Origin of the sequence: Nonomuraea sp. NPDC049684, assembly GCF_044465345.1 — a bacterium.
GTDB lineage: Bacteria > Actinomycetota > Actinomycetes > Streptosporangiales > Streptosporangiaceae > Nonomuraea.
In genome coordinates this window covers 501,940-614,121 of the sequence record NZ_JBITLO010000001.1, presented here as the reverse complement: position 1 = coordinate 614,121, position 112,182 = coordinate 501,940, and the positions used below count along the sequence as shown (strand labels likewise).

Below are 112,182 nucleotides of genomic sequence, written 5' to 3'. Positions count from 1 at the left end.
GAGGACGAGGCCCGCACCGCCCGGCACGGGGACGCCGTCGACCCGCGTGCCGTCGTGGCCGGCCTCGATGGTGATCCGGCGGCCGCGGAACAGGACCGGCAGCGAGAGCGTGCCGAGCCGTCCGGGCAGCAGAGGGTCGAGGAGCAGGCCCTCGGGCCTCGGCTCCAGGCCCAGGTAGCAGCGTTGCAGCATGTCCACGGTCCCGGCCATCGCGCCCAGGTGCACGCCCTCGGCGGTGGTGCCGCCCTGGACGTCGTGCACGTCCCCGACCAGCGCCTCGGCGAAGAACTGCCAGGAGCGCGCCCGGTCGCAGCGCGACAACACCCAGGCGTGCACGACCGCGCTCAGCGTGGAGCCGTGGCTGGTGCGGTCGAGGTAGTAGGCGGTCGTGCGCGGGATCAGGCCGGGGTCGGCCGGGTAGCCGAGCCGGTCGAGGATCGCCAGCAGCTCGTCCGCGCCCAGCAGGTAGAACAGCATCAGCGTGTCGGCCTGCTTGGACGCCTTGTAGCGGTTCACGTCGTCGCCGTCGGCCTCCAGGGCGCGGTCGAGGCGGCGGACGCCCGCGTACCGCTCCCAGTCGAGCTCGGCGAGCCCGGCGTAGCCGGTGAACTGGCTGATGACGCCGTCGTGGAAGTCGACCCGCATGCGGCGGGTGATGTCCTCCCACCGCGCCGCCTCCCGCTCGCCGGCCGCGCCGAGCCGGAGGGCGTGCCGCAGCAGCCATACGGTCATGACGTTGGTGTAGGCGTTGTTGGCCAGGCCCGGTTCGGCGGCGCCGGGGTAGGCGGTGTGGTACTCGTCCGGGCCCATGACGCCGCGGATCTCGTACCGGCCGGAGACGGGGTCGAGCACGGCCAGCGAGGCGAAGAACCGCGCGATGCCGATCAGCAGGTCGGCGCACCACGACGGCATGGAGCCGGTGGCCAGGCGGTACTGCCACACGTTGTAGGCGATGGCGAGGCCGACGTGGCGCTGCAGGTGGGAGACGTCCGGCAGCCAGCGCCCCGAGTCGGGGTTGAGGTGGTAGGTCTGGGTCTCCTCGCGGCCGTCGCTGCCGCTCTGCCAGGGGAACATCGCGCCGTCGTACCCGGCCGACCGGGCCGCGGCGCGGGCCTCGGGCAGGCGGCGCCACCGGTAGCGCAGCAGGCCGCGGGAGATCTCGGGGAAACGCAGGTTGAGCCAGGGCAGGACGAACAGCTCGTCCCAGAACACGTGCCCCCGGTACGCCTCGCCGTGCAGGCCGCGCGCGGGCACCCCGGCGTCGAGGTCGGCGGTGTGCGGCGACAGGGTCTGGAGCAGGTGGAAGATGTGCAGGTGGACGATCTGCGACAGCTCGGGCCCGTCCACGTTCAGCTCGGCCCGCTCCCACAGCCGCTCCCAGGCCGCGGCGTGCGCCTCCAGCAGCTCGGCGAAGCCCGGGGCCGTGGCCGCGCGGCGCAGGGCGGCCGACAGCGGGTCGTGCACGGCGGGATCGCGCGAGGTCAGCAGGGCGACGACCTTCGTGAACGTCACCGGCGTGCCCGCGGCGAGCGTCAGCACGTGCTCACTGGCGACGTGGTCGGGCTCCATGGCGGGCGAGCCGGGGGAGGGGGCGTCGGCGCGGGCGGCCAGCGCGACGGTGACGCGGGAGGAGCGGGTGGTCGCGGTCAGCCAGGTCAGCCCGTCGCGGTGGCCCGTGGCGTGCTCCGTCAGGTGGTCGCCGCGCAGGTCGCGGTAGCGTTCGACGCCGCTGTTGGTGACGCGTCCGTCCAGTCCGGCGCGGACGCGCAGCGGGCCCGACCAGTTCTCCGCGGTGAAGGTCGTCTCCAGGGCGGCCAGGGCGGGGTCGGCCATGGAGACCAGGCGGCGCTGCCGCACCCGGGTGATCCGGCCCAGCGCGTCGCGCCAGCGCAGCTCCCGCCGCAGCACGCCGTGGCGCAGGTCGAGCTCCTGGGTGTAGCCGAGCAGGTCGGCCAGCTCCGGGCCGAACCAGTCCTGGCCCGGCGTGGCGAAGTCGAGCGGCAGCCAGTCGGGCAGGTTGACCAGGTCCTCGTTGACGACCGTCCGGCCGCCCACCTGCGAGGCCAGGCGGTCGTAGCAGCCCGCGTGGTAGGTGCCGGGCGTGCGGATCCGCCCCTCGGGCGTGGCGCCGCGGGTGGCGAAGCGGCCGTTGCCGAGCGTGCACAGCGCCTCGCGCAGCCCGGCCGAGGCCGGGGCGAAGCCCTCGTACGTGAGCGTCCACGGGTTCATCGCGAGCCCGCGCACCAGGTCAAGGCGGCCATGACGATGACGCTACCCACCTGCCTTCCCCCAAGACAGGGACGTTGGTCCCTCCTTCCGGGGGCGTACGGCACCGAATCGGGCCCGATGGCGTTCCGGACGTGCCGAGGGCGTCGAGAATGAGTGGCATGACGCGAGCTGTGTATGTCGCCGCCGGCGAAGCGGGAAGCAACAAGGGGACCGTCGCCCTGGGGCTGGTCGAGCTGCTGTCGCGGCAGGTGGGCAGCGTGGGCGTGTTCCGCCCCGTGGTACGGGCCGGGCGCGAGGACGGCCTGGTCAACACCATCCGCAGCCGGTTCCAGCTCGCCCTGCCCTACGAGGCGTGCGCCGGGGTCACCTACGACGAGGTGCACGCCGACGTCGAGCGGGCGGCCGGCGACATCGTGGCCCGCTTCCGCGCGCTGGCCCGGCGCTGCGACGCGGTCGTGGTGGTCGGCACCGACTACACCGACGTGGGCGCGCCGACGGAGTTCGGGTTCAACGCCCGGCTGGCCGCCGACCTGGGCACCCCCGTGATCAACGTGGTGAGCGGCAGGGGCCGGACGGCCGCCCGCACCGCCGCGGCGGTCGAGGTGTCCTCCAGGGAGCTGGCCCACCATCACGCCCAGGAACTCGCGGTCGTGGTCACCCGCTCGACCGGCGGGCCGCTCACGGTCAGCCACGCGACGCCCGTGTTCGTGCTGCCGGAGACCCCTTCGCTGCGCGCGCCCACGGTCGCCGACCTGCTCGACGCGTGCGACGGCTGGTTCTTCCTCGGCGAGCGCGACGGGCTCGGCCGGGAGGCGAGCGCGCTGATGGTGGGCGCGATGTCGCTGCCCGGCATCCTGGAGCGGCTCACCGAGGGCGCGGCGGTGATCATCCCGTCCGACCGGGCCGCCGCGCTGCTGCCCGGCCTGATCGCCGCGCACACCTCGCCGGGCTTCCCGGCCCTGTCGGCGGTGGTGCTCACCGGCGGCACGGAGCTGCCCGGCCCGGTGGAACGGCTGCTGCGCGGCATGGAGATCCCGCTGCCGGTGATCGCCACCGGTCACGACACCTTCGACACCGCGACCCGGCTGTCGGCCGTGGAGGGGCGGTTCACGCCCGAGGCGGGCGGCAAGATCGACGCGGCGCTGCGCCTGTTCGCCGAGCACGTGGACGGCCCGCTGCTGCTGGAACGGCTGGACATCGCCAAGACCGACGTCGTCACGCCGTTGATGTTCGAGTACGAGCTGCTGGACCGGGCCCGCGCCCGGCGCAGGCACATCGTGCTGCCCGAGGGCGAGGAGCCGCGCATCCTGCGCGCGGCCGACATCCTGCTGCGCCGGGACGTGGCCGACCTCACCCTGCTCGGCGACGCCGAACGCATCAGGGTCCAGGCCGCCCAGCTCGGCCTCGACCTGGCCGCGGCCAGGGTGCTCAGCCCGTTCGACCCGGAGCTGCGCGAGCGGTTCGCCCGCGCCTACGCCGAGGCGCGGGCGCACCGGGGGATGACCGTCGAGCTGGCCCGCGACACCGTCACCGACGTCTCCTACTTCGGCACGCTCATGGTCCACGCCGGCCTGGCCGACGGCATGGTCTCCGGCGCGACGCACACCACCGCGCACACGATCAGGCCGGCGTTCGAGATCCTGCGGCTCGGGCTGGTCTCCAGCGTGTTCTTCATGTGCCTGGCCGACCGGGTCCTGGTCTACGGCGACTGCGCGGTCAACCCCGACCCCACCGCCGAGCAGCTCGCCGACATCGCGATCGCCTCGGCCGGCACCGCGGCGATGTTCGGCGTCGAGCCCCGGATCGCGATGCTGTCGTACTCGACGGGCACCTCGGGCGCGGGCGCCGAGGTCGACAAGGTGCGCGCGGCCACCGAGCTGGTCCGCGAGCGGCGTCCCGACCTCCAGGTGGAGGGGCCGATCCAGTACGACGCCGCGGTGGACCCGGCCGTGGCGCGGACCAAGATGCCCGGCAGCCAGGTGGCCGGGCACGCCACCGTCTTCGTGGTGCCCGACCTGAACACCGGCAACAACCTGTACAAGGCCGTCCAGCGCAGCGCCGGGGCGGTCGCGGTGGGTCCGGTGCTGCAGGGGCTGCGCAGGCCGGTCAACGACCTGTCCAGGGGCGCCACCGTGGCCGACATCGTCACCACCGTGGCGGTCACGGCCGCCCAGGTGCGCGACGAGCCGCCGTCCCCCTGAACCGTCAGCCGGCGCCTGAGGCGCGCCACCGGCGGGCGGCCAGGGCGGCGGCCGGCACGGCCACCAGCCCCGCCCACGTCACCGGATGGCTCCAGACGGCGGCGTCGACCTGCTGCACGAGCACGAACACACCCATGACGACGACGAACCAGCCGAACGCCGTGCGCAGCGCGTCCTGCGGGATGCGGCCCGCGAGCCGGCCGCCGGCCAGGCTGCCGATCACCGCGGACGCCGTCACGATGAGGGCGAGACGCCAGTCGATCGCGACGCCCGCCAGGTGCCCGGCCAGTCCGGCGAACGACTTCATCGCGATGACCAGCAGCGAGGTGCCGACCGCGACGCCCATCGGCAGCCCGCCCAGCAGGGCGAGCGCCGGGACGACGAGGAAGCCGCCGCCGGAGCCGACCAGCCCCGTCACCGCCCCGACGACCAGGCCCTCCACCGCGATGTGCGTCAGCGGCAGGTCGCCGTGGGCGGGCCGCGCCCGCTTCCTGGGGTTGCGGGGCCTGCGCAGCATCGCCACCGCCGTGGCCAGCATCATCAGGGCGAAGGCGACGAGCAGCGCCGTGCCGGGGACGAACTCGGCGAGGCGTCCGCCGCCGTACGCGCCGGCCATGCTGAACGCGCCGAAGAGCAGGCCGGTCCGCCAGCGGATCCGCCGGGCCCGCGCGTGCGGGACCAGCGCGGCCAGGCTGGTGACGCCGACGACGAACAGCGAGGTGGCGATCGCCTCCTTGGTGTCCTGCCCGGCCAGGAAGGCCAGGATCGGCACGGTCAGGATCGAGCCGCCGCCGCCCAGCACGCCGAGGCTGACCCCGACGAGCAGCGACACGGCGACGATCAGCACGGTCACGGGGTGCTCCGCAGCTCCGCGAGCACCGTGCGGATGTCGGTGCGCGGCCCGCGGTTGTAGGGCAGCCTGGACAGCAGGACGCCCATGGCACAGGAGTTGCTGACGGCCGCGTACGTCAGGCCGGCGCCGACCGCGGTGCCGATCAGGTGCGCGCCGGGCAGGAAGATCCCGGCCAGGCCGGTGACCAGGACGACGGAACCGGCCACGAGCCGCACCTGGCGCTCGATGTCCCACCGCTCGGGCCCCCGCTCCAGGGACGCGCCGGCCGTCTCCCACGCGACGATGCCGCCCTCCAGGACGCGCAGGTTCGGCAGCCCGGCCTCGGCGAGGGCCTGCCCGGCCTGCGCGGCCCGCGCCCCGGAGCGGCAGACGAGCACGACGTCCTCGTCCAGGTGGGCCAGCAGCTCGGCCCGGTGCTCGCGCAGGGTGTTCAGCGGCACGTTGTACGAGCCGGGGATGTGCGCCGTGCGGAACTCGCCGGGCGTGCGCACGTCGAGCAGGCGGGGCGCCCGCCCTTCCTGGACGAGTCGCTGGAGCACGGTGGGGGTGAGGACGGTGGAGGTGTTCATGGATCTATCCTTCGCTGATACCCCGGGGGGTATCGTGGAGACAAGCGTGTGGGACGGGGACAGGGGAACGGTCCGGTCAGACGCCGGCCGGCTCGGCCGACAGGGCCCACGCGGCGTAGCCGCCGAGCACGTCGGAGACGTCCTGGAAGCCGCGGTGCCGCAGCAGGCTCGCCGCGACGGAGGAGCGGTGCCCGCCCGCGCAGTGCAGGACGACGGGCCGGTCGGCGGGCAGCTCGCCGCTGCGGGCGGGCAGCTCGCTCAGCGGGATGTGCAGCGCGGCGTCGATGAAGCCGTTCGCCTCGCGCTCGCCCGCGGTGCGCACGTCCACGACGACGGGCGGGGCCTCGCCGGCGAGCGCGGCGCGCAGCTGCGCGGCGGTCAGGCGGCTGGCCGGGGCGACCTCGGCGGCCAGGGCCACCAGCGCGTCGTCGGGGTTGCGCAGGTAACCCGCGACGCGGTCGAAGCCGATCCGGGCCAGGCGGGTGACGACCTCCTCCTCGCGGTTCTGCGGCGCCATGACGACCAGCTCGGCGGCCGGGTCGAGCACCGTGCCCGCCTGCTCGGCGAAGCGCCCGTCGGCGGGGACGTTCACCGAACCGCGCAGGTGCCCGGCGGCGAAGTCCTGCGGGTCGCGGGCGTCCACCACGACCGTGCCGGCGGCGCGCAGCCCGGTGAACCCGGCGAGGGTCAGCGGAACCGGGGCCGCCGAGGCGTCGTAGCGGGCGCGGTCCCTGCGGTTGAGGTCGGCGTCGTAGGCGAAGTAGCCGGGGGCGGCGGGCTGCCCCGCGGTGACGAGCGCGACGAACGTCTCGCGGTCCATCGGCGCGCACGCGTAGTTGGTGGCCCGCTGCTCGCCGATGGTCGACTGCTTCTCGGTCGAGAGGTTCTTGCCGCAGGCCGAGCCGGCGCCGTGCGCGGGGAAGACCCGCACCTCGCCGGGCAGGCCCATGAGCTTGTTCTGCACGCTGTCGTACAGCATCGCGCCCAGTTCCCCGGGGGTGACGCCGACGGAGGCGAGCAGGTCGGGGCGGCCGACGTCGCCGATGAACAGGGCGTCGCCGGTCAGCACCCCGTACGGCACCCGGTCCTCGGCGTGTTCGTAGACCAGGACGCTGATCGACTCGGGGGTGTGGCCGGGCGTCTCCATGATCTCCAGGGTGACGTCACCGAGGGAGATGCGCTCGCCGTCCGCGAGCTTGCGGATGGGGTACTCGGTCTCGGCGCGCCGGCCGTAGCCGATCCAGGCGCCGGTGCTGTCGGCCAGCTCCAGGTGGCCGGCGACGAAGTCGGCGTGGAAGTGGGTGTTGACGACGCCGACGACGGTGAGGCCGTGCGCGCGGGCGTCGGCCAGGTACTCGGAGACGTCCCGCCGGGGGTCGACGACCACCGCTCGGCCGGTCCCCTCGTCGGCGATCATGTACGACGCCTGCGAGAGGCAGTCCAGGTAGTACTGGGTGAAGAACACGGCAATCCCTTCGTGAGGAACGCGGCCAGTGGGTTGATACCCCCGGGGGTATCGCTACCCGACAGTAGGTTCTCCTCGGAGAGGATGTCAAATACCCCCCGTGGTATTGCCAACGATACCTGGGGGGGTATGGTGACCTGGACATATCCACTCGTCCCAGGCGCGAAGGGACCCCCGCCGTGCAGAACGCCTCCGCGCCCGCCCCGGCCGGGCGCCCGCCCGTACGCCTCGGGCTCCGGGCCAACGCCCTCCAGTTCTCGCTGCTGGTCGTCGTCAACGTCGCCGTCGGCGGCCTGGTGGGCCTCGAACGCACCACCGTGCCGCTCATCGGCGCCCACGTCTTCGGCCTGACCAGCGACCTCGCCGTCTTCTCCTTCATCGTCGCCTTCGGGCTCACCAAGGCGGTCACCAACCTGGCCGCCGGAGCCCTGACGGCCCGGTTCCGCCGCAAGCAGCTCCTGGTGGCCGGGTGGCTGATCGGGATCCCCGTCCCGTTCGTCCTGGCCTGGGCGCCCTCCTGGGGGTGGATCGTGGCCGCGAACGTGCTGCTCGGCCTCAACCAGGGCCTGACCTGGTCGATGACCGTCAACATGAAGATCGACCTGGTCGGGCCCGCCCGTCGGGGGCTGGCCACCGGCCTCAACGAGGCCGCCGGGTACACCGCCGTCGGCGCCACCGCCCTGCTCACCGGCTACCTGGCCACCCGGCACGGCCTGCGTCCCGTCCCCGAGCTGGTCGGCGTCGTCTTCGTCGTGGCCGGGCTGGCCCTGGCCCTGCTCGTCCGCGACACCGCCGCCCACGTGGCCCTCGAACTCGACCGGCACCCCCGGCCTGCCGGCGGGGACACCGGTCCCGTGGCCGCGTTCGCCCGCACGTCCTGGCGCGACCGCTCGCTGCGCGGCGTCAGCCAGGCCGGGCTGGTCAACAACCTCAACGACGGCCTCACCTGGGGCGTCTTCCCCCTGCTGTTCACCGACCACGGCCTGGGCCTGGCCGCCGTCGGCCTGATCAAGGGCCTATACCCGCTCCTGTGGGGCGTCGGCCAGATCCCCGCCGGGCACCTCGCCGACCGCCTCGGCCGCAAGCCCCTCATCGTCACCGGCATGCTCGTCCAGTCCGGCGGGCTCCTCCTGGCCGTCGCGCCGCTGGGCGACGCCCTGCTCGCCGGGGTCCTGTCCGCCGTCGTCCTCGGGCTCGGCACGGCCATGGTCTATCCCGCCCTCATCGCCTCGGTCTCCGACCACGCCCACCCCTCCTGGCGGGCCAACGCCCTGGGCGCCTACCGCTTCTGGCGCGACGTCGGCTACGCGGCGGGAGCCCTGGTCGCCGGGGTGCTCGCCGACGTGCTCGGCCTCGGCGCCACGGTCGTCGCGGGGGCCGTCCTCACCGCCGTCTCCGGCCTGCTCGCCGCCCGCTGGATCACCGAGAGCACGGAGGGTTGACGGCGGGCTGACGGCGGGGTCGTCGCAGGTCAAGCGCGTTCCAAGGTGCGGTCGGCATTGATCGCGCGGCCGGGGACGGCGTAAGCACCCTTTGATCCCCTCCTGGTTACAGTCCGTAGTGATCGGCTCGCTCTGGGGGGAAGATGAAGAGTGTTCGCGTAGTCGCCGGCAGGCTGGCGAAAGTGTTGTGCGCGGGGCTGCTCGCGGTCCCGTCGTCCCACCTGGTCGTGCCCGATCCGTCGCCGGACACCTCGGTGGTGACGGTGCGGACCGGCGGCGACCGCACCGGCGACACCACCGTGGGGCCGCTGGCCGGGGTCGAGCTCGGCCTGTTCGCCGCGCCCGACGCCGATCTCCCGGTCGACGCCGACTGGGGGGTGTGCGTCTCGGACGGCGACGGCGACTGCAGCTTCGTCGTCCCCGGCACCGAGCCGGGCGGCGACAACGCCGGCGCCCGCTTCTACGTCAAGCAGATCTCCGCCCCCGGCGGCTGGTACACCAACCCCGAGCTGCGCACCGGCCGCGGCAGCGGGTCGAACTCCGTCGCCACGCCGTACGTCTTCCAGACCCCCGCGCTGGAGAGCGGCACCACGTACTCCTCCACCAGCGACTTCATGATCAACAACACCCGCGCGGACGCCACCGCCTCGACCGGGATCTGGCAGCAGTCGCGGGTCAACCCCCGGCCCGACCTGACCTGCGGCCTCGACGTCGCGCTGCTGCTCGACCTGTCGGCCTCGGTGGGCAGCGCGCTGCCCGACCTGAAGGAGGCCGCCGACACCTTCACCGACGCGCTGACCGGCACGCCGTCGCGGATGGCGCTGTTCACCTTCGACCGCAACTCGCCCAGCGCGGGCACCACGAACAACCCCGAGCTCATGCCGGTGTCCACCGAGGCGGGCGCCGAGGCGTTCAAGAACCAGTACGCCGACTGGCAACTCGGCAGCGGCACCAACTGGGACCGCGGCCTGTGGGCGGTCGCCGAGGCCGCGCCGCGCTACGACCTGCTGGTGGTGCTCACCGACGGCAACCCCACCTACTACGACACCCTGCTCGGCGACGGCAGCAACACCCGCATCGCCGAGGTGGAGGCCGGGATCTTCTCCGCCAACGCGGTCAAGGCCGAGGGCACCCGCGTGCTGGCCGTCGGCGTCGGCAACGGCGTGACCGGCCTGACCGCGCTCAACCTGCGCGCCATCTCGGGCACGACCGCCTTCGACGGCTCCAACGCGGCCGCCGCCGACTACTTCCAGACCAGCGACTACGCCGCCGCCGGGCAGGCGTTGCGGGAGATCGTCCGGGCCCAGTGCGAGGGGTCGCTGTCGGTGATCAAGCAGCTCGTCCCGGCCGGCAACACCGGTGAGGACGTCACCGGCGCCACCCCGGCCGGCCCCGGCTGGGACTTCACCGCCGAGACCACCACGCCGGGCATCGGCGGGCTGCCCGCCACCGAGTCGACGACCGGCGACGGCACGGGATCGGTCAACTTCGACCTCACCTTCAGCCAGACCCCGTCGGCCGACGTCACCGTCACCGAGGCCCAGCACCCCGGTCACACCCTGGTCACCCAGGACGGGCGCAACGCCGTCTGCCGCCTGATCGACACCGGCGTCGAGGTGCCGGTGACCAACAGCGGCGGTCTCGGCTTCACGGTCGAGGTGCCGAGCGACGCGGCCGTCAGCTGCACCGTCTACAACCGTCCGCCCGCGCCCACCCCCAGCCCGACCCCGACGCCCACACCGACACCCACACCGACACCCACGCCCACTCCGACGCCCACTCCGACGCCCACTCCGACGCCGACGGTGACGCCGACGCCGACCCCGACGCCCACCCCGACGCCCACGGTCCCGCCGACCGTCACACCCACGCCGACCCCGACGCCGAAGCCCACGCCGACGCCGAAGCCCACGCCGACCCATCCGGGGCACTGCCACGGCGGGCATCCGTACTGGGACCACTGCGAGGAGCACCCGGGCTGGCACGACGTCTGCCACAAGTCGGCCTTCGGCTGCCCGCAGCCGCCGGAGTGGCCCCACCCTGACGAGGCCTGGAACGAGGAGTGGTAACCCGCAGGCAGACGCGTTCCCGGCACAAGGATTACCCGCGCCCTCGCGTCGGGACGCCGGCCGACGGGCAGCACCTGGGAGGGGCGGCTCGGGAACGGGGGGCAGGCGATGAGGGACGAAGCAGGCGGCGGGCCGGCGAGCGTGCGCCGTCGCGAGATGCTGGCGATGCCCGTCGCCCTGGCCTGCGGCTCGGCGGTGCTGACCGGCTGCGAGTCCGCGCGGCCGGCCCGCGGCGCCGCGACGGCCAGCCCCGCCCCCGGCCCTGAGCGGGCCGGGGAGGTGCCGGTCACGCCGCCGGAGGACCTCATGCGCGAGCACGGGGTCCTCAAGCGCGTCCTGCTGGTCTACCGGGAGGGCGTCCGGCGGATCGGCGCCGGGGAGCGGGTGCCGGCCGGCCCCCTGCACGCCGGCGCCGAGGTCATCCGCACGTTCATCGAGGAGTACCACGAGCGGCTCGAAGAGCGTTACGTCTTCCCGCGCCTGGTCGGGGCCGGCAAGCTCACCGACGTCGTGCCCGTGCTGATCCGGCAGCACCGGCGCGGACGCGTCCTGACCGGCCGCATCCTGGACGTCACCGCGCGGCCCGTCCCCCAGAGCGCCCGCCGCGGCCTGGCCGCCGACCTGGCCGCCTTCGTCCGCATGTACGAGCCGCACGAGGCCCGCGAGGACACCGTGGTCTTCCCCGCCATGCGGGCCGTCATCCCGCCCAAGGAGTTCGCCGAGCTGGCCGAGACGTTCGAGGACGAGGAGCACCGCCGGTTCGGCGCGGCGGGCTTCACCGGCGTGGTCGCGCGGGTGGCCGACATCGAGCGGGCGCTCGGCGTCTACGACCTGGACCAGTTCACCCCCCGAGGCTGACCCCGCTCGTGGTCGCGGCGCGTTCGCCGAGCCTGCCGTCGTCCATGGTCAGGACGGTGTCCACCTGGTCCAGGGTGGCCAGGTCGTGCGTGACCATGACGGTGGCCAGGTCGTTCGTCCTGGTGAGGCCGGCCAGCAGGGAGACGATCCGCTCGCCCCGATGGCGGTCGAGCGCGCTGGTGGGCTCGTCCACCAGCAGCACCTCGGGGGAGTTCATCAGGGCGCGGGCGATGTTGACGCGCTGGCGCTCGCCGCCGGACAGCTGGTGCGGGCGTTTGTGCTCCTTGCCGCCCAGGTCGACGGCGAGCAGCAGGTCCCGCGCCCGCGGGCCGGCCGCGCGCGGGGACTCGCCGGCCAGGTGCGCCATCACCAGGAGCTGGTCCAGCGCGGTGAGCGAGGGCAGCAGGTTGGCCTGCTGGAACACGATGCCGACGTGGTCGCGGCGGACTTTGGTGCGGGCCGCCTGGCCGGCCGCGGAGACGTCCTGCCCGGCGATGACCACGCTGCCCGCGGCGGGCGTGATCAGGGTGGCGGCGACGGCGAGCAGGCTCGACTTGCCCGAGCCGGACGGGCCGACCACCGCGGCGAACTCGCCCGCCGCGACGGCCAGGCTGACGTGGTCGAGCGCGGTCAGCGTCCGGTCGCCGTCGGGATAGGTCAGGACGACGTCGGTCAGCTTGAGTGTCATCGGGAGGCTCCCAGGGCGGTCAGCGGGTCGACAGAGGTGATCTTGCGGATGGCCAGCGCGGCCCCGGCGGCCCCGAGGACGATCAGCACGGCGACCGGCGCCACGGTGGTGGCCGCCGACAGCACGAACGGCACCGTGCCCTCGGCCAGCGCGCCGAGGCCCGCGCCGAGCAGGCCGCCGGCGCCCGCGCCGCCCAGCAGCACGATGACCGCCTGGGCGAGCGCGTCCCGCAGCAGGTAGCCCGAGCTCGCGCCCAGGGCCTTCAGGACGGCGACGTCGCCGCGCCGCTGGATCGTCCAGACGGTGAAGAAGGCCCCGATGACCAGGGCCGAGATCGCGAACAGGAACCCGCGCATGAGCTGGAGCGACCCGTTCTCGGAGGAGAACGAGCCGATCGCGGCGGGGGCCTGCGACAGCGGGACGGTCGTGGTGCCGAGCCGCGCGTCGGCCGCGGCCAGGCCGCCGGAAGGCAGCGCCGTGCCGCTGTCGGGCAGCGCCAGGACGGTCGCCACGCTGTCGGCGCCGGCCTGGCGGCCCATCTGCTCCCAGTCGCCGATGCCGAGCCAGACGACGGGCGTGTGGCTGTAGGACGCCTGGCCGCCGACGCCGGCGACGGTGAAGTCCCTGCCCGCGATCCGCACCGTGTCCCCGGCGCCCACCCCGGTGTCGGCGGCGAGCGCGGCGGAGAGCACGACCTTCCCGGCGTCCACGGGCCGCCCCTGGGCGAGGACGCCGCCCGGCTGGACGCCGAAGAGCGCCACCCCCGCGCTCTGGTCGCCGTCGCCGTGGCCGAGCCTCGACATGGAGACGCCCAGCCGCTCGGCGGCGCCGCCGGTCGCCCGCCGCCACTCCTGCCAGGTCCGGTCGGTGACGCGGCTGTCGGCGAAGGACGGTTTCCCGCCGCCGGCGAAGACGAGGTGCCCGGCGGGCAGGCCCTCCACGGCCGAGATGTTCTCCCGTGCCAGCCCGGCGGTCAGGCCGGACAACATGGTCACCAGGAGGGTGATGAGGAAGACGACGGCGCCCATGAGAGCGAACCGTCCCTTCGCGAAGCGCAGGTCTCTGAGCGCCACGAACACGGCGCGTCCCCCGTTGCGGTTGAAGGTCAGGTTGACGTCCTCCAGCGTGCGGGCCGCCGGATCGGCCGGGCATCGTGCATGCGGTCCGCCCGTAATACTTCTTTCGGACGATTTGTGGCGCAGGGCCGTCGCATACGCTTGGTGAGAGATGTCTGACTATCCGTTCCCGCCCGCCCTCCGCCTGCTCCGCTGGACCGTCCACGGCACGTTCGCGACCCTCCTGGTGATCGCGCTGGCCGGCGTCGCCGGCACCGGACGGCTCGCGCCGACGCTGGGCGGAGCGCTCCTCGGCGCCCTCTACGCGGCGGGCATCGCCATCGAGGGACGGCTGCCGCACTTCGGCGGGCCGACGCACCTGCTGCTGGGCCGGATCTGGCTGGTGCTGACCACGGCCGGGTGGGCGCTGCTGGCGCTGGCCGCGCCGCAGTTCGTCTGGCTGGCCTTCCCGCTCTTCTTCGCCTACCTGCACCTGCTGCCCCTGGCCGTGGCGCTGCCGGGCGTGGCGGCGCTGACCGCCGCGGCCGTCCTGGCCGCCGCCTGGCACGAGGGCCGGCTGACCGCCGCCCTGGTCATCGGCCCGACGATCGGCGCGGCGGTGGCCACCCTGATGGCGATGGTCTACAAGGCGCTGCACGCCGAGAGCGAGCAGCGCCGCCTGCTGATCGACGACCTGGTCCGCACGCGGGGGAAACTGCTCCAGGCGGAGGGCGACGCCGTACGGCTGGCCGAGCGGGAACGCCTGGCCAGAGAGATCCACGACACCCTGGCACAGGGCATGTCCAGCATCATCCTGCTCCTGCGGGCGGCCCGGCGGGACCTGGCCGACGACCTCCCGGCCGCCGAGCGCCGCATCGCCGAGGCGGCCGACGCGGCCAAGGAGAACCTGGAGGAGGCCAGGAACTTCGTCCGCGGCCTGGCCCCCGCGGCGCTGCGGCACTCGTCGCTGGCCGCCGCGCTGCGCAGGGCCGGCGACTCCGCCGTGGCGGGCACGCCCATCCAGGCGCGCTTCGAGGTCTCCGGCACCCCCGCGCCGCTGCCCGCCGACTACGACGCGACGCTGCTCCGCGTCGCCCAGGGCGCCCTGGGCAACGTCAGCCGCCACTCCGGCGCCGGCCACGCCGGAGTGACCCTCACCTACCTGGACGACGTGGTCATGCTGGACGTGTACGACGACGGCCGTGGCTTCGACCCCGGCCGCTCGGCCGGCTTCGGCCTGCGCGCGATGCGCGAACGGGTGAGCGCCCTGGGCGGCAGCCTCACCGTGGAGTCGGCCCCCGGCGAGGGCACGGCCGTCGTGGCGACCCTGCCGCTGCCGCCGCTGGAGGGGCCGTGATCCGGATCGTCCTGGTGGACGACCATCCCGTGGTCCGCTCCGGCCTGCGCGCCATGCTCGCCGGGCAGCCCGACTTCGACCTGGTCGGCGAGGCCGCCACCGGGCAGGAGGGCGTGCGGCTGGCCGCCACGCTCGCCCCCGACGTCGTGCTGATGGACCTGCAACTGGGGACGGGCATGCACGGCAGCGAGGCGACCCGCCGGATCGTCGCCCTGGACGGCCCCCGCGTCCTGGTGCTCACCACGTTCGACACCGACGCCGACATCGTGGCCGCCATCGAGTCCGGCGCGACCGGCTACCTGCTCAAGGACGCCCCGTCGGAGGACCTGCACGCCGCCATCCGGTCGGCCGCCGCGGGCGCCAGCGCCCTGGCGCCGAGCGTGGCCGCCCGCCTGCTGGGCCGGGTCCGGGCCCCCGACGCCACGCTCAGCCCGCGCGAGCTGGAGGTGCTCGGGCACGTCGCCGCCGGCCTGTCGAACCGGCAGATCAGCAAGGTGATGTTCCTCAGCGAGACCACCGTCAAGACCCACCTGGCGCACATCTACACCAAGCTGGACGTGGACTCCCGCACCGCGGCCGTCGCGGCGGCCTCGAAGCGGGGCCTCATCCGCTCCCCGTGAGCCGGGCGCGGACGTCGGTCAGGGGGTGACGATGGCGAAGGCCGGCTCGGGCTGCTCCAGCAGGGAGACCAGGCGCCGCAGGACGGTCAGGTCGCCGTCGTGGTCGAGCCCCTTGCTGTCTGCACCGCCGTCGCCGGAGAGCAGGGTGAGCAGGCGCTGCCGGGTGAGCCGCAGCGTCAGGTCGGCTCCGTCGCCCGACGGTGACCGCTGGTGGATGAGGGCGCCGTTGGACATCGTGGTCCGGTGGCGTTCGTCCAGGTCGGTGAGGTGCCAGTCGATGGCGAAACGCTCGTTCCAGGCGTCGGGGCCGTTCACCCGGACGGCCAGGGAGTCGAAGATCTGCTCGCTGGACAGCGCGGCGAGCAGGTCCGGCGAGGTGGTGTCGGTGGCGCCCGGTGCGGGGCCGTCCTTCAGCTCGGCCGCGCCGGTGAGGTAGAAGTTGCGCCAGGTCGCGTTCTCGGCGCCGTGGCCGAGCCGGGTGTAGACCTGGGCCAGCAGCCTGCGGGCCGAGGCGTCGTTCCCGTCGGCGTACACGGCGTGGTTGAGCAGGGTCGCGGCGAAGCGCAGGTCGCCCTCCTCGACGTAGCGGCCGGCCAGGGCCACCACGGCCGAGGTGCCCCCGAAGGACTCGACGTAGCGGCGGGCCAGCTCGACCGGCGGGTGCTCCCACAGGTGTGCGGGGTTGCCGTCGAACCAGCCCAGATAGCGCTGGTAGACGGCCTTGACGTTGTGGCTGACCGAGCCGTAGTAGCCGTGGGTGTGCCAGACCTGCTCCAGAGCGGGCGGCACCTGCATGACCTCGGCGATCTCGGGGCCGGTCAGGCCCTGGTTGAGCAGGCGGAGGGTCTGGTCGTGCAGGTAGGCGTACAGGTCGCGCTGCTGGGACAGGAAGGTGACGATGTCGTCCCGGCCCCAGGTGGGCCAGTGGTGTGAGGCGAAGACGACGTCGGCCCGGTCGGCGAACAGCTCGACGGCCTCGGTCAGGTAGCGGGCCCACACCCGGGCGTCGCGGACCAGCGCGCCGCGCAGCGTGAGGACGTTGTGCAGGTTGCGGGTGGCGTTCTCGGCCAGGCACAGGGCGCGGTGGTCGGGGAACAGGAAGTTCATCTCGGCGGGGGCCTCGGTGCCCGGCGTGAGCTGGAAGACGACGCGGACGCCGTCGATCGTCTCCTCCTGGCCGGTGCGGGTGACGTCGAGGTTCGGCGGGATCAGGGAGACGGTGCCCTGCGAGGTGCCCATGCCCAGCCCGCAGCCGAGCTGACCCTCGGGGGACCGGGGGAGGAGCTGGCCGTACATGTAGAGGGCGCGGCGGTTCATGGCGTTGCCGGCGTAAACGTTCTCGGCGACGGCATGCTCCATGAACCCGGCGGGGGCCACGATCGGCACGTTCCCGTCGGTGACCCCGCGCACGCCGCCGAAGTGGTCGACGTGGCTGTGGGTGTAGACGACCCCGGTGACCGGCCGGTCGCCGCGATGGTCGCGGTAGAGCGCCAGCGCGGCGGCGGCGCACTCGGTGGAGACCAGCGGGTCGATGACGACGACACCGGTGTCGCCCTCCACGAGGGTCATGTTCGACAGGTCCAGGCCGCGCACCTGGTAGATGCCGTCGGTCACCTCGTACAGGCCCTGCCGGGCGCACAGTTGCGCCTGCCGCCACAGGCTCGGGTGGGCGGTCGGCGGGCAGTCGCCGGTCAGGAAGTCGTAGACGTCGTTGTCCCAGACGACCTCGCCCCCGGACGTCCTGACCACGCCGGGCGTCAGCCTGGCGACGAAGCCGCGATCGGCGTGCCCGAAGTCCGCCCGGTCCTGGAAGGGAAGGTCTGCCATGTGAGCGTCCTGCCCTCGGCAGTCTGCGATGAGGGCAAGGAGAGCCTCAAGAAAGAGCATTCCCGGCGGTGCGGCCGCCGCTGCGAGGAACGTTCCTGTCATGTGTGCTTCTCCGGCCGGCGTGCTGGCATGGGTGCGGAGCGCGGCCGCGACCGCCGTGATCACCGGCGTCTACTTCGTCGTGCCGCTGCCGACCGAGAAACTCCAGGACGGCTCGCCCGAACTGCGCGCCCTGGCCTGCCTGGCCGGGGTGATCGTGCTGGCCTGGCTCCTGGGACGGCAGGTGGCGCGCGCGCTGCGCCCCGGACGGTCCCTGGCGGAGCAACTGGCGATGCTGCTGACCGTCGTCATCGTCGTGGTGGTCTTCTTCGCGGCGCTGTACTTCCTGATGGCCGCCCAGTTCCACGGCCTGCGCACGCGGGTGGACGCGCTCTACTTCTCGGTGATCACCCTGGGCACGGTCGGCTACGGCGACGTCGTGCCCCTCGGGCAGGGGGCGAAGGCCCTGGTCATCGTGCAGGTGATCTTCGATCTGATCGTCGTGACGTCGGCGCTCGCGCTCATCGTGGGCGTGTGGCGCTCGCACGAGTCGTCATGAGGGCTCCCGGCACGGGAGCGTGGACCGCCGGTCCTCGTCCGCCGCGGCGGCCCGGGGGCGCGTGGCCAGGTAGTCCTGCAGCTCGCGGTGCCGGAACTGGTAGGCGATCCCGGAGATCCGCAGCAGCCCGGCGCCGTAGCAGCGGTGCAGGAACCGGCCCAGCCGCCACGGCAGCCGCCCCCGCGTGGCCAGCAGCAGCCCCAGGTAGCGGCGCGCCAGCAGCGGCGACCAGGACGCCACCAGGGACATGCCGAACACCGCGCCCACGGCCACCGCGGCGGCGACCGTGACCCCGTCCAGGAACATCGCGAACCAGATGCCCAGGATGAACCCGAATCCGGGGCCGAAGGTGAGCGCGGCCACGAGGGTCGAGCCGACCTCGTTCCGGATGACCGCCCTGGGGTCGGCGCCGTCCCCGGAACCGGCGTGCCGGCTCTCGCCGTCGCCGCCGCTCGCCATCCCGATTCCGAACAGCAGGCCGAAGACGACCGGCACCCACAGCGGCAGGGCGGCGTCGAACTCCATGACGACCGCCGCGCCCGCCACGCAGCCGCACATGGCGGCCAGCACGCCGTCCACCACGCTCTTTCTGCGGCCGCGTCCGCCGCGGAACCGGCGCAGGCCGCCCTCGTCCGCCGGGGACCACACCTCCCGCCAGGCCCTGACGGGTTCGATCAGCAGAGCCGCCGCCACCATGGCGGGCATCGTGAGCAGGACGATCGCTGTCACCGCCGGGCCCGAGATCTTGCCGTCCACGATCTCGACCTGCGAGAACACCACGACGGCCGCGACGACGGCGGCGGCGACCGCGGGAAGGCAGGTCGCCAGGGCCACCAGCGCGCCGAAGAGCCGCGCCCGGTCTCCGGCCAGCGGCCACAACTGGTGCAGCACGAGATCCGTGCCGGACAGCACGCGCCCGTGCAACGGCGGCCGGCCCGTGTTCGCGCGCAGGTGAGCGGCCAGGACGGCCAGGTAGGCGTGCGTGCGCCCGGCGTCGGGCCCCTTGCCCGCCGGGTCCGCCGCGGCCAGGCGGGCGGGGATGAACAGGCCGAGGAGATGCTCCCGTACGGACCGCTGGTCGGCGAAGCGCGTGAGGGCCTCGGGGGAGCGCACGTAGCGCCCGGTGACCGGGTCGCGTTGCTCGTAGACGCTGACCGCCAGGGTCAGCCGCCACGGCGTGTTCAGCGCCTCGGCCAGGACGTGGCCGTCGCTGGTCAGCGCGTCCAGGACCGGCCGCCAGCGGTCGGGGTCCTCCTGGTCGGTGACCGCCTGGATGAACCGCCACGCCTGGTCGCCGCCCACCTTGCCCACGTCGACCCGGACGATCCCGCGGGGGACGGCCCGGTCGGCGACCAGGGCGTCGTACTGGTCGGTGCGGCAGGTCAGGACCATGCTGCAGCGATCCAGCCCGTGCTCGTAGTCCTCCAGCGCGCGCAGCGCCCGGGCGGCCCGCGACCCGTAGCCCGGCTCGTCGGTCTCGTCCATCTCGTCGAGCCCGTCCACGACGGGCAGGATGCGCTCCGCCGCCACGAGCGTGCGGGCGGTCACCGGCTTCAGGCCGTACGCGGCGGTCAGGTGCCGGGCGAGCATGACCCGCACCGGCACGTCGGGGTCCAGGCTCGCCGCGGTGATCCGCACCGGGACGCGGTCGCCGGGCCGCGGGCCGTCGAGCAGCCGCAGGATCAGCTCGATGGCCAGGACGGTCTTGCCCGAACCCGCCACCCCCGTGATCACCAGCCGCCCCGGGCCGCCCAGCTCGCGGAAGTAGGCGGCCACCTGCTTCAGGGTGCCGGCCGGCGGCGCGGAGACCGGACCGCCGGCGGGGTGGAAGGAGAAGCCGACGTCGATGACCGCGTCGCTGCCCTTGCCGCCCAGCAGCTGTGCCCGCTGGGCCCGCTCCTCGGCCAGCACCCGCCGGGCCAGCAGGGTCGCGGCCGCCTGCACGTCGGTGTCGGCCAGCCGCTGCGCCTGCCACCAGGACAGCGCGGCGATGCCGGTCCCGGCCAGCGCCAGCCCCGCGCCGACCGGGTCGACGTCGCCGGGGTAGAGCGTCCACAGCCGCAGCGCGGCGGCCACCAGCAGGACCATCCCGGCTGCCACGCCCGCCCGGAACCACCATGTCTTCGTCCGCCGGCTCACGGTCCCAGCATTCCAAAGCGGGCGCCCGTCGTGCGCGGGGAACGCGGCAAAGATCCTCTTCATCCCGTACCGGCTCGCGGCTCGTGCAACCCCGCGGGCGGCCCGTGCGAAACACAGCTATGTGGAACGCACACCGGACCGGCAGGCGACGGGCGCGGGCCCGGCGCTGCGCCCGGCCCGCGCGCTCGGCGTGCTGTCGGTGCTGGCCATGATGGGCTGCCAGGTGGCGTCCGGGCTGTCCGCGCGGCCCGAACGGCTCACCGGACTGATCGTCGCGCTGCTGGCGGCGTGCGCCCTGGCCTTCGCCGCGGACGCCTGGGGCACGGCCAGGGCGGCGGCCGCCTTCGCCGGCGCGGCGCTGACCGGGTACGCCGCCGAGCTGACGGGGCTGCTGACCGGGTTCCCGTTCGGCTCCTACAGCTACAGCGACGCGCTGTGGCCGCAGGTGGCCGGGGTCCCCGCGGTGGTGGTGCTGGCGTGGGGCGGCATGGGGCTGGCGGCCTACGCGGTGGCGGTCGCGGTCGTGCCGTCCGGCGGGGTGGCCCGGGTGTGCGCGGGCGCGGGCGCGCTCACGGCGTGGGACCTGTTCCTCGACCCCCAGATGGTCCGGCTCGGCCTGTGGACGTGGGCGCGGGAGGGCTTCTACCGCGGCGTGCCGCTGAGCAACTTCGCCGGCTGGCTGCTGGTGTCGGCGCTGGTCATGGTGGTGGTCGGGCGGATCGTCCGGCCCGGCGCACCGGCGCGCGGGCTGCTGGCGCTGTACACGGTCATGGCGGTGATGGAGACGGTGGGCTTCGCGGCGGTGTTCCGGCCGCCGGACCTGCTGGTCGCCGCCGCCGGAGGAATCGCGATGGGCGCGTTCGCCGCGCCGGCCTGGAGGCGGTCATGGCCGAGGTGACGGTGATCGGCGGCGGCATGGGCGGCATGGCGTGCGCGCTGCTGCTGGCCCGCCAGGGTCACGAGGTGCGGCTGTACGAGCAGTTGCCGCGGCTGGGCGGCAAGCTGGCCGAGCATCGCCGGGACGGCTTCACCTTCTCCCTCGGCCCGTCGCTGCTCACCATGCCACGGGTGCTGCGCGAGCTCGGGCTGGAGCGCGAGCTGATCGAGCCCGCCCTGCTGTGCCGGTACCGCTTCGCCGACGGCACGGTCCTGGACGCCCACCGCGACCCGGCGCGGATGGCCGCCGAGGTGGAGCGGCTGGCGCCGGGCGAGGGCCGGGCCTGGACGGCCTTCCACCACTGGGCGCAGGGCTGCCTGCGGGCGGCCGAGCGGACCGTGTTCGCCGGGCCGCCGATCCGGCGGCAGGGACGGCCGCGGCTGTCGGACCTGACCGCCGTGGCCCCCGCCCGCACCCTGGCCGGGCTGGCACGGCGCCACTTCCGCGACCCCCGCCTCCGCCAGTACGTCGGCCGCTACGCCACGTACGCCGGATCGAGCCCGTACCGGGCGCCGGCGGCGCTGGGCTGCGTGACGGCGCTGGAGCACGGGCAGGGCGTCTGGTACGCGCCCGGCGGCCTCGCCCGCCTGGCCGACGACCTGGCGCTGCTGCTGAAGGCCGCCGGGGTGGAGATCTTCCTGTCCGAGCCCGTCGCCGCCGTCGAGGCCGACGCGTCCAAGGTCACCGGGGTGCGGCTGGCGAGCGGGCAACGGGTGCGCGCCGACGTCGTGGTGGCCGGCACCGACGCCGCCGCCCTGTACGGCCGCCTGTCGCCGGACCGGCGGAGGCTGCGCCGGATCGCCCGGCTCGGCACCTCGTCCTCGGCCTTCCTGCTGCTGGCCGGGGTGGAGGGCCGCACGCCGGGGCTGCCGCACCATTCGGTGCTGTTCTCGGCCGACTACGAGCGCGAGTTCGCCGACATCTTCGACCGGGGCCGGCCGCCCCTCGACCCGACGGTCTACGTCGGCTGCTCGGCGGTGGACGACGCCTCCCAGGCCCCGGGCGCGGCGGAGAACTGGACGATGCTGGTCAACGTGCCCGCCCGGGATCCGTCCCGGTGGGGGATCGGGGTCGAGGCGTACCGGGACCTGGTGCTGGAGCGGCTGGCCGGGCGCGGCTTCGACCTGGCCGGACGGTTGCGCTTCGTCGACGTCTTCACCCCCGCCGACCTGCGGGACCGGTACGGCTCCTGGGGCGGCGCGATCTACGGCAGCGCCTACCGGGGGAGGCTGGCGTCCTTCGCCCGGCCGGGCAACCGGGGGCCGAGGCGCGGGCTGTACCTGGTGGGCGGCTCGGCCCACCCGGGCGGGGGCCTGCCGATGGTGACGCTGGGCGCCCGCATCGTGGCCGGCCTGGTGTCCCAGGACCTCGCGGGCGGGTCGCGATGAGGGCGCTCACCGTCGCGCAGGGCGTGGCGGCGGCCGTCGTGGCGGCCCGGCTCGCGCGGGGGCGGCGGCGGCTGCCCGCGCTGCGGGCCCGTCCGGTCGAGGGCGAGCCGGTCTCGGTGGTGGTCCCCGCCCGCGACGAGGAGGCCAGGATCGGGCCGTGCCTGCGCGCCGCGCTGGCCGACCCCGGCGTCCGCGAGGTGATCGTCGTGGACGACGGCTCCCGGGACGGCACGGCGAAGCTGGCGGCGTCGCTGGGCGCCACCGTCGTCACCGCCGATCCGCTGCCGCCCGGCTGGGTCGGCAAGCAGTGGGCGCTCCGGCAGGGGGTGGCCGCCGCCCGCGCCGGCGTGGTGGTCACGCTGGACGCCGACGTCCGGCCCGCGCCCGGCCTGTTCGGCGCGCTGGCCGCGGCCCTGGACCGCTACGACCTGGTCAGCGCCGGCCCGCGTTTCGTCTGCGACGGCGCGCTGGAGCAGGCTTTGCACGCCTCGATGCTGGCGACGCTGGTCTACAGGTTCGGCCCCGTCGGCCCGCCGAGCCCGCCGCCGCCGCACCGGGCGATCGCCAACGGCCAGTGCATGGCCTTCCGGCGGTCCCGGATGACCGAGGCGGACGGCTTCGCGCTCGTCCACGACCGGATGACCGACGACGTGGCGCTGGCCCGCCGCCTGGCCGCACAGGGCTGGTCGGTGGGCTTCCTGGACGCCGGCGACCTGCTGGAGGTCGACATGCACGACTCGGCGGGCGAGCTGTGGCGGGAGTGGGGCCGTTCGCTGCCGCTGGCCGACGTGACCGGTCCCGGCTGGCAGGCGGCCGACCTGGCGGTCGTCTGGCTGACGGCGGCGCTGCCCGTGCTGCGGCTGGCCGCGGGCCGCCCGACCGGCCTGGACCTGGCGCTGCTGGGGCTGCGGGTGTCCCTGACGGCCGCGTTGCGGGGCAGCTACCGGCGGCCCGGGGCGGGGCTGCTGCTGTCGCCGCTGCTGGACCCGGCCACCGCGTTCCGCCTGACGCAGGCCACCGTACGGCCGGTGCGCAACTGGCGCGGACGCACCTACGGCGAGGTCGGCAGTGGGGTCAGCAGTGGGGTCGGCGGCGGATTCAGCGGCGGGACGAGCGGCGGCGGCCGGCCAGCGCGGCCTGCCCGAAACGCAGCCCGATGAGGCACATGAGCCCCCCGGTGGCCGCCACCAGCTCGGCCGGCATGAACAGCAGTTGCAGCAGCGGCAGCCCGAACACCGCCAGGCGCGCGCCCGCCGCGAACGACCGCGTCGCCAGCGCCGCCAGCGTCAGCGCCGCCACGGCCAGCCCGAACGCCGGCGGGCAGACGACCGCGGCCCCGCCGGCGAAGGTGAGCACGCACCGGCCGCCCCGGAACCCGGCGAACAGCGGCCACGCGTGCCCCGCCATGGCCGCCGCCACCGCCAGGAACACCGGCGCCACGCTCGCCCCCGACACCACCCCGAAGGCGGCGGTGTGGCCGCCGCTGATCACCAGCGCGACCAGGGCGGCCAGCGCGCCCTTCAGCGTGTCGCCGGCGAACACCGGCACGCCCGCCCACCGCCCGAGCTGCTCCTTGACGTTCCAGTACCCCGGGTTGCGGTCACCGACGTCGCGCGGATCGACGCCGTGCGCCCGCGCCGCCAGGACCGCGACCGGCACCGACCCCAGCAGGTAGCCGATGACGACCGACACCAGCACCTCAACCATCGCGTCGTTCCACCTCGTCCGGTACGGGGGCAGGGGGGCGATGAAGCACATGGCCTTCGACCGGCCGCTGCTGCGCCGCCCCGGCGGCCCGCGCTTCTGGCGGCTGCTCGGCACCGGCCGGGGACGCTCGATGTCGCTGGGCGCCGACCTGCGGCGCTGGGCGCTGTTCGCCGTCTGGCGGCGGGAGAGCGACCTGGAGGAGTTCCTGCGCGACTCGCCGATCGCCGCCCGCTGGCGGGCGGAGTCCGCGGAGTACTGGCAGACCCGGCTGGCCCCGCTCGCCTCGCGCGGCGCGTGGGGCGGCCGGGACCCGTTCGGCGGCGTGCCGGACCGCGACGACGGCGGGCCCGGCCCGGTGGCGGTGCTCACCAGGGCGTCCATCAGGCCCGGCCGGCTGGTCGCCTTCTACCGGTCGGTCCCGCCGGTCGAGGAGCTGCTGCGGCGGCAGGACGGCTGCCTGGCCTCGGTCGGCATGGGGGAGTGGCCGCTCGCCCGGCAGGCCACCTTCTCGCTGTGGCGCGACCGGCGGGCCGTACGGGACTTCGCCTACCGGGGCCAGGCCCACCGGCGGGTCATCGAGCGGGTACGGGCCCGCGACTGGTACGCCGAAGAGCTGTTCGCGCGGTTCGTCCCCTATGCCAGCGAGGGCCGCTGGGACGGGCGCGACCCGCTGGGCTGACCCCCTCATCCCGCCGCCGGGACAGCGGCCGCCGCGATCCCGGCCGCCGGATCCCGCCCCGCCAGCGTGTGGGCCACCACGCAGGCGCGGGCGATCGTGGCCGCCCGCGACGAGCCGTGCGCGACCACGACGGTGCCGCGCAGGCCGAGCAGGACGGCGCCGCCGTGCGTCTGCGGGTCGTAGCGGCGCGCCACCTCGGCGAGCCGGTCGGGGGCGGCGATGCCGGCGTCGGCCACCATGGTCAGCGCCGTGCGCACGCAGCCCTCGACGTTCTTGAGCACGACGTTGCCGGTGAAGCCGTCGGTGACGATCACGTCCACCGTGCCGGCCAGGACGTCGTGCCCCTCGACCGGGCCGTGGAAGCGCACCGGCAGCCCGCCCAGCAGCTCTTCGGCCTGGCGGGCCAGCCGGTTGCCCTTGCCCGGCTCCGCCGCGATCGACAGCAGCCCCACCACCGGATCGGCCACGCCGAGCACGGCCCGCGCGTACCCCACGCCCAGCAGCGCGAACTGGGCCAGCATGGCGGGGCTCGGATCGGTGATCGCGCCGGCGTCCACCAGCACGCTCGCCCCGCCTGCCAGCGACGGGAGCGCCACGGCCAGCGCGGGCCGCAGCACGCCGATCGCCCGGCCGATGCCGCGCACCGCGCAGGCGACCACCGCGCCGGTGGACCCGGCCGACACCAGCGCCCCGCCCTCGCCCCGTCCGACCAGGTCGCAGCCGATCGCCAGGCTGGAGGCGGCCATCGCGGCCGCGCCCGCCCCGCGCTCGGTCATGGGCACGGCGTCCTCGGCGTGCGCCACCGCGATCTCGCCCGCGGCGGCGTGCCGCCGCAGCTCCTCCTCCAGCCGCGGCGCCGGGCCCACCAGGACGACGGGCACGCCGTGCTCGCGGCAGGCCAGCACCGCCCCCGCGACCACCTCGGCGGGCCCGTGGTCGCCGCCCATCGCGTCCAGGACCACGGGGGCCGCGCCGGTCACGGCAGCTCCACGCGGACGCGCCGCTCGGCCCGGCCCGACTCGGCGGAGGCCAGCAGGTGCCGGGCGAAGACGGCGGCCTTGCGGCGGCGCGGCACCCGCACCCGCCCGGCCAGGACGTCGAAGCCGCGGCGCTCGATCTCGGCGAGGATGCCGCCGTACAGCTCGAAGGCGGCGCGCACGCACGGCCGCGAGGAGGCGACGAGCAGGCCGATGCCCTCGCCGGCGGCCCGGTAGTGCTCGTGGGCCCGCCCGGCCTCGAAGGCCAGCAGGTCGCGCACCGCCCGCCGGGTCCGCCGCTCGCCCAGCATGCCGGGCACGACGCCGAACTTGTCCAGGTCCTCCATCGGCAGGTAGACCCGGCCGCGGGCGAAGTCCTCGGCGACGTCGCGCAGGAAGTTGGTGAGCTGGAAGGCCAGGCCGAGCTGGCGGGCCGGCTCGCGGGCCCGCTCCTCCTGGCCGGGCGCCGGCTCCAGCACCGGCAGCATCATCGTGCCGATCGCGGCGGCCGATCCCGACATGTACCCCAGCAGGTCGTCGTAGGTCGCGTACCGCCGCACCGACAGGTCGGCGCGCATCGAGGCCAGGAAGGCGCGGACGTCGCCGTGCTCGATGCCGAAGGAGTGCACGGTGTGCAGGAACGCGGGCAGCATCGGATCGCCGGTCGCCGCCCCGGCCAGCCCCGCCTCGACCTTGGCGGTCAGGTCGTCGAGCGCGCGGGCGCGGTCGCCGGTCATGGTGAAGGAGTCGACGATCTCGTCGGCGTAGCGGGCGAAGCCGTACAGGGCGTGCACGTGCCGGCGTTTCCACTGGGGCAGCAGGCGGGTGGCCAGGTAGTAGGAGCGGCCGTAGCGGGCGTGGAGTTGTCGGCAGCGTTCGTAGCTGGCGGTGAGCGTCAACGGGCCTCCTTCAGGATGCGTTCGGCGGCGAGCCGGCCGGAGATCAGCACCGGAGGGATCCCGACGCCGGGCGCGGTGTACATGCCGGCGAAGTGCAGTCCTGGCACCCGCCGGGCGACGGCCGAGGGCCGCAGCCACGCCGTCTGGGTGAAGCGGTGGTCCAGTGCGAACGGGGTGCCCGCGCTGTGCCCGCGCGCCGCCCAGGCGGGCGGGTCGAGCACCAGCCGGGGCGCGCCGGACAGGTCGCCGTGGCCGAGCGCGGCCAGGCGGCCGAGCAGCCGCGTCTCCAGCTCGGGCCGCAACCGCTCCCAGTCGGCGGTCCGCAGGTTGGGCGCGGGTTCCAGGACACTGAGCGTGGCCTGCCCGGGCGGCGCGGCCTCGCCGTCCGGCTCGGGATGGGTGATCAGCAGGCTGGGATCGGGCTGCGGACGGCCGGCGGCCAGCGCCGTGAAGGTCTCCCGCCAGGCGCGGCCGAAATGCAGGGTGTGGTGGGCCTGGCCGTCCAGGGGACGGTCCAGGCCGACGTGCAGCACCAGGCAGGAGGGGGAGTGGTGGGGGCGGCGCAACCGCCAGTCGGCCGCCGGGCCGGGCAGCAGCCGCCGGGCGGCCAGGCGGTCGCAGGCCACGACCACCTGCCGCGCCGCGAGCCGCTCGCCGCCCGCCAGCAGCACGCCGGTGACGCCGTCGGAGTCCGTCTCGACCTTGTCGGCGCGGGCGCCGTAGCGGATGTCGGCGCCCAGCTTCGCCAGCAGGGCCGCCATGGCCGAGGGGATGGCGTGCATGCCGCCGCGCCGCGGGAAGTACACGCCGCCGACGGTGTCCATGTGGGCGATGACGGCGTAGATGCCGAGCGCGCGCTGCGGGGCGAGCCCCACGTACAGGGACTGGAAGGTGTGGGCCTTGATCAGCCGGGGGTCGCGCAGGTACCGGGCGGCCAGGCGGTCCAGCCGCCGGAAGCCGCCCAGCCGGGCCAGCCGGAGCAGCGCGGCCGGCCGGGCCAGGGAACGCAGCCGGGTCATGTCCGCGTCGATGAACGCCGGCCACTCCACCCGGAACAGCTCGTCGAGCAGGGCGCGGTAGCGCTCGTAGCGCGCCGCCTCGGCGGGCCCGCACACCGTCCGCACCTGCTCGGCCATCGCCTCGCGCCCGGGCAGGACGTCCAGCCGCGACCCGTCGTCGAAGACCATCCGGTACGACGGGTCCAGGCGGCGCAACGGCAGCCAGTGCCGCAGCTCCTGCCCGGCCGCGCCGAAGACCTCGGCGAGCACGCCCGGCATGGTCAGCACCGAGGGGCCGGTGTCGAAGCGGAACGGCCCGAGCCGGGCGGTGCCGCAGCAGCCCCCGGGCTCGTCGAGCGCCTCGACCACGGTGACCTGACGGCCGGCGGCCGCCAGGTGGACGGCCGCGGCCAGCCCGCCCAGCCCGGCCCCGACGACGACCACCGGGCTCATCGGGCGGCCGTCCCACGCACGTGCCCGGCCTGCGGGGTCACCGTGTCCATGCACGCAGCTCCTTCTGTCGCTATCAACAGCTTTCGTGCCAGGAGCGCGCCCGGTTGCACGTCACCGGACAACGGGATCAAGCCGGACGCGCCCAGCCATGCGCCCAAGGACCCCGCAAGCGCGAAAAGATAGTCGGACACGTCGAGCGGCAGCGGGAACACCATGGACGAGGACACACCGGTCAGCGAGGAGGAGGCGGGATTCGGCATCGGAGCCGTCTCCCGCCGCCTCGGCATCCCCGCGCCGACGCTGCGCACCTGGAACCTGCGCTACGGCCTGGGCCCCAGCCGCCGCAGCCCCGGCGGCCACCGCCGCTACGGCAGTGCCGACGTGCGGCGGCTGGCCGAGATGAAACGCCTGATCGCCACCGGCCTGGTGCCGGCCGAGGCGGCCAGGCTCGCCCTCGCGCTGCCCGACACCCCCGACACCCCCGCCGCGCCGCCGTCCGGCGCGCGGCCGGCGGCCGTCCCCTCCGGCGGCCGGCGCACGCCGCGGCCCTCCGGCGGGCGGCCCGCGCCGCGGCAGGTCGTCGCCGCGCTGGCCCGCGCCGCGGTCATGCTCGACGGCCGCGCGGTCGCCGCCCTGGTCGAGGAGACGCTGGCCGCGCAGGGCGTGGTGTGGACGTGGGAGCACCTCTTCCTGCCCGCGCTCGACGCCGTCTGCCGGGGCCAGGACGCGACCGGCTCCGGCATCGACGCCGAGCACCTGCTGTCCGGCCACCTCCAGGCGGCGCTGCACCGGCTCGCCGGCGACGTGCCGCCGCGGCCGGACCGGCCGGTGCTCCTGGCCTGTGCCGAGGAGGAGCAGCACAGCCTTCCGGTGCACGCCCTGGCCGCCGCGCTCGCCGAGCGCGGCGTGCAGACCCGCGTGCTCGGCGCCCGCACCCCCTACGCGGCGCTGGCGCACGCGATGCGGCGGCTGGCTCCCGCGGCGGTGTTCGTCTGGTCGCAGCGGGCGGAGACCGGCGACACCGCGCCGCTCGCCGCCCTGCCGCAGGTGCGCCCGGCCTGCCGGATCGTCGTCGGCGGGCGCGGCTGGCAGGGCGCGGTCCCCGCGGGCGTCGTCAGGGTCTCGACGCTGCCCGACGCCGTCGCATGCGTCATGTCGACCTTGATTTGAGCCGCCCTTTCCCCCGATGAGCTTGTGATCGCCTGCCACGCCTCGGTATGAATAAGTTTTGAATAGGTTTTTGCGGTGAGGGGCAGGCGCATGGACACCAGTGACGAGGAAGCGCTCGGCGAGTGCTACCGCACGCACGCTCCCGCCGTGCGCTCCTACCTGCGCAGGTTCGTGCCCGCCCAGGAGGTGGAGGACCTGCTGCAGGTCGTCTTCGCCGACGTGTGGCGCTCGCGCGGGCGGTACGACCCCGGGCGCAGCCAGGCCGCGTGGGTCTTCGCCATCGCCCACCGCCGCGCCGTCGACCATCTGCGGGCGCGGCGGCTGCTGACCGTGCCGCTGCAGGAGGCCGGAGACCTGCCGGGACGCGCCCGCCCGGCGCCCGACGCGCTCGGCGACCGCGACCAGATCGACCGCGCGCTCGCCGAACTGTCGGACGCCCAGAGGCAGGCCATCGAGCTGGCCTACTTCGCCGACCTGACCCAGCGGGAGATCGCCGAGCACCTGCGCGTGCCCATCGGCACCGTCAAGGCCCGCATCTCGCGCGGCCTGCACCGGCTCTCGGACCTCCTGGCCGGAACCCCCTGAGCCGACGATGTATACGCCGTAAACGCCGATAGTTTACTCTGTATACATGCGAGCACTGAAGAAGCGGCGGCTGTGGATCGCGGGCCTGGCGGTGGTCGTCGTCCTGGCCGGGGCGGCGGGGGCCGGGGCCTGGTTCGGCAGCGAGCAGTCGGTCGGCGTCGTCCGCCACGGCGCGGGCAACACCGAGGTCCTGGCCGTGCGGGGCGACCTGGTGACGCTCACCCGCACGCCGGAGACCGGCAAGCCGGGCACGTACTGGCTGGAGTGGACCGGCTCGTACGCCATGCTCGGGGACGTCGTCTCCGGCGCCGCCGACCGGGTGACGCGCAAGGTGCTGCGCGGTCACGTCCCCTCGGCGGGCACGCCCGGCTGGTTCGGCAACGTGCCGCCCGGCGATCCCGAGGTGGCCTGGGGGATCGGCTACAGCGAGATCATGGTGCCCACCGAGCTGGGCCCCGCGCCGGCCTGGTACGTGCCCGGCCAGGGCGACACCTGGGTGGTCGCCGTCCACGGCCAGAACGGGCGGCGCAAGGCGGAGCTGAAGGTCCTGCCCGTCGTGCACGGGCTGCGGCTGCCCTTCCTGGACATCAGCTACCGCAACGACCAGGGCGCGCCCGCCTCGCCCGACGGGCTGCTGCACCTGGGCGACTCGGAGTGGCGCGATCTGGAGGCCGCCCTGCGCCACGCGCGGACCATGGGAGCGCGGCGGTTCGTCCTGTACGGCACCTCGATGGGCGGCCAGGTCGTCGGCCAGTTCCTGGACCGGTCGCCGCTGGCGTCCCTGGTCGACCGGGTCGTCATGGACGCCCCCATGATCGACGTCGGCATGACCGCAGAACAGGGCGTCAAGAACCATCATCTGCCCGGCTTCCTGGCCGGGCTGTCGAACCAGGTCGTCCGGTGGCGCACCGGGGTCGATCCGGACCGGCTCAGCCTGATCCGGCGTCCGCCGCGGGTCCGGCCGCCGCTGCTGCTGATCCACACCGTCCCCGACGCCGAGCACCCGATCCGGGAGGCGTACGGGCTCGTGGCCGCGGGCGGGCGGCTGGGGTGGGAGATCCGGTTCGAGCCGTTCGAGCGGGGCGAGCACACGGAGGCGTGGAACGTGGACCGCGCCCGTTACGACCGTCTCGTCCGCGACTTCCTCTCCCCGGACGCCTCCCCGGCCTGAGCCCCGGACCGGTGGCGGGCCGCCCGTCCACGCTGGGTCTCGTGGAAGGCCCGCGGTACTCGGCCGCCGCGCCCGGCTGTCGCGCGCGGCGTTCTCCCGCCGGTTCACCCAGTTCGTCGGCCGGCCGCCGCTGTCCTACCTGACCTGGTGGCGGCTGAGCACGGCCGCGCGCATGCTGCGCGACTGCGACGCCGCGCTGAGCACGGTCGCCGCCGCGGTCGGCTACGGCTCGGAGTTCGCCTTCGCCAACGCCTTCGGGTTCAGCCGTTGGCCTCCAGCAGGCGGGCGCCGAGGGAGGTCAGGTGGTGGTGGACGGCCCGGCCGTCGCGGCGGGTGGCGATCAGCCCGGCGTTGCGCAGCACGGTGACGTGCTCGGAGGCGGTGGAGGCGCTGACCCTGAGCCGCCCGGCCAGTTCGTCCGTACGGCAGCCGTGTCCGCCGACGGCCCGCATCACCCGCGCCCGCGCCCGCCCGACCAGCGCGGCGAGCGTGTCGAAGGGCGGTGACGGCAGCACCTGGCGGCCGCCGTCGGGCATCGGGACCGTGAGCACCGAGCTGCGCCGGTCCCGGGTGGTCGCGATGCCCAGGTAGCGGGGGGAGGCGCCGGAGATCGGATGGAGCAGCAGGCCGCGTCCGCCGAGATCGACCGTGATCGGCGGCCCGCCCGCGACGACCATGCCGCCGCCGTCCCAGGACAGCCGCGGGCTGAGGGTGCTGAGCGCGGAGCCGAGCCCGATCCGCGCCACCGTCTCCTGGTAGGCGGCCAGGCGGGCTTCGAGCCGGCGGCGCATGCCGGGCCATTCCGGGGCGAGGAACCGGTGGAAGAGCACGTACATGCTGTCGGCCAGGGCGCGGCGGAACCGCGCCGGGTCCATGTCGAGGTCGGGCCGTCCCGGCACCCCGCTGAAGCGCCACAGGTCGCCGCCGAACTCGCGCTCCTCGGGCGGGGTGTCCAGGGCGGCGAGCGCGTCGAGCTCGTCGGAGAGCGCGGCGGTCTCGATCGGCGGCGCCACCTCCGAGGTGACCAGGCCCTCGTGCAGGGTGACGCGGGAGGCGCCGCGGTTGAGGATGTCGAGCAGCGGCAGCGTCCGGCGCGGCACGGCCCCGGCGATGTCCCGCCAGATCGAGCCCTTCTCGGTCAGCTCGGGATGGTGGACGCTGAAGGCCACGAAGATCGCGTGGGTCAGGGGCGAGACCACGAACCGGGTGGCCGCGAGGTCGCCCACCTGGAAGTTCAGACGCATGAGCCAATCGTCGCCTGATGATCGATTTCCGGCAATCTTCCGGTTGACGGGGCTAGACCCGCTCCTCCGGGTCGCCGTCCGCCGCGGGGGGCGGGGCGATCTGCAGCGGCGCCGTGGCACCGCCGGTGAGCTCGCGCCCCTGGTCAAGGACGTGGCCGAGCTGCCTGGCCAGCACCGGGACGGTCGCCGGCGGCAGGTACGCGTCCGCGCCGGCGTCGAGCAGCCGCCGGACCGGGCCGTCGTACCGGACGCCGAGCTCCGGGTCCTCGATCTCGGTGACGACCACGCGGGCCTTCGGGAACATCGACCGCAGCCCGCCGATGAGCTGCGGGCTGCCGGCGGGCACCAGCAGCACGTCGGCCGTCGCCGGGGCGGCGTGCATGTCGAGCACCACGTAGTCGGCCCCGAGCCGGTCGGACAGCGCGACCCGGGCGGCGTTCGACAGCTCCATCGCGGTGGCCACGACCGTCACGCTGTCGTGGCCGACCGGCGGCGGCTCGCCGGGCTCGTCCGGCGCCGCGCGGTCCACCACGGCGCCCTGGACCACGTCGACGGTGCTGGAGATCGACGCGATCGACGCGCCGTCCCGCGTGAGGACCAGGCTCTCGCCGGGTTCGAGGGCGTCCACGAGCGCGACGACGTCCTCGGGCAGGCGGGCCACGTCGATCCGCGGCGCCGGACGGGCGGCGCGCCCGCGCTTCACCATGCCCGCGCCCGCGGGTCGCCGCCCGAGCGGATCACCATCCGGACCCCCTTCCGATGCCATGATCTTGTTGGACGCCCCCGCCCGGCCCTTGGTTCGGAGCCGCGCCGAAGTTCGCCCGGATCTAGAGACCGAAGGCCCCGCCCCCGACGAGGATGAGCAGGCCCAGGCCGATCAGCACCGCGGGCAGCAGGACGTGCCCCCACCGGCTCAGGGCGCGGGCGACCAGGGGACGGGTGGCGAAGAGCCGTCCGGCCGCGCACCACACGCCGACCAGGACGAGGAACACGGCGACGTACCCGCCGGTGCCGCCCGGCCCGGCGGTGGCGAAGACCGGCACGTACACGCCGATGTTGTCGCCGCCGTTGGCGAAGGTGACGGCGGCGACCTCCAGGATCCTCGGGCCGCCGTCCGCTTCGCCGTCCGGTTCGCCGTCGTCGCCGTCGCGGCGGTTCCGCCACGCCTGCCAGGCGGCCTTGACGCCCAGGGCGAGGGGAAGCAGCCCCAAGTACGGGATCAGCGACCCGGGCAGGAAGGTCGCCCCGAAGCCCGCCGCCACGGCCACCGCCACGAGGGCGAGGAACCCCAGGTACTGCCCCGCCACGATCCGGACGGCGGCGCCCCGCCTGCCCGCGCCCTGGGCGAAGAACAACGCCAGGATCAGGATGTCGTCGATGTTGGTGACGGCGAACAGCCCCGCGGCCTGCCCGACGATGCCCAGATTCACCAGAGGGGGTCCTTCTGTCCGGAGATGCCCGGATGACCCTACCGGGGCGTAGGAGGGCCAGGGAGCCGCCGATGCGCCGTCCCACGCCGGACGGGTCCGGCCGAGTACGGCCGAGGCGCTGTTGGACACCGCGCCGGGACGGCTTCGCTGTCGTTCACCGGACGCGGGCGGGCACGCCCGGCCGCGTCCCGGAGCGCGTCGGCCGCTTGCGCCGACCCCGACCGAAGGAGACCACCATGCGCGCACGCAGCGCACTCACAGCCGCCGCCGTCGCCGCCGCCCTGACATCGCCCCCCGGCCCGGCGCACGCCGGGCCGCATCTCCGGGCGGCCGACGGGCCGTGCCGGGCCGAGCAGACCCACCGCGTCGGCGGCGGCGTCATCAAGTACGAGCAGTTCGGGGCGCGGTCCGTCTGCCCGCCCGGCACCTACCAGCACTGGCACCAGGTCCACATCCGCTGCGGGATCGAGCCGGAGCGGCCCGGGCCCATGGTGGGCGGCACGTCGGTCTCGGAGGAGTGGTGCCCCAAGAACACCCTGCTCCACGACTACTGGGTCACCCAGGGACCTCAGGAGGGCTGACCGGCGAGGGGACGGTCAGCCCGTCCGGCGGCCGTCCCCCGCGCGCGTCCAGGCCGGGGCCCACGTCCCGGCCTGGCGCTCGCCCGCCGTGGCGGCCAGGTGGGCGCGCAGGGTGGCCAGCGCCGGGTGCGGGTTGTCGCGGCGCCACAGGAGCGAGTGCGGGTAGACGGGCGTGGGGCCGGTCACCGGGATGCGGCGCAGCCCGTGACCGGCGGGCCAGACGAGCCGGGTCCGGTCGCCCATGAACGTGGCCAGGGCCGGGGTGTCGGCGATGGTGTCGAGCAGCACGTCGGAGCCGAAGTTCGGGCCGGTCGCCTCGATGCTGAGGCCGAACTCGGCGACCAGGTCGTCGTAGAAGGCGGTCCACTCCGTGCCGGGGGCGAGGCCGGGCATCCAGATCCGGTGTCCGGCGAGCTGTCCGAGGGTCACCGAGCGGGCGTCGGCCAGCGCGTGGGCGGGGCCGGTGAGGAGCTGGAGGGCCTCGTCGGCCACCCAGGCGGACTCGACGTCGTCGGGAAGGGGCCGGCCGGGCATGGCGACGGCGCGGAAGGAGGCGTCGATCGTGCCGGACCGGATGGCGGAGACGGCCGCGTCGATGTCGAACAGCATCACCACGTCGAGGTCGATGCCGGGGTAGGCGTGATGGAAGCCGCGCATCAGGCCCGACCCCACGCCGCGCGAGGCCAGCACGTCCACCCGCAGCGGACGGCTGCCCGGCCGTACGGACGCGACCGCCCGCTCGGCGACCCGCAGCAGCTCGCGGGCGTGCGGCAGGAACGCCTGCCCGTCGATGGTGAGCTTCGTGCCGCGCGGGGTGCGGGTGAACAGCCGCACGCCGAGGTCGCGTTCCAGGGCGGCGATGCGCTTGGAGACGGCCTGCTGGGTGACCGCCAGGTCGGCGGCGGCCTCCTGGAACTGCCCCGCCTCGGCGGCGGCGACGAAGGTCCGGACGATGTCGAGGTCCATGCGCACACCTTACGGACACAACCGCCGGTTGTGCGGATCGGGCCGTCCGGTTGTTTGATCTCCTGCTCACCGGCCCGATTGGATGCTCCCGATCGCATATCGGTTGTACGAGTGACGGGAAGCATCGCACATGAGGGACGGGCACCGGCTGGGCCGCCGGTTCGGATGGTTGTGGGCGGCGTACGGCACCAGCGCGCTCGGCACGTGGCTCGCCTTCGGCGCGTTCCCGCTGATCGCCGTCCAGGTGCTGCACGCCGGGCCGGCGGAGGTCGCGGCGCTGTCGGCCGTCGGCGCGGCGGTGGGCGCGGCCGTGGCGGTGCCGCTCGGCCCGTGGGTGGAGTTCCGCCGCAAGCGGCCCGTGCTGATCGGGGCGGACCTGGCGCGGTTCGCGGCGCTGCTGACGATCCCCGCCGCGTTCGCGCTCGGCGTGCTCACCTTCGTCCAGCTCCTGCTGGTCTCGGTCGTGGTGGCGGCGGCCGACATCACCTTCCGCGCCGCCTCCGGGGCGTACCTCAAGGCGCTGCTGCCCGGCGAGCACCTGCTCGTCGCGAACGCCCGCCTGGAGTCCACGACCTGGACGACCACCATCGTCGGGCCGCCCCTGGGCGGCGCCGCCATCGCGCTCCTCGGCCCGGTCGCGACGGTGGTGGCCGACGCGGTCAGCTACCTGCTGTCGGCCCTGGGCGTCCGCGCGACGGGCGGCGGCGAGCCGCGCCCCGGACGCCGGGAGCCCGCGCGCGTGCGCGCGGGCGACCTGCTCGACGGCTGGCGCCACATCCTCGCCGACGCCGCGCTGCGCCCGCTGTTCCTCAACACCGCCCTGTTCAACGGGCTGCTGATGGCCGCCGACGCGCTGCTGGCCGTCCTGATGCTCGGCCGGCTGGGGTTCACCTCCTGGCAGTACGGACTCGCCTTCGCCGTGCCCGCGATCGGCGGGCTGCTCGGGGCGCGGCTGGCCCGTCCGCTGGTCACCCGGTTCGGGCAGCACCGCGTCCTGGTCGCGACCGGGACGCTGCGCGCGGTGTGGCCCGTCGGGCTGGCCTTCGTGGGGCCGGGCACCGGAGGGCTGCTGCTGGTGATGGGCGTCGAACTCGGGCTCATCTTCTGCTGCGGCGTCTTCAACCCCGTCTCGGCCACCTACCGCCTCGAACGCACCCCGAACGACCGGATCACCCGCACGCTGTCGGCCTGGTCGGTGACGACCAAGGCGTCGACCGCGCTGCTGACGGCCCTGTGGGGGGTGCTGGGCGCGCTGCTCGGCCCCCGTACGGCCATCGGCCTGGCCGGCCTGTTCGTGCTGGCGACCACGCTGCTGCTTCCCCGGCGCGCCGCCGCGGCCCTTCCCGAGCCGGCGCCGGCGCCCCACTCCTGAAACCCCTCATCACCAAGGAGACGACGATGACCGTCACGTCACCCGAGCTCGACCCCCGCACGGCCGCGCTGCTCGTCCTGGACCTCCAGCAGGGCGTGCTCGCCTCGCTCCCCGGCCCGGAGGAGCGGGAGGCGCTGCTGTCCCGGGTGGCCGACGCCGCCGCCGGCATGCGCGCGCACGGCGCCGCCGTCGTCCACGTGCGGCTCGGCTTCACCGAGGCCGACTGGGCGGCGATCCCGGCCGCCAACCCGACGTTCTCGCTCATCGGGCGCGGACGCCTGCTGCATCATGAGGACCCCGGCGCGGACTTCCACCGGCGGGTCGCGCCCGAGCCCGGGGACCTGGTCGTCCGCAAGACCCGGGTGGGCGCGCTGTCCACGACGGACCTCGACCGCCGGCTGCGGGCGCGCGGCGTCACCACCCTGGTCGTCGCCGGGCTCACCACCAGCGGCGCCGTGCTGTCCACCGTCGCCGACGCCGCCGACCGCGACTACCGGCTGCACGTCCTGTCGGACGGGGTCGCCGACCCGGACCGGCACGTCCACCAGGCGCTGATGAGCGGCGTGTTCCCGAGACTGGCCCACCTCGTCGACACCGCCGGGCTGCGCTCGCTCCTGCGCGAGCGCCGATGAGCGGGATCGCGCGCCGCCCGGTTGGATTTCACTTTCGTATCGCGGGCGGGCCGGATCATCCGCGCCCCCAATACTGGGTGCATGGCTCCCTCGAACGGCGACTTCGACGCGTTCGCCTCGATGATCGACGAAAGAGTGACGGCCCGCGGGGGCGTTCCGGCGCTGGTCGTGCGGATCTTCAAGGGCGCCCGGGCGGCCGCCCCCGGCGTCGTGGTCGAGGCGCTGGCCCGCCGGCTGCGCACGGCGGACGACCGGCCCCTCGTCCCGTACGCCGAGATCGACGGGGCCGTTGACCTGGGCGGGATCGTCGTCCAGCTCGGCAACACGACGCCACGCGGCTGGGGCACAGTACGTTTTCCCCGTTATCGAGCCATAAAAGCGATAAATGACGGTGACCCGGCAACCGGCGCATTAGAGCTGGCATTTCACGACCTTCACCCAAATCTCGCCTATTTCGTACGGAGTGCCAACCAAGTAGGCGGATTGTCGTTGTTTTTCCAGGTTCTGCTGTTCATCGTGGCGGGCTGGGCGATCCGCGGAGTCTTCCGCTGGTCGTGGCGCCGCCGGACCCGCGGCTGGTTCCCCGGCTACATCGGGCACGACAAGGCCGACTTCTTCCCCGAAGCCGGCCGGCTCATGTGGGGCCCCGACCTGGACAGGCAGGAGGGGGCCCTGCTCCGGGCGCTCCTGTGCGACCTGGAGGCGGCCTTCACGCCCAGGCTGTCGCCGTGGCGGCGGCGTCGCCGCAGCAGGTTCGTGCTCTTCGTCACCGGCGACGCCGCGCTCACCGACCGCGTCGCCGAGGCCGTACGGGACACCCGCGTACGTCGCATGGTCGTGATCGCCGCGCCGGCGTCCGACGCCGAGGCCCCTGGCCCCGACCTGCGGTGGACGGCGAGCGCTCCCGGCGGCAAGGCCGCCCTCGACCCGGCGGACGGCGTCATCCAGGGGACCGGCGGCCTCGACGCCGCCGCCCTGGCGGGCCGGAGCAGGATCCCCGTGCGGCTCGGCAGCCCCGCGCTCGCCGCGACGGAGGCCGTGGCGCAGGGCCTGGCCGCCGTCGGCCTGGCGGCGGTGCTCGCGATCCCCTGGCTGCCCCCGATCCGGCCGCCGGACACCTCGTGCCTCGCGCGACCGGCGCCCGGCCAGGCGAGCCCGACCTCCCCGGTCCCCGACGCCGCCGGGGCGAAGAGCCTCTACGCCGCCGACAAGCAGCGGATCGAGGCCGAGAACGCCAGGGTCGAGGCCAAGGAGAAGCAGGGATACACCGTCAAGACCGTGGTGTACCTCGGCTCCGGCGTCGCGGCCTTCGAGCACCCCGAGTACAACGGCGTGCTCCCCGAGCTGCGCGGGATCCGGCTGGCCCAGCAGAAGATGAACGACATGGCGGAGGCCACCCCGCACAGCCGGCGCAACTACGACGGCAACGTCTTCGTGCGGGTGAACGTCCAGGAGGCCGGGGCCGGGTACGCGAAGGCGCCCGAGATCGCGCGCCGGATCGCGGCCCAGCCGGACCGGAAGGTGCTCGGCGTCATCGGGCTGGGCGAGAGCAGGAAGGAGACGATCGAGGCCCAGCGGATCCTCGGCGACGGCGGCCTGCCCATGCTGGGCATCGGCGCCACCTCCGAGACCTTCCAGTCGCACCCGCTCTATCACCAGGTCTCCTACGACAACCCGGAGCAGGCCCGGCTCATCGCGGCCTTCGTCAGGAACGCCGGCGTCATCCCCGCCGCGGACGGCACCTGCGCCCCCGCCGCGTCGGCCGTCGTCATCGGCGATCCCGACGACGACTACAGCAAGACCCTCAGCGACGACTTCGCCGCCGAGTTCCGGCCGAGCACCCGGCTGTGGTTCTCGCCGTCGAACAAGAGCCCGCAGCCCGGCGGCAAGACCGTGTACAGCCTGCCGGCGCTGGCCGACGAGACCTGCGCGATCGTCGCCAAGGACCCGCGGCGCACCCTGGTCCTGTGGCCGGGACGGGCCCAGCGGCTGCGCGACTTCCTGCAGACCGTCAAGGGCAAGAACGCCTGCCCGAGCGCCCTCACCGTGCTGGCCGGGGCCGACGTCACCACCACGGTGACGCGGGCGCAGCAACTGTCGTTCGACGGCGTCACGCTGTACTACTCGGCGCACGCGCTGCCCAGCCGGCCGCCGAACGAGATGGGCAAGGAGTACCTCGCCCGCTACTCCGCCGCCTACGGCCACGACGCCTGGTACGACCACTGGCGCGGGCCGCTCGCCTACGACGCCCTCATGACCATGGCCACGGCCGTCAACACCGTCTGCCAGCTCAACAAGGCGGCGGGGTGCGGGCGGGGCTCGGTGCAGGTCCTGTCCTCCTTCGGCGTCGGCGGCGACGCCGGCCTGCGCGGCGCGACGGGGACGATCGTCTACCCGAGCGATCCCCGCAACGCGTCGGGCGCGGTGACCGTCGTGCCGTCCGACAAGCGGTTCCTCATCCTGCGCGACACCCCCCAAGGGCCGGTGGTGGCCATGGAGTGCGGCCGCCGCGACGGCGGCGACGTGAAGACCACCTGGGGCCCGCACGACGAGTTCGCCTGCCCCCGCCGCTGACCCGCCGACCCCGGCGCCGACCCCGGGGGGCACCGTCGCTCACCTGTCGCCGGGCTCCGCGGGACAGGGGTCGCCGACGTGGACGTGCGGCACCGGGTGGAGCACCTTGCGCCGCCGCTCGGTCAGTCCGCCGAGCCAGGACTCGTCGTAGACGTAGCCGTACCTGCTGCCCGCCCATACCGGGCCGTAGCGGTAGATGACCACGCGGCGCTCGCCGGGGTTGGTCCGGGTGGAGCCGCCGTGCATGAGCCCGTCCACGAAGAGCAGCGCGTCGCCCTTCTCCAGGTGGACGGGGATCGCGCCCGGCAGGGTGTCCATGCGGTCGCCCCTGGCGTAGTCGCCGCCCAGCGGGTGCCGGAAGTTCGACTTGTGCGAGCCCGGCACCACCATCGTCGCGCCGTCGCCCTCGCCGATGTCGGTCAGCGCGAGGATGATGTTGACCTGGCCGCAGCGGAAGACGCCGTGGTCGTAGCGGTAGCCGCAGCGCAGCGCGGTCCGGTAGCCGCCGGAGTGCACGGGGTGGTGGCCGCCCGACTCGCGGATCGAGGCGATCGTCTCGTCCACGAAGACGCCGGGGATGTAGCTGTCCTCCTCGCCCGCGTAGTGCCTGACCAGGTCGAACCAGCTCGGGTGGTCGACCAGCTCCTCGAACGGCCGGCCCGCCGCCACCGCCTGGTGCAGCTCGAAGCCGGTCTCCGGGGTGTAGTCGCGGCGCTGGGCGCCCCGGTACCACTCGCCCCTGGCCAGGTGGCGGGGGAAGGCGTCGAACTCCTCGTTGAGCCGCCGCAGCAGATCCGCGTCCACGGCGTTCCTGAGGATCAGGTAGCCGTTGAGGTCGAACAGGAAGTCGTCCAGCTCGGACATGGTGGAACCTCCGGGGTGTGGTGAGATGCCGCCACTCTGCCGCGACGACCTCATTCCGGTCATCCACCCGGAAGATCGGAGATGTCGCATATCCTCAAGGTGTGCGATCCCTCGCCCAGGTCATCGGCCTGCAGGCGTTCCACGTGACGTCGGGCCCCATGCCCCGCTCCCACCTCCACCCCGAGGTCGAGTTCAACCTCGTCCTGTCGGGCACCGCCAGGTACGCGACCGCCGGCGGCGAGGTGGACCTGCCGCCCGGCCGGCTCGCCGTCTTCTGGGGCGGCTACCCGCACCGGCTGCTCACGGCCGAGGGCGTGGACTTCCTCTGGGCCACCGTCCCGCTGAGCGCCGTCATCGGCCACGACCCGCTGCGCGGCGCGGTCGAGCGGGCGCTGTCGGGAGAGTTCCTGTACGGCACCGCCGCCGAGGGCGAGCACGACCGTTTCCTCATGAGCCGCTGGGACCGGGAGCTGCGCCACGAGCCCGCCCCCGATGTGGCCGAGGTCTGCCTGCTGGAGATGCACGCCCGGCTGGCCCGCCTGACCGGCGGGCCGCGCGGGACGGCGCCTGCCGAGGCGGCGGCGGCCGGATCGGCCGAGCGGATGCTGGCCGTGATCGCCCGCCGCTACACCGACCGGCTGTCGGTCGAGGAGATCGCCGACGCCGCCGGGGTGCACCCCACCTACGCGGCCCTGGCCTTCAAACAGGCCCTCGGCATGCCCGTCTGGCAGTACGTCACCCGGCTGCGGGTCGCCCACGCCTGCCGGTTGCTGCTGGTCACCGGCTGGGGCGTCGACCGGGTCGCGCACGCCAGCGGCTTCCAGACGCGGTCGAGCTTCTACCGCGCCTTCGGCGAGTCGTCCGGCCTGACCCCCACCGAGTTCAGACGGCGGGCGACCGCCGACGGGGGATGCCCGCCGTGACGCCCGCCGGGAGGCGCACGGTGACGCGCAGGCCGCCGGACGGGCGGGGGACGAGGTCGAGCGTCCCGTCGTGCGCCCGGACGATGCTGCCGACGATCGCCAGCCCCAGCCCGACCCCCGCGTGATCGGCACGGACCCGCTCGGTGCCGCGCCGGAACGGCTCCACCAGCGTGGGCACCACGTCCCGGGGCAGCTCGTCGCCGGTGTTCTCGACGGCGAGGGTCGCCGTCCCGGCGTGCACGGCGGTCGTGACCCACACCGTGCCCTGTCCGGCCAGGTTGTGCACGATGGCGTTGTGCACGAGGTTCGTCGCCATCTGGAGCAGCAGCGCGGGTGAGCCGGTGGCGGGGGCCGGGTCGCCGGCGGTCTCGACGGCGAGGCCGCGCCGCTCGGCCAGGGGGAGCAGCGTCTCGACGGCCTCCTCCGCGATCAGCGACAGGTCGACGCGCTCGCGCGGGAAGGACCGCTGGTCGGCGCGGCTGAGCAGGAGCAACGCCTCGGTGAGGTCGATCGCCCGGGTGTTGACCAGGTGGAGGCGGTCGACGAGCTCGGCGGGGTCGCGGGTGGGGTCGGTGCGGGCGACGTCGAGCAGCGTCCGGGCGACGGCGAGCGGGGTGCGCAGCTCGTGGGAGGCGTTGGCGGCGAATCTCCGCTGCTCGGCGACGTGCGCTTCGAGCCGGACGAGCATGGTGTCGAAGGCGTCGGCGAGCTCGCGCAGCTCGTCCGCGCGGCCCGGCAGCCGGATGCGGTGGGACAGCGAGCCGCCGGTGGCCCTGCGGGCGGCGTCGGTGATGCGGGTCAGGGGCGCGAGCATCCGCCCGGCCAGCAGCCACCCGCCCACCAGCCCGAACACCAGCAGGAACGCCAGCACGACAGCCGCGACCGGGGCGAACGACCGCACGATGGCCGAGCGGTTGATCAGGAAGTCGCCGGTGGAGTAGATGGCGTCGTCGGGGAGGCCGCGCATGTAGTAGACCCCCACCGCGCCGAGCGGCAGGAGGCCCGCGACCAGGAGGAACCCGGCGTAGCTCAGGGTGAGCTTGAGCCGCACGCTCAGGCCGGGGGCCCTATCCATGGTCCTGCCCCTCGCACCCGGCGGCGGGCGCAGTGTCGATGCGGTAGCCGACCCCCGCCACGGTGGCGATCACCCAGGGCTCGCCGAGGCGCTTGCGGAGGGACGAGACCGTGATGCGGACGGCGTTGGTGAAGGGGTCGGCGTTCTCGTCCCACGCCCGCTCCAGGAGCTCTTCGGCGCTGACGACCCCGCCCTCGGCGGCGACCAGGACTTCCAGCACGGCGAACTGCTTGCGGGTGAGCGGGACGTAGCGGCCGTCGCGGAAGACCTCGCGGCGGAACGGGTCCAGGCGCAGGCCCGCGATCTCGCGCACCGGCGGCCTGCTGTGGCACCGCCTGCGGTCGAGCGCTCTGAGCCGGAGCACGAGTTCGCGCAGCTCGAACGGCTTGGTGAGGTAGTCGTCGGCGCCCAGCTCGAACCCGCTGGCCTTGTCGTCGAGCCGGTCGGCGGCGGTGAGCATGAGGATGGGCATGCCGCTGCCGGAGGCGACGATGTGCCCGGCGATCTCGTCACCCGAGGGGCCCGGGACGTCCCGGTCGAGGACGGCGATGTCGTAGGCGTTGACGCTCAGCAGCTCCAGGGCGGTGTGCCCGTCGCCGGCGATGTCGGCGGCGATCGCCTCCAGGCGCAGGCCGTCGCGGACGGCTTCGGCCAGATAGGGCTCGTCCTCGACGATCAGTACCCGCATACCCCTGACCGTACGGCCCGGGGCCTATCGCCGGCATATGAAAAATCCCATACGGGCCGGCAACGGCCCGCCGCCTTGACTGGCGGCATGATGACCAGCGGACCAGCACGAACGGCAGCCCGCCGGACCCGGTCGGCCCCGGTGGCCGCGCTCGTCGTCCTCGGCGTGACGCTCGCGGCCGGCGTCGTCGTCCACCGGGCGGCGTCACAGACCGTCGCGGCCGAGGGGGCCGTGCCCGACGGTGTGACGGTCTTCGACGACGGGATCCCGGCCGTCGCCGGCCTCGACGCCGAGCTGCTCGGGGCCCTGCGCCGGGCGGCGGCCGGGGCCGCGGGCGACGGGGTCGAGTTCGTCGTCAACAGCGGCCGGCGTTCCCCGGCCTACCAGGAACGGCTGCGCCGGGAGGCGGTCGCCCGGTACGGCTCGGAGCGGGAGGCCGCCCGATGGGTCGCCTCCCCGGACACGTCGTTGCACGTGTCGGGGGACGCGGTCGACCTGGGTGCGGAGGCCGCCGGATGGCTGTCGGCGCACGGCGCCGCGTACGGGCTGTGCCAGATCTACCGGAACGAGCCCTGGCACTACGAACTGCGCCCGAATGCCGTCGAGCGCGGCTGCCCGCGCATGTACGCCGACCCGACCCGCGACCCGAGGCTGCGGCGGTGACCGTCAGGACAACGGCACGCCGCGGTAGGCGCGCCAGAGCGCCAGGTCGTAGCCCAGGCCCAGGGCCGCGCCGAGCAGCAGGGGAGCGCCCAGCGCGGCCAGCGTGCCGGTCAGCATGGTGGTGGCGGCGATCGGCGCGACCGAGACGGCGACGCTGCGGGCCAGGCTGGTCATGCTGGCGGCGGCCGTACGCTGCCCCGGCGGGACGACCGCGGCCGTGAACGCCTGCCGCGCCGGCACGTCGATCTTGGACACCGTCTGCCGGAGCAGCAGCAGGACGACGGCGGTGGCCAGGTCCGGGGCGAACGGGATGCAGGCCAGCAGCAGGTTGGCCACGGTGTGGGGGAGGAGCATCGTGGCCAGCAGGCCGCGCCGGGCGGCCAGCAGCGGCGCGGTGAGCTGGGCCAGGGCCGGCAGCAGGTTGGCGGCGAAGAACACCAGGCCGAGCTGGGTGGTCGTCGCGCCGAAGCGATGGGCGAACCACCAGGCCAGCACCGCCTGGACGGCCAGCCCGCCGGCCAGCGCGTCCAGGGCGGACAGCCCGGCCAGCAGCCGGATCCGGCCGGGAGCCCGCCCGCGACGCCGGTCCTGGCCGGGGGCCGCGGTCCGGGGCGGCTCGGCCTGCGGCGTCAGGCGCCAGAACAGCGTCACCGTCCCGGCCGCCAGGAGCGCGTAGAGGGCGAAGGCGGCGTCGGGGGCCGACGTCCAGGTCTGCAGCCCGAGCGCGGCGGCGGCCAGCGCGCCCAGCGCGCCGGAGGCCAGCGCGGTGACGTTGTAGCAGGTGAAGACGGACGTGTGCCGGGCCGGGGCGCAGGTCTGGGCGAGGATGGCCTGCTCGACCCCGGAGAAGGGCGTGTTGTCGTTGGTGGAGGGCGAGATCGTCCCGATGAAGGCGGCGGCGATCAGGACGGGGTAGGACTCGCTGAGCGCGAACACGACCCCGGTCACCGCCATCAGGCAGCCGCAGGCGATCAGCGTCCGGCGCCGCCCCCACGCGTCGGCGAACAGGCCCAGCAGCAGGCTCGCGAACACCGATCCGGCGGCGGCCACGGCCAGCAGCAGGCCGGTCTGCCAGGGGGCGTCGCCGTCCTGGGTGAGCAGTTCGGCGAGGAGCACGCTGGTGCAGCCGTACCCGAAGGTCCGCAGCGCCCGAGCCGCGACGACCAGCAGCCCGTTACGCCCTAGTTCGACCGGAAACAGGCTCCTGGCCTGCGTGTTCGGCATGGGGCATCATGCCTCGGGCGGCCCGGTGGACGTGCCGCGAACACGCCGAGACGCACGACGACATCGCGCGGGCCCGCCGCCGCGTCAGGCGGCGGGTTCGAGGTGGACGTGCAGGTCGGTGGCGTGGGCCGGGGCGGGGTGGCCGTCCGGGTCGGTGACGGCGGTCACGGCCAGGCCCGCGGCCGCGGCCAGCTCCGCGAACAGCTCGCGGGGGTACCAGTGCAGGACCCACGGGCGTTCGGCGACGGTGACGTCCGGGCCGTGGTGGCGTTCGTAGCGCAGGAGGGTCGTCTGCGTCCGGGCGGCTTCGTCGCGGCGCTGGGAGACGACGGACACCCGCAGCGCGGCGCCGTCGGGGGCGACGGCCGTGCGCGCCCGGCCGAGCTGGTCGGCCGGGACAGGGCCGGGGGTGAACAGCGGCACCAGCGCGACGCCGCCCTCGTCCAGGTGGGCCCGGATGCCGCGCAGGGCGGCCAGCGCCGTGGCGTCGTCGGGGAGCAGGGTGAAGGTCGGCCCGGCGAGGAAGATCGCCCGGTAGCGGCGAGGCAGGCGCAGGCTCTCCATGCGCTGGTGGAACAGCGTCACGGGCACCTCCAGCTCGCCGGCCCGGCGCCGGAGCCGGGCCAGCATGTCCGCGGAGGAATCGACGCCGTCGACCTCCAGGCCGCGCCGGCGCAGCTCCAGCAGGGGATCGCCGTCCCCGCACCCCAGCTCCAGCGCGGGGACGCCGGCCCGCTCGACGAAGGCGGCATAGGGCTCCGGGTCCTGGGAGACGGATTTCAGCGGCCCGTAGAGCTCCGCGACCAGACCGGTGTAGAAGTCAGCTGGATCCACCTTGATCACAGTACGCACGTGATCCAGCCGGTTCACTCCATTTTCGAGCCCGGGACGGCCGCCGGGACGTTCCAGAAGCCGGCGTACCGGCCGCCGCGGCGCAGCAGCTCGTCGTGGCCGCCCGCCTCCACGATCCGGCCGCCGTCGAGGAAGACGACGCGGTCGGCGCGCCGGACGGTCCGCAGGCGATGGGCGACCATGACCACCGTCCGCCCCGCCATCAGGCGCTCGACGCCCTCCTGGACGGCCGCCTCGTTCACCGGGTCCAGCGCGGAGGTCACCTCGTCCAGCAGCACGACGGGGGCGTCCTTCAGCAGCGCCCGCGCGATCGAGACGCGCTGACGCTCACCGCCGGACAGCAGCGCCCCGCCCTCGCCCACCACCTTGGCCAGCTCGCCCGTGCGGCGGGCGGACAACCAGCCGAGCGGCACGCGCCCGAGCCGGTCGGCCAGCCGCCGCCGTAACGACAGCTGCACCCGGCCGTCGAGCACGTGCCCGAGCGCCGACGACGCGCCCGTCAGCAGCAGCCGCACGAACAGCCCGGCCACGCCCGCGAGCACCGCGGCCCGGACGCGACCGGCGTCCACCGGGCCCGGCGACAGCAGGACGGGGCCCACCTCGACGACCGCCAGCAGCGGCGCCAGGCCCGCGACCGCGCCGATCACCTGCGCCACGACGACGGCGACGAACGCCGGGACGTGCGGGCGCAGCAGCCCGCCCCCGCCCGGCTCCGGCGGCGGGACGGCCTCGGGCGGCTCGGGGGCGGGGCGGTGTGCCCGGCTCGGATCGCGGCTGCCGGTCATGGGGTCCTCCAATTCCGCTACCTGAAGTATCGATACTTACGGTAGCGCAATCGGATATCGTTCAGGCATGTCCCGAGCGAGCACTCCCGCCAGACCGCCCGGTCGCCCGCGCGCCGGCGTCAACGCCGAGGTGTTCGCCGCCACGTTGCGCACCGTCCACGAGCTCGGCTACGCGCGGGCCACCGTCGAGCGCATCGCCGCCGCGGCCGGGGTGGCGAAGACGACGGTCTACCGGCGCTGGCCGACGAAGGGCGAGCTGATCGTCGACTGCCTGCTCGACGCGTTCGGCCCGGCGCCGCTGGAGGGCGCCGACCGGGCCGGGATCATGTCCTCGACCATCCGCTGGATCGCGGGGAAGATCAGCGAGCCGGGCACGGGCGACGCGTTCGCGGGGGTGTTCAGCGACGCCGTCAGCGACCCGGCCCTGCGCGAGGTCCTGTCCACCCGGTTCCAGGACCCGTACCGGCTCGCGCTCCAGGAGGCGCTCGGCGAGCCGGAGCAGCGCGTCCTGCTCTACATCGACGTCGTCGTCGGCACCTTGCTCCACCGGATGGGCATGACCGGCGAGCCGATGGTCGAGGCCGACGTCGACGCGCTGATCGAGATGGTTCTGCGGCACTTCGCCGGCGACACCCCCGGGGCGCCGGGCGCCTGAGGGGTGCGGGGGAGTGGGCAGGCCGGGCGTGGTCGTGCGCCGACGCCCGGCGCCCTGCCGGTCAGGGGGTCACGACACCCCGGAGGCGATCTTGTTCAGCAGGCCCTGGCTGCCGGAAGCGGCCGGGGCGGACTTGTGGGCGTGGGCCGTGCCCGCCGGAGCCGGCCAGGCGGGGCCGAAGCCGGGGTAGGGGTGGGGCAGTGGCACGGGCGCGGCCGCGTGGGCCGGGCCGGCCGGCGCGGTGAAGGCCAGGGCGCCGGCCACGGCGGCGGCGATCGCGAGACCGGCTGATCCGCGTCTTCTCTTGAACATTTCGAGATCCCCTCGACGTGGTCTGGAAGGACCGCCGAGAGTAGCAGATTGTCATATCTCAAGTACAGAGAGTCACAAGGCGTGCGATGAGGCAGTAGCGTGACCGCACGTGAGCGATTACACGGTGTCACCGCCGGTCGAGCCCAGGTCCCTGCGGCGGTGGGTGGTGCTGCTGCTGTGCTGGGCCTCGCTCACCATGACCTCCGTCGACCGGTCCACCTGGGGGCCGGCGTCGTTGCAGGCGGGCGAGGCGCTGGGGGTCTCGCTGGCGGGGCTGGGGGCGTTCGCGACGGCGTACTACGTCGGTTACGTGCTGTCCAACCTCGGCGGCGGGCTGCTCGGCGACCGGATCGGCAGCCGGGTGGTGTTGTCGGGGTCGCTGTTCACGGCGGGCGGCTTCATGATCGCGTTCGGGTCCGTGCCGTCCGCCGGGGCCGGGATCGCGGTGCAGGCGCTGATCGGGCTCTGCGCGGGGGCCGACTTCGCGGCGGGCGTCAAGCTCATCGCGTCCTGGTTCGGCGAGCGGGAGCGCGGGCTGGCGATGGGGGTGTTCACCATGGCCTCCTCGCTCGGCACGATGATCGCCAACGTGCTCGTGCCCCGGCTGATCCAGTGGTACGACTGGCGGGCCTCGTACCACCTGTTCGGGATCGTGTCGATGGGGCTCGCGCTGGTGTGCCTGACGCTGCTGCGCGACCGGCACGAGCCGCCGGCCGCGCGCCCGTCGGTGCGCGGCCTGGCCCGCGACCGCGACCTGCTGCTGATCGGCCTGGCCGGCTTCGGCGGGCTGTGGGGCACGTACGGCTTCGTGACCTGGTCCAACACCCTCATGGTGAAAGGGCACGGGCTCGACCCGGTGGCGGCCGGGACGGTCGTCGTGGTGTTCGCGGCGGCGGGCGCGGTGGGCAAACCGGTCATCGGCCTGGCCACCGACCTGGCCGGACGGGGACGCAAACGCCCGGCGGTCGCCGTGCTGGTGGCCTTCGCCGGCTGCCTGCTGCTGTTCGGCGGCATGGAGACGGAGACGGCCTTCCTGGTGACGGCCGGGTTCGCGGGGCTGGGCGCGTACCTGTACTCGCCGTTGCTGATCGCCATGGTGCCCGGCCTGTCGGGGACGGCGCTGGCCGGCTCGGCGGCGGGCGCGACGAACGCGGTGGCGCAACTGGGCAGCGTGACCGTGCCGGTCGTGGTGGGGGCGGTCTACCAGGCCAGCGGCTCCTTCTCGGCCGCGTTCGCCACCCTGGCCGCCGGGCCGGTGGCGGGCGCGGTGGCGCTGTCCTTCGTCCGCGAGTCACGCGGCCGTCCGAGAACCGGCCGCGCGCCCCAGGTCGGTTCGCCGGCGTGACGGCGCCACCCCAGGGCGCGGGACGCGCGGTCGCCCAGCTGCCCGGCCGACTCCGCGCCGACGACGACCATCCGGCCTGCGCGCCCTCCACCGGGCCGGGGACGAGCTGGCCGCCGCCCACGACTGGCTCGACGTCCCGGACGGCGCCTGGTTTCCCGGGCCCGAGGCCGGGTCAGGCCGTCAGAAGGCGTAGCGGATGCGGCAGTAGGGGAGCCTGGCGGCGATCAGCCCGGTGAGGGCGGCGACGTAGCGGCCCTTGTGGCCGTTGCGGTAGCGGACGTTCCAGCCGCCCGTCTCCGACCGTTTGGCCTGCTGCAGCTCAGGCCGCCACAGCACCTCCTCGGCCTTCGGATGCCAGCCCAGGTTGACCTGGTGGAGCCGGTCGTTGTGGGTCAGGAAGATCACCTCGGCGGCGAGCTGGGCGCGCGCCTCGGGCGACAGCGCGTCGTCGAGCCGCTCCAGCAGCTCGGCCCAGTCCTCCAGCCAGCCGTCCCGGACCACCACCGGGCTCAGGTTGACGTGAACCTCGTAACCGGCCGCGACGAAGTCGTCGATCGCGTCGATGCGCTCGGCGACCGGCGAGGTGCGGATGTCCAGGAGCTTGGAGTCGGCGGCGGGCATGAGGCTGAACCGCACCCGCGTACGCCCCCGAGGGTCCCAGCCGAGCAGGTCGCGGTTGACGTACTTGGTGGCGAAGCTGGCCTTGGCGTTGGGCAGGTCGCGGAAGAGCTCGACCAGGTCCCGGACGTTGTCGCAGATCGTGGCGTCGAGCGAGCAGTCGGAGTTCTCGCCGATGTCGTACACCCACAGGCGGGGATCGACCTGGTTGGGCTCGGTTTTGACGCCCTGACGGCCCGCGTGCCGCCGCAGGTAGCCGGTGATCTGGTCGATGTTGGCGAACACCGTGATCGGGTTGCTGTAACCCTTGCGCCGGGGCACGTAGCAGTAGGCGCACGCCATCGCGCAGCCGTTGGCCGTGGAGGGCGCGATGAAGTCGGCCGAGCGGCCGTTGGGCCGGGCCGTCAGCGACTTCTTGACGCCGAGCACGAGCGCCTCGGTCTTGATCCGCACCCAGCGGGCCACGTTCGCCTCGTCGCCGTACAGCTCGGGGATGCGGTGGTGGCTCTCGACCTCGACGATCTCCGCGCCGGGGAACCTGGCGAGGACCTCCCGGCCGCGCGGCAGCGCGGCCGCCGCGGGCTCGGCGTAGATCCGCCGGACGTCGAGGAGGCCGGTCACGGCCGCTCCGGCTGTTCCATGGGGCAAGAATATGCGGTCCGGGACGCGAGTTGCCAGGTCAGCACGGGTGCGCCGCAGCTTCGGCAGTGCTCGCGCCGGTACACCCAGCGCTCGGAGGGGGCGTCCGGGTCGCTCACCACCTGCCCGGCGTCCCGGCCGAGAGCGAGATGCCTGACCGCCGTGTCCCACAGCCGCCCGGCGGTCTCGGCGGAGACGCCGCGGGCGTTCGGATGCAGGCCGACGAGGAACAGCAGCTCGGCCCGCCACGCGTTCCCGATGCCCGACCACACCTTCTGGTCCAGCACGGCCGCGCCCACCGGCCCGCCGAACGCGGTCAGCCGGGCCACGGCCTGCTCCGGCACGGCGTCCGCGCGCAGCGGATCGGGCCCGAGCGAGTCCCGCAACGCCGCCACCTGCCCGCGGGTCAGCGCCTCGCACCGCGAAGGCGCGATCAGGTCGTAGGCCACCTCGCCGGTCGCCAGCCGCAACCGGGTGCCGGGCCGCGGCGACGTCCCCGGATCGTCGTACCGCAGGAAGATGCCCCGCATGCCCAGGTGGACGTGGACGGTGGGCGCGTCCGCGAAGTGGTACAGCAGGTGCTTGCCGACCGCCTCCACCTCCGTCAGCACCCGCCCGTCCCACGGCCGCGCGTCGAACCGGCCCTGCGGTCCCGCGGCGAGCACCGTCCGCCCGGCCAGGTCCGCGTGCTGCCCAGCGGCGTGCCGGTGGATGAGATGTCCTTCGGGCATGCCGGGGCCATACCCCTGTGAGCTGCGCCGACGCGCTACGCGCGGCCGGTCCACTGAGTGGACCGAACGTTGCCCGCCGCCCTCCCGCACCAACAGCATGGACGCGATGTAAGCGATCACTCACGCAGAGCGACGATTGCCCGGGCGATCGGACCGTCCCACGGAAGGACGTGCACGATGAACGACAGAACGGCGAGGACCCTGTCCGGGGCCCTCCTCGCGACGGCCGTGGCAGGGGCGGCGATGACGGCGCCCGGCGCGGCCCAGGCGAGCAGCGTCCGGGCGGCCGACCCGACGTGCGGGAGCTGGGTCTCCAGCGCGGTCTTCCCCGGCCTGTCGGCCCGGGCCTGCATCTGGGGCACCGGAGCCTCCTGGAAGCAGGCCCAGACCGAGGTCTTCAACGGCACGGGTTCCGCGGTGGAGGTCGAGACCCTGACCGCCACGCTCGACCCGCTCCCCGGCAACGCCCGGTGCACCGCCATGCACCTCCAGAACGGGCAGACCGCGTTCTGCGGCACCCGGAGCGTCCCGGACGACAACCCCTTCCGGTTCGACCGCGCCGTGGGCTCCGTCCAGGTCACCGACCTGGTTCACCGGGAGCAGTTCGCCTTCGCGTCCCCCTTCGTCGGCTGAGCGGGAAAGGGTGGTGAAGCCTTGACCGGTCCCGCGGAGGAGCCGGAGCAGGTCCGCCTGGTCCGCACCGCCGACCTGGCGGATCTGCGCTTCGATTTTCCCGGCCTGTCGTTCAGGCGCCCGGCGGCCGGCCGGATCCTGGTCAGGACCACGCCGGAGCGCGAGGGGCTGATCGTCGTCACGTTCGCCGCGCAGCACGTCGTGGAGCAGGCGTTCTTCGAGTCGGCCGGGGCCGGGCCGCCCGATCCCGTCCCGGTACAGCCCCATCCGGCGCCTCCCGTCGTCTCCCGGATCAGCGGGCGGACCGTGCTGGTCTTCGTCGTGGGGCCCGAGGACGAGGTGCCGTACACCGCCGAGGGCCTGCTGGCGGCCATGAGACGGCTGCCGCTGCGCACGGTGGGCGACGAGGGCCCGGCCGGCCCGCTGCGCGACCCGGCGGGGGATCCGCGGACCACGATCGAGCTGCCGTACCGGCTGCTGCTGTCACCGCCCCCCGACCCGCGCTGGACCCACCGCACGGCCCCCGCCGACGACGCGGACCGGGTGGAGCTGTGGCACACGCGGGTGCGCGACACGCGGGCCAGGGCCGTATGGACCAGGGACTTCCCCGGCGACACGCCGGTCGATCCGCCGCCCGACCCGCTCACCACGTCGCTGACGCCCGCCGACCGGGCCGCGCTCGTCCACCTCACCAGCGACCGCGGGCCGTTCACCGAGCCGGGGCACCGGCCGTACGTGCCGCCGCCCGTCGAGGTCGGCCACCTGCGGCAGGCCCTGGCCATCTGGGACGACGCCCCCGCCGGGGTGCTGCCGCTGCGGCAGGCGATCGAGAGCGCCGGGGCCGGCCTGCGGCTGCCGGAGTCCGTCGCCGTCCGGCTGGAGTGGACGCCCGGCATTCAGCCCTGGTCGTTGCGCGAGGGCGAGCAGCCGGTCTTCGTCCCGCACGACGGCTCCGGCGACCCGGCGCGCGAGGGCCGCCTCTCCATGGTCGTCGACCTGCGCGCCGCGCTGCGGCCCGACATCCGCCCGGCCGCCGACGTGACCTGCACGCTGGAGGAGTTCGACCTGGTGCTGCTGCCGGGCGTGCTGGAGGCGATGCGGCTGGACTTCCGGCGGATCAGGTTCACCGCGCGGGCCGGTGAGAAGCCCGAGGTCGAGGTGGCGTTCCGGAACGTCGAATTCGTCGGGGCGCTGTCGTTCGCCGAGACGCTGCGCCGGATCATCCCGCTCGACGGGTTCAGCGACCCGCCGACGCTCGACGTCTCCCCGCGCGGCGTGCTGGCGAGGTACGGGACGCCGCTGCCGAACCTGGCGATCGGCGTCTTCAGCCTGGAGAACATCTCCCTGAACGCCTACCTGGACCTGCCGTTCGCGGGCACCCGGCCGCTGGAGATCGGGTTCGCGTTCTGCCGCAGGGACGCGCCGTTCCGGCTCACCGTCTCGCTGTTCGGCGGCGGCGGCTGGTTCGGGATCGTGCTGCCGCCCGACGGGGTCCGCGCGCTGCGCTACTTCCGCGCCCGCGGCGAGGTGGACGCCCTCGGCCTGGTCTCCGCCTCGATCGAGCTCTACCTGGAGCTGGGGTACGAGGGCGGCGACGCGGTCGGCCGGGCGCGGATCACGATCACCATCGAGATCGGGTTCTTCGAGGAGTCCGTCGAGATCGGCTGCGAGAAGCGGTTCGGCGGCGCTCGCTCGCTGACCGCCGCCGCGGAGCCCGCCGGGGACGCGGTCGCGGACGGCGGCGAGGGGGCCGGTTCCGCCGCGACCTTCGCCCGGATGATGGCGCCGTACCGGGATCCGGTCACCGGCGCGCGACGAGACCCGGTCGCCGAGTAGTGCGCCGCCTTCGCGGAGGTGGTCTGACATGAGCGAACGGACCGGACAGAGTACGGGGGAGCGCATGGGCAGGTTCAAGGTTCTGTGGACGGCGTTGCCGGCCGGGGCGGCCGGGCCGGGCGAGGTGCGGCTGTCGGTCGCCGTCGGGCCCCGGCTGGAGGCGCCGCGCGGCCGGCTCGACGACGTCGCGGAGTTCGCCGACTGGCCGCGGACGCTGCGCGAGACGGTGCTGCCGGCCCTGCGGATCGTGTGGGACGGGCACGCAGCGGTCGTCCCGCGCCCCGACCCGCGCTCCCCGGCCCCCGACTCCGACCTGTGGGGGAGACTCTTCCCGGCCGCCTCGCCGGTCCGGTCGCGCTCCCTGGCCGCCGCCGGCGCCCTCGGCGCGGCGGTCACGGCGGGCTCGCCGGGCGTGCGGGTGCTGCGCTCGTTCCCCGCGGCCCTGGTCCACGAGCGCATCGCCACGCTGTACGACCAGATCGGCCAAGCCGTGATCAGCGACCGCCTCACGCCTCCGGGAAGCGGCGAGGCCGCCCTCGGGGACGGCCGCCCGCGTCGGCCCTGGCGTCAGCCGTACACCGGTCTGGTCCGCGAACTCCCGGGGGTCGGCGAGATGAGCAGGTTCAGCGGCGACCCCCAGGCCGCCTACCGGGCCATCGACGGCATGATCGGCGGTGGCGTCCGCTCCGCCGCCGAGCCGGGCCCGGCCACCCTCGACCGGACGAGCGCGGCCTACCGGGGCGACGAGACGCGGTTCGCGCTGGCCGAGGCCGTCAGGTTCTGCGACCGGCCCAAACCCCCCGGCGACGGCGGCGGCCCGGCGGACGCGGAAGCCGTCCGGCCCCGGCCGGAGCCGCCCGAGGTCGAGTTCCACGGCGTCTGCGGCTTCCTGGCCGACTATCCGGAGCTGTGCCGCCGGCTCGGGCTCGTCCTCGACCTCGTCGTCCCCGTGCCTGCGGGGCTCGCCGCCGCCGGACGGCTCCGGGTGGCGTTCGAGGACGTGCCCCCGCCGTTCGACATCGACCGGCTGCGGCCGTGGACGCTCTACGACTTCGCCCCGGAGCAGCGTTTCACCGCCGCGTCGCCGCCCGGTCACCCCGTCCAGGGCGGCTGGCTCGGCCTCGGCGGCGACGACTGGACGGTCACCGACGCCGACATCGACGGCGCGGCCATCAAGGCCGCCGACTTCACCGCGCTGATCGAGCGCATGCACGGCCTGAGCGGGCCGAGCGGCCGGCCGAGCGCCCAGCCTTCGGGCGCCGGCACGACGGCGCTCCAGGGCGCCGGGCTCACCGTCTTCCACCGCGGACGCGACGCCTGGCTGGCCGCCCAGATCGGCGACGACGCCGCCCACCAGCGGGGATCGGACGACGCGGTGCCCGAGCTGCACGCCGGGCACCTGGTCCGCGGGTTCCGCGTGGACGCCGGGATCGTCGGCCCGGACGGCGCCGTCACCGGCTGGCTCTCCCTGTGCCGCCGCCGCGGCTCCTACCTCATCCGCCGCGGCGGGCAGCCGCCGTACTGGATCGAGGGGATCGCCGACGACGAGGGCGCGGTCCGGGCGAGCGCCGTCACCCGCGACGCCACCAGGGCCGACGAGCTGTACGTGCACCAGGCGCTGTTCGGCTGGGACGGCTGGAGCCTGGCCGCCCCGCTGCCCGGCCGCACGCTGGACAGGTTCGGCCGGCCGGTCGTCGCCGATCCGGAGGTGGACGCGAACTTCCCGCTCGACACCAAGTTCACGCCGGTGCCCGGCTCGCTGCCGGCGCTCCGGTACGGGCGCACCTACCGGCTGCGGGCCCGCGTCGTGGACCTGGCGGGCAACGCCCTCGACCCGGAGGCCGAGGCGCCCGCGTCGGCGGTGTCGCGGGCGATCACGTACTCGCGGTGGGAGCCGGTGCCGCCGCCCGTGATCGTCGAGCGCAAGCCGTTCAACGAGGGCGAGTCCAGCCAGTGCCTGGTCATCCGGAGCACCGTCACGGCCGCCGGACGGGACGTGCCCGCCTGGGAGTGGGCCCTCGACCGGCAGGACGTCCCCGGCCACACCGACCACCCGCCCGCCGCCGACGGCCTGAGCCGCCGGTACGTCTACTACGACGAGCGGTTCGTCGCCCCGCCCAAGACGTCGCTGCAGATGGCCGAGCGGCACGGCCGGTTCGACGACGCCATCGGCGGCGACCGGCCGCAGGAGGTGCGCAGCCGGTTCTTCACGGCCGCCGCCCGCGAGGCCGGCACGTTCCTCGACACCGTGGTCAGCTGCGCCGACGACCCGCGCCGCACCCGCGACCTGCTGTTCTTCGGCGAGATCGCGGTCGCCAAGCACGACGCCGCCGACCCCGAGCCGGTCACCCAGCTCCCCGTGCCGCGCGGCGCCGGGCTGAAGCGGGGCGAGTTCGTCGTGCACACCGCCGCCGAGCTGATCCTGCCGTACCTGCCCGACGTCCTGGCCAGGGGCGTCACGCTGTACGGCCTGCCGGGCGCGCCGCCCATCCACCCCGTCTCCTTCTACGACGGCTTCCACGACGTCTGGCCGGACGCCGCGCCGTTCACGCTGCGGATCGAGGAGGGGGACGGGCCGCCACGCTGGCAGGACGTCCCGCGCCGGCTCACCGTCCACCTGCCCAAGGCCGAGATGGCGACCGTACGGCTCAGCTGCCGGCTCACCGCGGCCGACCTCGCCCTGCTGCCCGTCTGGCAGCGCCTGCTCGTCTCGGACTTCTGGCGCGACCTGACCGACGCCGAGCGCGAGCTGATCGCCGAGGAGACCGTCGCCGGGCTGAACTGGCTGCTCACCCCGTACACGGAGCTGCGTCTCGTGCACGCCGTGGAACGCCCGCTGTCGCCGCCCGCGCTCGCCGGGCTGGACTTCGCCCGCGACCCCGAGCAGACCTTCGCCGACCTGCACGGCACCCTGCGCGCGCACCCCCGCAGCACCGGGCACGTCGACATCGACGCCACCTGGACGCGCTGGATCGACGACCTCGCCGAACCGGCCCCGCGCCGGATCAGGGAGCACGCCCACGTCGGCCGGGTGGAGCTGGACCACTCCGACCGCGAGGAGGTGCGCCTGCCGCACTCGGCCACCCCGGTCCGCCACGACTTCGGCGACACGCTGCACCGCAACGTCGCCTACCGGCCGACCGCCACCACCCGGTTCCGCGAGTACTTCCACCCGTCGATCACCGCCGATCCCGGCCTGGTCACCAGCGCCGGCGAGCCGAGCGCCGGGCCGTCCGGGCGGGGCTGGCCGGTGCCCGCGAGCAGGCGGCCGGAGCCGCCGAAGCCGTCGTACCTGCTGCCCACCTTCCGGTGGAGCAGGCAGGAGGACCGCCGCGAGCGGCGCTTCGTGTCGGTACGCGACGGGGCCGGCGTCCGGGTCCACCTGGAGCGGCCGTGGTTCTCCTCCGGCGACGACGAGTTGCTGGGGGTCGTCCTCGACCCGCCCGGGGGCGACGCGCTGCCCGGCCGGCTGGCGACCCGGTGGGGCAGCGATCCCGTCCGGTCGGACGCGACCGTGCTGCCCCCGCCCGCTCCCGGCAACTTCCCCGGCCCGGTCACCGCCGTCGGGCTGCGGCTGGCCGAGTCCGGGGAGGGGCGCGAGCTGACCGGGGCCGTCGTGGCGTACGAGCCGTCCTACGACCCGGCCAAGCGCCTGTGGTCCGCCGACGTGGACGTGGACCTGGGCGCCGCCGGGCAGGCGTCGGCCTGCTTCCCGTACCTGCGCCTGGCCCTGGCCCGCTACCAGCCGCACGCGCTGACCGGGCTGGAGCTGTCGCCGGTGGTGCAGGCCGAGTTCGCGCAGCTCGTGCCGCGCCGGACGCTGACGGTCGAGGAGGTGTCCGGCGGGGGGCTGCGCGTCGTCCTGGCCGGGCCCGCCGCCGCCACCGAGCTCGGCGCGCGGGCCGGTGCCGGGCTGCCCCGGGTCGCGGCGAGCCACCGTGTGACCGCGACCGTCCAGCGGCGGCCCTTCACCAGCGCCGAAGAGCTCGACTGGACGGACACGCCGATCACCGCCGAGCTGACCTGCGGCACGGCCCAGACGGGCTACCAGTGGTCGGCGGTGATCCCCCCGGCGGTGCTGGACATCGTCTGGCAGTACCGCCTCCTGGTGGAGGAGCGCGAACGCTACCGCATCGCCCCCGGCACGGCCGACGAGACGGTCGTCCTCGACGCGGCCGGGGACGGCGCGCCGGAGCGGATCCCGGTGGGCGAGCGGCTCGCGCACGCGGACAGCGTCCCGCTGCGCGCCCGGCTGGGGCGGCTGGTGATCGACTTCGACGCCTAGCCACCCGCCGGCCGCGTACCCGACCCCACCTCACAGGACGGAACACCTGGCCGTCGCCGCCCGGGGGGGGGGGGGGGGGGGGGGGGGGCGGGGCGGGGCGGGGGGGGGGGGGGGGGCGGGGGGGGGGCGCGCGCGCACACCCCCCCCCCCCCCCCCCCCCCCCCCCGCGCCCCGCCCCCCCCCCCCCCCCCCCCCCCCCCCCCCCCCGCCGGTCACGGCTTCCTCGGGTACGCGGCTCATGGCCTCGGGACGGTGCGCGGCTCACGGCCTCGGGACGGTGGACGGCCGGGGCTCACCGGCCGGGTGGCGGGCCTACCGGCCGGGTGGCGGGCCTACCGGCCGGGTGGCGGGCCTTCCGGGGCGGCCAGCAGGCTCAGGGCGCGGCCCGCTCCCGGCACCCGGGCCAGATTGGCGCTGATGCACGCCGCGGTCTCGCGTACGGCGTCGGCCAGCAAGGGCAGCCGGCTCGTGCCGACCACCACGACGGCCGCCGCGGCCACCACGGCCCCCGTCGGCGCCCGCACGGGGGCGGCCACGCATCCCAGGGGCGGCAGGGCCGCCTCGAAGTCGAACGCCACCCGCCGCTCGCGGGCGTCGCCGACCCGCCGTGCCCACTCGGCGGGGGAGTGCCCCTCCGGCAGGCTCCACCCGGGATCGGGACGGCGGCCCGACGCCGGGTTGCCCACCGCCAGCACGACCTCGGCGGCGCTGGCCACCGGCAGCACCAGGCCGGGACGCATGCGGAAGACCTCGTCCACGGCCGGGTCGCCGATCCCCGAGACGACGATGACGTCGTCGCCGTCCCTGACCGCGATGGTCACCGCGCATCCGGCGGCGGCCAGCCGGCGCAGCGGTCGCACGGCGGCCGTGCTCAGCACCTGGGCCGGTGACCAGCGCTGACCCCAGCGGAACATCCGCGTGCCGATGCGGTAGCGGCCGCCGTCCTCGCGGTGGACCAGGCCGAGGTCGGTGAGCCGGCACAGCAGCCGGTGGGCGGTCGCCTTGGGCAGGCCGGTGGCCACGGCGAGCTGCGTCAGCCCCGCCTCCTCCACCCGCGCGAGCTCCTCCAGCACCGCGAACGCGCCGTGCAGCACCCCGCGCCCGGCGGCGGGCCCGGCGCGTACGTCGTCACCGTGGCCGCCGCCGAGCTCTTCCGGGCAGATCTCCATCGCGCACCCCCCGGGTCGCACTGACCCACCCGTTCGTATCACCACGACGGACGCGCTCCCCAGAATCCCGACCGCCATAAGTGACTAACCCATCACTCCACGTGGTGAGGCGAGGCGGGTGCACACTTCGGGGCCCGGGTCGCAAGACGTGCGGACGGCTATAGGCGAGTTTCTCCGTCGATAGGGTGACGTGTCGCGATGACACGACTACTTATCGTGTGCGAGCGGTATCAGTCGTTCGGCCGGACGGACGCCGGCGACGGGCGCGAGCAGTTCGCCGAGACGCGCCCTTCGCCGGTCCTTTCCCGTGTGCCGCAAAGCCCCGCCTCCAGGAAGGGACTACATGCGCAGCAAAGTCGTCGCGGTCTTCCCGGGCAGCGTAGCCATGCCCGCCGCCGGGGTGCTGGCGCCCCTGGCCGCCCGTACGCCGGCCGTCCCGGAGCTCCTGCGGGAGATCGACGCCGTCGCCGCCGAGTACGGCTCGCCACCGCTCGGCGCCTACCTCCTCACCCCGGACGTCCCCCGCCCGCCCGGCCCCGAGAGCCACTACCTGGCCCTGATGGCGGTGTCGTTAGCCACCTTCGACACCCTCGTACGGGAAGGGCTCCAGCCGTACGCGCTGGTGGGCCACGGCCTCGGGGAGCTGTGGGCCCTGGTCGCCGCCGGGGTGCTGAGCGCGGGCGACGGCGCGCGCCTGGCCTGCGCGCGCAGCCGCGCACTGACCGGCCTGGACTGGCCGGGCACGATGCTGTCCCTCGACGTCTCGGCCGTGCAGGCCCGGCGGCTGGTCGCGCTGCTCGACCATCCCCATCTCGTGGTCGGCTGCGACGACGCGCCGCGGCGGTGCGTACTGGCGGGGCCGCGCGAGCTGATGCCGCAGGCGGCCCGCATCGCCGGACACCTGGGCTGGACGAGCGCCGCACTCCAGGTCCCGCACCCCGCCCACACGCCCGCCGTCGCCGCCGCGGCCGCCGACCTGAGGGGCCGCCTGTCCGGCGTCAGGACGGCTCCGGCGCGCTGGCCGGTGTTCTCGCCGGCGCTGGGACGCCTGCTCACCCCCGACGACGACCCCGTCGCCGTCACCGCCGACGCCATGGTCGTCACCGTGCACTTCCAGCAGGCCGTCCGGGGGCTGGCCGCCCGCGGCGCGGAGGTCTTCCTGGAGTGCGGGGCGGGCGAGGACGCGGTCGCGCTGGTCCGCGCCATCGTCCCCGCCGCCACCGCCGCATCCCCGCTCGCCGCCGGCGGGCCCTGGCGGCCAGGCGAGCCCCTCCGCGCCGCCGCCGCCCCGAACGCCCCCGTACCGGCCCCGAACGGCTCCACCCCCACACCGGACCGCGCCACGCACATCGGCCCAGCCCTGCCCGCCAACCAGGCCGGACCGCCGTGGCGCGACGGGCCCGCAGGGTTCGGCGAGCTTGGGGCGGCGGCGGACCGGGTCGCGTTGCCGCAGGCCGGTGCCGGCCTCGTGCCAGCCCCGGCCCGTCCGGGCGACGCCGACCAGGAGACGGGCCGGTCAGGGACGTCCGGTGGCGCGGCTCTCGGGCAGGTGGCGGGCCGGTCGGTGGGGGGTGGTGCGCCTCTCGGGCAGGAGGCAGATCGGTCGGTGGGGGGTGGCGCGCCTCTTGGGCAGGTGGCGGGCTGGTTCGGTATGGGCGGGGGTGCGGTTGTCGGGGAGGGGGTGCGGCCGCGGCTTGCGCCTGCGCCGCCGGTCTTTCCGCTCGTCGACCGGATGTTGCCTCCGGCGACGCTGCTGCTGTGCGGCGGGGCCGACGTCCTGGCGTTGCGGGCGTTGACCGACGACCGGGACGACGTGGTGGTGGCCGACGCCGACACCATCGACTGGACCTGGCTCCCCCTGACGCCCCGGCACCTGCGGGTGGTGGCCCGTCCCGGCCCCGACGCCGGACCGGTGCACGAGGCGATGATCGCCACCGCGGCACGCTTCCCGCACCTCCGCAGCATCGCCGCCCTCGTCCTGGACGCGCTGCGCCAGGAAGTGGTGCCGCACCCGATCGCCGGCCTGTTCACGGAGACGATCCAGCCGCTGGCCGCCGAGCTGGCCGGTTGTGCCTGCGTCGCGGTGGCGACCGCGGACGTCGACCTGCCCGCCGCGCTCGACGTCCTGGCCGCCGAGCTGGAGGCGGCGCCCCCGCTGCTCGCTGCCTTCTACCAGGGCCCGCAACGGCTCCTGTACGAGCTCACCCCGCCCTTCGGCGACCAGCCGTGGCAGGGGAACGGGCGCTCGCGGCCCTCGCCGACCAACACGGCCTGAACCCCCGTCTCCCCGCCGCCGACGCTCCGGGGGAAGCGACTCCTGACGAGACCGCGCCTTCCGCCTCCGCCACTCTTTGCGTACGCTGCATGACGGTAAGTGACAGGCAAACATCCGTTCAGGAGGGGCATTGCGCAAGACAAGGCATGTCGCGGCGGTCGTCGCCGGGTCCGTCGCCCTGCTGTCGCTGGGCTTCACCACGCCGGCGTCGGCCGCCACGGTGCTCGACTGCGACACCTTCGTCCACAACAACGACAACTACCTCGGCATCGCGATGTGCAGCAACCCGACGGGCCAGACCTGGCGGTTCCGGGCCGTGGTCACCTGCGGCTGGGCGCCCGACGTCGTCGGCGACTGGGTCGACCTGCCGCCGGGTCGTTCGGGGCAGTCCCAGGGCGTCTGCGGCCGGCTCGGCACGGGCGTCGGCGCGGTGGGCGTCGACGAGCGCCGCGTCTGAACCGGAAGACGGCAGGACGCCGGTGAAGGCCCTCGGCCGTGGTCAGGAGCCCTTCATCGGTGAAGCCGGCCGTCCCCGGCGCTAGTCAGGATCGGCCGATGCCCTCTCCGTGCGGCGTGCGGGCATCGGTCCGTTCCTCCAGGGGGCCGTCGAACGCGGTCGTGAACGTTGACGTTCCTGGACGCCTGGCGATTACGGGCGAAGATCGACCCCGACGGCTACCTGCTGCGGCCGTGGCTGCTCGGCGTCGCGACCATTCGCCGAGGAACTGGTCGGGCGCATCGACGACGCCGAACGGCTGGGCGAGGTCCGGCGGGCGCTCGGCAGGCTCCGCAAGCAGGAGCAGGACGTGTTCGCGCTGTGCGTCCGGGCCATGGCCGACTGCGAGCAGGTCGACACCACGGACGCGTCGTTGTCCCACTGACGCCATGCCCCGCGCGAACGCCCACCGCGCTGTTCGGCGCGGCGGGCGTACGGCGTAGGGCCTGGTCAGTGGGCCAGGCTGATGGAGGTGGGGATGCTCCAGGGGCCGCAGTCGGAGCCGAAGGTCGCCCTGTCGCAGCCCTGGACGACGAAGGCGAACGTGTTGACCTCGTGGCCGTTGGTCGTGGTGCCGACGCCGTCCCGCACGTAGGGGGCCATCACGTACTGGCCGCTCCAGGCGGTCAGGCGGCCCGTCCGGACCTGGGTGGCCCGGCCGCCGTCCTTGCTCCAGCGGACGTTGAAGAAGTCCCAGTCACGGCCGAGGCCGCTCCACTTGAAGACGAGGTTCTGGCCCTTCTGGTAGACGCGGACCAGCGTGCCGTCGCCCAGGTTCGGCGACCAGACGATCTTGCCGTTGGTGAAGCGTTGCCAGGAGCCCTTCTTGTCCGGGTATCCGTACTCCTTGGTGGTGGGGCAGCCGTACACGCTGCGCTCGCCGCCGTTGGAGCGCCACAGGCCGCCGATGAGACTGCCGGACGGCGCCACCAGCGACGGGTCGCACGCGCTGCCGGCCGCCGCCGCCGGCGCCGGTGTGGTGAGGCAGAAGGCCGCCGCGAGCAGGGCGGCGGCGGCCGGGCCGGTTCGGGATGGTGGGGCTGCGCGGCTCATGGGCGTCCTCTCGTCGAAGGGGGGCGGGCGTGCGCGGGCTCAGCAGTGCTTGCTCAGCGACATGCGCTTGACCAGGTCGAACAGGTCGGGGTCGAACTGTCCCCTGGCGATCCAGCGATAGGTCCTGCGGTCGTGCAGGTTCTTGACGAACTTGGTGCTGGTGCTGCCGTACACCCGGATGTCGCCGAGCAGGGCGCCGGCGCCGTCCTTCAGGTGCGCCCACATCAGCCAGGCGTCCTCGTCGCCGAGGCTGGAGACGGTGGCGTCCAGGCGCGCCGTGCCGTTCGAGTACAGGGTCCAGGTCGCGCCGGGCTCGATCGTGCAGCGGCCCGCCGAGAGGTAGCCGCGCCAGACGTACGTCTTCTGCTCCAGGGCGGACGCGCCGGCCGTCGCGGTGACGGACAGCGTCAGGACGACGGCGGACACGAGCACGCCGGCGGTCTTGCGGACGCCTTTCATGAGGACTCCTCGGGGCATTGGGGGGAAGAGGTGTGCAGGAGGTCAGCCGGCGTCGTCCGGGGGCGGCCCGATGACCTGGTAGCCGTGGCGGGCGGCGATCTCGGCGAGGCGGCCGGGATCGACGTCCCCGGCCGCGACCTCGGCGGCGAAGTGCTCGAAGCCGGCGGGCCAGGTGAGCTGGAGCAGGCGCAGGGGAGCGTCCCGGCCGTTGGCGAAGGCGTGCGGCACCCGCCGGGGGAGCAGGACGAACGCCCCGGCGGTGACCTGCCACGACCGCTCGCCGCAGTGCATCCGGGCCGTCCCCGACAGCACGTAGAACGCCTCGTCGTCGTCCCGGTGCACGTGCAGCGGCGTGGCGAAGCCCGGCGGGCATTCCTGCTCGATGACGGTGAGCCGGTCGCCGGTCTCCGCCCCGCCCGCCTTCACGGTCATGGCGGTGCCGAGGAACGGATGGACGGCGCCGCCGCCGGCGGGCAGATGGAGCGCGCTCATGGTCGTCTGCGCAGCGTGTGGAGCCGGATCGCGATGGACGTCATGCCTCACCACCCTTTGTAGCATCACTCTAAAGTGCTACTCTAAAGTGGTACTCTAAATCGATGGATGACGTCAAGAGCCCCAAGCGGCGCTCGGCCCAGACCAGAAGCCGGATCGTGCGGGCCGCCCAGGGGCTGTTCGTCGTGCGGGGCTACGCCGGCACGACCTTCCAGCAGGTCGCCGACGCGGCCGAGGTCTCGGTGCAGACGGTGTACTTCCACTACGGCACCAAGAGCGGGCTGCTCAAGCACGTGGTCGACGTCGCCTCGGCCGGGGACGACGAGCCCGTGCCGCTGCTGGAGCGTCCCTGGTTCGCGGCCTTGCAGGCGTCGCGGGACCCGAGGGAGGTCGTGACGGGGTGGGTGCACCAGAGCGGCGTCATCCTCGGCCGGGTCGCTCCCGTCCTGGCCGTGGTCCGCGACGCGGCGGCCACGGACGCCGACATGGCCGCCCAGTGGGCCGTCAACAGCGAGCAGCGGCACACCGCCCACGGGCAGGTCGTCGCCATCCTCGACCGCCTGCGCGCCCTACGGCCCGGCCTGACCGCCGGCCGGGCCACCGACATCACCGTCGGGCTGCTGTCACCGGACCTGTTCCTGGTGATGACCCGCGAGTGCGGCTGGACGCCGGCGCAATGGGAGAGCTGGAGCGCCGACCAGCTCTCCCACGCCCTCCTGCCCTCCTGACGACCCGGCGGATCGTCCCGGCAGGCGGGTGGTGGAGGGGGATCAGTCGGTCGGCTCCGCGTCCGGTTCGACGTCCGGTTCCTCGTCCTCGCCGGACTGCTCGGCCACCTCGCGCCGCTCCTGCGCGACCTTCTCCTCCGGATCCGGCGGTGGCTCGACCGGCTCGGCGGGGATCGGCCGGGGAGTGTCCCTGACTTCGACCGCCGCCCGCGCGGCGGTGGTGTCGCTCTCCCCGTTGACCCGTCCGACCGCGGGCGGCATGTCCTCGGGCAGCTTGTCCTGTTCGTCCATGACCCGCAACTGCCCTGACCTTGACCTCCTGAACGAAAACCGACACGGGACCCTTCCCGGGCACACTCCGCACCATCGACTCATGACGCCTGCTCTCGCAATACCGCCTATCGATGACTGAACCGGTTGTTCGGACTGAGAGCAAACAAAAGCGAGACCACCCTCATTCATGGATAAAACTGGTGCGAGTCGGACATAAAGGTGCTGTAGTTACTTCTGGGTTCTGCTGCGAGGGACTCTGTCCGCCAAAGTGCGCAAATCAGTAGTTCCCGCCATTTCCCTCCTTACGGACACGCCTGAGGCAGGAGTATCTTTGACATCCTTGGTGGCGGGCGGCAGCAGAGGATGGCATTGATGCAGTTAATCCGCTTCGAGTCCGAGGATGGCGCGGATATTTACGTCGAGATCGACGACAACGAACCGGGAGTCGTCGCCGCGTCCCGGTTGGGCGAGTCCATCGCCGCCGCCGCCGGATCCCTGGAAGCCGGTCTCGACCAGATTCGCGGACTGGCCCGCACCACCTTCGATCGGCTTGTAGCTTTGCCTCACCCTCCTGACGAAGTCAACGTCGAATTCGGCGTCCGGCTCAACGCGAAGGTGGGCGCCGTCATCGCGCACAGTGAGGGCGAAGGCCATCTCAAGGTGTCCATGACCTGGCGCCGCCTGCCGGACGATCCCGGCTGACGCGGATCATCCGGCAGGCGGGATCGCCGCGCGGACCGGCGGTGCGAGGGGCGGCGTCGCCGTGCGGCCCCCGACGGTGTTGACGAGGGGCAGGGAGGCGGGTCGTGGGGCCGGAACGGGGACAGGTGCGCGTGCTGTCGCCCGACGGCGCGCTCTGGGGCGCGGGCGTCCTCGCCATGGTCGGTGCGGCCGGTCTGCACGTCGTGACCTGCGCCCACGTGGTCGCCGCCGCGGGCGGCGAACCGCCCGGCGAGGTGACGGTCGATCTGTACGGCCGGGGCTGGACCACCGTCGCCCGGTCGTCGCCGGAGGCATGGTCGCCCCCGCCCCCGCTCCAGGAGTCCCCGCCCGGCCTCTCCTTAGGCGGCGACGGCGACTTCGCCGCGCTCACCCTGCGCGCCGGGCACCCGCCGCTTCCGCCCGGGTGCGGCCCCCTGCCGCTGCTGCCCTGCGGCCCTCCCGACGGACGCAGGGTGGCGATCATCGGCTATCCCCGCGGCACGATGTCGGGGCTGATCGCCACCGCCGTCCTGGCCGGCGTCGGCGGCCCCTGCCCCGACTGGGTGCAGCTCGACGGGCTGCGGCCCACCGGCCCAGCCGTCGAGCGCGGCTTCAGCGGTGCCGCGGTGTGGGATCCCGCTGCTCGAAGGGTGATCGGGCTGGTCACCGCCGCGCACACCGACCGGGCCGCCAAGGTCGCGTGGATGCTGCCCGTGGAGGCCGCCGTGCGGCTCTGGCCGCCCCTGGCCGCCGCCGTCCGGAGCGCCGCCCCCGCCGCGTGCCGCCCGCCGTCCGTGCAGGACCGCTACCGCCTCGCCGACGCGCTGCTTGAGGTGCCGCAGATCGATCACGACGCGGGCGACATGCTCAGGGAGGCGCTGCCCGCGGCCATCCGCCGCGACATCCGCAGGCACCCGTGGCCGCGTCAGCAACTTCAGGCCATCGTGCAGGCGTGCGTCGACCATCAGGACGGCTGCGCGGCGCTGCGCGCGGCGGTGCTGCACGTGGGCGGCGAGTCGGACTCGGCGCTGAAGTCCCTGGGCGTGCTCGACGAGGTGTGCTGTTCCGGCGGCCCCCGACCGGAGGAGGACGCATGAGGGTGGCCACGCGAGTCCTCCCGCGATACCTGGTCGACGCGGTGGCCGACGTGAGCTGTCTACGGGATGCGGAGACCCTGCGGGCCATCGCCGAGAGCCTCGGCGCCGACCGCACCCGCGCGAGCTTCGACGTCGCGGGCGGCGTCCCCCTGCGCGGCGCGATCATCAAGCTGATGAACGAGCTGTCCGAGCAGCCGACCGGCCTGGCCATGCTGGTGGAGGCGCTGGAGCGGTGGGAGGGCAGTTCCGTGGCCATCCGGCGGCTCAGGGTGGCCACCGCCGCCTGGGAGGTCGAGCTGCTGGAGAACGAGGAGTGGGACCAGCTCTTCGCGCTGCTCGACCGGGTGCGGATCCCCGATCTCCATCGCCACTACTGCCTGTTCCTCCAGCGGTGCGGGCTGCCCCTGCCGCCCGTGCGGTGCACCGAGCCCTGGACCGTGTTCCTGCACGCGGCCACGTTGAACGCCCGCCCCGGTTCGCCCCTGCCCTGCTTCGACGTGCTGCGCGACCTGCTGGCGATGAGAGCCGAGGCCGACTGCCAGCTCGAGATCCTCGACTGGGCCGCCGAGCACGACCCCCATGTGCATCTCGGTGACGAGCCGGTCGCCGGTGACGAACCGGTCGTCAAGGGAAGCGTCTGGAGCCCATCGGACTACCTCATCATCAGGGTCCGTCCACTGCTGGAGCGAGGTGACGGCAGCGACGCGATCCTGTCCCACTGGCAGCGCACCCATCCGGGCGGGCAGATCCGCGGCGCGGACCGCCGCGTCGCGCTGAGACACGCCGAGAAGGAGGTGCGGACACTGATCAAGCAGATCGAGTCCGACCTGGCCTACCGTTCCACGTCCGACCTGGCCCTGGAGTTCGTGTTGCCGCGCGACCTGCTGCATCTGCAGGTGGAGCAGTGGAGGAAGGAGTCCTTCCAGGGGGCCGTCGGCGTCCTGGGGGAGGATCACGAGGTCGTCGTGCGCAGCATGGAGCGGCTGGAGCGGCTCGACCTGCACGGCCGGTGGATGAGGCGATGGAAGGCGTTCTCGGAGGAGCGGGCCGGGCGCGTCCACTGGTTTCCCGAGGACGGCCGCCCCCACCTGCTCTCCGACCCGCCGCCCGCCGTCGTCGTGCTCAGCGTCCCGCCCGGCGAGGCCACCGGGAGACCGGCGGCGGAGGGACCGGCGCTGGACGAACTGGGCGAGGCCCTGCGCGTGGGCGTCCCCGTGATCGTCTGGGCGCGGACCGGGGCAGACAGCGCGACGTTCCGGGCCGCCCTGAGATCGCTGCTGGAGCACCGTGAGGGTACTCGCGACCTGCCGAGTCTTGTCAAGGCGCTACGGATAGCGTCCAATGGGCCGCAAACGCATGATGACGCGCTGATCGGCCGGCACGTCGCTCTGCTGTGGGACGACCCGACCCGGATGCCGGTCGCCTCCGCAGCGGGCGGTCCGTCCGACTCTTCAGAGGTGGAGGGCGCATGATCCACCCCGACACCCCTTCCGGAGCCGCCGACGCCCTCGGCGTACGGCCCCGCTGGTGGATCTACCGCGGCACGGGCGAGCCGCTGCGCGACACCCGGCTGGGCGACCTGCTGCCGCCGCCGCCACCCTGGCGCACCTTCGCCGGCGGCGACGTGCTGCAGCCGCCTCCGGAGGACGACGCGGAGATCGTGCGCCGGCTGGGTACCCGATGGCCCGAACGCATCCTGTCCGACGCGGTCCGGCACGAGGCCGAGATGGTCAACGCCGCGCTGCTGCTGCGCCGGCCGCTGCTCGTCAGCGGGCGGCCCGGCACCGGGAAGTCCAGCCTCGCCTACCGCATCAGCCGCGAGTTGCGCCTCGGCCGGGTGCTGCGCTGGCACATCACCAGCCGCTCGACCCTGCAGGGCGGGCTCTACGCCTACGACGCGATCGGCCGCGTCCAGGACACCGCCGCCTGGCGGGCCGGGACGGCCGACGACCGCGACGGGAACGGCCAGGCGCTGCTGCCGCCACCGGAGATCGGCGAGTACATCCAGCTCGGCCCCCTGGGGACCGCTCTGCTGCCCTACGCCGAGCCGCGCGTGCTGCTGATCGACGAGCTGGACAAGAGCGACCTCGATCTCGCCAACGACCTGCTCAGCGTCTTCGAGGAGGGGTCGTACGCGATCCCCGAGCTGCTGCGCGCGCGGCGCAGGCAGCCCACGGTGCGCGTCCGCACCGACGACCCGGACGGCGAGGCCGACATCTCCGGAGGGCGCATCACCTGCAAGGCGTTCCCCATCGTCATCATGACGTCCAACAGCGAACGCGAGTTCCCGCCCGCGTTCCTGCGCCGATGCCTGCTGCTCGATCTGCACGAGCCCACCCGCGACGATCTCGCCGGCATGCTCGCGGCGCACTTCGGGCCGGAGACGGCCGACGAGCTGGGCGGCATGCTGATCTCCCGCTTCCTGGAGCGCAGCAGGGAGCGCGGGGGCCTGTCCATCGACCAGCTGCTGAACGCCCTCTTCCTGGCGACCTCGCGGCGCGACGGCAATCAGGACGACATCGTCCACATGGCGGACTCGTTATGGCACCGATTGGACGGGCGGGCCTGGGAATGAGGTCACGATGACCCCGTCAGCCGATCAGCCACCCGAACCGTCGTGGTTGGAGCTTCGGGACGCGCTGTATCTGGCCGCCTACCAGGACGCCGCCGCGCCCAACCGCCGCCGGGACGTCCCGGCGCCCCGCCGTCCGGACCCGGTGGCCGGCGGCGGCGCGGGCACCCCGCAGGCCGCGGAGCCCCGGGACGAGGCCGCGGGGGAGGACCCGGCCCGCGTCCCTTCCCCCGCGGCGCCCGGCGACGAGGCCGCGGCGGAGACCCGGGAGCCCGGCCAGGACGACCCGTCGTACGAAACCCCGCTCGGACAGGGCGCCGGACCCGACCGGGTGCCGCCCGCGCCGCAGCCGCGCCCGGCGGGCGGCCGGACCGCGCTGCCGGGAGGCCACGCGCTGGGGATGGCCTTCAAGCCGTTGAGGCTGTCGCGCCCCTCTCCCCACGACTGGGAACTCGACGAGGAGGCGACGGCGGAACGCATCGCCGCCGACCGGTTGTGGCTGCCGGCGTGCCGTCCCGCCGCCGAACGGCTCCTGTCCCTCGTGCTCGTCGTGGACGCCCACCCCTCGATGGTGCTCTGGGAGGACCTGGTCCGCCAGTTCCGCGGGCTGATGGAGCAGACGGCGGCCTTCCGCCACATCACCGCGATCTCTCTCGACATCGCCGAGGCTGGCGCCTGGGCGCGCCGGCGCGGCGGCCCGCCGCGCGGCGTCGGCGAGCTGGGGCCGAACCAGCTCGTGCTGGTGCTCACCGACGGCCTGTCCAGAGGCTGGCGCACCGGAGACGCCGCGGCCTTCCTCCACTCCGTCGCGGTGACCTCGCCGGCGGCCGCACTCAGCCTGATGCCGCAGGAGGTGTGGGAGTTCACCTTCCCCACCGCCGTGGGGGCCGGGCTGGACGCCCACGGCCCGGCACTGCCCAACCGGCTGCTCAAGATCCGCGAGATCAGGGCCTTCTCCTCGTGGTTGAGCGAGCCGTCCAGGGTGCCGCCGCACGCCCCCGTGCCCGTGCCGCTGATGGAGCTGACACCCGGCTCGCTCGGCCGCTGGTCGAAGCTGGTGGGCAAGGGCGGCCGCCACGACATGGCCGTGCTGCTCACCTCCCCCCAGGGCGACCTGAACGGACGCGCCGGCCCGCACGATCCCGTCGCCGCGCCTGCGCACGGCGACGCCCGCCAGGTGGTCGAACGGTTCATGTCGCGGGCCACCCCCGCGGCGGCCAGACTGGCCAAGAGGCTGGCGGCGGCCCCGCTCAACCTGTTCGTCCTCCGTGTGATCCAGGCCATGAGCCCTCATGCCCAGCTCTGGAACCTCGCGGAGATCATGCTGTTCGGCCTGCTCCGCCGTTCCGGCCGGGACGCGGACATGGAGGACGCCGGACAGGTGACCTTCGACTTTCCCGAGGGGGTCCGCGAGGAACTGCTCGGGAAGAGCACGCGGGCGGAGACGCTCAGCGTGCTCAAGGAGGTGTCGCGATGCCTGGGGCCACGCCTGGAGGCGCTGATCGCCAACGGGGCGGCCCTGGTCGCCTGGCAGACCGACGCCCCCGACCCGCCCGTCACCGGCGAGACCCAGCCCTTCATCCGGACGCTCTGGACCGCTCTGTCGGCGCTGTCCGGACCCTACCTGGCCCGAGCCAACCGCCTGCGCGGTCTGCTGACCGAGGAGCGAGGGCGGCCGGAACCGGTACCGGATGCAGATGGGCTGCCCGCCGTGGCTACGGTAGGTAATAGTTCAGATACTCTTAGTCCTAGCTCTTCTCGGTCTGATCAAGGAGAGCTATCTCCGGCTTCCCTGGGAGGTCTTGTGTCTGGTTCATCCAAGATTGCGTCGCCGGTTCATCACGAAGAATCCCAACAAGGGCCGCGGCGGATCGGTTCGAATCTGCCCTTGCGTAATCGCAACTTCACCGGCCGGGAAGAGTTGCTCACCGAACTGGGGCGGCGGCTCGCGAGTGAGTCGACCACGGCGGTCCTGCCCGAGGCGCTGCACGGTATGGGCGGTGTGGGGAAGTCTCAGATCGCCATCGAATACGTATACAGAAACAGCAAAGATTATCAGCTCATCTGGTGGATTCCCGCGGAACAGACAAACTCGATAGTACAGTCCCTAATCGAGCTCGGTGAGCAAATGGGACTGCAGGCGGGAGCCGACCGCAGTGCCGTTCCGGCGGTGCTGGAAGCCTTGCGGGTGGGGCGGCCCTACTCCAACTGGCTTCTGGTCTTTGACAACGCCGAGAATCCGGGCGAGGTCAGGAAATTCTTTCCCAACGACGGACCCGGGCGTGTGATGGTAACCTCTCGTAACTCTCAATGGTCTACTATGGCCAGCTCTCTTGAGGTTGATGTTTTCTCCCGGTCGGAGAGCATCTCGCTTATCAAGCGGCGCAGCCCGCAGATTCCGCACGAGGCGGCCGACAGTTTGGCAGAGGCCCTGGGAGACCTTCCGCTGGCCGTCGAACAGGCCGCGGTGTGGCTGGCCGAGACGGGAATGCCCGCGCACCAATATCTCGAACTCTTCGAGACCAAATGCGCCGAGCTGCTGGAGGTGGCCCCGCCGGCCGACTACGACCTGCCGGTGGCGGCGGCGTGGAACGTCTCACTCGACCGGCTGCGGGAGGACTATCCGGCGGCGCTGCAACTGCTGCAGTGCTGCGCGTTCTTCGCGCCCGAGCCGATCGACCGCGACTTCTTCTCGGCGGTCCGCGGGATCAGCGCCCCGCCGGCGCTGCGGGCCGCGCTCGACGACCCGATCAAGCTCTCCCAGGCCGTTCGCGAGATCGGCCGCTACGCCCTGGCCCGCATCGACCATCGCAATTCCACCATCCAGGTGCACCGTCTGGTGCAGCGCGTCCTCATCGAGCAGATGAACCCGCAGGAACGCGCGGAGATGCGTCACTGCGCCCACGAGATCCTGGCCAACGCCGACCCCAGGAACCCGCAGCGGCCGAGCGAATGGGCCCGCTACTCCGCGTTGCTGCCGCACGTGCGGGCCACCACCATGGTGGAGTGCGAGGACCCCTGGACCCGCCAGCTCGTCCTCAACGAGGCCCGCTTCCTGCTGGCCCGCAGCGACTACGCCGAGGCGCTGGAACTCGCCGAGGAGGCCGCCCGGATCTGGCGGCGGGTGCTCGGCGACGACCACGAGCACGTGATCCAGGTCGACCAGGTGCGCGCCGAGGCGCTGCGCTGGCAGGGCCGCCACAGCGACGCCTACAAGCTCCAGTCGGAACTGGTCGAGCGCTGCCGCCGGGTGCTGGGCGAGCGCAACGAGAACACCCAGCGCGCGCTGAGCGTCCTGGCGATCCTCCTGCGCCTGCGCGGTGACTTCTACCGGGCCCGCGAGCTCGACCAGGCCGCCTACGAGACCACGCTGCGCGAGTTCGACGCCGACGACCCCGGCACCCTGCAGGCGGCCCACAACTACGCCGTCAGCCTGCGCCTGGCCGGTGACTTCGAGGAGGCCTACCGGCTGGACGAGGACACCCACCAGCGGCTGGTCGAGGTGCTCGGCGACGACCACCGGCAGACGCTCAACAGCCTGCACTCGCTCCACATCGACCAGCAGGAGCTCGGCCGCTTCCAGGCGGCGCTGGAAGGGCAGGAGAAGCTGCGTGACCGGGCGGTGCGGCTGCTGGGCGAAGACCACTCGCTGACCATCTGGGTCGCCCGCGAGCTGTCGGTGACACGACGCAAGACGGGCGACCACCAGGGCGCGTTCGAGCTCTCGCTCCAGGTGCTCGAACTCCTGCAGCAGGTGCAGGGAGGCAGGTCGCTCGACACGGTCCGGGCAGCCCTCAACCATGCCACCGACCTGCGCCAGACCGGCGACCTCCCGGGAGCGGCTGAGCTCGGCCGGGAGACGATGGAGCAGTGCGGCGTGCTCCTCGGCCCCCGTCACCCCCACACGTTCGCCACCCAGACGAACCTCGCCGTGACGCTGCGGCTGCTCGGCCGGCTCGACGAGGCGTTCGAACTGGACAGCACGGCCGTCGAGGGGCTCAGCGACGTCCTGAAGCCCGACCATCCGCGCACGTTGCTGGCCAGGACCAACCTGGCCAGCGACCATTTCGCGATGGGCCGCTTCCAGGAGGCCTACGACATCGACACCGAGGTCCTGGAACTCAGCACCCGCGCGCGGGGTGAGCGGCACTCCGCGACCCTGGCCGTCATGGCCAACCTGGGCCTGGACATGCAGAGCCTCGGCCTGACCAACGAGGCCAAGGAACTGCAGAGCAAGACGCTGAGGTTGTTCCACAAGGTCCACGGCGCGGAACACCCGGCCACGGCCGACATGGAGAACGGCGTCCGGGCCAACTGCGACATCGACCTGCTCAGCATCTGACGCGGTCGCGGCCCGCGGCTCACGAGCCGAGCCATCCGGCCAGCTCCTCGGGCCCGGGTGGCTGCACGCCGCGGCGCAGCAGGGCGGCGTGCAGCGCCAGGACCAGTTCCGGGCGCTCCACCAGGAGCGACGTCGGCGGGTCCGCCGCCAGTCCCAGCCCGATCCAGGCGTCCGGGCTGGGCGCCGCGCGGCGGTAGAGGTGGCGGGCCTTGGCGGTGTCCTGCGACACCAGCGCCGCGTCGGCGGGCGTGGCGTCGGCTATACCGAAGGGGCTGGTCGCGCCCGTCTCCAGCGCGGCGCACGCCTGCTTGAACGCCTGCTGGTCCGTGCATCGCAGCCGGGCCAGCCAGATCCGCGCGTTGCCCGGCAGGCCCGGACGGCTCGTCCCCATGCGCGCACCGGGCAGCGCCCGCGGCGGGGACAGGCCCGCTGACCAGCGGCGGGCCAGCTCGTCGGCCTCGCCTGGCCGCACCACCAGGTGCGCGGCCCGCCAGCCGGCCACCAGGTCGCGGCAGCACAGCTCCGCCAGCCGGCCGCCGGGGCCGTCCACCTGCTCGGCCCACAGCGGGCGGACGGCGTGCGCGAGCGCGGTGACGATGCGGCCGCCCGCCTCGGTCAGGCCGGTGGCCCCGCCCAGCGCGGCCAGCGCCGTCCGGAGCTGCCAGCGGTGGAAGGCGAACTCGAAGTCGGCGCGGTCGCCGTCCCGCTCACGACGGGCCTGCCAGAAGGCGGTGACGCCGGCGAAGGCGTGCGCGCCGTAGAGCAACCCCCGCAGCGGACGCGGATCCCCTCGCCACGGGGCGAAATAGGTCGGCTCCGGGCCTTCGGGGGCGGGAGCGAGCAGCGGCATCAGATCGTCGACGCTGCTGAGGAGCTGGTGCCGCACCTCGTGCACCAGTGTGACGGCGAGCGAGGCGGCGTCGGCCGGCAACGACATCGTGACCGCGCCGTAGGCGTCCGGCACCGTCGCGCTGACCACGCGGAGCGCACTTGGCCCGTCGACGGGCACCAGGGAGCGGACGGTCGTCGTCACTGCCCGGTACGCGCCGGGATGGCGCTCCTTCAGCAGCTCGACGGCCTCTCGCAGCAGGTCGCGCCAGCGGCTCAGGTCCTCGGCGGGCAGCGGGGCGGGGTCGTGCAGGCCCCGGAAGTCGCGGTGGGGCGACAGGTGGTCGAGGGCCACGCGGCGCCCGTCGTCCGCGGGCTCGGCCACGGGCAGCGGTGACCAGCCTTCCACCGGGCGGGACACGTCGTCGGGCAGCCGCAGTGATCCGCTGTCGCCGAAGACGACCGTTCCGTGCGGGCGGCTCTCCACGCCGACGACCGGCCACTCGCCACGTCCCACCGCTCCCGTCAGGCCCAGGGAGGGCAGCCAGAGCCGTCCTCTTCTGGCCGGGACCCGTAAGGAGCAGCGCAGGCCCGCCCGGATGGCCGCGGCGGCGGCCATCGACCCGAACAGCCTCGCACAGGCCCCCGCGACGGTCTCCGCCGGACCGGGCACGGAGCCCTGCGCGACCGTCCGCAACAGGTGGAAGGCGCAGGCGCCGACGGCGGGGTCGCGCAGCACCTCCTCCACGGCCTGTGGCGAGCTGCGTTGCGCTGCCGTCAGCACCGACCAGGACACGGTCAGCGGGGTGGGCGGGATGTCGTCACGCCACGGCCTGGGCTGGGCGGAATGACCGAGCTTCAGCAGGGCCGCGAGCGCCGTGAGCAGCCGGCTGCGCTGCGCGGATTCGAGTACGGCCAGATCGGCTGCGCTCACGTCGCCGGTGGCCACGGCCACGAGTGTGGGAATCGGAACCCGGTAGGGCTCAGGTCTGATCAAGAGCGGTGATGGGCGTGCTCGGCGCCGTCACGGGGACGGTTCCGCACAGGGCCGCCATACCGCTCTCGCACAACGGGGTCGCGTGGTCGGCCAGCCGACCGCACAGGGTGGCGATGGCTCCCTCCAGCCCACTGATCTCTCGCAAGGCGTCCAGAGGCACCTGCGTCAGGTCGATGAGGTGCGACTCCAAGCAGGCATTGGTCTCCGTCGCAAAGGTCATGAATCCATGGTGACTCACGTCTCAACGCCGGGGAAGCCTTCACGTCACGGAACTTGCGCCGCCCGGCGGTCAGGCCGCGTGGTCAGGTCGGGCGGCGGGCGCGGTTCAGGACGAGGACGCCGAGGACGACGGCGGCCAGGCCGAGGATCAGGTCCAGGTAGCCGCCGACGATGCCGTAGCCGGTGCCCGGACCGCCCTTGGCGGCCCCGATGACCCAGCCGCCGATGACGATGCTGGTCACCCCCGCGGCCAGGGCGACGACGGCCCCGCGCTTCCCGGTCGCGGGCACAGTCCCGGTGCCGGTGCCGGTGCCGGTGCCGGGCCCGGTGCCGGGACCGTTCCCGGTCCCGGGGGTGGTGCGGCGGGGGAGGCGGCCGGTGGAGCGGGCCAGGGCGAGGCCGCCGGCGGCGATGCCGGCCAGGCCCACCCCGGCGGCGATCAGGGACCACATCCGGCCGGTGGTCATGGCGTACGCGGCGACGGGGTCGGCCTGGGCGGCGAGCAGGTGGTCGATGAACATGGCAGGTCCCTTTCGGCTGGACGTGGACGTGGACGTCGACGTGGAAGAGCATGGCCGCCGGGGCCGCCGCCGGTCGTCCGGCGGGAGCGGGCTTGTCGGGGTGCCGCCGGCGCCGCAGCCGGGTACCGCAGGGGCGGCAGGCGGGCGCGGGCGTACCGCGTCCGCGGTAGGCGGCGGGTGATCCTCCTGCCGGAGTCGTACCGCCGGACATGCGGCTATGGTGCGCGTATGGGCATGAGGCGGCTCGGCGTCGGAGCCGGGGTGATCGACTGGCTGATCGCGGCCGGCGTGGCGGCGGCGCTGGTGGTCACCGGGTTGTCCGGGCAGCCTTCCGTCCCCTCTCTCGCGCCGCTCGGCTACGCGCTGCTGGCGGCCGGCGGGCTGGCGCTGGCCGCGCGGCGCCGGGCGCCGGTGCCCGTCCTGGCCGTGACGGGGTTGTGCGCGGTGGGGTACCAGGCGGCCGGGTTCGACGTGCCGGCGGTGGCGTACCTGTTCGCGGTGTACGCGGCGATGCGGGCCGGAAGGCGGCTGGTCACCGTGGCCGCGAGCGTGCTCGTGCTGGCCCTGCTGCCCCTGGCCGCGCTGGCCTCCGGGCTGCACGACACGGGCGAGGCGTTCGCGCAGGCCAGGGGCGCGCTGGAGCTGGCCTGGCTGGTCGCGGCCGGCGCCGCCGGTGAGGCGTTGCGGCAGGCGGAGGGACGGGCGGAGGAGGCTGAGCGCACCCGGGAGGAGACCGCGCGGCGGCGTGCCGACGAGGAGCGGCTGCGCATCGCGCGGGACCTGCACGATTCGCTCACCCACCAGATCTCGGTCATCAAGGTGCAGGCCGAGGTGGCCGTGCACGTGGCCCGCAGGAAGGGGGAACCGGTGCCGCAGGCCCTGCTGGTGATCCAGGAGGCCGGCCGCGAGGCGACCAGGGAGCTGCGCGCGACCCTGGAGGCGCTGCGCGACGACACGGCCCCGCCGCACGGCCTCGACCGGGTGCCCGAGCTGCTGGAACGGGCCCGCACCACCGGTCTCGACGCGACGCTGACGATCGAGGGGCAACGGCGGGACGTGCCGGCCGCGGTGGACCGGACCGCGTACCGGATCGTCCAGGAGTCGCTGACCAACATCGCCCGGCACGCCGCCGCCGCGAGCGCGGAGGTCCGCATCGACTACCGTCCGGACGCGCTGGCGATCCGCGTGGACGACGACGGCACGGCCACGCCGGACGCCGCCCCCGTGCCCGGCGTCGGCCTGATCGGCATGCGTGAACGCGTCACCGCGCTCGGCGGCAGCCTGCGGGCGGCCCCGCGCGGCGCGGGCGGCTTCACCGTCCAGGCCGAGCTGCCGATGGACCGCACGCCGTGATCCGGGTCCTGCTGGTGGACGACCAGCCGCTGCTGCGCGGCGGGTTCCGCGCGCTGCTCGACCTGGAGGACGACATCGAGGTGGTCGCCGAGGCCGCCGACGGCGCGCAGGGCCTGGCGCTGGCCAGGGAGCACCTGCCGGACGTCGCGCTCATCGACATCCAGATGCCGGTCGTGGACGGCATCGAGGCGACCCGCCGCATCGCCGCCGACCCGGCCCTGGCCGGCGTGCGCGTGGTCATCCTGACCAACTACGGCCTGGACGAGTACGTCTTCAACGCGCTGCGCGCCGGCGCGGCCGGGTTCCTCGTCAAGGACGTCGTGCCGGAGGACTTCCTGCACGCCGTGCGCGTCGCGGCCCGCGGTGAGGCGCTGCTCGCGCCGTCGATCACCCGCATGCTGATCGACCGGTACGTCACCCGGCCGCCCGCCGCCACCGCCGGCGAGGAGCTGCGCGAGCTGACCAACCGCGAGCGCGAGGCCGTCGTCCTGGTCGCGCGGGGGATGTCCAACGACGAGATCGCCGCCCACATGGCGATCAGCTCGATGACCGCCAAGACCCATGTCAACCGGGCGATGGCCAAGCTGCGCGTGCGCGACCGGGCCCAGCTCGTGGTCCTGGCCTACGAGTCGGGCCTGGTGACGCCGGGCACGGCCTGACGGGCCGGGAGTCAGGCGGGCACGTCGTCCAGCCGCCAGCACAGCTCGTCCACCACGCCGACGACGCCGTTGACGCCGCAGGTCCGGCGGACGGCGTGCGCGGCCTCGGACCGGCGGTCCATCCGGCCCGACAGGGTGACCACGCCCTGCCGCACCGAGACCCGCACGTTCGCGGTGTCCATCCACAACGCCCGGTGCAGGACGTCGTCGCGGACGACGGCGGCGAGCTCCTCGTCGCCGCGCAGGAACATCCTGACCAGGTCGCCGCGGCTGAGGATGCCCACCAGGCGGCCGTTGTGGTCCACCACGGGGATCCGGCGCACGTCGCGGGCGTTCATCAGCCGGGCGGCGGTGACCGCCGACCTCTCGGCGGTGATCGTGACCGGCGGGCTCGTCATCAGGTCCGCGGCCGTGACCGCGGTGGCCTTCCTGCTGCCGGGCCGGTGGCGCACCCGGGACAGCAGCGGCGGCCGGTAGTCCTCGCCGGGGAACTGCTCGCGGAACTCCTCCTTGCACAGCAGGTCGGACCCGGAGACGACGCCGATGACGTGCCGGTCGTCGTCGAGCACCGGCACGGCGCCGATCCCGCGGCCGGCCAGCGCCTCGGCGATCTCCTTGAACGGGGTGGCGGCGTCCACGGAGACGACCTCGCGGGTCATCACGTCCTCGACGGTCAGGTTCATCGTTCACCTCGGGGGTTCTCGGTCCTGCCTCCATCCCATCCGGCTTGGCGGTCCCGCCGTAGGGGCGTTGGTCCCTGGACGGCGGGCCGGGAGTCCCCGCCACCGGTTCAGGGGCGCTCGCGCACCACCGCGACGGTGCAGCGCGCGTGGTGCAGGACGCCGCGCATGACCGAGCCGAGCACGAACGCGCCCAGCCCGCTCCTGCCCTGCGAGCCGAGCACCAGCAGGCCGGCCCGGTCGCCCGCGGCGACGAGCGTCTTGACGGGATGGCCGCACTGGACGTCCGCGATCACCCGGACGTCGGGATGCCGTTCCTGCCACGGGGTGAGCTGCTCCCGGGTGACGCGCAGGTGGCTCTCCCGCAGGGCCTCGATGTCGCAGGAGAAGTCGGGCGCCAGCGCGAACGGCAGCGGCCAGGCGTGCACCGCCCGCAGGTTGCCGCCGCGCAGCTCGGCCTGCCGGAAGGCGTAGTCGAGGGCCGGCTCGCAGGCGGGGGAGCCGTCCACGCCGACGACGACCTCGTCGTGGGCGGCGGCGTCCCCGTCGCGGACGACGACCACCGGGCCCGGCGCCTGACCGGCCACGCTCATGCTGACCGAGCCGAGCACGGCGCCGGCGAAGCCGCCCGCCCCCCGGCGTCCCACCACCAGTTCGGCGGCCTCGGCCGCCTGCTCCCGGAGGGCGACCGACGCCTTCCCGGTCATCACCCGGGTGCTCACCTCGACCGTGGGCCGGCGCTCGCCGGCGATCTCCTGGGCCTTGGCCAGGATCTCCCGCGCGCGTTCGGTCATCGAGCTCTCCCACTCGACGGCGGCGATCTGCGGAACCTGGTAGGGCCAGGTCTCCACCACGGACACGATCCGCAGCGCGGCCCCCGCCCGGAATGCGTCATCGGCAGCCCACGCCACGGCGTCGAACCCGGACGGCGATCCGTCGACACCCACCACGACCAGCTCAGACATCGCTCATACCTCCCTTACTCATTCAGCCGTCCGGGAGGTGAGCGGACAGGATCGCCAGCCCCAAAACTTGGAGAAATCTGGCGGCGGCGGCGATCCGGGACGGCTCCGCACGGCTTCCGGCCCGCGAACTTGGTGTTTCGTCGCCCGCTCCTGACTTTGGGCAGGCGAGGGCCGAGGAAGATCCACGTCCGGGAGGCAGCATGCCGGGACGGATCATGGTCGGCGTGGACGGTTCCGCGCCGTCGGACGCCGCATTGGGGTGGGCCGCCGACGACGCGGCGCGTACGGGCGCGGAGTTGCACATCCTGCACGCCCTGGACCGGCAGCCGTACAGCGTCGGCAGGTTCCCCGACTTCGGGCAGTGGAACAACCTGCTGCTGGCGGCGTCCAGGGTGCTGGAGCGGGCCGAGGCGGCCGTGCGGGCGCGGCAGCCGTCCGTGCCGGTGCACGCCGAGATCGTGGAGGGGACGCCCGCGGCCGTCCTGCAGGACCAGGCGCGGCAGGCGGACGAGGTGGTCATCGGCAACCGGGGCCTGGGCGGGTTCGCCGGGGCGCTGCTCGGGTCGGTGACCATGCAGGTGGCCGGTCAGGTGCGGTGTCCCGTGGTGGTGGTGCGCGCGGACCCGCCGGAGCGGGTCGGCGAGGTCGGCGTCGGGATCGACGACTCCGACGTCTGCGAGCCGGCCATCGGCTACGCCTTCGAGCAGGCCAGGCTGCGCGGCGCCACGCTGCGCCTGATCCACGCCTGGCAGGTCCCCGTGCACGCCTTCGCGCCGGAGATCGCCTACGACGTGGACGAGGTCCGGGCCGCCCAGCGTGCGGTGATCAGGAACCGGACGGCCGGCTGGCGGGAGAGGCATCCCGACGTGACGATCTGGGAGGACGTGCAGAGCGCCCACCCGGTCGAGGCGCTCACCGGCTCGCCCTGCGACCTGCTGGTGGTCGGCTCCCGCGGGCGGGGCGCGTTCGGCTCGCTGCTGCTCGGCTCGGTCAGCAGAGGGGTGCTCCACCACGCACGCTGCCCGGTCGCGGTGATCCGTCCCGCCGACGACGCCTGAGGCCGCGAGTCGCGGTGATCCGCCCCGCCGGCGACGCCTGAGGCCGCGAGGCGGGGCGATCAGGGGCTGCGCCGGCGTCCCCAGTCCTCGCCGGCTCGCGCCCACTGGACCTCCCACTCCCGGTACCGCCTGCGGTCCGTCCACCACCGGAACGCCGCGAACCCGCCCGCGGCGGCCAGCGCGATCACGGACATGAGCAGCAGGCCGGTCGCCACGCCCCTCGTGCGCAGGACCGCGCGGGCGGTGGGCGGCGGCACGGGCCGGCCGGCGGCGTCGATCCACAACGGGAAGGTCGAACCGGCCCTGGCCACCCCCAGGACGGGCAGCGGGCCGCTGCGCGCCACGCCCGAGGACGTCGTCCAGGTCGCCATCGCCCGCTGCTCGCCCACCGGCATCTCGGTGAGGGCGACGCGGGCGGCCGGCGCGTCGGCCAGCAGCGTCGCCCTGACCTGGTGCCGCCCCACGGCGTGCGCGCTCTCCTCGCGCAGCGCGCCCTCGTAGGCCAGCCGGCCCACCAGGACGGCGGGCCAGACGCCCGCCAGCACCACGAGCCCGGTCACCAGCACCGCGAGCGCCTCCAGCCGGTCGGAACGGCGGCGCAGGGGATTGCCGTCGGGACGGTACAGGCGTACGCGCCGGGCCAGCAGGTCGATCAACGCTTTCAACGGGCACCTCCTTGAAGCACTGTGCGGGCGCCGCGGCGGGGGCGGCAGGGGCGGGCGGCTCTTGACGGGAGGACCTTCGTCCCGAGCCGTCATGACGGACGGGGCGGCCCCGCGTCCGGGATCACGGAGGACAAGGCGTGGTCACCCCGCCATCATGAACGAACCAAGAAGATCAACATGGCCGTTCTCCTGGGAAGACGTGCCACGAGACGCCCCGCCGGGCTCAGCCGGGCTCCAGCGAGCGGGGGATCGAGTCCGACGGCCCGGCGGGATGCCCGGTACGCCCCGCCGCGTCATAGATCTTGACCCACCGGATCGCCGGGAACTGCTTGAGCGTCGGCCTGATCTGGTCGGCGACGGTGAAGGCCGACCCGCGGCCGTCGACCGGGCCGGTCAGGTGGACCCTGGCGATCCCGTCCGCGACGGTCAGCCTGCCGAAGCCGGTGGCCCCGGAGCTGACGAAGCGCAGGCCGCGCGCCCGCTCGGCCTCGGTCGGGCCGGCGAACAGCCGTTGCAGCGCGCCGTAGGCGGTCGCCGGCGGGGCCACCGGGCGGGTCACGGCCGCCGTGCGCGGGCTCCGGGCGGTGGTGTCGAGGAAGTGCTCGCGTACGGGCACGGTCCGGTAGGACGTGGTGAGGTCGACGACGACCCGGCTCGGCCGGGTGAGCGTGCGGACCTGGTAGGGCACGCGCCTGGCCAGGCCGACGCCGAAAGTGAGCGTGGCCTCGAAGTCGCCGGTGTTGACGACCTGGACGACGCCGGGCAGCGCGTAGGCCCGGCGGGTGGGGCCGTAGGTGACCCGGCCCCGGCGGTCGTGGCCGTCGGCCTGGTCGAAGCGGACCTGGAGCAGGGCGTCGCCGGCCGCGCCGACCGTCCGTCCGGAGCCGTCGGCGATCAGCCGGGACACGTAGCGCACGTCGTGCCGGGCCGGGACCGGGCCGCGGAACTCGAAGACCAGCCGGTCCAGGCCGGGCAGGTGCGCGGCCCGGATGCCGACCAGGACGGGGACGGCGGCCTGCCGCGCCGCCCGCGCGGGTAAGGCCGGCACGCCGGTGACGGTCACCGCCAGGGCGGCGGCGACGAGGGAACGGATCGGGACCATGATCATCATCTCTTTCCCGTGAACGATCCTGCTCCCAGCCTGACGCGCGCGACCGCGGGACGACACCGCCGGACGTCCTGAACTCCGTGGCCTTCCGGCACCGGCCCCGGCGCCCCGGCAGGGTCCTTGGACCCCGTGGCGCGGGTCCTCCGGCCCTGTGGCGGGCGTCCTGGGAGGTCGCATCCTGGCGGGGTAGTCCGGACAGAGAAGACCGAACATTTCGACGCGGTCGTCTTCTGGAGGTGGACCATGAGCACGTGCTCGCCGAGACAGGCCATGGACGCGGCGGTCGAGGCCGGTCGATGGGCCCCTTCCGTGCACAACACCCAGCCGTGGACCTTCTCGGTCTCCGACGTGGAGATCGCCTTGAAGGCCGACACCGGCAGGCAGCTCAAGGCCGGTGACGTGACCGGGCGGGAGCTGGTGATCAGTTGTGGCGCGGCGCTGTTCACGATGTGCGTCGCGATGCGATGCGCGGGGTTCGAGCCGGTCGTCCGGGTCCTGCCGGATCCCGATCGGCCCGGGCTGCTGGCGACGGTCAGGCCGGGCCGGGAGAGCGAGCCGGACGAGGTGACGCGGGTGCTGGGGGGCGAGATCGAGCGGCGTCACACGCATCGGGCGGGTTTCGCCGACGTCCCGGTCCCCGACCGGTTCGTGGAGTCGCTGGTGCGGGCGGCGATGAGCGAGGGGGTCAGGCTGACGCCCGTCCGGTCGGCGGAGGCGGTGGAGGTGCTGGCCGCGCTGACCCGGGCGGCGCAGGGCGTGCAGGAGCAGGATCAGCGGTTCGGCCTGGAGGTCGTGCGGTGGGCCAGGCCGCCGGGCAGCACGCGGGGCGACGGGGTGCCGGCCGGGAGCTACCCGAGCGAGGCCGCGCCGACCGAGGCGGTCTTCCCCCAGCGTCACTACGCGTGGCGGCAGGGCTGGGGCGCGCCGGGCGGCCAGGACGAGACGGCCGTCGGGGTGGTCGCCGTGCTCACCACGCGGGCGGACGACCGGCGGGACTGGCTGGCCACCGGGCAGGCGTTGCAGCGGGTGCTGCTGCAGGCGTCGGCGCACGGGGTCAGCGCCGCCTTCCACACGCAGGCCCTGGAGCTGGACCTGTTGCGCGAGTTCCTGCGGCTGGAGCTGTTCTCCGGCGAGCACCCGCAGATGATCATGCGGCTGGGGGTCACCTTCGAGGAGAAGGGCACGCCCCGGCGTCCGCTCTCCGACGTCCTGGAGTGAGCGCGGCGTCCTTCTAGAATCCGCAGGCATGGGGACTGACAGGCTGCGCCGCAAGCCGTACGAGAAGGAACTCCTCCGGCTCCAGCAGGAGCTGGTGGAGTTGCTGGAGTGGGTGCGGGCCGAGGGGCGGCGCGTCGTGGTGATCTTCGAGGGGCGCGACGCCGCGGGCAAGGGCAGCACGATCAAACGGGTCGCCGAGTACCTGAACCCGCGGGTGGCCAGGATCGCGGCGCTGCCCGTCCCGACCGACCGGCAGCGGTCGCAGTGGTACTTCCAGCGGTACGTCGAGCACCTGCCGGCCGCGGGGGAGATCGTGCTGTTCGACCGGAGCTGGTACAACCGGGCCGGGGTCGAGCGGGTGATGGGGTTCTGCACGCAGGAGGAGTACACGCGCTTCCTGCACCAATGCCCGATCTTCGAGAGGCTGCTGGTCGAGGACGGGATCCTGCTGCGCAAGTACTGGTTCTCGGTGAGCGACGCCGAGCAGGAGCGGCGCTTCCGCGACCGGCTGGCGGACCCGATGCGCCGGTGGAAGCTGTCGGCGATGGACCTGGAGTCGATCACCAGGTGGGAGGAGTACTCCCGCGCCAAGGACGAGATGCTGGTGCACACCGACATCCCCGAGGCGCCCTGGTACGAGGTCGAGAGCGAGGACAAGCGGCGGGCCAGGATCAACATGATCGCGCACCTGCTGTCCACCATCCCCTACCGGCGGATCGAGCGGACGCCGCTGGAGATCCCCCCGCGACCGCCCGCCACCGGCTACCGGCGTCCGCCGCGCCGCCCCGGGGGGTACGTCCCCGACGTCACGGCCGGGCTCTGAGCTCGGGCCGCTCGCCGGGAGGACACTCCGCCGATCAAGGAAATCCGGCGTACCGGACTGGATCCTCCCTTGTGGGGGAAAAGATGATTGTCTTTGCTTGTGTCCGGTGATCTGCTCGACGTCGTCCTGGTCGTTCTGGTGGTCGGGTTCGGCGTGGCGGGGTTCCGGCAGGGGTTCGTCGTCGGGGTGACGAGCTCGATCGGGTTCGTCGCCGGATGCGTGCTGGGCATCGCCGTCGCCCCTGCCGTGACGGACGCGCTCGTGACCGGCGACGTCCCGCAGACGGCCCTGGCGGTCGTCATCGTCTTCCTGATCGCGCTGGCCGGCCAGTTCGCCGCGTCCACGCTGGGGGCCCGGTTACGCACGTACCTGCGCGGCGAACCGGCCCGGATCCTGGACTCCCTGGGCGGCGGGCTGGTCAACGCCACGTTCGTGCTGCTGGTCGCCTGGCTCCTGGGCAGCCTGCTGGTCGCCGGCCCGTGGACGCTGGTGGTGGAGCAGATCCGCGGCTCGGCGCTGCTGTCCACGCTCGACGCGGCCGCGCCCGAGGCGGCGCGGAACTGGCAGCGGCCCTTCAAGCGGTTCATCGACCGGTCCGGCTTCCCGCCGGTGCTCGACACCATCGCCGGGATGAGCCCCGTCCGGGTGCCGCCGCCGGACGTGGCCGTGCTGCGCAGCCCGGCGCTGCGGCAGGCCAGGACGGGCATCCTCCAGGTCCAGGGCACCGCCTCCTCCTGCGGCAAGCGCATCACCGGCACCGGCTTCACGTACGCGCCCGACCACATCATGACCAACGCGCACGTCGTGGCCGGGGTGGACACGGACCTCCAGGTGGTCGACCACGAGCAGCGGCCGCACCCGGCGCAGGTCGTCTGGTACAACCCCCGGCGGGACGTCGCGGTCCTGTACGTCCCCGGCCTCGGGCTGCCCCCGCTCTCCTTCGACCTCCGGGCCAGGGAGGGCCAGGACGCGCTGGTCGCCGGCTACCCGAACGGCGGCGGCTTCACGCCGGAGCCCGCCCGCGTCGCCGCCCGGCAGCGGGCCGGCAGCCCCGACATCTACGGGACCTCGCAGGTGACCAGGGACGTCTACCAGGTCCGCGGCAAGATCCAGCAGGGCAACTCCGGCGGCCCGCTGCTCGCCGTGGACGGCCGCGTGCTGGGCGTGATCTTCGCCGCCGTCGCCGGCCAGGTGGAGTCCGGCTACGCGCTGACCGCCGGCGAGGTCGCGCCGGACGCCCGCCAGGCCGCCACGGCCACGAACCCCGTCAGCACCCAGTCCTGCGACTGACCCCGGCCCGCCCCCGCGGCGACCGGCGCTCACGCCCGCCCGGACGCCGGCAGCGGGAGCGGGTCGAAGGCGTGCCCCGCCCACAACCGGCGCGACGCCTCCTCCGGGTAGGCCGCCGTGCCCGGCTCGGCGTCGACGATCCAGGTCAGCCGCTCGCGCGGCTCGTACGCCGGCCAGCCCGGGTCCCCGGTCGCGGCGAAGGCCGTCCACGCCGCCCGCACCCGGGCCGACAGCTCGGCGGCCTCCGGCGGCGGCTCCTGGCCGAGCAGCAGCCCGGCCACGCCCGCGCTCAGGTTGCCGAACGTCAGCGGCAGGCCCAGCCCGTGGCAGGCGCCGAGCGTCCCGCCCATGCCGGGGGCCGGCCAGGTCAGCTCGTACAGGTGGGCCCGGCCGTGCCCGCCGTGGGCCTCGGCCAGCCGTACGGACGGCATCCGGAACAGCCAGTCGGAGTGGACCAGCTCGTACAGCCGCTCGTCGCCGGCCTGCGGGTACGCGGCGCGGTAGGCCGCCGGGTCGGGGGCCAGCGCCCGCAGCGCGGCGGCCGCCTGCTCGGCGGTGACCTGGCCGAGCTCGCCGTCCAGCGCCATGAACAGCCGGTACTCCTCGCGGTTGTGCCCCACGATCAGGTCCACCCCGCCCGCCGTCGACCGCCAGGGCGTCGCGGGCAGCACCTCGCCGTCCACGACCGGCGCGAACGGCGTGCGGACGTGCGCGGCCGGCCCCCAGCGCGGGATGCCGCCCATCCCGGCCGCCACCGCGTCGCCGGCCTCGATCAGCCGTTCCGGCGGCAGGCGGGCCAGCTCGTCCGCGTGCGGGGCCGCTCCCAGCTCGGCGGCCACCGCGGCGGCGAGGTCGGCGGCCAGCTCGGGGGTGAAGAACAGGCCCGGCACGCTCTGCGCGATCGCCCGGTGGAACAGGCCGGCCGCGCCGGGCATCGCCATCAGCGCCGCGATGCTCCCGGCTCCGGCGGACTCGCCGAAGACGGTGACCCGGTCGGGGTCGCCGCCGAAGGCCGCCGCGTTCTCGCGCACCCAGCGCAGGGCGGCCACCTGGTCCAGCAGGCCGCGGTTGGCGGGCGCGCCGCGGAAGTGCCCGAATCCCTCGGCGGAGACCCGGTAGTTGACGGTGACCACGACGACGCCGTCCCGGGCGAGCACGCCGCCGTCGAAGAGCGGGTCGCCGGACCAGCCGTACATGTAGCCGCCGCCGTGGATCCACACCATCACCGGCAGCCGGGCCGCGCCCGGGTCGGGGGTCCACACGTTGGCCGTCAGCCAGTCGCCGTCCGTGCCGGGGGCGGCCGCGCCCAGCAGCCTGGACTGCGGCGGCGGCGGGCCGAACGCGGCGGCCTCGCGCACGCCGTCCCACGCCTCGGGCGGCGCGGGGGCGGCCAGCCGCAGATCGCCCACCGGCGGGCGCGCGTACGGCACGCCGCGGAAGACGGCCACGCCGCCCTCGAACCGGCCGCGCAGCCGGCCCGTGCGCACAGTGACCTGCGGATGAACGGTTCCGGCGGCGCTCATGGCACGCTCCTCGCCCGGGGGACGGCTCCGACGGCCGTGCGCGGCCATCCTCACCCCGGACGCCCGCCGCCCGCATCCCGTTTTCTCCGGCCGGGCCACGGCGCAGGAATGGGACGGCCAGGTGAGGGTATGCGGTCCGGATCTCCCGCCCCGGAAGGAGCCGCCGGAATGTCTGACCGCATCGCCGATCCGTGGGGTTCGCGCACGCCGTACGGGCCGCGCGAGGACGGCAGCGCCGAGGACTGGCCGGTCCGTGTGGACGCCTGCCTGGCGGACGGGCTGACCGAGCAGGACGTCGAGTCGTGGGCCCAGTCGGCGTCCGTCCTGCACTCCAACGGCGACGCGATGGACATCGCGGTCAAGGGCGGACGCATCGTCGGCGTGCGCGGCCGTGCCGTGGACCGGGTCAACCACGGCCGGCTCGACCCCAAGGACCTGTACGGCTGGCAGGCCAACAACAGCCCCGACCGGCTGCTGCGCCCGCTCGTCCGCGAGGGCGGCACGCTGGTGGAGACCGACTGGGAGACGGCGATGGGCCGGATCGTGGCCCGGTCGAAGGAGCTGCTGCGGGGCCCCGGCGGATGGGGGCACTTCGGCTTCCACACCAGCGGGCAGCTCTTCCTGGAGGAGTACTACACGCTGGCCGTGATCGGCAAGGCCGGCCTCGGCACCCCGCACATGGACGGCAACACCCGGCTGTGCACGGCCACGGCCGCCGCCGCGCTCAAGGCGAGCTTCGGCACCGACGGGCAGCCCGGCTCGTACACCGACATCGACCACTGCGACGTGATCGCGTTGTGGGGGCACAACGTCGCCGAGACCCAGGTGGTGTTGTGGGACCGGATGCTCGACCGCCGCCGCGGCCCGCGCGCGCCCGCCATGATCGCCGTCGATCCGCGCCCCACGCCCGTCGCCCGCGAGGCCGACGTGCACCTGCCGGTGCGCTCCGGCACGAACCTGGCCCTGATGAACGCCCTGATCCACCGGCTGATCGAACGCGGCTGGATCGACCGCCGCTACGTCGAGCAGCACACGATCGGGTTCGAGCGGCTGTGCCGGGTGGTCGAGCAGTGCCCGCCGGAACGGGCGGCGGAGATCTGCGACGTGCCCGTGGCCCTGATCGAGCGGGCCGCCGAGATCCTGGGCGCCGGCGAGCGGCTGGTCTCGACCGTCCTGCAGGGCTTCTACCAGTCCAACCAGGCGACGGCCGCCGCCTGCCAGGTCAACAACCTCCACCTGCTGCGCGGGATGCTGGGCCGTCCGGGGGCCGGGGTGCTGCAGATGAACGGCCAGCCCACCGCCCAGAACACCCGCGAGACCGGCGCCGACGGCGACCTGCCCGGCCTGCGCAACTGGGACAACCCCGCACACATCCGCGAGCTGGCCGAGCTGTGGAACGTCGATCCGGCCGTCATCCCGCACTGGGCGCCGCCGACCCACGCCATGCAGGTCTTCCGATACGCCGAGCAGGGGTCGGTCAAGCTGCTGTGGATCTCGGGCACCAACCCGGCGGTCTCGCTGCCCGACCTCGGCCGGGTGCGCCGCATCCTGGCCCGGGACGAGCTGTTCGTCGTGGTGCAGGACCTGTTCCGCACCGAGACCGCGGAGCTGGCCGACGTGGTGCTGCCGCCGGCGACGTGGGGGGAGAAGCCGGGCACCTTCACCAACGCCGACCGGACCGTGCACCTGTCGGAGAAGGCCGTGGAACCGCCCGGCGAGGCGCGGGCCGACCTGGACATCTTCCTCGACTACGCCCGCCGCATGGACTTCCGCGACCGCGACGGCAAGCCGCTGATCGGCTGGCACGACGCGGAGTCGGCGTTCGAGGCGTGGAAGGCGTGCTCGGCCGGCCGTCCCTGCGACTACACCGGCATCACGTACGAGAGCCTGCGCGGCGGCAGCGGCGTCCAGTGGCCGTGCCCGCCGGGCTCGGGCGGCACCGAGCGCCTGTACGGCGACGGCCGCTTCAACACCGACCCGGACTACTGCGAGACCTACGGCCAGGACCTCGTCACCGGCGCCGAGCACACCCGCGAGCAGTACGTCGCCCAGGAGCCCGGCGGACGGGCCTTCCTGCGGGCCGCGGCCTACCACCCCTCGCCCGAGGTGACCGGCGAGGACCTGCCGCTGCTGCTGACCACCGGCCGCACCGTCCACCAGTTCCACACCCGGACCAAGACCGGCCGCGTCCCGCAGCTCGACGCCGCCGCCCCCGGGCCGTGGGTGGAGCTCAACGCGGCCGACGCCGCCGGGCTCGGCATCGGCGAAGGCGACCTGGTGCGGGTGGAGTCACCGCGCGGCCGGCTGGAGGCCCCGGCCCGGATCACCGGCATCCGGCAGGGCGTGGTGTTCGTGCCGTTCCACTACGGCTACTGGGACCTGGAGCCGGGAGCGGCCCCCCGGGCGGCCAACGAGGTCACGAACACGACCTGGGACCCCGTCTCCAAGCAACCGATCTACAAGGTCACCGCGGTCCGGGTGACCAGAGCGGGAGGATGACCGTGCTGCTGGCTCACTACCTGGGGCTGCTGCACCGATCCGAGGAGGAACTGGCGACGGCCTACCGCGAGGTGGCCGCGGCCCACGGCGACGAGCCGGACGTGGTGCACATCTGTCGGCGGCTGGCCGAGCAGTGCGACGAGCACGTACGGCGGCTGCGGCCGTTCGTGGCACGCTACTCCGAGGACGCCCCCGACGAGCCGGAGCGGCTGCACTCGACGCTCTTCTCCGGCGCCCGCGGCGGCGGCCTCGGCCTGCTGCGCGACCTGCACGACCTCTACCTCATGGCCGCCGAGTGCGACGTCTGCTGGACGCTGATCGGCCAGGCCGCGCAGGGCGCCCGCGACGAGCCGCTGCTGGCGGCGGTCCGCGACTGCGAGGACGAGACCGCCACCCAGATGACGTGGGCCCGCGGCCGGATGAAGCAGGCGGCCCCCCAGACGCTGGTCGTCGCCTCGGCGTAGCGCCCGGCCCGGCGGTCAGCCGTCGAAGACGATGAGCTGGCGCAGGGCGGCGCCCTCGGCGAGCTGGTCCATCGCCTCGTTGACGGCCGCCAGGCCGATCCGGGCCGAGACCAGCCGTTCGACCGGCAGCCGGCCCTCGCGCCACATCCGGGCGAACACCGGGATGTCGCGGGCGGGCAGCGCCGAGCCCAGGTAGCTGCCGATGATGCTGCGCCCGCCGGCCACCAGCGCGAGCGGCGAGATCGAGGCGCGGGCGCCGGGCGCGGGCAGGCCCACGCTGACGGTGCGGCCGCCGGGGGCCGTCGCGGTCACCGCGGTCTCGAACGCCCGCGCGCTGCCCGCCGCCTCGACCACGACGTCCGCCTCGCCGGGCAGGTCGTCCGGGCCGTACACCTCGTGCGCGCCCAGCTCGCGGGCGGTGGCGAGCTTGGCCGGGTTGGCGTCCACGCCGATCACCCGGACGCCGTCCAGGGCCAGCGCGGTCAGCAGCGCCGCCATGCCCACGCCGCCCAGCCCGACGACCGTGACCGTCTGCCCGGGGCGCGGCCGGCCGGCGTTGAGCACGGCGCCGCCGCCGGTCAGCACGGCGCAGCCGAGCAGGGCGGCGACCTCGGCCGGCACGTCGGGATCGACCGGGACGACCGAGCGCCGGTCGACCACCACGTGCGTGGCGAACGCCGACACCCCGAGGTGGTGCAGCACGGCGACGCCGTCCCTGTGCTGGCGGATCGCGCCGCTCAGCAGGGTGCCGTCGTTGTTGGCGGCGCTGCCGGGCACGCAGGGCGTCACGCCCTCGGTGGCGCAGCCGGCGCAGCCGCCGCACCTGGGCAGGAAGGTCATCACGACGCGCCGCCCGGGGGCGAGGTCGTCGACGCCCGGGCCGGTCTGCTCCACCACGCCCGCCGCCTCGTGGCCGAGCAGCATGGGCGTGGGACGCACCCGGTTGCCGTCCACCACCGACAGGTCGGAGTGGCACACGCCGGCCACCTCGACCCGCACCAGCAGCTCGCCCGGCCCCGGCGGGTCGAGTTCGAGGTCGCAGACCGTCAGGGGCCGCGACCCGGCGTAGGGCCGGGACCGGCCGATCTCCTCCAGGACCGCGCCGCGAATGCGCATCAGTTCGCCCTTCTTCGTGTCGAGAGGTTGGCCAGCAGCACCCCGCAGCCGCCCAGGACGAGCCCGGCCACGGCGAGCGGGGGCAGCGGCTGCCCGGCCAGCGACCAGGCCAGGACGGCGGTCACGGCCGGGGTCAGGAAGAACACCGTGCTCACCCGGCTGGCGGGGGAGCGCAGCAGCATCCGGTTGAGCAGGATGAACGCCGCGATGGAGTTGACCAGCGCCATCCAGCCGACCGACAGCCCGAACGCCGTCCAGTCCGACACCCGGACCGGGCCGAGCGCCAGGCAGGCCAGCCCGGCGGCGGGGGCGCTGACCAGCAGTTGCACCGCGGTGCCGCTCAGCGCGTCCATGCGGGGGGCGTACCGCTGCTGGTAGAGGGTGCCCGCGCTGAGCCCGGCCAGCCCCAGCAGGCACAGCGCCACCCCGGAGGCGGACAGGCTGATCCGGTCGGCCACCGCCAGGACCACCCCGGCCAGGCCGAGCGCGAACCCGGCCCACTGCCCGGCGCCGACCCGCTCGCCCAGCACCCGGCCGACCAGCAGGATGACCACCGGGTTCAGCCCCTGCACCAGGGACACGACCGCGGCCGGCAGGCCGGCGCCGAGCGCGCTGTAGAAGGCGCCGAACTGCACGGCCTGGATCAGCAGCCCGGCCACGGCCACGTGCGCCAGGTCCCGCCCCCGGGGCCACGGCACCCGCCTGACCAGCGCGTACGCCCCCAGCAGCACCCCGGCGACGGCGAACCTGCCGAACATCAGCAACAGCGGCGGCGCCGCCCTGACCCCCGGGATGCCCGCGATGAACGCGCTGCTCCACAGGACGACGAACACCCCGGGCGCCACCGGCCACCGCCTCCCGGCGCGCCCGACGGGCGCCGTGGGGGCGGCGGTCTCCCGCACGCGGGCAGGCGTCATCGCAAGGTCCTTCCGGATGAAGACGGATCAGGAGGCGCGCAGGGCCGAGCGGCGCAGCCCCCACAGCTCCTCGTCGGAGGTGCACACGCCGACGGCCCCGTGCCGCAGCGCCTCCACCACGTCGTCCGCGCTCTGCACGAACCCCGCGGCCAGGCACGGCACGCCGACCGCCCGCACCTGCCGCTCGACGTGCCGCAGCACCATGGCCGGCATGAGCTGCACCAGGTCGGGCCGCGACCGGGTGATGGACTGCAGGCTGCGCCGCAGGTTGGACCGGTCGGTGACGAACACCTTCTGCATGGTCAGCAGCCCGAGCCCGGCGGCCCGCTCGATCATCGCCTGCCGCGTGGAGACGATCCCGACCGCGCCGATGCTCTGCAGGTACGCCAGCGCACCGGGGTCGTGCCCCAGGCCGGGCGTCGAGTCGATGTTGACCAGCCCGATCTTGCGGGCGGCCACCGTGCGACTGACCGTGGCCGCCAGGTCGCCGAGCGGGATCGAGGCCAGGATGCCGATCGGCGTGGGGGAGGCGGTGAACCGCTCGACCATCTCCACCCCCACCAGCGACGCGGCGACGGGATGCTCGGCCAGCGCGGCGAGCAGGCGCTGATCCAGCGGGGCCTTGTGTCGAGCGTTCACCGCATCCACCTTAGTGCGCCGGGTTTTCGAAGGACGCGGGCAGCCCCAGCTTGCCGGGGTTCATGATGCCCCGCGGGTCCAGCGCCTGCTTGACCGCCACCAGCGTGGGATAGCCGCTGCCCAGCGCGTCCCGCATGTACGGCGAGCGCAGCAGGCCGACGCCGTGGTGGTGGCTGATCGCCGCGCCGTGCCTGACGAGCACCTCGGCGGCGGCGTCCCAGGCGGCCCGGTACCAGGCGCGCCGCTGGTCGCGTTCGACGTCGCCGCGCAGCGAGAAGTACAGGCACGCGCCGTCGGTGTAGGCGTGCGACTGGTGGGCCGAGGCGCGCAGCGTGCCGGGGACGGCCTCGATGGCGGCCACGACCTCGTCGTACAGGGCGGGCAGCGCGGCCCACGGCCCGGCGATCTCGCAGGTGTCGGAGACGAACCCCGGCCCCCGGACGAAGCCGTCGGCGGCCTTGCCGACGATCATGCGCTCGTCCAGCCAGCGGGCGAAGACGGCGTCGCCGTCCAGCTTCACCGACGCGCGTTCGGCGCAGACCTCCTCGGCGATCTTCATGACGGCGTCGACCAGCACCGGGTCGCCCTCGTCGGCGACGAGCAGCAGGTTGGTGCCGGGCTCGCCGAAGTGGGTGCCGCTCTCGTGGGCGTCGTACAGGCGCAGCGCGGCCGGGGTGGCGCCGCGCTGCAGGATCTCCCGGCAGGCGTCGAGCCCGGCGGCGAAGGTGTCGAAGCCGTAGGCGATGCCCACCGCGTAGTCGGGCAGCCGGTGCGTGCGCAGCCGCAGCCGGGTGATGACGCCGAGCGTGCCCTCCGAGCCGATGAACAGCTGGCGCAGGTCGGGGCCCACTGCGGCGCGCGGGTAGGTGCCGTAGCCGGCGGTGGTGCCGTCGGGCAGCACCACGTCCAGCCCGACCACCATGTCCTCGATCTTGCCGTAGCGGGTGGAGAGCTGGCCCGCGCCGCGGCAGGCGGCCCAGCCGCCGACGGTGGAGATGGCGAACGCCGACGGCCAGTGGCCGGTGGTGGCGCCGTGCGTCTCCTGCAGCTCCTTCTCGAACAGGTCGCCGAACATGCCCGCCTGCACCTCGACGATCATGGATTCGGCGTCGAAGGACAGGATGCGGTTGAGCCGGCACACGTCCAGCACGACGCCGCCGTGCACGGGCAGCGCGGCGCCCAGCACGTTGCTGCGGCCGGCCGAGACGGTCAGCGGGATGCGGTGCTCGTGGCAGATCCGCACCACGGCGGCCACCTGCTGCTCGTCGTCCACCTCGACGACGACCGCCTCCGGCGTGGCCGGGCGCCCGTCGGTCTCGCCGATGGAGGTGCCCGCCCACCAGTCGCGGGTGCGCAGGACCACCTCGTCCCGCTCGGTGTGCACGGCGACGCCCAGCGCGCGCAGCTCGGCCACGACGCTCTCGGGAACCGGCACGACCTGGTCCTGCAGGCTGGCCGGGCCCTTCCCCGGCGGGCAGTCGGCGGCCCAGCGCGGCGGCGTGGGCGCGCCCACGACGTAGTCGCCGCGGTTGAACGGGTGGGTGACGGTCTGCCTGCTGATCATGAAAGTCCCTCCATCAGAACGCTCTTCTCGCGGTCCACGCCGCGCACGTAGTCCTCGACCTGCCGGGCCACCTCGTCGTCGGAGAGGCCGAGCTCGCGCTGGAGCAGCCGGCCCACCTCGGGAGCCGCCTTGACCGACAGGTCGCGGGCGAAGACCCGCATCCGGGTGCGCCGCGACAGCACGTCGTCCACGTTCCTGGCCAGCTCGCAGCGGGCCGCGTAGACCACCTCGGCCCGCAGGTACTCGCTGCCCTCCACGACCGGCCCGGCCAGCGACGGGTCCTCGCCGATCAGGTCGGCGACGAACCTGGCCTCGGTGCCGTACCGCTCGCCCAGGTGGGCGCCGAGCCCGCCGGTCGCGGTGGTCGCCTCGGCGTCGTAGCCCGCGCCGCCGAGCAGTGGCAGCCGCGCGGTGCGGCAGCGGGCCTTGCGGCCGAGCACCTTCAGCGCCTCGTCCACGGCCAGCTCGCCCATGTGCCTGCTGGTGGTCAGTTTGCCGCCGGTGACCGTGACCAGGCCGAAGCCGTCGGTGGTGATCCGGTGGTCGCGGCTCATGTCGAGCGTGGCGCCCTCCTTCTCGCCGACCAGCGGGCGCAGCCCGGCGATCGAGCCGATCACGTCGTCCGGGGTGAGGTCGGCGTCGAAGGCGGTGTTGGCGCCGTCGAGCAGGTACTGCATCTCCTCGCGGGTGCACAGCACCTCGTCGGGCGAGCCGTCGTAGTCGGTGTCGGTGGTGCCGACCACGACCACGTCGCCCCAGCGGGTGCAGGTGGCGCGGCGGGCCCGGCCGGGCACCGGGACGGTCACCGTGCCGTCCACCGGCAGCCGCGTCCACGGCACCACGATGTGCACGCCCTTGGCCGGACGCACCCGCGGCCGGTGCGCCGGGTCGGACAGCGCGTCCACGGTGTCGGTCCACACGCCGGTGGCGTTGACGACGACCGCGGCGCGCACCTCGACCGTGCGGCCGTCCACCTCGACGCGGGCGCCGCGCACCCGGCCGCCCTCCTTGACCAGTTCGCGGCAGGTGGCGCCGTTCAGCACGGTGGCGCCGAAGTGGGCGGCGGTCCTGGCGATGGTCAGGGTCAGGCGGGCGTCGTCGGTGCGGCTGTCGTAGTAGAGCAGGCCGCCCTTGAGCCGGTCGGCGCGCAGCCGCGGCGCCCTGGCCAGCACCTCGGCCACGCTGAGCCGCTGGTGCAGCCGTCCGATGCGCCAGCCGCCCGCCAGGTCGTAGGTCCACAGCAGGCCCTCGAACGCCTTGGCGATGCGGGCGTCGAAGACGCCGTCCTCCGCCAGGATCGGCAGCACGAACGGCAGCCGCCGCACCAGGTGGGGCGCGTTGCGGCGGAAGCGCTGGCGCTCCAGCAGCGAGCGGCGCACCAGCGGCAGGTTGCCCTGCTCGATGTAGCGCAGGCCGCCGTGGACCATCTTGGAGGACTTGGAGGAGGTGCCCGAGGCGAAGTCGTCGCGTTCCACCAGCGCCACGCGCAGGCCGCGGGTGGCGGCGTCCAGCGCGGCGTAGCAGCCGGTCACGCCGCCGCCGACGACGAGCACGTCCACCGGCCTGGCGGCCAGCCGCTCGATCTGCGCCTGACGGTCCAGCCGCAGCGGGGTGCGCCGGATGGCGCTCCTGGTCTCCGATCTGGGCTTGCGTTCTGGAAGCCGGATCACGAGGGGGACTCCTCCTGTTGGTACGGGATGTGCCGGGTGAGCAGGTCACGCCAGGCGGCGCGGGCCTCCTCGCGGGCGGCGTCGGGCATCGTGGGCTCGAAGACGGGGACGTCGCCGAGCCCGGCGAGGGCGGCGGGCAGGTCGGGCCAGAGCCCCGCGCGCACGCCCCCGAGGTAGGCCGCGCCGCGCAGGCTGGCCGTCTCGTTGGCGCGGGCGCGGCGGACCGGCCGCCCGACGAGGTCGGCCTGGCTCGCCATCAGCACGTCGCTGCTGGCCAGGCCGCCGCCGCAGAACAGATCGGTGACCGGCGCGCCGAGCGCCTGCTCCACCCCGTCCAGCAGGTCGCACACCGAGTGCGCGATGCCCTCCAGGACGCCCCGGGCCAGCTCGGCCCGGGTGGTGGACAGGCTGAGCCCGGTCAGGACGCCGGTGGCCTCGGGCGACCAGACCGGGGTGCGCATCCCGGCCAGCGCGGGCAGGAAACGCACCCGGCTGGGCCCGGGATGCTCGCGGGCCAGCGCGGTGAGCTGGGCGGGCGAGTCGAACAGCCCGATCTCCTCGCACAGCCAGCGCACCGCCGAGCCGGTCGTGGCGGCGTAGCCCTCCAGGCTGAACACCGCCGTGCCGCGCGAACGCCAGCCGACCAGCGTCAGCACCCCCGGCACCGCCCGGCGATGGGCGGGCGGCCGGTCGCCGGCCACGGCGTCCAGGAACGTTCCCGTGCCGTGCACGCACATCGCCTGGCCCGGCCGGTGCGCGCCGAGCGCGATCATCGCGGCGTGCTGGTCGCCCATCACCGACAACACCGGCAGCCGCACGCCGAGCACGGTCGGGTCGGTGTGGCCGTAGTCGCCGTCCTCGTCCAGGATCTGCGGCAGGACGTCGCGGGGGCAGCCGAGGAAGTCCCGCCAGGGCTCGTACCAGTCGCCGGTGCGCAGGTCGTAGGCGCCGGCGGCGACCGCGTTGGTGGCGGACATGACGTGCCGCGCGCCGCCGGTCAGCCGCCACACCAGCCAGGTGTCGACCGACCCGAACGCCACCCGTCCCGCCTCGTGCGCCCGGCGCGCGGCCGGGTCGTCGCGCAGCACGTCGGCGGCCCACAGCAGCGGGGCGCGCGAGCCGACCGGCCGGCCGGTGTGCTCGACCAGGCGGGCGTCCCAGGCGGGCTCCCACTCGCGCAGCCGGGCGGCGTAGCGGCGGTCCTGCCAGACCACGGCGGGGGTGAGCGGCTCGCCGGTGACGGTGTCCCACAGCAGCACGGTGGCGCGCTGGGTGGCGATCGACACGCCGGTGACCTCGACGTCGTGCGCCCGCGCCCACTCCAGGGCCTGCGCGCAGACCTCGGCGGTCTTCGCCCAGATCTCCATGGCGTCCTGCTCGACCCGCAGATGGTCGGGGGAGTGGACCGAGATGGGCCGGTAGGCGGGCGGGGCCGCCGAGCCGTCGTCCAGGACGACCGCGGCGCGCGTGCCCGTGGTGCCCTCGTCGACGCTGAGGATCCCCCGCCGGGTAGGGCCGGTCATCGGCGCTCGTCCCTCTTCCGCAGCGCGATCTCCTCCTCCTCCAGGTTGACCGCCACGCGGGTGGGGTCCCACTTGATCAGCAGGCAGGTGACCAGGCCGACCAGCGGCACCACCGACAGCACCATGAGGCTGGCGCCGACCCCGATGCCCGCCTGCAACTGCGGGAACAGGTACAGGCCGGCGACCGAGCCGAGGCTGCCGAGCATGCCGGTCACGCCGGTGCCCAGGGTGCGGATGTCGCTGCGGTAGGACAGCGCGGCGATCGACTTGCCGTTCGGGCCGGGCCCGGCGGAGTGGAAGAAGATGAACAGCACGGGCAGCAGCGCGGCCAGCGCGACCGGCAGCTCCTTGAACGTCGCGCCCATCACCAGCAGCGCCACGAACACCACCGCGTACCCGGCCATCGAGCTGATCCGCAGGCCGAGACGGCGGCCCGTGTAGGCGGCCAGGCACCCGCCGACGATGCCGACCGCGTTGAACGCCATCGACCCGATCGTGGCCTTCTCGAACTCCTTGCCGAACAGCTCCAGGCTGATCACCGGCAGGTACCAGCCGACCGCGAAGTACTGCATGGCCTGGGTGAGCGAGATGACCGTGGACAACACGGTGCGCGGCAGGTACGGCCTGCGGAACAGCACGCCCGCGTCACCGAACCCCACCTGGCGTCCCTGCTCGGCCGGTCCGCCGCCCTCGCGGCCGTCCTCCTGGACGGCGAAGCCGTACATGCGGCGCAGGGCCGCGGCGGACTCGCGCAGCCGGCCCTTGGCGGCCAGCCACGTCGGGCTCTCCACCAGGAACATGAGTTGCAGGACCAGCAGCACGACGGCGAAGGCCGCCGAGGAGCCCACCGACCAGCGCCAGATGTCCGCGCCCACGTCGAAACGGTAGAACACCAGCGTGAGCAGCAGGTTCGTGGTGGTGGCGGTGTACCAGACGCCTTGCCAGAAGTTGAGCCTGCCCTTGAGCGCGGACGGCGTGTACTCGGCCAGCAGCGCCATGGCCACCGCGAAGTCGATGCCGTACGCGATGCCGACCAGGCCGCGGCCGGCGAAGACGGTCTGGAAGTCGGAGCCGGCCGCGGTCAGCAGCGCGCCGAGCGCGAACACCACCTTGGTCAGCAGCAGCGGCTTGACCCGGCCGATCCGGGCGGCCAGCCAGCCGCCGAACGGGTTGGAGATGATGGCGATGGCCGGCGCCATGGCGGTGAGCACGCCCACCTGGCCCGGCGACAGGCCGAGCTGCTTGACCATGGGGGACAGGCCGGCGCCCAGGGCCGCGTTGGAGTAGGCGTCCAGGAACAGACCCGCCAGGGCGAGGAACCAGATCCAGTTGGCCCGGCCGGCCAGCCTCGTCAGGGTGTTGATGACGTCGGCCGCGTCTCCGGCGTTGCGGATCCGCGTGACCGAGGTGTTCTGCACGGGGGCGTCGCTCATGCCCAGCCGCCTTTCAGGGGGGTGTGATCCCTTGCCAGCGGTCCGGATACGACAAAGGCACAGACGAAGACCACTGACAGGGATCTCTTCGTCTGTGCCTGCCGATTGACGGGACACTATGTGCCGGTTGTCCGGTATGTCAAGCGGTCGCGGTCGCAAAGCCGCAGCTCGCACGCCCTACCCGGCGCACCCGTCGGTCAGGAGTACCTGATCTCCCACCAGCGGCGGGTGCACGACCACTTGCCCGCGGCCTTCACACAGGCGCGGAACTTGCGGCCGTCCGGGGCGTCCACCGCGAAGGACGTGACGCTGCGGCGTCCGCCGCCCCTGACCACCGCGTGGCAGGCGTGGTAGGTGCGGCCCCCGTCGTCGGTCCAGTCGATGGAGATGCGGTCGCCGGAGCGCAGGCTGGTGCCCCACGCCCACCACACGTTCCGGCCGCGGTAGACGCCGTCGGCCTCGTACAGGTAGACCATGCCGCGGCGGCCCTTCGCCTTCGTCATGCGGTGCCAGGGCTTGGGCACGTCCCGGCTGACCCGCAGCCGCGCGCCGCACGAGTAGTTGATCGGGCCGGCGGCCTGCGTCCGCGACGCCTGCCGGGCGTCCTGGACGGAGGCGCCGGCGGGCGAGGCGAGGGTCAGGACGCCGCTGACCGTCATCGCGGCGACCGCCAGGGCGGCAAGGTTACGCATGTGCTCCCCCTTGGTGCGAGATCGTGTGATCGCAACGTAGGGGCGCCGGTGTTGAGGATCCGTTGAGCCCGCGTTGATCTCCGCCGAGGCCCGCGCCGCCGCCGGTCAGGCGCCTGGAGACGCCGGGATCCGGTCCAGGTCGGCGCGGACGATGCCGTACATGACGCCGTCACGCCACTCGCCGGCGCGGAAGCCGCCGCCGCGCAGCACGCCCTCCCGGGTGAACCCGGCCTTCTCCAGCGCCCGCTGCTCGGCCACGTTGCCGACCTCGGTGGTCGCCTGCACCCGGTTGACCGGCGAGTGGTCGAACAGGTAGCGCGCCAGCAGCCGCTGCGCCCGCGTCCCGTGCCCCTTGCCGCGGAAGCCGGGCGCCACGATGAGGCCCATCTCCCAGCAGTACGACACCCGGGAGGTGAGCTGCCTGCGCCACGACACGAGGCCCGCCCGGTCCTCGCCGGAGGCGATCACGAGCATGCCGCCGTCCTCGCCGAGCATCCCGTTCTCGTCCCAGAGGCGGCGCAGGCGGTGGGGGTCCTGCCAGCCGTACCACTGGTACTCGCCGCTGCTGTCCGGGGCGCCGATCAGCCCGGTCAGGAACGCCAGGTCGTCCTCCCGGACGGCACGCAGTTCGATCGTCATGATCGCGACACTATGTGACGGATGCGACGTCGGCGCGCGCCCGGCGTCCGGCCCGCAGCGCCAGGGCCAGCGCCGCCAGCAGCGCCGCGCCCGCGAACGGCGGCCACGACAGCCCGGACGGCGGCCCGAACGTCCCGCCGGCCCCGGCCCGGTCGAGCAGCGCGGCCACCGCGAGCGCGGGCAGCGCCTGGGCCGCTCCCGAGACCAGCGCGAGGACGGCGAGCCAGGCGACCCGCGCCGCGTTGCCCCCGCGGTACGGCTCACCCTCGAACACCGACGTCAGCAGCCGCCCGACCAGGAGGGCGGCGACGAGCGCGCACAGGCCGCCCACCAGCACGTCCGCCCGGGAGAGCACCTGCTCGGCCGCCGTCGAGTCCCAGGCCCGCAGCGTCAGCTCCCCGCCGCCCAGGGAGAGGCCGCGGGGCAGCCTCACCCCGCTCAGCCCGAGCAGTTCGGCCGCCTCCGGGCGGGGGACGACCCGAACGACGATCTCCCCGCCGGCCTGCGTGGCGCCGTTGACGGCGTGGGCGACCCCCCACACCCCCGCGACGGCCCCGGCGAACCCAGGGGGCCGGCCGCGGGTCAGCTGGTGGGAGTGGCGCGGAAGCGGAAGGCGAGCACCGCCGCGCAGAGCAGCAGCACCCCGCAGACGCCCTGCTCGGCGACCATCCAGCCCGGCAGCGGCAGGAACAGCAGCACTCCCACCACCGCGACGAGGATCACGACGAGCACGATCCGCAGGCGCAGCAGCGCCCGGTCGCCGCCACGCCGGGCGCGCCGGGCGAACGCGAACGTCAGGACGGACGTCGCCGCCACGATGACGCTGATTGGACTCTCCCCCGCGGGGAGACCCCACGCTATGGGGGATTCCACCCAGATCTACCCGGAGGATCCATGACCCCGCGACTGGTCCATTGCCATCCCGTCACCTGTCTCAACGTCACGGGCATGGGAGAGCCCGGCGGCGCCGAGCACCTGTCGGCCATCGGCGCCCTGTACGCCGTGGCCTCCGCCATGGGCGGCGCCGCCGGGCCGCTGGAGGGGCGGTGGTGGGTGGAGGACACCTCGCTGCCGCCGCTGGAGACCCCGCGCGACCAGTGGCGGTGGCACCTGCTGCTGCCGCTGCCCGGGATGCCCGAGCCGGGGGCGGCCGAGGCGGCGCGTGAGCGGGCCCGCCCGTCCGGGGCGGCCGTGGACCGGGTCCAGGTCGTCACCTTCACCGAGGGCGAGTGCGTGGAGCTGCTGCACGAGGGGCCCTACAGCGAGGAGAAGAGGTCGCTGGAGGTGATGGAGGCGTTCATGACCGAGCACGGCCTGGTGCCCAACGGGCTGCACCACGAGATCTACCTGACCGACTTCACCGACCCCGACCCGAAGACGCTGCTCAGGCAGCCGGTCGCCGCCCGCCCGGCGGAGGCGGCCCACCGGTAGCCGGGCAGGAGCAGGCGGTGTCAGCGAACGCCGGTCACGTGCGCGTGCCGGACCGCAGCGCGCCGCGCAACAGGGGGCGGGCCGCCAGGGCGACGACCACGGCGGCCAGCACCCCGACGCCGGCCATGAGGACGGCCCTGGCCAGCGCCCACGGCAGCGACTCGACGCGGTAGACGTCCACCAGGGTGAGGACCACCACGGCCACCCCGCAGACGGCCGCCACCACGCACACCGGCACCGCCGCGATGACCGCCTGCCGCACGAGCACCCCGCCCAGCGCCCGTTCCGGCACCCCGGCGGCGGCCAGCGCGGCGAACGAGCGTCGATGGTCGATCAGCTCCTCCGCCTGGTGCACCACCAGGGCGATCGACGAGGTCACCAGGGCCAGCAGGAGCGCGACGTCCACCAGGGCGTGGCCCTGGGAGTAGCCTGCGGAGGCCTGCTGGGCCCCGGCGCCCGCGCCGAAGAAGACCGTCAGGCTCACCACGGACAGGGCCCTGGCCCACGCCCGGGGGTCGGCCTCGACCAGCCGCGCGGCCAGCAGCGTCTCCGGCGACCCGGCCCGCCGGCCGGCCCGGCGGGCGTACGCCCTGATCAGCCAGGTCGTGGCCAGCGTCGCGCCGATCAGCAGCAGGACCAGCCCGGCCGCCATTGCGGTCGCCGTCCCGTACTTGCCCGCCACGGGGAAGCGGCCCTTGACCGACAGCCCGAGGACGAACAGGCCCACGCCCGCCCCGAACAGGAGCAGGTCCAGCGCACGCGGCCCCCGCACGCGTGCGCGGCGGGTCACGCCCAGCGGCGAGGTGACGACGTGCCGCCCGGCGCGGGCCCCCGACAGGACCCCGCCGAGCGTCACCAGGACGACGACCACGGGGATCTGCGGCAGCGGCCCGCCGAGGTGGGTGACGACGTAGAGCACGCCCCCGCCCAGCGAACCGGCCAGCGCCAGCAGACCGCCCTCCAGCGCCCCCAGCCGCCGTACGTCGCCCGGCGTCGCGCCCGCCAGCCGCAGGGCGGCCAGCCGCCGTTCCCTGGTGGCCGAGGCCAGCCGGTTGGCCTGGTGGACCAGGCCGGCGACCGGCACGGCCAGCAGTGCCAGGCCGAGCCCGGTCAGCGAGCCGTCCTCGTCCCGGAAGTCGGCCATGCTGACGGCCGTGCAGACCAGGAACGTGGCCACCGCCGCCCCGGCGGCGACCAGCCGGGCGCGCACGCGTTCGGCCCGCGAGCGCCCCCTGTGCAGCATGCCGAGCACGGTGATCATCGTTCCGCCCCCACCAGGACGGCGCCGTCGCGCAGCGGGATCTCGCGGTCGGCGTAGGCGGCCACCCGGTTGTCGTGGGTGACCAGGACGACGGCGGCCCGGCCGACGCGGGCCGCGCCGAGCAGCGCGCCCATCACCTGCTCGCCGCCGAGCGTGTCCAGGGCTCCGGTGGGCTCGTCGGCGAACACCACGCGCGGGCCGGTCACCAGCGCCCGCGCGATGGCGACCCGCTGCCGCTGCCCGCCGGACAGCTCGCCGGTGCGCCGCCCGGCGCAGCCGGACACCTCCAGCCGGGCCAGCCAGTCGGCCGCGGCGGTCATCGCCTCCTGCCTGCCGTGCCGGTCGAACAGCAGCGGCAGCGCGACGTTCTCCGCCGCGGTCAGCTCGGGCACCAGCTCGCCGGACTGGAAGACGACCCCGAAGCTCTGGCGTCGCAGCCGGGTCAGGTCGTCCTCGGGCAGCGTGTCGATGCGCGTGCCGTCGAGGACGACCTCGCCGGACTCCGGCCGGACGACCCCGGCCAGGCAGTGCAGCAACGTCGACTTGCCCGCGCCGCTCGGACCGGTGATCGCGACGATCTCGCCCTCCGCGATCGCGAGCGAGACGCCGTTCAGCGCCCTGGTGCCGCCGAACGACTTGCCCAGGCCCCTGGCCTCAAGCATCTGTGTCCTCCTTCATCCGCGCGAGCGCGGTCTCGATCCAGCGCAGGTCGGCGTCGAGGTGCTGGAGCGCGTAGTCGGCCGCCAGCACCTGGGCGGGCGAACCGGTCGCCTTCTCGGCGGTCAGCTCCCGCATGCGGGCCAGGTGGGCCTCGCGTTGCCGCAGGAGGTAGCCGTCGGCGGCCTTCCCCGCGACGGCGACCCGGGCGAACAACGGGCTGGCGACGTACGGCGCCGACGGCTCGACGGCGTTCAGCCACCGCTCCAGCTCCGCCCGGCCGGCCTCGGTCATCGCGAACAGGGTGCGCTCGGGGCCGCCCTCCTGCTGCGTCTCGGCCACCTCCGCCAGCCCGTCGCGTTCCAGGCGTTGCAGCGTGGCGTAGACCTGCCCGTACGCCAGGGGTTTGGCGCCGGCGAGCCGGTGATCATGCTCTTTCTTGAGCTCGTAGCCGTGCTTCGGCCGCTCGGCGAGGAAGCCGAGCAGCACGTGACCGGTTGACATGATCGCGACTATACATTCAATGAATAGTCGCGTCACCGTGCTCGGGGCGTGGGCGGTGGTTCCGCTGTCCGCCGCCGTGGTCGCCGCCGCGCGTTCCTGACGCCGCCGCCAGGGGTCAGGGGAGGGCGAGGAGGCTGACGGCGAGGGCGGCGGCGCCGAGGCCGACGAGCTGGCCGCGGTGGATGCGCTCGGCGAGCACGCCCCGGGCGAGCAGCACCGTGCCGGCCGGGTAGAGGGCGGTGATCACGGCCACCACGGCCAGGTCGCCGCTGCGGGCGGCGAGCAGGAACAGCAGGTTGGCCACCGAGTCGAGCACGCCAGCGGTCGCCGACAGCGCGTACGCGGGCCGGTCGGGGCCCAGCCGGCGGCGCAGCAGCCCGGCCGCGGCCAGGGTGACGGCCGAGGAGACCGCGCGTCCCACGATCAACGGCGCCACTCCGCTGTCGGACGGCGCTTGGTGCAGGAAGACGAGCTGGAGGGCGATCGCCGACCCGGCGCCGAACGCCAGCAGCAGCGCCGTCCGCGACGGTCGCGCCGACCCCGCGCCGTGCCCCGCGCTGACCAGGACGACCGCCACCAGCGCGAGCGGCAGCCCCACCAGCCCGGCGGCCGACAGGCGCTCGCCCTGGAGCAGCCCCACGGCGACGGGAAGCGCGGCCGACACCAGCGCGGTCACCGGCGACAGCACGTTCATCGGGCCGATCGCCAGCGTGCGGTAGAGCAGGGCGAACACGGCGGCCGAGGCGACGCCCGAGGCCGCGCCCCAGCCCAGCGCGGCGGGGCTGAACGACGCGCCGAGCATCGGCCACAGCAGCAGCTCGACCACGAGGCTGGCCGGGGCCGCGACCATCACGGTACGCAGCACATGGGCCTTGCGGGCGCCCAGGCCGCCGAGGAAGTCGGCGCAGCCGTAGGCGAGCGAGCTGCCCAGGGCCAGCAGCAGAGCGATCACGACACCTCCCGGACATTCAACGGAACGACCAGAGAGTACATTAGAATGACTGTAGGAGTGCAACGGACCGACCGCGCAGTACATTTCACCGGTCCGCCCGCGAAGCGAGGAAGGTGAATAGATGGCCGAGCCGGCCCGCGCCCTGCGCACGGTCGCCCACAACGTCAAGGCCGCCCGCATCCGCGCCGGCCTGTCCCTGGAGGAGCTCGGCCGGCGCGCCCAGGTCAGCAAGGGCGCGCTGGTGGCGCTGGAGAAGGCGCAGGGCAACCCCAACCTGTCCACCCTGGTCCGGCTGGCCGACACCCTGGGCATCTCGGTCTCGGCCCTCATGCAGGGGCCGCCGGAGGGCCGCCTGCGCGTGGTGTCCGCCGACGCCGTGGCCCCCTTGTGGACCGGGCCGCGCGGCGGGCAGGCCCGGCTCATGCTGACCACCACCGGCCCGGCCCCGGCCGAGGTCTGGCGCTGGCGGCTGGAGCCCGGCGAGGAGTACCCCAGCCAGCCCCACCAGGCGGGGGTGGTGGAGACCCTCAGCGTCGTCTCCGGGCGGATGACGCTCGTCCTCGACGGCGTCGAGCACCCCGTCGAGGCGGGCCAGACCGCCACCTTCGACGGCGACGCCCCGCACGGCTACCGGGGCGAGGGCGACGGCCCCTGCGACATGATCATGACGGTCCACCTCCCGCCCGGCCCCCGGACGCCGGGGTGAGCCGCGCACGCCGTCAGGAGGCCAGGCGCTCGATGGCGAAGGCGGACAGGAAGCCCACGGTGGTGATCAGGCCGGTGAGGACGTGCGCCTGCTCGAACGCCTCCGGGATCATGGTGTCGGCCACCATCGCCAGGATGGCGCCGGCCGCGATCGCGGTGATCAGCGCGATGGCCTCGGGGGAGGCCGACCGGAGGGTCAGGTAACCGGCCATGGCCGCCACGCCGCTGATCACGGCGATGCCGCCCCAGACGCCGAACACGTACGCGGGGCTGCGCCCGGCCCGTCGCATGCCGGCCGCGCTGGACAGGCCCTCGGGGACGTTGGAGACGAACACCGCCGCCACCACGGCGAGGCCGATCTCGCCGCCGTGCAGCAGGGACAGCCCGAGCACCACCGACTCGGGGATGCCGTCGAGCAGCGCGCCGACGGCGATGGCGGCGCCGCTGCCCTGTGCGTCGGCCTCGCTGGGCTGCTGGTCGCCGGAGCGCTTGCGGTGCCGGGCGCCGTGCCGCGCCAGGATCGCGTTGGCCGCCACGTACGCGCAGGCTCCGGCCAGGAAGCCGACGGCGGTGGGCAGCAGCCCGCCCGACCGTTCGGCCTCGTCCAGCAGCTCGAAGGAGAGCGCCGAGATCAGCACCCCGGCGCCGAAGGCCATGACGGTGGCGATCGCCCGCGCCGGGACCCGCACCAGCATCGCCGCGGCCGCGCCGAGGACCAGCGCGCCGCCGGCGACCAGCCCCCATGTCCCCGCTTCCAGCCACTCAGGCATGTGCACCGATCCTCTCGCGTCCTCGCCGCCGCCCTCAGGTTCTCTCGCCTCCGGCCTTCCCGTCACGCGTTCCGGAAACGGGGGATTGGGACGGAACGCCCCGGGTAGGGCAGGCGGCGGTCCGCCCCCGTCGTGAGGAGACTTGGATGGAGCACCGCCACACCCCTTGCACCCCGCGTCCGGCGCGACAGCTCTACGAGATCACCGCCCTGGACGCGGCGGGGGACCGCTGGCACACCATCGGCTGGGGGATCGACCAGGCGGAGGCCGAGTCGGCCGCGCGGGCGTGCGTCACCCGCCCGGTCCCGCCCTACCGGGCCGCCCGGATCCGGCGCGACGGCCGGGTCCTCGCCGAGCACCGCCGCAGCGCGTGAAGGCGCCGCCGTCGCCGCGCGTGGCGCTGCCGGTGATGTGCCACCGGTGGGCGCACATCACGTTCCTGCACTGGCGCTACCCCGCCGAGGTGGTCCGTGAGCTGGTGCCGGACGAGCTCGCCGTCGAGACCATGGACGGGTCGGCGTGGGTGGGGGTGACGCCGTTCCTCATGGAGGACGTACGGGTGCCCGGCCTGCCCGCCGTGCCGTGGTTGTCGACGTTCCCGGAGACCAACTGCCGCACGTACGTGCGGGACGCGCGCGGCCGTTCCGGCGTCTGGTTCCTGTCCCTGGACGCGGGACGGCTGCCGGCCGCGCTCGGCGGGCGCGCCGGCTACGGGCTGCCCTACCACTGGTCCGACATGTCGGTCCGGATCGACCGGGGACGCCGCCGCTACCGCTGCCGCCGGCGCCGGCCTGGGACGCCGGACGTGCGGTGCGACGCCGAGGCCGAGGTGGGCGGCGTCCTGCGGGAGGACGAGCAGGACGAGCTCGCGCACTTCCTGACCGCCCGCCACCGGCTGTTCACCAGGGTGGCGGGCCGGCTGGCCGCGGCCGAGGTCGAGCACCCGCCGTGGCCGCTGCAGCACGTCGAGCTGACCGGCCTCGACCAGGACCTGCTGCGGGCCGCCGGCCTGCCCGGCCCGGCCGGCCCGCCCCTCCTGCACGCCTCCCCGGGCGTGGACGTACGCGTGGGCATGTGGTCGTGGTGACCCGCTGACCGCACGGCGTCCCGGGTGAGGCTGCCCCGCCGGGGGCGGAAGGTCCTCAGGGATGACTCCGGTCTCCTCCTCCAGTCGGATGGTCTTGTCGGAGGAACTGATCGATGATCAGGTCCCCGACGATCGGAGTCGCCGATGCGAAGACCAGTCCTGATCCTCACCCTCCTGTCGGCCCTCGCGGCGCCGCTCGCGCCGGTCCCCGCGTCCGCCGCGACCACCGCCGCGACCACCGCCGCCACCGCCGCCCCGGCCGTGCGGTGGGCGCCGTGCGCGGAGGACCCCGCGGTCGACTGCGGGACGCTGACCGTGCCGGTCGACTGGAACGACCCGCGCGCCGGGACGTTCGAGCTGGCCCTCGCCCGGCGCCGGGCCAGTGACCCGGCCGCCCGCATCGGGTCGCTGGTGATCAACCCCGGCGGCCCCGGCGGCTCCGGCGTGGACGTCGTGGTGAACAACTGGCTCAGCTTCACCCCCGAGATCACCAGCCGCTTCGACGTGGTCGGCTTCGACCCGCGCGGCGTGGGCCGCAGCCATCCCGTCACCTGCTCGCTGGAGCTCGCCCAGCAGGCGCCCGACCCGCTGTCGATCAAGGACCAGGCCGGCTGGGACGCCCTGCTCGCCTTCAACCGGCGCTACAGCGACGACTGCCGCCGGCGCACCGGCCCGCTGTTCGACAACGTCCACACCGGGTACGTGATCCGCGACCTCGACGCCCTGCGCGCCGCCCTCGGCGACGACAAGCTGACCTACTACGGCGTCTCGTACGGCACCCTGATCGGCCAGCTCTACGCCGAGCGCTACCCGCGCCGGGTCCGCGCCCTCGCGCTGGACAGCAACATGGACCACAGCCTCGGCACCCAGGCGTTCCTGGACACCGAGGCATGGACCTCCCAGGACTCCTTCAACGAGTTCGTGGCCTGGTGCGGCCGGACGGGCTCGTGCGCGCTGCACGGCCGGGACGTCCGCGCGGTGTGGCGCGAACTGCTGGCCAGGGCCGACCGGGGCGAGCTGACCTTCCCCGGGCAGCCGGACGTCAAGCTGCGCAAACTCGACCTCATCGGCCTGGCCTTCGGCGCGTTCTACGGGCCGGCCTGGAGCCAGCTCGCCGAGCTGCTGGCCGCCATGGAGAGCGGCGCCGGCCCGGTCAGCCCGCTGTTCGCGCCGCCGGTCCGGGCCGCCGGGGAGACCGTCAACGACGCCACCTTCGTCTTCTGCCAGGACTATGCGCTGCCCGTCCGCGGCTACCGCGACTGGGACCGGCTGCTCCGCAGGTCGGCGGCCGTCGCGCCGGACATGCTGGTCAGCGCCGCGGCGCACCCGCTCGCGCTGTCCTGCCAGGGCACGGCCACGCCCAACCGGCAGCACCGGCTCAGGGTGGACGGCTCGCCGGCGCTGCTGCTCGGCAACGCCCTGCACGACCCGGCCACGCCGTACGTGTGGGCGGCCTCCACGGCGCTGCAGGCCGGTCGGCAGGCCCGGCTGCTGACCTACGAAGGGTGGGGGCACGGCATCTACGGGCGCGGCGAGTGCACGACGGCCGCCTTCGACCGCTACCTGGTCTCCCGTGACCTGCCCGCCCGGGGCGCCCGCTGCCCGGCCGTCCCGCCGGACGAGCTGTCGCTCAGGCGGGTCCCGGCGCCGAGCCCGCTGCCCGGCCGCCCCGGGTGGACGTCCGTCCTGCGGTAGCCGGATGGTGACGCGGCCTCGCGGCCCCCTCTCCGCGAGGCCGCGTCCTACCCCCGGGCGCCCGTGGTCAGGCGCTCGCGGAGGGCGTCGAGGCGGGCCATGGCCGGGGTCGCGGTGATGCCGTGCAGGACGACCGAGAGCACCACGGTGAAGGCCGTCACCGCCCACAGCTCCTCGGGCGGCACGCCGAAGTCGGCGTGACCCAGCGCGTACGCCAGGTAGAACAGCGACCCCACCCCCCGGATCCCGAACAGCGAGATGACCCGGCGCTCGCGGGGCCCGGCCGGGCCCCGCACCTGGGAGAGCCAGCCCGCCAGCGGGCGGATGACCAGGATCAGCAGCGCCCCGACGAGGGCGCCGCGCCAGGTGAGCGGGGCCAGGCCGCCGGCGGCGACGAATCCGCCCAGCAGGAGCAGCAGCCAGGAGGTGAAGAGCCGTTCGAGCTGCTCGACGAAGCCGTGCAGGACGTTGTTGTAGCCGTGCCCGTGCTCGACCCGGCGGATGGCGCAGGCGGCGACGAACACGGCGATGAAGCCGTAGCCGCTGACCAGCTCGGTGACGCCGTAGGCGAGCAGGGTGGCGCCCAGGGCGACGAAGCCGTCGCGGCGCTCGGCCAGGCGCAGCTCCTCGGCGGGGGAGTGGAAGAACAGCCGGCCGAGCAGGCGGCCGATCAGCAGGCCGCAGACGACCCCGGCGACGATCCGGTAGAGCACGTCCGTCAGCGCCCACTCGCCCGTCCAGCCCAGACCGCCGGCGGTGGCCAGGGCGATGGCGGCGTACACGATGGGGAAGGCCAGGCCGTCGTTCAGGCCCGCCTCCGAGGTGAGGGCGAAGCGGACCTCGTCGTCGGCGTTCTCGGCGTCGGCGGGCTCGCCCACGCTGACGTCGGAGGCGAGCACCGGGTCGGTCGGCGCGAGCACGGCCCCGAGCAGCAGCGCGGCGGCGACGGGCCAGCCCAGCACGCCGGTCGCCGCCGCGGTGACCCCGGCGACGGTCAGCGGCATCGCCCAGCCGAGCAGCCGCCAGGTCGTCGACCAGCTCCGTAACCCGATCCGTCGGTTGAGCGCCAGCCCCGCGCCCATGAGCGAGACCAGCACGCAGATCTCGGTGATGTGCTCGACGGCCGCCCGGTGGGCGACGGGGTCGGGCTCGGGCAGCCCGATCGGCAGCAGGTACAGCCCCATGCCGCCGAGCAGGTAGACCAGGGGCGGGGAGAAGGCCCGGCGGGCGAGCAGGCCGGGCAGGACGGCGGCGAGCAGCGCGGCGGCGCCGCCGAGGGCCAGGACGAGATCGGGGGTGGACATCCCGGCCCCACTGCCCTGATCAACTCAGGACAATCTTCCTTTTAAGCATGCAAACCGCCTCAGTATCCCTCGGACCGCCGAGCCGGGGCCGTCGTCGGCATATCGCGGCAATATGCACTAATCGCTACTTTTCCGACCCGTGACCGCGCGCCTACCGTGACAGGACCCCCCAACTTCTGGAGGAGGATCCGTGTCAAGGTCTCTCCGTGTCACGCTCTCCGTCGTCCTCGCCCTCTCCTTCCTGCTGGTCACCTCCCCGGCCCAGGCCGCCGTGCTGGTCCGGGTGCTGCGGTACGACGCCTCCCGGTCGGCGGAGTTCGTCAACGTGGTCAACCAGGCCGCCCAGGTCTGGAACGCGAACGTGGTGAACGTCCGGCTCATGCAGGGCACGCCCGCCAGCTTCGTCGTCCTGGCCGACAACAACTGGCCCAGGACGCTGCCCACCGGCCTCGGCCGCGGCACGATCTGGATGGGCCGCCAGGCGGTCGACCAGGGCTACTACCCGCTGCGGATCGCCACCCACGAGATCGGCCACATCCTCGGCCTGCCGGACCGGCGCACCGGGCTCTGCGGCGACCTGATGTCCGGCTCCAGCGCCCCCGTGAGCTGCACGAACGCCACCCCCAGCGCGGCCGAGCGGGCCGAGGTGGACCGCAACTTCGCCGGCGCCGCGCCCGCGGTCGAGTTCGGCCGCGTCCACGAGGACCGCTGACCTCCGGCGCGCGGCGCCCCGCCGTGCCACCCCGTGCCGCCCCGCCGGTTCGTCCGGCGGGGTTGGCCGGCGGGCCGTGATCGTATTGTCTGGGGGGATCACCCCCCCACGTGAGGATCAGCGCATGCCCCGTTCGAGAGCCGTCCTGTCAGCCCTCGCCGCCGCGGCCACGGTCCTGGCGGCGAGCGGATCGGCCGAGGCGGCGGCGGACGTGCCGTTACCCTCGGCGGTCTTCCGCGCCACGCACAACAGCTACTCGGGCAACGTCAACGGCGCCCGGAACTCGATCGCCTACCAGCTCGACCACGGCGTCCGCTTCGTCGAGCTCGACGTGCACGACAACGGGTACGCCACCGCCCGCGACTACTCCGTCGGCCACGACGCCCCCGGCGACGAGGTGGACCACGCCGGCAACCCGGCCGCCAACCTCCTCCGCGACTGGCTCGCGGTGATCGCCGGCTGGTCGGCGGGGCATCCCACGGCCGCGCCGATCGTCGTCGCCCTCGACCTCAAGGACGACCT

At 74.4% G+C, this 112,182-nt stretch carries 103 protein-coding genes and 1 pseudogene (2 of these 104 cut by a window edge); 49 read left to right on the top strand and 55 right to left on the bottom strand.

Going from position 1 to position 112,182, the window contains the following annotated elements; genetic code table 11:
- Nucleotides 1–2,244, bottom strand: partial view of a pyridoxamine 5'-phosphate oxidase family protein gene (locus ACIBST_RS02860; protein ID WP_397168531.1) — the 5' portion only. The gene continues 675 nt to the left of window position 1, outside the view; 2,244 of the gene's 2,919 nt are visible here — the first part of the coding sequence; it begins with the start codon at nt 2,242–2,244; its stop codon lies off the left edge, out of view.
- Nucleotides 2,245–2,387: 143 nt separating this feature from the next.
- On the opposite strand from ACIBST_RS02860, the gene pta reads away from it, so the two are divergent.
- Nucleotides 2,388–4,430, top strand: a complete 2,043-nt coding sequence (pta, locus tag ACIBST_RS02855; RefSeq protein WP_397168530.1) for a phosphate acetyltransferase — start codon at nt 2,388–2,390, stop codon at nt 4,428–4,430.
- 4 nt (nt 4,431–4,434) lie between these two features.
- Here the strand turns inward: pta and ACIBST_RS02850 are convergent, their stop codons facing one another.
- The 3 genes from ACIBST_RS02850 to ACIBST_RS02840 form a co-directional block, all read right to left on the bottom strand.
- A complete protein-coding gene (locus ACIBST_RS02850; RefSeq protein WP_397168528.1) occupies nt 4,435–5,283 on the bottom strand; it encodes a sulfite exporter TauE/SafE family protein in 849 nt (282 codons plus the stop codon).
- A complete protein-coding gene (locus tag ACIBST_RS02845; RefSeq protein WP_397168526.1) occupies nt 5,280–5,852 on the bottom strand; it encodes a rhodanese-like domain-containing protein in 573 nt (190 codons plus the stop codon). The genes ACIBST_RS02850 and ACIBST_RS02845 overlap by 4 nt, the downstream gene beginning before the upstream one ends.
- Before the next feature lie 76 nt (nt 5,853–5,928).
- The gene (locus ACIBST_RS02840; RefSeq protein WP_397168525.1) at nt 5,929–7,317 is read right to left on the bottom strand and encodes a rhodanese-like domain-containing protein; all 1,389 of its coding nucleotides are present in this window, start codon (nt 7,315–7,317) and stop codon (nt 5,929–5,931) included.
- Nucleotides 7,318–7,496: 179 nt separating this feature from the next.
- Between ACIBST_RS02840 and ACIBST_RS02835 the strand changes: the two genes are divergently transcribed.
- From ACIBST_RS02835 to ACIBST_RS02825, 3 genes are all read left to right on the top strand, one after another.
- Nucleotides 7,497–8,759: an MFS transporter gene (locus ACIBST_RS02835; protein WP_397168523.1), complete on the top strand. Its 1,263-nt coding sequence runs from the start codon at nt 7,497–7,499 to the stop codon at nt 8,757–8,759.
- Between the two features lie 143 nt (nt 8,760–8,902).
- A complete protein-coding gene (locus ACIBST_RS02830; protein ID WP_397168521.1) occupies nt 8,903–10,828 on the top strand; it encodes a vWA domain-containing protein in 1,926 nt (641 codons plus the stop codon).
- 108 nt (nt 10,829–10,936) lie between these two features.
- Nucleotides 10,937–11,686 (top strand): hemerythrin domain-containing protein, encoded by a 750-nt coding sequence (locus tag ACIBST_RS02825; RefSeq protein WP_397168520.1) that lies wholly within the window; start codon nt 10,937–10,939, stop codon nt 11,684–11,686.
- On the opposite strand, the gene ACIBST_RS02820 is transcribed toward ACIBST_RS02825, so the two are convergent.
- A complete protein-coding gene (locus ACIBST_RS02820) occupies nt 11,670–12,374 on the bottom strand; it encodes an ABC transporter ATP-binding protein (protein ID WP_397168518.1) in 705 nt (234 codons plus the stop codon). The genes ACIBST_RS02825 and ACIBST_RS02820 overlap by 17 nt on opposite strands.
- The gene (locus tag ACIBST_RS02815) at nt 12,371–13,453 is read right to left on the bottom strand and encodes an ABC transporter permease (protein WP_397168516.1); all 1,083 of its coding nucleotides are present in this window, start codon (nt 13,451–13,453) and stop codon (nt 12,371–12,373) included. The genes ACIBST_RS02820 and ACIBST_RS02815 overlap by 4 nt, the downstream gene beginning before the upstream one ends.
- A gap of 148 nt (nt 13,454–13,601) precedes the next feature.
- Here ACIBST_RS02815 and ACIBST_RS02810 point away from each other — a divergent pair, with 148 nt between their 5' ends.
- Both ACIBST_RS02810 and ACIBST_RS02805 read left to right on the top strand, forming a co-directional pair.
- Nucleotides 13,602–14,786: a sensor histidine kinase gene (locus ACIBST_RS02810; protein ID WP_397168515.1), complete on the top strand. Its 1,185-nt coding sequence runs from the start codon at nt 13,602–13,604 to the stop codon at nt 14,784–14,786.
- Complete coding sequence (locus ACIBST_RS02805; RefSeq protein ID WP_397168514.1) at nt 14,783–15,406, top strand: response regulator; 624 nt, start codon at nt 14,783–14,785, stop codon at nt 15,404–15,406. Before ACIBST_RS02810 ends, ACIBST_RS02805 begins: the two co-directional genes overlap by 4 nt.
- An 18-nt stretch (nt 15,407–15,424) precedes the next feature.
- On the opposite strand, the gene ACIBST_RS02800 is transcribed toward ACIBST_RS02805, so the two are convergent.
- Nucleotides 15,425–17,233 carry an alkyl/aryl-sulfatase gene (locus ACIBST_RS02800; protein WP_397168513.1) on the bottom strand — a complete coding sequence of 603 codons (1,809 nt, stop codon included), beginning with the start codon at nt 17,231–17,233 and terminating at the stop codon, nt 15,425–15,427.
- A gap of 100 nt (nt 17,234–17,333) precedes the next feature.
- Here ACIBST_RS02800 and ACIBST_RS02795 point away from each other — a divergent pair, with 100 nt between their 5' ends.
- Nucleotides 17,334–17,831 carry a potassium channel family protein gene (locus tag ACIBST_RS02795; protein ID WP_397168511.1) on the top strand — a complete coding sequence of 166 codons (498 nt, stop codon included), beginning with the start codon at nt 17,334–17,336 and terminating at the stop codon, nt 17,829–17,831.
- On the opposite strand, the gene ACIBST_RS02790 is transcribed toward ACIBST_RS02795, so the two are convergent.
- Nucleotides 17,826–19,970 (bottom strand): NACHT domain-containing protein, encoded by a 2,145-nt coding sequence (locus ACIBST_RS02790; RefSeq protein WP_397168510.1) that lies wholly within the window; start codon nt 19,968–19,970, stop codon nt 17,826–17,828. The two genes, ACIBST_RS02795 and ACIBST_RS02790, sit on opposite strands and share 6 nt — an antisense overlap.
- A 121-nt stretch (nt 19,971–20,091) precedes the next feature.
- Here ACIBST_RS02790 and ACIBST_RS02785 point away from each other — a divergent pair, with 121 nt between their 5' ends.
- Genes ACIBST_RS02785 through ACIBST_RS02775 form a run of 3 tightly spaced genes read left to right on the top strand, consistent with a single transcriptional unit; the run spans nt 20,092 to nt 23,455 of the window.
- A complete protein-coding gene (locus ACIBST_RS02785) occupies nt 20,092–20,868 on the top strand; it encodes a carotenoid biosynthesis protein (protein ID WP_397168508.1) in 777 nt (258 codons plus the stop codon).
- The gene (locus ACIBST_RS02780) at nt 20,856–22,295 is read left to right on the top strand and encodes a phytoene desaturase family protein (RefSeq protein WP_397168506.1); all 1,440 of its coding nucleotides are present in this window, start codon (nt 20,856–20,858) and stop codon (nt 22,293–22,295) included. The genes ACIBST_RS02785 and ACIBST_RS02780 overlap by 13 nt, the downstream gene beginning before the upstream one ends.
- Complete coding sequence (locus ACIBST_RS02775; protein WP_397168504.1) at nt 22,292–23,455, top strand: glycosyltransferase; 1,164 nt, start codon at nt 22,292–22,294, stop codon at nt 23,453–23,455. Before ACIBST_RS02780 ends, ACIBST_RS02775 begins: the two co-directional genes overlap by 4 nt.
- Here the strand turns inward: ACIBST_RS02775 and ACIBST_RS02770 are convergent.
- Nucleotides 23,394–24,002 (bottom strand): glycerol-3-phosphate acyltransferase, encoded by a 609-nt coding sequence (locus ACIBST_RS02770; RefSeq protein ID WP_397168502.1) that lies wholly within the window; start codon nt 24,000–24,002, stop codon nt 23,394–23,396. The two genes, ACIBST_RS02775 and ACIBST_RS02770, sit on opposite strands and share 62 nt — an antisense overlap.
- A gap of 40 nt (nt 24,003–24,042) precedes the next feature.
- Between ACIBST_RS02770 and ACIBST_RS02765 the strand changes: the two genes are divergently transcribed.
- Nucleotides 24,043–24,681, top strand: a complete 639-nt coding sequence (locus ACIBST_RS02765) for a spheroidene monooxygenase (protein WP_397168501.1) — start codon at nt 24,043–24,045, stop codon at nt 24,679–24,681.
- Nucleotides 24,682–24,686: 5 nt separating this feature from the next.
- Here the strand turns inward: ACIBST_RS02765 and ACIBST_RS02760 are convergent, their stop codons facing one another.
- The 3 genes from ACIBST_RS02760 to ACIBST_RS02750 are packed head-to-tail and all read right to left on the bottom strand — an operon-like array spanning nt 24,687 to nt 28,062.
- Nucleotides 24,687–25,661, bottom strand: coding sequence for a phosphate acyltransferase (locus tag ACIBST_RS02760; RefSeq protein ID WP_397168499.1), 975 nt, complete (start codon nt 25,659–25,661; stop codon nt 24,687–24,689).
- The gene (locus ACIBST_RS02755) at nt 25,658–26,557 is read right to left on the bottom strand and encodes a phytoene/squalene synthase family protein (RefSeq protein WP_397168497.1); all 900 of its coding nucleotides are present in this window, start codon (nt 26,555–26,557) and stop codon (nt 25,658–25,660) included. Before ACIBST_RS02755 ends, ACIBST_RS02760 begins: the two co-directional genes overlap by 4 nt.
- Nucleotides 26,554–28,062, bottom strand: coding sequence for a phytoene desaturase family protein (locus ACIBST_RS02750; RefSeq protein WP_397168495.1), 1,509 nt, complete (start codon nt 28,060–28,062; stop codon nt 26,554–26,556). Before ACIBST_RS02750 ends, ACIBST_RS02755 begins: the two co-directional genes overlap by 4 nt.
- Before the next feature lie 159 nt (nt 28,063–28,221).
- Between ACIBST_RS02750 and ACIBST_RS02745 the strand changes: the two genes are divergently transcribed.
- The 4 genes and pseudogenes from ACIBST_RS02745 to ACIBST_RS02730 form a co-directional block, all read left to right on the top strand.
- The gene (locus tag ACIBST_RS02745; RefSeq protein WP_397168494.1) at nt 28,222–29,178 is read left to right on the top strand and encodes a MerR family transcriptional regulator; all 957 of its coding nucleotides are present in this window, start codon (nt 28,222–28,224) and stop codon (nt 29,176–29,178) included.
- A 90-nt stretch (nt 29,179–29,268) separates the two neighbouring features.
- Nucleotides 29,269–29,763, top strand: coding sequence for an RNA polymerase sigma factor (locus tag ACIBST_RS02740; RefSeq protein ID WP_397168492.1), 495 nt, complete (start codon nt 29,269–29,271; stop codon nt 29,761–29,763).
- A 46-nt stretch (nt 29,764–29,809) separates the two neighbouring features.
- Nucleotides 29,810–30,934, top strand: a complete 1,125-nt coding sequence (locus ACIBST_RS02735; RefSeq protein WP_397168490.1) for a hypothetical protein — start codon at nt 29,810–29,812, stop codon at nt 30,932–30,934.
- Nucleotides 30,935–31,007: 73 nt separating this feature from the next.
- A pseudogene (locus tag ACIBST_RS02730) lies at nt 31,008–31,301 on the top strand (helix-turn-helix domain-containing protein); the annotation flags it as partial.
- Here the strand turns inward: ACIBST_RS02730 and ACIBST_RS02725 are convergent.
- The 3 genes from ACIBST_RS02725 to ACIBST_RS02715 all read right to left on the bottom strand — a co-directional run bounded on the left by ACIBST_RS02725 (nt 31,195) and on the right by ACIBST_RS02715 (nt 33,608).
- The gene (locus tag ACIBST_RS02725) at nt 31,195–32,178 is read right to left on the bottom strand and encodes a hypothetical protein (protein ID WP_397168488.1); all 984 of its coding nucleotides are present in this window, start codon (nt 32,176–32,178) and stop codon (nt 31,195–31,197) included. The pseudogene ACIBST_RS02730 and the gene ACIBST_RS02725 overlap by 107 nt on opposite strands.
- A 52-nt stretch (nt 32,179–32,230) precedes the next feature.
- A complete protein-coding gene (locus tag ACIBST_RS02720) occupies nt 32,231–32,884 on the bottom strand; it encodes a hypothetical protein (protein ID WP_397168486.1) in 654 nt (217 codons plus the stop codon).
- Between the two features lie 121 nt (nt 32,885–33,005).
- Nucleotides 33,006–33,608, bottom strand: a complete 603-nt coding sequence (locus ACIBST_RS02715) for a cadmium resistance transporter (protein ID WP_397168485.1) — start codon at nt 33,606–33,608, stop codon at nt 33,006–33,008.
- A 236-nt stretch (nt 33,609–33,844) separates the two neighbouring features.
- Here ACIBST_RS02715 and ACIBST_RS02710 point away from each other — a divergent pair, with 236 nt between their 5' ends.
- Nucleotides 33,845–34,189 carry a hypothetical protein gene (locus tag ACIBST_RS02710; protein WP_397168483.1) on the top strand — a complete coding sequence of 115 codons (345 nt, stop codon included), beginning with the start codon at nt 33,845–33,847 and terminating at the stop codon, nt 34,187–34,189.
- 15 nt (nt 34,190–34,204) lie between these two features.
- Here ACIBST_RS02710 and ACIBST_RS02705 read toward each other — a convergent pair whose 3' ends face one another.
- The gene (locus ACIBST_RS02705) at nt 34,205–35,155 is read right to left on the bottom strand and encodes a LysR family transcriptional regulator (RefSeq protein ID WP_397168482.1); all 951 of its coding nucleotides are present in this window, start codon (nt 35,153–35,155) and stop codon (nt 34,205–34,207) included.
- 130 nt (nt 35,156–35,285) lie between these two features.
- Between ACIBST_RS02705 and ACIBST_RS02700 the strand changes: the two genes are divergently transcribed.
- The 3 genes from ACIBST_RS02700 to ACIBST_RS02690 all read left to right on the top strand — a co-directional run bounded on the left by ACIBST_RS02700 (nt 35,286) and on the right by ACIBST_RS02690 (nt 39,733).
- A complete protein-coding gene (locus tag ACIBST_RS02700; protein ID WP_397168481.1) occupies nt 35,286–36,527 on the top strand; it encodes an MFS transporter in 1,242 nt (413 codons plus the stop codon).
- 26 nt (nt 36,528–36,553) lie between these two features.
- Nucleotides 36,554–37,159, top strand: coding sequence for a cysteine hydrolase family protein (locus ACIBST_RS02695; protein ID WP_397168479.1), 606 nt, complete (start codon nt 36,554–36,556; stop codon nt 37,157–37,159).
- A gap of 81 nt (nt 37,160–37,240) precedes the next feature.
- The gene (locus ACIBST_RS02690; RefSeq protein WP_397168478.1) at nt 37,241–39,733 is read left to right on the top strand and encodes a hypothetical protein; all 2,493 of its coding nucleotides are present in this window, start codon (nt 37,241–37,243) and stop codon (nt 39,731–39,733) included.
- A gap of 39 nt (nt 39,734–39,772) precedes the next feature.
- On the opposite strand, the gene ACIBST_RS02685 is transcribed toward ACIBST_RS02690, so the two are convergent.
- The gene (locus ACIBST_RS02685) at nt 39,773–40,597 is read right to left on the bottom strand and encodes a phytanoyl-CoA dioxygenase family protein (RefSeq protein WP_397168476.1); all 825 of its coding nucleotides are present in this window, start codon (nt 40,595–40,597) and stop codon (nt 39,773–39,775) included.
- Nucleotides 40,598–40,698: 101 nt separating this feature from the next.
- Between ACIBST_RS02685 and ACIBST_RS02680 the strand changes: the two genes are divergently transcribed.
- The gene (locus ACIBST_RS02680; RefSeq protein ID WP_397168474.1) at nt 40,699–41,520 is read left to right on the top strand and encodes a helix-turn-helix domain-containing protein; all 822 of its coding nucleotides are present in this window, start codon (nt 40,699–40,701) and stop codon (nt 41,518–41,520) included.
- Here the strand turns inward: ACIBST_RS02680 and ACIBST_RS02675 are convergent.
- Nucleotides 41,480–42,595, bottom strand: a complete 1,116-nt coding sequence (locus ACIBST_RS02675; RefSeq protein WP_397168472.1) for a sensor histidine kinase — start codon at nt 42,593–42,595, stop codon at nt 41,480–41,482. The two genes, ACIBST_RS02680 and ACIBST_RS02675, sit on opposite strands and share 41 nt — an antisense overlap.
- Nucleotides 42,588–43,283: a response regulator transcription factor gene (locus ACIBST_RS02670; protein ID WP_397168471.1), complete on the bottom strand. Its 696-nt coding sequence runs from the start codon at nt 43,281–43,283 to the stop codon at nt 42,588–42,590. The genes ACIBST_RS02675 and ACIBST_RS02670 overlap by 8 nt, the downstream gene beginning before the upstream one ends.
- An 87-nt stretch (nt 43,284–43,370) precedes the next feature.
- Here ACIBST_RS02670 and ACIBST_RS02665 point away from each other — a divergent pair, with 87 nt between their 5' ends.
- Nucleotides 43,371–43,946: a D-alanyl-D-alanine carboxypeptidase family protein gene (locus ACIBST_RS02665; RefSeq protein ID WP_397168469.1), complete on the top strand. Its 576-nt coding sequence runs from the start codon at nt 43,371–43,373 to the stop codon at nt 43,944–43,946.
- Between the two features lie 3 nt (nt 43,947–43,949).
- Here the strand turns inward: ACIBST_RS02665 and ACIBST_RS02660 are convergent, their stop codons facing one another.
- The 3 genes from ACIBST_RS02660 to ACIBST_RS02650 form a co-directional block, all read right to left on the bottom strand.
- Nucleotides 43,950–45,170, bottom strand: coding sequence for an MFS transporter (locus tag ACIBST_RS02660; protein ID WP_397168467.1), 1,221 nt, complete (start codon nt 45,168–45,170; stop codon nt 43,950–43,952).
- 84 nt (nt 45,171–45,254) lie between these two features.
- Nucleotides 45,255–46,004 carry a class I SAM-dependent methyltransferase gene (locus ACIBST_RS02655; RefSeq protein WP_397168466.1) on the bottom strand — a complete coding sequence of 250 codons (750 nt, stop codon included), beginning with the start codon at nt 46,002–46,004 and terminating at the stop codon, nt 45,255–45,257.
- A gap of 32 nt (nt 46,005–46,036) precedes the next feature.
- Nucleotides 46,037–46,807 carry an ATP-binding cassette domain-containing protein gene (locus tag ACIBST_RS02650; protein WP_397168465.1) on the bottom strand — a complete coding sequence of 257 codons (771 nt, stop codon included), beginning with the start codon at nt 46,805–46,807 and terminating at the stop codon, nt 46,037–46,039.
- Between the two features lie 67 nt (nt 46,808–46,874).
- Here ACIBST_RS02650 and ACIBST_RS02645 point away from each other — a divergent pair, with 67 nt between their 5' ends.
- The gene (locus tag ACIBST_RS02645; protein ID WP_397168464.1) at nt 46,875–47,462 is read left to right on the top strand and encodes a TetR/AcrR family transcriptional regulator; all 588 of its coding nucleotides are present in this window, start codon (nt 46,875–46,877) and stop codon (nt 47,460–47,462) included.
- Nucleotides 47,463–47,531: 69 nt separating this feature from the next.
- On the opposite strand, the gene ACIBST_RS02640 is transcribed toward ACIBST_RS02645, so the two are convergent.
- Nucleotides 47,532–47,774, bottom strand: coding sequence for a hypothetical protein (locus ACIBST_RS02640; protein ID WP_397168463.1), 243 nt, complete (start codon nt 47,772–47,774; stop codon nt 47,532–47,534).
- 109 nt (nt 47,775–47,883) lie between these two features.
- Here ACIBST_RS02640 and ACIBST_RS02635 point away from each other — a divergent pair, with 109 nt between their 5' ends.
- Nucleotides 47,884–49,119, top strand: coding sequence for an MFS transporter (locus ACIBST_RS02635; RefSeq protein ID WP_397168461.1), 1,236 nt, complete (start codon nt 47,884–47,886; stop codon nt 49,117–49,119).
- A gap of 180 nt (nt 49,120–49,299) precedes the next feature.
- Here the strand turns inward: ACIBST_RS02635 and ACIBST_RS02630 are convergent, their stop codons facing one another.
- Together ACIBST_RS02630 and ACIBST_RS02625 are read right to left on the bottom strand one after the other, a co-directional pair.
- Complete coding sequence (locus ACIBST_RS02630; RefSeq protein WP_397168459.1) at nt 49,300–50,358, bottom strand: spore photoproduct lyase family protein; 1,059 nt, start codon at nt 50,356–50,358, stop codon at nt 49,300–49,302.
- Nucleotides 50,355–51,107, bottom strand: a complete 753-nt coding sequence (locus ACIBST_RS02625) for a DNA-formamidopyrimidine glycosylase family protein (protein WP_397168457.1) — start codon at nt 51,105–51,107, stop codon at nt 50,355–50,357. The genes ACIBST_RS02630 and ACIBST_RS02625 overlap by 4 nt, the downstream gene beginning before the upstream one ends.
- A gap of 177 nt (nt 51,108–51,284) precedes the next feature.
- Here ACIBST_RS02625 and ACIBST_RS02620 point away from each other — a divergent pair, with 177 nt between their 5' ends.
- The 3 genes from ACIBST_RS02620 to ACIBST_RS02610 are packed head-to-tail and all read left to right on the top strand — an operon-like array spanning nt 51,285 to nt 57,861.
- Entirely contained in the window at nt 51,285–51,740 is a 456-nt protein-coding gene (locus ACIBST_RS02620) for a hypothetical protein (protein ID WP_397168456.1), read from the top strand.
- Nucleotides 51,741–51,761: 21 nt separating this feature from the next.
- On the top strand, nt 51,762–53,576 hold the full coding sequence (locus ACIBST_RS02615) for a hypothetical protein (protein WP_397168454.1): 1,815 nt from the start codon (nt 51,762–51,764) through the stop codon (nt 53,574–53,576).
- Between the two features lie 28 nt (nt 53,577–53,604).
- Nucleotides 53,605–57,861, top strand: coding sequence for a hypothetical protein (locus ACIBST_RS02610; RefSeq protein ID WP_397168453.1), 4,257 nt, complete (start codon nt 53,605–53,607; stop codon nt 57,859–57,861).
- A 332-nt stretch (nt 57,862–58,193) separates the two neighbouring features.
- Here ACIBST_RS02610 and ACIBST_RS02605 read toward each other — a convergent pair whose 3' ends face one another.
- Entirely contained in the window at nt 58,194–59,030 is an 837-nt protein-coding gene (locus tag ACIBST_RS02605; protein WP_397168451.1) for an IclR family transcriptional regulator, read from the bottom strand.
- 343 nt (nt 59,031–59,373) lie between these two features.
- On the opposite strand from ACIBST_RS02605, the gene ACIBST_RS02600 reads away from it, so the two are divergent.
- A complete protein-coding gene (locus ACIBST_RS02600) occupies nt 59,374–61,305 on the top strand; it encodes an acyltransferase domain-containing protein (RefSeq protein WP_397168449.1) in 1,932 nt (643 codons plus the stop codon).
- 130 nt (nt 61,306–61,435) lie between these two features.
- Complete coding sequence (locus tag ACIBST_RS02595) at nt 61,436–61,762, top strand: hypothetical protein (RefSeq protein ID WP_364334628.1); 327 nt, start codon at nt 61,436–61,438, stop codon at nt 61,760–61,762.
- A 489-nt stretch (nt 61,763–62,251) separates the two neighbouring features.
- Here ACIBST_RS02595 and ACIBST_RS02590 read toward each other — a convergent pair whose 3' ends face one another.
- The 3 genes from ACIBST_RS02590 to ACIBST_RS02580 are packed head-to-tail and all read right to left on the bottom strand — an operon-like array spanning nt 62,252 to nt 63,805.
- On the bottom strand, nt 62,252–62,854 hold the full coding sequence (locus ACIBST_RS02590) for an LGFP repeat-containing protein (RefSeq protein ID WP_397168447.1): 603 nt from the start codon (nt 62,852–62,854) through the stop codon (nt 62,252–62,254).
- A gap of 39 nt (nt 62,855–62,893) precedes the next feature.
- Complete coding sequence (locus tag ACIBST_RS02585; protein WP_397168445.1) at nt 62,894–63,313, bottom strand: DUF6294 family protein; 420 nt, start codon at nt 63,311–63,313, stop codon at nt 62,894–62,896.
- Nucleotides 63,314–63,355: 42 nt separating this feature from the next.
- A complete protein-coding gene (locus ACIBST_RS02580; RefSeq protein ID WP_397168443.1) occupies nt 63,356–63,805 on the bottom strand; it encodes a cupin domain-containing protein in 450 nt (149 codons plus the stop codon).
- 104 nt (nt 63,806–63,909) lie between these two features.
- Here ACIBST_RS02580 and ACIBST_RS02575 point away from each other — a divergent pair, with 104 nt between their 5' ends.
- Complete coding sequence (locus ACIBST_RS02575) at nt 63,910–64,533, top strand: TetR/AcrR family transcriptional regulator (protein WP_397168441.1); 624 nt, start codon at nt 63,910–63,912, stop codon at nt 64,531–64,533.
- 42 nt (nt 64,534–64,575) lie between these two features.
- Here the strand turns inward: ACIBST_RS02575 and ACIBST_RS02570 are convergent, their stop codons facing one another.
- Nucleotides 64,576–64,824: a hypothetical protein gene (locus ACIBST_RS02570; protein ID WP_397168440.1), complete on the bottom strand. Its 249-nt coding sequence runs from the start codon at nt 64,822–64,824 to the stop codon at nt 64,576–64,578.
- Between the two features lie 354 nt (nt 64,825–65,178).
- On the opposite strand from ACIBST_RS02570, the gene ACIBST_RS02565 reads away from it, so the two are divergent.
- From ACIBST_RS02565 to fxsT, 5 genes are all read left to right on the top strand, one after another.
- The gene (locus ACIBST_RS02565) at nt 65,179–65,508 is read left to right on the top strand and encodes a CU044_2847 family protein (RefSeq protein WP_397168439.1); all 330 of its coding nucleotides are present in this window, start codon (nt 65,179–65,181) and stop codon (nt 65,506–65,508) included.
- Nucleotides 65,509–65,612: 104 nt separating this feature from the next.
- Nucleotides 65,613–66,605, top strand: a complete 993-nt coding sequence (locus tag ACIBST_RS02560; RefSeq protein WP_397168437.1) for a trypsin-like peptidase domain-containing protein — start codon at nt 65,613–65,615, stop codon at nt 66,603–66,605.
- Nucleotides 66,602–68,077, top strand: coding sequence for a hypothetical protein (locus ACIBST_RS02555; RefSeq protein ID WP_397168436.1), 1,476 nt, complete (start codon nt 66,602–66,604; stop codon nt 68,075–68,077). Before ACIBST_RS02560 ends, ACIBST_RS02555 begins: the two co-directional genes overlap by 4 nt.
- Complete coding sequence (locus ACIBST_RS02550) at nt 68,074–69,180, top strand: AAA family ATPase (RefSeq protein WP_397168434.1); 1,107 nt, start codon at nt 68,074–68,076, stop codon at nt 69,178–69,180. The genes ACIBST_RS02555 and ACIBST_RS02550 overlap by 4 nt, the downstream gene beginning before the upstream one ends.
- A 7-nt stretch (nt 69,181–69,187) precedes the next feature.
- Complete coding sequence (gene fxsT, locus ACIBST_RS02545) at nt 69,188–73,519, top strand: FxSxx-COOH system tetratricopeptide repeat protein (RefSeq protein WP_397168432.1); 4,332 nt, start codon at nt 69,188–69,190, stop codon at nt 73,517–73,519.
- Nucleotides 73,520–73,538: 19 nt separating this feature from the next.
- On the opposite strand, the gene ACIBST_RS02540 is transcribed toward fxsT, so the two are convergent.
- From ACIBST_RS02540 to ACIBST_RS02530, 3 genes are all read right to left on the bottom strand, one after another.
- A complete protein-coding gene (locus tag ACIBST_RS02540; protein WP_397168430.1) occupies nt 73,539–75,296 on the bottom strand; it encodes an aKG-HExxH-type peptide beta-hydroxylase in 1,758 nt (585 codons plus the stop codon).
- Between the two features lie 34 nt (nt 75,297–75,330).
- On the bottom strand, nt 75,331–75,564 hold the full coding sequence (locus ACIBST_RS02535; protein ID WP_397168428.1) for a hypothetical protein: 234 nt from the start codon (nt 75,562–75,564) through the stop codon (nt 75,331–75,333).
- An 82-nt stretch (nt 75,565–75,646) separates the two neighbouring features.
- The gene (locus ACIBST_RS02530; RefSeq protein WP_397168427.1) at nt 75,647–76,084 is read right to left on the bottom strand and encodes a DUF6223 family protein; all 438 of its coding nucleotides are present in this window, start codon (nt 76,082–76,084) and stop codon (nt 75,647–75,649) included.
- 228 nt (nt 76,085–76,312) lie between these two features.
- On the opposite strand from ACIBST_RS02530, the gene ACIBST_RS02525 reads away from it, so the two are divergent.
- Nucleotides 76,313–77,437, top strand: coding sequence for a sensor histidine kinase (locus ACIBST_RS02525; protein ID WP_397168425.1), 1,125 nt, complete (start codon nt 76,313–76,315; stop codon nt 77,435–77,437).
- Entirely contained in the window at nt 77,434–78,096 is a 663-nt protein-coding gene (locus ACIBST_RS02520) for a response regulator (RefSeq protein WP_397168424.1), read from the top strand. Before ACIBST_RS02525 ends, ACIBST_RS02520 begins: the two co-directional genes overlap by 4 nt.
- A gap of 11 nt (nt 78,097–78,107) precedes the next feature.
- Here ACIBST_RS02520 and ACIBST_RS02515 read toward each other — a convergent pair whose 3' ends face one another.
- Entirely contained in the window at nt 78,108–78,779 is a 672-nt protein-coding gene (locus ACIBST_RS02515) for a CBS domain-containing protein (protein ID WP_397168422.1), read from the bottom strand.
- A gap of 107 nt (nt 78,780–78,886) precedes the next feature.
- A complete protein-coding gene (locus ACIBST_RS02510; RefSeq protein ID WP_397168420.1) occupies nt 78,887–79,741 on the bottom strand; it encodes a universal stress protein in 855 nt (284 codons plus the stop codon).
- Nucleotides 79,742–79,941: 200 nt separating this feature from the next.
- Here ACIBST_RS02510 and ACIBST_RS02505 point away from each other — a divergent pair, with 200 nt between their 5' ends.
- Nucleotides 79,942–80,799 (top strand): universal stress protein, encoded by an 858-nt coding sequence (locus ACIBST_RS02505; RefSeq protein ID WP_397168418.1) that lies wholly within the window; start codon nt 79,942–79,944, stop codon nt 80,797–80,799.
- 59 nt (nt 80,800–80,858) lie between these two features.
- On the opposite strand, the gene ACIBST_RS02500 is transcribed toward ACIBST_RS02505, so the two are convergent.
- Nucleotides 80,859–81,464, bottom strand: a complete 606-nt coding sequence (locus tag ACIBST_RS02500) for a hypothetical protein (protein WP_397168416.1) — start codon at nt 81,462–81,464, stop codon at nt 80,859–80,861.
- Nucleotides 81,465–81,687: 223 nt separating this feature from the next.
- Nucleotides 81,688–82,566 (bottom strand): hypothetical protein, encoded by an 879-nt coding sequence (locus tag ACIBST_RS02495; RefSeq protein WP_397168415.1) that lies wholly within the window; start codon nt 82,564–82,566, stop codon nt 81,688–81,690.
- Nucleotides 82,567–82,815: 249 nt separating this feature from the next.
- Here ACIBST_RS02495 and ACIBST_RS02490 point away from each other — a divergent pair, with 249 nt between their 5' ends.
- The 3 genes from ACIBST_RS02490 to ACIBST_RS02480 all read left to right on the top strand — a co-directional run bounded on the left by ACIBST_RS02490 (nt 82,816) and on the right by ACIBST_RS02480 (nt 85,903).
- Entirely contained in the window at nt 82,816–83,790 is a 975-nt protein-coding gene (locus ACIBST_RS02490) for an Acg family FMN-binding oxidoreductase (RefSeq protein ID WP_397168414.1), read from the top strand.
- 28 nt (nt 83,791–83,818) lie between these two features.
- Nucleotides 83,819–84,613 (top strand): polyphosphate kinase 2, encoded by a 795-nt coding sequence (ppk2, locus tag ACIBST_RS02485; protein ID WP_397168412.1) that lies wholly within the window; start codon nt 83,819–83,821, stop codon nt 84,611–84,613.
- A 99-nt stretch (nt 84,614–84,712) separates the two neighbouring features.
- On the top strand, nt 84,713–85,903 hold the full coding sequence (locus ACIBST_RS02480; RefSeq protein ID WP_397168410.1) for a MarP family serine protease: 1,191 nt from the start codon (nt 84,713–84,715) through the stop codon (nt 85,901–85,903).
- Between the two features lie 29 nt (nt 85,904–85,932).
- Here the strand turns inward: ACIBST_RS02480 and ACIBST_RS02475 are convergent, their stop codons facing one another.
- A complete protein-coding gene (locus ACIBST_RS02475; protein ID WP_397168408.1) occupies nt 85,933–87,426 on the bottom strand; it encodes a carboxylesterase/lipase family protein in 1,494 nt (497 codons plus the stop codon).
- A 168-nt stretch (nt 87,427–87,594) separates the two neighbouring features.
- Between ACIBST_RS02475 and ACIBST_RS02470 the strand changes: the two genes are divergently transcribed.
- Both ACIBST_RS02470 and ACIBST_RS02465 read left to right on the top strand, forming a co-directional pair.
- Nucleotides 87,595–89,925 (top strand): molybdopterin oxidoreductase family protein, encoded by a 2,331-nt coding sequence (locus ACIBST_RS02470; protein ID WP_397168406.1) that lies wholly within the window; start codon nt 87,595–87,597, stop codon nt 89,923–89,925.
- Nucleotides 89,922–90,389, top strand: a complete 468-nt coding sequence (locus ACIBST_RS02465) for a hypothetical protein (protein WP_397168404.1) — start codon at nt 89,922–89,924, stop codon at nt 90,387–90,389. Before ACIBST_RS02470 ends, ACIBST_RS02465 begins: the two co-directional genes overlap by 4 nt.
- Nucleotides 90,390–90,404: 15 nt before the next feature.
- Here ACIBST_RS02465 and ACIBST_RS02460 read toward each other — a convergent pair whose 3' ends face one another.
- From ACIBST_RS02460 to ACIBST_RS02410, 11 genes are all read right to left on the bottom strand, one after another.
- A complete protein-coding gene (locus ACIBST_RS02460; protein WP_397168402.1) occupies nt 90,405–91,505 on the bottom strand; it encodes an alcohol dehydrogenase catalytic domain-containing protein in 1,101 nt (366 codons plus the stop codon).
- Nucleotides 91,505–92,422, bottom strand: coding sequence for a DMT family transporter (locus ACIBST_RS02455; RefSeq protein ID WP_397168400.1), 918 nt, complete (start codon nt 92,420–92,422; stop codon nt 91,505–91,507). Before ACIBST_RS02455 ends, ACIBST_RS02460 begins: the two co-directional genes overlap by 1 nt.
- Before the next feature lie 27 nt (nt 92,423–92,449).
- On the bottom strand, nt 92,450–93,061 hold the full coding sequence (locus tag ACIBST_RS02450) for a glycerol-3-phosphate responsive antiterminator (RefSeq protein WP_397168398.1): 612 nt from the start codon (nt 93,059–93,061) through the stop codon (nt 92,450–92,452).
- 10 nt (nt 93,062–93,071) lie between these two features.
- Nucleotides 93,072–94,625: an FAD-binding oxidoreductase gene (locus ACIBST_RS02445; RefSeq protein ID WP_397168397.1), complete on the bottom strand. Its 1,554-nt coding sequence runs from the start codon at nt 94,623–94,625 to the stop codon at nt 93,072–93,074.
- On the bottom strand, nt 94,622–96,295 hold the full coding sequence (locus ACIBST_RS02440; RefSeq protein ID WP_397168396.1) for a glycerol-3-phosphate dehydrogenase/oxidase: 1,674 nt from the start codon (nt 96,293–96,295) through the stop codon (nt 94,622–94,624). The genes ACIBST_RS02445 and ACIBST_RS02440 overlap by 4 nt, the downstream gene beginning before the upstream one ends.
- The gene (locus tag ACIBST_RS02435) at nt 96,292–97,818 is read right to left on the bottom strand and encodes an FGGY family carbohydrate kinase (RefSeq protein WP_397168394.1); all 1,527 of its coding nucleotides are present in this window, start codon (nt 97,816–97,818) and stop codon (nt 96,292–96,294) included. The genes ACIBST_RS02440 and ACIBST_RS02435 overlap by 4 nt, the downstream gene beginning before the upstream one ends.
- Nucleotides 97,815–99,251, bottom strand: a complete 1,437-nt coding sequence (locus ACIBST_RS02430) for an MFS transporter (RefSeq protein WP_397168393.1) — start codon at nt 99,249–99,251, stop codon at nt 97,815–97,817. Before ACIBST_RS02430 ends, ACIBST_RS02435 begins: the two co-directional genes overlap by 4 nt.
- A 197-nt stretch (nt 99,252–99,448) precedes the next feature.
- A complete protein-coding gene (locus tag ACIBST_RS02425) occupies nt 99,449–99,943 on the bottom strand; it encodes a hypothetical protein (protein ID WP_397168391.1) in 495 nt (164 codons plus the stop codon).
- A 105-nt stretch (nt 99,944–100,048) separates the two neighbouring features.
- The gene (locus tag ACIBST_RS02420; protein WP_397168390.1) at nt 100,049–100,582 is read right to left on the bottom strand and encodes a GNAT family N-acetyltransferase; all 534 of its coding nucleotides are present in this window, start codon (nt 100,580–100,582) and stop codon (nt 100,049–100,051) included.
- A gap of 10 nt (nt 100,583–100,592) precedes the next feature.
- Nucleotides 100,593–101,123, bottom strand: a complete 531-nt coding sequence (locus tag ACIBST_RS02415; protein ID WP_397168388.1) for a hypothetical protein — start codon at nt 101,121–101,123, stop codon at nt 100,593–100,595.
- Between the two features lie 41 nt (nt 101,124–101,164).
- The gene (locus tag ACIBST_RS02410; protein WP_397168387.1) at nt 101,165–101,398 is read right to left on the bottom strand and encodes a hypothetical protein; all 234 of its coding nucleotides are present in this window, start codon (nt 101,396–101,398) and stop codon (nt 101,165–101,167) included.
- Nucleotides 101,399–101,476: 78 nt separating this feature from the next.
- Here ACIBST_RS02410 and ACIBST_RS02405 point away from each other — a divergent pair, with 78 nt between their 5' ends.
- A complete protein-coding gene (locus tag ACIBST_RS02405; protein ID WP_397168386.1) occupies nt 101,477–102,013 on the top strand; it encodes a hypothetical protein in 537 nt (178 codons plus the stop codon).
- Nucleotides 102,014–102,047: 34 nt separating this feature from the next.
- On the opposite strand, the gene ACIBST_RS02400 is transcribed toward ACIBST_RS02405, so the two are convergent.
- The 4 genes from ACIBST_RS02400 to ACIBST_RS02385 all read right to left on the bottom strand — a co-directional run bounded on the left by ACIBST_RS02400 (nt 102,048) and on the right by ACIBST_RS02385 (nt 105,387).
- Nucleotides 102,048–103,274: a hypothetical protein gene (locus ACIBST_RS02400; protein WP_397168384.1), complete on the bottom strand. Its 1,227-nt coding sequence runs from the start codon at nt 103,272–103,274 to the stop codon at nt 102,048–102,050.
- Nucleotides 103,271–103,936 (bottom strand): ABC transporter ATP-binding protein, encoded by a 666-nt coding sequence (locus ACIBST_RS02395; protein WP_397168382.1) that lies wholly within the window; start codon nt 103,934–103,936, stop codon nt 103,271–103,273. The genes ACIBST_RS02400 and ACIBST_RS02395 overlap by 4 nt, the downstream gene beginning before the upstream one ends.
- Nucleotides 103,929–104,435 carry a PadR family transcriptional regulator gene (locus ACIBST_RS02390; protein ID WP_397168380.1) on the bottom strand — a complete coding sequence of 169 codons (507 nt, stop codon included), beginning with the start codon at nt 104,433–104,435 and terminating at the stop codon, nt 103,929–103,931. The genes ACIBST_RS02395 and ACIBST_RS02390 overlap by 8 nt, the downstream gene beginning before the upstream one ends.
- A gap of 115 nt (nt 104,436–104,550) precedes the next feature.
- The gene (locus ACIBST_RS02385) at nt 104,551–105,387 is read right to left on the bottom strand and encodes an EamA family transporter (RefSeq protein WP_397168379.1); all 837 of its coding nucleotides are present in this window, start codon (nt 105,385–105,387) and stop codon (nt 104,551–104,553) included.
- A gap of 121 nt (nt 105,388–105,508) precedes the next feature.
- Here ACIBST_RS02385 and ACIBST_RS02380 point away from each other — a divergent pair, with 121 nt between their 5' ends.
- Nucleotides 105,509–106,093 carry a helix-turn-helix domain-containing protein gene (locus ACIBST_RS02380; protein WP_397168377.1) on the top strand — a complete coding sequence of 195 codons (585 nt, stop codon included), beginning with the start codon at nt 105,509–105,511 and terminating at the stop codon, nt 106,091–106,093.
- Between the two features lie 13 nt (nt 106,094–106,106).
- Here the strand turns inward: ACIBST_RS02380 and ACIBST_RS02375 are convergent, their stop codons facing one another.
- Nucleotides 106,107–106,862, bottom strand: coding sequence for a ZIP family metal transporter (locus tag ACIBST_RS02375; protein ID WP_397168375.1), 756 nt, complete (start codon nt 106,860–106,862; stop codon nt 106,107–106,109).
- Nucleotides 106,863–107,008: 146 nt separating this feature from the next.
- Between ACIBST_RS02375 and ACIBST_RS02370 the strand changes: the two genes are divergently transcribed.
- The 3 genes from ACIBST_RS02370 to ACIBST_RS02360 all read left to right on the top strand — a co-directional run bounded on the left by ACIBST_RS02370 (nt 107,009) and on the right by ACIBST_RS02360 (nt 109,644).
- Entirely contained in the window at nt 107,009–107,236 is a 228-nt protein-coding gene (locus ACIBST_RS02370) for a hypothetical protein (protein WP_387670264.1), read from the top strand.
- Nucleotides 107,233–107,949 carry a YqjF family protein gene (locus ACIBST_RS02365; protein WP_397168373.1) on the top strand — a complete coding sequence of 239 codons (717 nt, stop codon included), beginning with the start codon at nt 107,233–107,235 and terminating at the stop codon, nt 107,947–107,949. Before ACIBST_RS02370 ends, ACIBST_RS02365 begins: the two co-directional genes overlap by 4 nt.
- 144 nt (nt 107,950–108,093) lie before the next feature.
- Nucleotides 108,094–109,644: an alpha/beta fold hydrolase gene (locus ACIBST_RS02360; protein ID WP_397168371.1), complete on the top strand. Its 1,551-nt coding sequence runs from the start codon at nt 108,094–108,096 to the stop codon at nt 109,642–109,644.
- 47 nt (nt 109,645–109,691) lie between these two features.
- Here ACIBST_RS02360 and ACIBST_RS02355 read toward each other — a convergent pair whose 3' ends face one another.
- Complete coding sequence (locus tag ACIBST_RS02355) at nt 109,692–110,948, bottom strand: cation:proton antiporter (protein ID WP_397168370.1); 1,257 nt, start codon at nt 110,946–110,948, stop codon at nt 109,692–109,694.
- Between the two features lie 190 nt (nt 110,949–111,138).
- Here ACIBST_RS02355 and ACIBST_RS02350 point away from each other — a divergent pair, with 190 nt between their 5' ends.
- Nucleotides 111,139–111,660 carry a snapalysin family zinc-dependent metalloprotease gene (locus ACIBST_RS02350; RefSeq protein WP_397168368.1) on the top strand — a complete coding sequence of 174 codons (522 nt, stop codon included), beginning with the start codon at nt 111,139–111,141 and terminating at the stop codon, nt 111,658–111,660.
- 124 nt (nt 111,661–111,784) lie between these two features.
- Nucleotides 111,785–112,182, top strand: the start of a protein-coding gene (locus ACIBST_RS02345) for a hypothetical protein (protein WP_397168367.1). It continues 1,024 nt past the right edge of the window; the window shows 398 of its 1,422 coding nt (coding positions 1–398); it begins with the start codon at nt 111,785–111,787; the stop codon falls past the right edge of the window.

Coding starts and splice junctions, on each gene's coding strand:
- ACIBST_RS02475 (WP_397168408.1), bottom strand. CDS start 87,426: ATGAGCGCCGCCGGAACCGTTCATCCGCAGGTCACTGTGCGCACGGGC.
- ACIBST_RS02390 (WP_397168380.1), bottom strand. CDS start 104,435: ATGTCAACCGGTCACGTGCTGCTCGGCTTCCTCGCCGAGCGGCCGAAG.
- ACIBST_RS02795 (WP_397168511.1), top strand. CDS start 17,334: ATGTGTGCTTCTCCGGCCGGCGTGCTGGCATGGGTGCGGAGCGCGGCC.
- ACIBST_RS02650 (WP_397168465.1), bottom strand. CDS start 46,807: ATGACCGGCAGCCGCGATCCGAGCCGGGCACACCGCCCCGCCCCCGAG.
- ACIBST_RS02555 (WP_397168436.1), top strand. CDS start 66,602: ATGAGGGTGGCCACGCGAGTCCTCCCGCGATACCTGGTCGACGCGGTG.
- ACIBST_RS02725 (WP_397168488.1), bottom strand. CDS start 32,178: ATGCGTCTGAACTTCCAGGTGGGCGACCTCGCGGCCACCCGGTTCGTG.
- ACIBST_RS02820 (WP_397168518.1), bottom strand. CDS start 12,374: ATGACACTCAAGCTGACCGACGTCGTCCTGACCTATCCCGACGGCGAC.
- ACIBST_RS02745 (WP_397168494.1), top strand. CDS start 28,222: ATGGACGAGGACACACCGGTCAGCGAGGAGGAGGCGGGATTCGGCATC.
- ACIBST_RS02845 (WP_397168526.1), bottom strand. CDS start 5,852: ATGAACACCTCCACCGTCCTCACCCCCACCGTGCTCCAGCGACTCGTC.
- ACIBST_RS02420 (WP_397168390.1), bottom strand. CDS start 100,582: ATGACGATCGAACTGCGTGCCGTCCGGGAGGACGACCTGGCGTTCCTG.
- ACIBST_RS02720 (WP_397168486.1), bottom strand. CDS start 32,884: ATGGTGAAGCGCGGGCGCGCCGCCCGTCCGGCGCCGCGGATCGACGTG.
- ACIBST_RS02700 (WP_397168481.1), top strand. CDS start 35,286: ATGAGGGACGGGCACCGGCTGGGCCGCCGGTTCGGATGGTTGTGGGCG.
- ACIBST_RS02585 (WP_397168445.1), bottom strand. CDS start 63,313: ATGAAAGGCGTCCGCAAGACCGCCGGCGTGCTCGTGTCCGCCGTCGTC.
- ACIBST_RS02610 (WP_397168453.1), top strand. CDS start 53,605: ATGAGCGAACGGACCGGACAGAGTACGGGGGAGCGCATGGGCAGGTTC.
- ACIBST_RS02530 (WP_397168427.1), bottom strand. CDS start 76,084: ATGTTCATCGACCACCTGCTCGCCGCCCAGGCCGACCCCGTCGCCGCG.
- ACIBST_RS02490 (WP_397168414.1), top strand. CDS start 82,816: ATGAGCACGTGCTCGCCGAGACAGGCCATGGACGCGGCGGTCGAGGCC.
- ACIBST_RS02765 (WP_397168501.1), top strand. CDS start 24,043: ATGAAGCACATGGCCTTCGACCGGCCGCTGCTGCGCCGCCCCGGCGGC.
- ACIBST_RS02395 (WP_397168382.1), bottom strand. CDS start 103,936: ATGCTTGAGGCCAGGGGCCTGGGCAAGTCGTTCGGCGGCACCAGGGCG.
- ppk2 (WP_397168412.1), top strand. CDS start 83,819: ATGGGGACTGACAGGCTGCGCCGCAAGCCGTACGAGAAGGAACTCCTC.
- ACIBST_RS02770 (WP_397168502.1), bottom strand. CDS start 24,002: ATGGTTGAGGTGCTGGTGTCGGTCGTCATCGGCTACCTGCTGGGGTCG.
- ACIBST_RS02705 (WP_397168482.1), bottom strand. CDS start 35,155: ATGGACCTCGACATCGTCCGGACCTTCGTCGCCGCCGCCGAGGCGGGG.
- ACIBST_RS02830 (WP_397168521.1), top strand. CDS start 8,903: ATGAAGAGTGTTCGCGTAGTCGCCGGCAGGCTGGCGAAAGTGTTGTGC.
- ACIBST_RS02565 (WP_397168439.1), top strand. CDS start 65,179: ATGCAGTTAATCCGCTTCGAGTCCGAGGATGGCGCGGATATTTACGTC.
- ACIBST_RS02435 (WP_397168394.1), bottom strand. CDS start 97,818: ATGACCGGCCCTACCCGGCGGGGGATCCTCAGCGTCGACGAGGGCACC.
- ACIBST_RS02465 (WP_397168404.1), top strand. CDS start 89,922: ATGACCGTGCTGCTGGCTCACTACCTGGGGCTGCTGCACCGATCCGAG.
- fxsT (WP_397168432.1), top strand. CDS start 69,188: ATGACCCCGTCAGCCGATCAGCCACCCGAACCGTCGTGGTTGGAGCTT.
- ACIBST_RS02800 (WP_397168513.1), bottom strand. CDS start 17,233: ATGGCAGACCTTCCCTTCCAGGACCGGGCGGACTTCGGGCACGCCGAT.
- ACIBST_RS02780 (WP_397168506.1), top strand. CDS start 20,856: ATGGCCGAGGTGACGGTGATCGGCGGCGGCATGGGCGGCATGGCGTGC.
- ACIBST_RS02470 (WP_397168406.1), top strand. CDS start 87,595: ATGTCTGACCGCATCGCCGATCCGTGGGGTTCGCGCACGCCGTACGGG.
- ACIBST_RS02430 (WP_397168393.1), bottom strand. CDS start 99,251: ATGAGCGACGCCCCCGTGCAGAACACCTCGGTCACGCGGATCCGCAAC.
- ACIBST_RS02810 (WP_397168515.1), top strand. CDS start 13,602: ATGTCTGACTATCCGTTCCCGCCCGCCCTCCGCCTGCTCCGCTGGACC.
- ACIBST_RS02455 (WP_397168400.1), bottom strand. CDS start 92,422: ATGACGCCTGCCCGCGTGCGGGAGACCGCCGCCCCCACGGCGCCCGTC.
- ACIBST_RS02690 (WP_397168478.1), top strand. CDS start 37,241: ATGGCTCCCTCGAACGGCGACTTCGACGCGTTCGCCTCGATGATCGAC.
- ACIBST_RS02360 (WP_397168371.1), top strand. CDS start 108,094: ATGCGAAGACCAGTCCTGATCCTCACCCTCCTGTCGGCCCTCGCGGCG.
- ACIBST_RS02405 (WP_397168386.1), top strand. CDS start 101,477: ATGACCCCGCGACTGGTCCATTGCCATCCCGTCACCTGTCTCAACGTC.
- ACIBST_RS02445 (WP_397168397.1), bottom strand. CDS start 94,625: ATGATCAGCAGGCAGACCGTCACCCACCCGTTCAACCGCGGCGACTAC.
- ACIBST_RS02670 (WP_397168471.1), bottom strand. CDS start 43,283: ATGCGGGTACTGATCGTCGAGGACGAGCCCTATCTGGCCGAAGCCGTC.
- ACIBST_RS02570 (WP_397168440.1), bottom strand. CDS start 64,824: ATGGACGAACAGGACAAGCTGCCCGAGGACATGCCGCCCGCGGTCGGA.
- ACIBST_RS02825 (WP_397168520.1), top strand. CDS start 10,937: ATGAGGGACGAAGCAGGCGGCGGGCCGGCGAGCGTGCGCCGTCGCGAG.
- ACIBST_RS02575 (WP_397168441.1), top strand. CDS start 63,910: ATGGATGACGTCAAGAGCCCCAAGCGGCGCTCGGCCCAGACCAGAAGC.
- ACIBST_RS02600 (WP_397168449.1), top strand. CDS start 59,374: ATGCGCAGCAAAGTCGTCGCGGTCTTCCCGGGCAGCGTAGCCATGCCC.
- ACIBST_RS02710 (WP_397168483.1), top strand. CDS start 33,845: ATGCGCGCACGCAGCGCACTCACAGCCGCCGCCGTCGCCGCCGCCCTG.
- ACIBST_RS02665 (WP_397168469.1), top strand. CDS start 43,371: ATGATGACCAGCGGACCAGCACGAACGGCAGCCCGCCGGACCCGGTCG.
- ACIBST_RS02620 (WP_397168456.1), top strand. CDS start 51,285: ATGAACGACAGAACGGCGAGGACCCTGTCCGGGGCCCTCCTCGCGACG.
- ACIBST_RS02675 (WP_397168472.1), bottom strand. CDS start 42,595: ATGGATAGGGCCCCCGGCCTGAGCGTGCGGCTCAAGCTCACCCTGAGC.
- ACIBST_RS02370 (WP_387670264.1), top strand. CDS start 107,009: ATGGAGCACCGCCACACCCCTTGCACCCCGCGTCCGGCGCGACAGCTC.
- ACIBST_RS02735 (WP_397168490.1), top strand. CDS start 29,810: ATGCGAGCACTGAAGAAGCGGCGGCTGTGGATCGCGGGCCTGGCGGTG.
- ACIBST_RS02535 (WP_397168428.1), bottom strand. CDS start 75,564: ATGACCTTTGCGACGGAGACCAATGCCTGCTTGGAGTCGCACCTCATC.
- ACIBST_RS02375 (WP_397168375.1), bottom strand. CDS start 106,862: ATGCCTGAGTGGCTGGAAGCGGGGACATGGGGGCTGGTCGCCGGCGGC.
- pta (WP_397168530.1), top strand. CDS start 2,388: ATGACGCGAGCTGTGTATGTCGCCGCCGGCGAAGCGGGAAGCAACAAG.
- ACIBST_RS02460 (WP_397168402.1), bottom strand. CDS start 91,505: ATGCGCATTCGCGGCGCGGTCCTGGAGGAGATCGGCCGGTCCCGGCCC.
- ACIBST_RS02685 (WP_397168476.1), bottom strand. CDS start 40,597: ATGTCCGAGCTGGACGACTTCCTGTTCGACCTCAACGGCTACCTGATC.
- ACIBST_RS02355 (WP_397168370.1), bottom strand. CDS start 110,948: ATGTCCACCCCCGATCTCGTCCTGGCCCTCGGCGGCGCCGCCGCGCTG.
- ACIBST_RS02740 (WP_397168492.1), top strand. CDS start 29,269: ATGGACACCAGTGACGAGGAAGCGCTCGGCGAGTGCTACCGCACGCAC.
- ACIBST_RS02590 (WP_397168447.1), bottom strand. CDS start 62,854: ATGAGCCGCGCAGCCCCACCATCCCGAACCGGCCCGGCCGCCGCCGCC.
- ACIBST_RS02660 (WP_397168467.1), bottom strand. CDS start 45,170: ATGCCGAACACGCAGGCCAGGAGCCTGTTTCCGGTCGAACTAGGGCGT.
- ACIBST_RS02550 (WP_397168434.1), top strand. CDS start 68,074: ATGATCCACCCCGACACCCCTTCCGGAGCCGCCGACGCCCTCGGCGTA.
- ACIBST_RS02510 (WP_397168420.1), bottom strand. CDS start 79,741: ATGTCTGAGCTGGTCGTGGTGGGTGTCGACGGATCGCCGTCCGGGTTC.
- ACIBST_RS02605 (WP_397168451.1), bottom strand. CDS start 59,030: ATGGAGATCTGCCCGGAAGAGCTCGGCGGCGGCCACGGTGACGACGTA.
- ACIBST_RS02505 (WP_397168418.1), top strand. CDS start 79,942: ATGCCGGGACGGATCATGGTCGGCGTGGACGGTTCCGCGCCGTCGGAC.
- ACIBST_RS02645 (WP_397168464.1), top strand. CDS start 46,875: ATGTCCCGAGCGAGCACTCCCGCCAGACCGCCCGGTCGCCCGCGCGCC.
- ACIBST_RS02625 (WP_397168457.1), bottom strand. CDS start 51,107: ATGCCCGAAGGACATCTCATCCACCGGCACGCCGCTGGGCAGCACGCG.
- ACIBST_RS02640 (WP_397168463.1), bottom strand. CDS start 47,774: ATGTTCAAGAGAAGACGCGGATCAGCCGGTCTCGCGATCGCCGCCGCC.
- ACIBST_RS02380 (WP_397168377.1), top strand. CDS start 105,509: ATGGCCGAGCCGGCCCGCGCCCTGCGCACGGTCGCCCACAACGTCAAG.
- ACIBST_RS02695 (WP_397168479.1), top strand. CDS start 36,554: ATGACCGTCACGTCACCCGAGCTCGACCCCCGCACGGCCGCGCTGCTC.
- ACIBST_RS02515 (WP_397168422.1), bottom strand. CDS start 78,779: ATGAACCTGACCGTCGAGGACGTGATGACCCGCGAGGTCGTCTCCGTG.
- ACIBST_RS02495 (WP_397168415.1), bottom strand. CDS start 82,566: ATGGTCCCGATCCGTTCCCTCGTCGCCGCCGCCCTGGCGGTGACCGTC.
- ACIBST_RS02775 (WP_397168504.1), top strand. CDS start 22,292: ATGAGGGCGCTCACCGTCGCGCAGGGCGTGGCGGCGGCCGTCGTGGCG.
- ACIBST_RS02400 (WP_397168384.1), bottom strand. CDS start 103,274: ATGATCACCGTGCTCGGCATGCTGCACAGGGGGCGCTCGCGGGCCGAA.
- ACIBST_RS02425 (WP_397168391.1), bottom strand. CDS start 99,943: ATGCGTAACCTTGCCGCCCTGGCGGTCGCCGCGATGACGGTCAGCGGC.
- ACIBST_RS02525 (WP_397168425.1), top strand. CDS start 76,313: ATGGGCATGAGGCGGCTCGGCGTCGGAGCCGGGGTGATCGACTGGCTG.
- ACIBST_RS02580 (WP_397168443.1), bottom strand. CDS start 63,805: ATGAGCGCGCTCCATCTGCCCGCCGGCGGCGGCGCCGTCCATCCGTTC.